Raw genomic sequence first — 115343 nt, 5'->3', positions numbered from 1 at the left:
CTCGCCGGGTTCACCCGGGACCTGCCGGCCTATCCCACGCATGTGCGCGGCCATCCGCCGCTGCCGGTGCTGGTGCTGTGGGCGCTGGCGGCCGCCGGGCTGCCGGGCCCGTTCTGGGCCGCCGTCCTCGTGGTCGTGACAGGGTGCTCGGCCACGGTCGCGATCGGGCTGGCGGTGTGGCGCGTCGCGGGGGAGGAGGCGGCCAGGCGGGCGCTGCCGTTCCTCGCCCTGTGCCCGGCGGCGGTGTGGATCGCCACGACCATGGACGCGTTCTTCGCGGGTGTGGGGGCGTGGGGGACGGCGCTGCTGGTGCTCGGCGCGCGGAGCCGGGCGGGCCGGGTGGCGCTCGGCCTCGGCGCGGGGCTGGCCCTGGGCGCGCTGCCCTACCTCAGCTACGGCCTGGTGCCCTACCTGCTCATCCCCCTGGTGGCGGCGGTCGCGGTGGGGGTGCCGCGGGCGACCGTGGCCGCCTGCCTGGCCGGGATGGCGGGGGTGAGCGCCCTGTTCGCCGCCGGGGGGTTCTGGTGGCCCGCCGGGGTGCTCGCCACCCACGCCGAGTGGGCGGCCGATCCCGGTGCGGCCCGGCCGTACCTGTACTTCCTGGTCGCCAACCTGGCCGTGCTCGCCCTGGTGACCGGCCCGGCCGCCGCCGCAGGGCTGGTGGCGCCGGGGCGGGCCGGGGAGCGGATCCTGCCCGTGGCGGCGCTGGTCGCGGTGCTCGCCCTCGACGTCAGCGGCACCACCCGGGGCGAGGTGGAGCGGATCTGGCTGCCGTACGCCCTGTGGGTGGCAGCGGCGGCAGGGCGTACGGGAGCCGGGGGTGAGGGAGCCGGGGGTGCGGGCGGCCGCCGCCTGCTCGCCGCGCAGGTGGTGGTGGGCCTGCTACTGCAGGGGTTCGTCCGGTCGCCCTGGTGAGCGCGTCGTGTGTCAGCCGGCCAGCGGTGCGTGGGCGAACTCCCGCATGCCGTCGGCGAACCGGACCCGCGCCCGGAACCCGAGGCCGGCGGCGGCGCGGTCCGGGGAGGCCACGATGTGCCGGACGTCGCCCAGCCGGTAGCGGCCGGTGACCTCGGGGGCCGGTCCGCCCCGCGCCGCGCCGAGCGCGTCCGCCAGGTCGCCGATCGTGCGGGGCTCGCCGCTGGCCACGTTGTACGCGCGGAGCCGGCCGGGCGGGGCGGACTCCAGCGCGTCCAGCGCGGCGAGGTTGGCCGCCGCGACGTCGGCGACGTGGACGAAGTCCCTGCGCTGGCCGCCGTCCTCGAACACCTGCGGCGCCCGCCCGGCCTCCAGCGCGGACCGGAAGATCGCGGCCACCCCCGAGTAGGGGGTGTCGCGCGGCATGCCGGGGCCGTACACGTTGTGGTAGCGCAGGGCGACCGCCACGCCGCCGGTCTCGCGGGCCCAGCCGGCCGCCAGGTGCTCCTGGGCGAGCTTGCTCGTGGCGTACGCGTTGCGCGGATCGGCCGGGACGTCCTCGTCCACGGTCCCCGGCGTCAGCGCCCGCCCGCAGCGCGGGCACACCGGCTCGAACCGCCCCGCGGCCAGATCCTCCTCGTCCCGGGGGCCGGGGCGCAGGCGGCCGTGCTCCGCGCAGTCGTAGACGCCCTCGCCGTAGATCACCATGGACGACGCCAGGACCAGCCGGGCGATCCCGCGCCGCGCCATCGCGGCGAGCAGCACCGCGGTCCCGAGCGCGTTGACCGACACGTAGTCCGGGAGGTCCTGGACGTCGACGCCGAGGCCGACCTTGGCCGCCTGGTGCACGACGGCGTCGGCGCCGTCCAGGGCGCGCTCGACGGCGTCCTCGTCCCGCACGTCACCGGCCGTGACGTCCGCGCCGCCGCGCAGGTCAAAGCCCCGCACCTCGTGCCCGGCGTCGCGCAGCAGCCCGGCGACACGGGTCCCGATGAAACCGGCCGCGCCGGTGACCACGATCTTCATCCCGTGACGGTAACAACCGCCCACCACCCTGAAAGTTTCAAGTTCCTTACGGGTCGACCGGCACGGATGCGAGCGGGCTTTGACGGGCCCGCGCCGCCGACCTGATGATCCGGGCGATGCCGTCGGGGATCGACGTTCCGGAGGGTGGCTCGTGTCCAGACTGTCGTGGCCGGCCGCGTGGACCGCGGCGGGCGCCGTCGCCGCCGCGCTGCTGGCGGCCAACATCGCCGCGCCGCCCGTCCTCGCGACGAGTGTGGCGTACGCCGCCTCGGCCTCCACCGGCGAACCGACGCCGCAGCCGACCGGGTCGCCCGGGACGGACACCACGCCGCCCACGGCCCCGGGCGAGGTGCGGGCGTGCCCGCCGCCCCTGCCCACGGGCGGCACGCCTCAGGGCGTGGTCGGCCTGTGCTGGACGGCGTCCACCGACGACGTCGGCGTCACCGGCTACGAGGTCTACCGCCTCACCCCGGACGGCTTCGTCAAGGCGACCGCCCCCACGTCCACGGTCAGCGTCGTCAGCGGCCTGACCATCGGCCGGACCTACACGTTCTACATCGTGGCCAAGGACGCCGCGGGCAACACCAGCAGGCCCACCGCGCCGTTCAGCACCTCGGCGGTCACCGGCATGTACGTGTCGCCGAGCCCCGGCACGGGCGACACGACGCCGCCGACCAGGCCGACCGGGATGCAGGCCAACTGCCTGCCCGACTTCAAGGGGACGTCGTTCTGCTGGACGGCGTCCACCGACGACGCCGGGGTGACGGGCTACGACGTCTACCGGCGCACCGACACGGCCTGGATCCCGGTGGGCACCCCCATCGGCACGCACTTCACCGAGGGCAACCTCGTCACCGGCCAGTCGTACGTCTACTTCATGGTGGCGCAGGACGCCGCGGGCAACCTCAGCCTGCCGTCCGACCTGGTGACGGTCACGGCGTCGGGCGGCTACCCCACCTACACGCCGCCCCCGGTCAGCTGCGAGATCGAGTACACCTCGTGGTCGTGGAGCGGCGGCTTCTCCGCCAACGTGAAGATCACCAACCTCGGTCAGACGCCGATGAACAACTGGACGCTGCGCTTCGTCCTCCCCGACGCGGGGCAGAAGGTCGCGAGCGGCTGGTCGGCCACCTGGTCGCAGTCCGGCAAGGACGTCACCGCCGCGGCCATGCCGTGGAACTCGGTGATCCAGGGCGGCGCGTCGCTGCAGATCGGCTTCAACGGCACCCTCACGGGCGCCAACCCCGATCCCACCGGCTTCACACTGAACGGCGGCGTCTGCATCCGAGGCTGACCTCCGCCGCCGTCCCGGCCGCACGGGCGGCGTCCGTCCGTTTCCGGCGGACGGACGCGGGCAGTCAGGACATATGCCGCTGTTCGACACCACGCTGCTCCTGCTGCTCGAGGGCTACGCCTGGCTGCCGGCCCGCTGGCGGGAGACCCAGGGGGAGATGGTCCACACCCGGCTGATGGGCCGGCGCGCCGTCGTGCTGCGCGGGCCGGACGCCGCCCGCTTCTTCTACGACGACAACCACGTCCAGCGGGCCCCCGCGCTGCCCGAGCCGATCAAGAGCACGCTGCTCGGCCACGGCGCGGTGCACACGCTCGACCAGGCCGCGCACCGGGCGCGCAAGGGCATGTTCATGTCGCTCATGACGCCGCGGAGCGTCGCCGCTCTGGTGGACGAGACCACCGCCGCGTGGGACGAGGCGGTGGCGACGTGGCCGGACAGGGGACACGTCGTGCTCTTCGACGAGGCCGCCCGCGTCATCACCCGGGGAGTGTGCCGGTGGGCCGGCATTCCGCTCACCGAGGAGGAGACCGGGCCGCTCGCCGCCGACCTCGTCGCGATGGTCGACGGCTTCGGGTCACCGGGCCCGCGGCACTGGCGGGCCCGCGACGCCCGCAGGCGCCGCGAGGCGTGGCTGGCGGCGCTGGTCGAGGACATGCGGCGCGGGACGCTGCGGGCGCCGGGCACCTCGGCGCTCGCCGTGGCCGCCCGCCACCGTGAGCCCGGCGGAGAGCTGCTCGCGCCCCGGATCGCGGCGGTCGAACTGCTCAACCTGGTGCGCCCCACCGTCGCCGTGAGCTGGTTCCTCTCGTTCGCCGCGCACGCGCTGCACTGCTGGCCGGTCACCCGCGTCCGCCTGTCCGAGGACACCGACGGGACGTACGCCGAGGCGTTCGCCCACGAGGTGCGGCGCTTCTATCCCTTCGCGCCGTTCGTCGCCGGGAAGGCCGTCACGGATCTCACCTGGAAGGGCGAGCCGATCCGGGCCGACTGGCTCGTGCTGCTCGACGTCTGGGGTCAGAACCACGACCCGGCGCTCTGGCCGAACCCGTGCGCCTTCGACCCGCGCCGCTTCATCGGACGCGAGATCGGCCCGTACGACCTGATCCCGCAGGGCGGGGGTGATCCGGCGGAGGGCCACCGGTGTCCGGGCGAGCCGGTCGTGGTGGGCCTGCTGGAGGCCCTCGCGCCGCGGCTGGCCCGGCTGGACTACAGCGTGCCGGAGCAGGACCTCACCGTCTCGCCGTACCGGATTCCGGCCCGGGTGGCGAGCGGCTTCGTTCTGCGTCCGGCCGGCGCCCGTCCAGCCGGCACCGCGCCGCGCGAGACCGAGCCCAGCGAGGGCGAGCCCCGCGAGAGCGGAGGGGCGCGACGGCGGCGCCCCTCCGTTCACCCCTTGTAGTTGAAGACCTGGCGCAGCGTGTGCCGGACCTCCACGAGGTCCTTCTGGTCCGCCATCACCTGGTCGATCGGCTTGTACGCCTCGGGGTGCTCGTCGACCAGCGCGGCGGCCCTGTCGGAGTTCCAGGTCCGGCCGCGCATCGCCTCCCTCAGCGATGCCGGTGACAGCTCGCGCTTGGCCCGGCTCCTCGACATCCTGCGTCCCGCGCCGTGCGAGCAGGAGTTGTACGACAGCGGGTTGCCCCGCCCGCGCACGATGTAGGACCGGGTGCCCATCGAGCCCGGGATCACGCCCTCGTCTCCGGTGTCCGCCTTGATCGCGCCCTTGCGGGTGATCCACAGCTCCTTGCCCTGATGAGTCTCCATCTGGGTGAAGTTGTGGTGGCAGTTGATCGTCCGGACCCGGGCGCCGGCGCCGACGACGCGGAACAGCGCCTCGCCCAGCACCCTGTCCATCCGCGCCCGTGACGCCATCGCGTAGCGCTGCGCCCACAGCATGTCCTCGATGTACGCGGTGAACTCCGGGGTGCCCTGGGTGAAGTAGGCGAGGTCGTAGTCCTCCATCCCGATCCCCAGGCTCCGCATGAGCCGCTTCGCGCCGTTGATGTGGGCGGTGGCGAGCTGGTTGCCGATCCCGCGCGAGCCCGAGTGCAGCACGGTCCAGACCCGGTCGCGCTCGTCGAGGCAGACCTCCACGAAGTGGTTGCCCGAGCCGAGGGTCCCGAACTGGCAGGCCACGGTGCTTTCCTGCTTGGGCGTCAGGCCGGTGTGCGGCCGGCCCAGCTCGCCGAGCGCGCGGTCCGCCGCGCGGTCGTCGTGCCCCTTGCCCACGCCCGCCGGGATGCGCCGCTCCACCAGCCGCATCAGCGGGTCGAGCGTGTCGGGCAGGTCGGCGGCCGTGAGCGTGGTCTCGGTCGCGACCATGCCGCAGCCGATGTCCACGCCGACGGCGGACGGGATGATCGCGCCCTCCGTGGGGATCACCGAGCCGACCGTCGCGCCGATGCCCACATGCGCGTCCGGCATGAGCGCGACGTGACCAGGCACGAACGGCAGGCGCGCCGCGCGGGCGGCCTGGTCGATCGTCCCGTGGTCGATCTCGCTCGCCCAGGACAGCAGCTTCGGGGCGATGTGCTTCGGCATGGTTGGATCTCCTCCTCGATCGAGATCCACTGTGCCGGGCCAAGGCGGGAATCCCAACCGAATATCCGGCGGAAAGTCGTTTGCCGCCCTACCCGCCCGTCGCCCATCATGCCGAGATGAGCGACGATTCCCGGGACCCCGGTGGTCGGGACCAGGAGGAGCGGCGGCGCCGCCCCGATGACGACGACCCGGCCCCGCCCGCCGGCGGCGTACGGCTGCCGTGGACCGCGGTGCCCGCGCACCTGCGGCTGGCCGTGGAGTTGCGTCTGGGGGACCGCGTGACCGAGGCCGTCACCCAGCCCGGCGGATTCTCCCCGGGCGTGGCCGCCCGCCTGCGGCTCGCGGGCGGCGGCAGGGCCTTCGTCAAGGCGGTCGGGCCCGAGCCGAACCCGCTCAGCCCCGGCATCCACCGGTCGGAGGCCCGGGTGGCCGCCGCGCTGCCGGCCACGGCGCCCGCGCCCCGGTTGCTCGCCTCCTTCGACGAGGACGGCTGGGTGGTGCTGCTGTTCGAGGACGTCGAGGGCCGCACGCCGGCCCAGCCCTGGGTTCCGGCCGAGCTGGACCTGGTGCTCGGCGCGATCACCGAGCTGGCCGAGTCGCTGACCCCCGCGCCCGTGGCCGTGCCGCCGGCCGCCGAGCGGCTCGCCGAGGAGTATCAGGGGTGGCGGCGTCTGGCGGCCGGCCCGGACGGCCGCACGCTGCAGGGATCCGATGCCGCGTGGGCCCGGCGGCACCTGGACCGGCTGGCGGAGCTGGAGGCGGGCTGGGGCGCCGCGGTGGAGGGCGACACGCTGGCCCACGCCGACCTCCGGGCCGACAACCTGCTGCTCACCCCGGACGGACGCGTGCATGTGGTGGACTGGCCCTGGGCGTGCCTCGCCACCCCGTGGTTCGACCTGCTCGGGATGCTTCCGAGCGTGGCCATGCAGGGCGGGCCGCCGCCCGCCGAGATCTTCGACGGCCACCCGGTCGCGGCGAAGGCGGACGGCGACGCCGTCACCGCGGTCCTGGCCGCCGTGACCGGCTTCTTCCTGCAGCGGGGAAGTCTGCCCCCGCCGCCGGGTCTGCCCACGCTCCGCGCGTTCCAGCTCGCGCAGGGCCGGCCGGCGCTGGCCTGGCTGCGGCAACGGACCGGCTGGAAGTGACGCCCGCTCCGCCGGTTTCGTTTGCGCGAGAGGAGATCGAGTATGAACGCCGCCTCGGCCGCCGTGGGTGGCGCGGCCGCCTTCGTCTGGCTCGGAATGGTGCTGGCGATCTCCTTCCTGGAGGCGCCGCTGAAGTTCCGCGCGCCGGGGGTGACGATCCCGATCGGGCTCGGCATCGGCCGGCTCGTCTTCCGCGCACTCAACGCCGCCGAGGCCGTGCTGGCGGTCGTCGTGATCGTGGCGGTCGCGACCGGATCGCCCGCGACCCTCGCGGTCGTGCTCGCGGCGGTCGCCGCGGCCGTCCTGATGATCCAGATCGCCGCCGTACGCCCGCCGCTCAACCGCAGGTCCGACCGCGTCCTGGCCGGCGAGGACCCGGCGCGGCACAGGTCGAGGGCGCACCTCTACTACGTGGCGCTGGAGGTCGTGAAGGTCCTGGCGCTGCTCGCCCTGGGCTGCGTCCTCCAGGCCGTGTAGCGGTCCGTCCGCGCCGCGTGGCCGGGGACGGACCGCCTCAGGGCGGGCGCGATCAGGGGTGTTTGACGACGGTGAGCAGGACCGCGCTGTCCTCGACGGCGTCGAGGGCGTGCCGTGCGTCGGGAATGGTGAGCAGGTCCCCGGGCCGCCCCTCCCACGAGGCGTCGCCGCTGCTCAGCCGTACATGACCGCGCAGCACCAGCAGGGTCGCCTCACCCGGGCTCTCGTGCTCGGCGAGGCCGGTCCCGGCGGTGAGGGCGAGCAGGGTCTGGCGCAGCGCGTGCTCGTGGCCGCCGTGCATGCTCTCGGCCGCGCGCCCGCTGGAGGCGACGGCGGCGCGTTCGAGTAGTTCCCCGGCCCGTGCGTCGAGAGAGATCGGCTCCATGCCCTCAGTCTGCCCCACGCTCCATGCGGTGCCCCGCCCGCGGGGCCGGGCGCCCGCGTCCTGGCCGTGCACACGAAAGCGCGGTCCCGGCCTGTAGCCCGGCGCGGGCTCGCCCGCCGCGAGCGGATCGAGCGCCGTCGCCACCGCTGAGCCCGCGCGGAGACGGCGCTATGCCGCGGTCACGGCCTCGCACACTTCCTTGTGCGCCGCCTCCGCGATGCAAAGCATCATTTCCGCATAGGGCAGCAGGCGCGTTCCCGCCTTCGTCAGGGCGATCCGGCGGCCTCTCCGGTCGAACAGGACCGCCCCGACGGCTTCTTCGAGACTCCTGATTTGCGCGGTGACACTGGACTGGGCGTAGTGCAGCTTCTTTGCTGCCATTGTGAAGCTCAGCTCGGTCGCGACCTCACAGAAAGTGCGTAGCTGCTGCAGGTTCACACAGAACGACAAAGTACCCCCTATAACCCGAGATCAGCGTGTGGTCAAGGTGGTGCGCGCTCATTTCCAGCGATTTATTTACCATGCCCATCGGCATTCTGCCACGCATTGAGGCGATGCGTGAACACGGACCCTGGGCGCGGGTTTCATCGCCAATTCAGCCGCGCCTCGGGATCGCTTCTCAAGGGGCCGAAAATGGAACGCCTCTTTGCCGGACCTGTTCGTGAGCGGACGCCGGAGATTTGCCCGCCCGTACCGCCGCGCCGCCGGGCGCGTCCCGCCGTACGGCCGGCCGGGAGTCACCGACCCCCAGAGGGACGGTGGAGATCCCGGCCGGCCGCGGCGTCTAGTAGTCGGCGACCGCGGCGGAGGCCGCCACCCGGCGCCGTGCGGAGGCGCGCAGCGCCGCGACGAGCGTCAGCAGCATGGTGACGACGGAGATGCCGGTGACGACGTAGAGGCCGTTGTGGTAGCCGGACAGGGTCGCGGTCGTCTCGCCCGCCTCGCCGCCGGCCGCCATCGTGGCGGTCACGATCGCGAGGACGATTGCCGCGCCGACCTGGTAACCCGTCTGCAGCACACCGGCCGCCAGTCCCTGCTCGGAGTCGGCCACACCGGTGGTCGCCTGGACGTTCGCGGCGGGGAAGGAGAAGGGGAAGGCCACGCCGATGAGCAGAATGCTCGGCAGGATCACCCAGACGTAGGGAGACGCCTCGTCGATCCGCAGGAAGAGCAGGTACGAGGCGGTGTAGGCGACGAATCCCGCGAAGATCATCCACCGGACCCCGAACCGGGAGATCAGTTTGCCGGCCCGCGGCGCGATCGTCGCGATGAGCAGGCCGATGGGGAGGAAGGCCAGCGCCATCTGCATCGGCGACCAGCCGCGCAGCGACTGCAGATAGAGGCCGCCGATGAACTGGAAGCTCATGTAGGTGCCGAGGATCGCCGCCGCGACCAGGCTCGCGCCCACCAGCGCGCCGTTGCGCAGCAGGCCCAGGCGCAGCAGGGGCTGGGCCGTCCGGCGCTCGATGAGGACGAAGGCCAGGAGGAGCACCACCGAGGCGGCGAACATCCCCAGGGTGCCCGGCGACGTCCACCCCGCGGTGGGCGCCTCGACGATGCTGTAGACGAGCAGCAGCATCGCGGCGGTCACGGTGACGGCGCCGGCGATGTCGAACGAGCCCCCGCGCCGCCCCGACGCGGCGTCGCGCGGCACGAGCGACAGGGCGCCGGCGAACGCGATGAGCGCCACGGCGACCGGGAGCAGGAACGTCCAGCGCCAGTTGATCTCGGTGAGCGAGCCGCCCACGATGACACCGGTCGAGTAGCCGACCGCGCCGCACGCCGTGTAGATGCCCAGCGCGCGGTTGCGCTGCGGGCCCTCGGCGAAGCTGGTGACGATGATGGACAGGCTGGCCGGGGCGGTGAACGCGGCGCCGACGCCCATGACGAACCGGGCGACGATCACGACCAGACCCTCGTTGGTGATGCCGCCGACCAGCGACCCGACGGCGAAGACGGCGACACCCACCAGGAACATGCGGCGACGGCCCAGAAGGTCCGCCATGCGCCCGCCGAGCAGCAGGAAGCCGCCGAAGCCGAGAACGTACGCGCTCACGACCCACTGCACGGACTCGGTGGTCATCCCGAGGTCCGCCTGGATCGGCGGCACCGCGATGCCGACCATGATGTTGTCGAGAGCGTCGAGGAAGAAGGCGGCGCAGACGCTGACGAGCAGGCCCCACTCGCGGAGCCCCCACGAGTTCCCCTCTGCCGGTGCCTTCGTCTGCGTTTCGGCTAACGTCTGGACTTTTTCTTCTGGTGAAGTCGTCATGACTGTCCTAATCCACTCCGGTCGTATTGTCGCTGCCGCCGCGCCGAGGGGATGGGGAGCCGATCCCGAGCCTGGAGCGGAGGCTCTTGCCGCCCGCGTCCGACGCCGGCGGTAAGCCAGGGGCGAGGGGATGTCGTCCCTCGCCCCTGGCCGGCTTCACCGTCGCGGGTCAGCCCTTGAGCCCCAGCGGGAACGGCGCCTGAGGCGTCCCGCCGAGGAGATGGGCCCCCGCCGACTGCACGATCTGCTCCTGGGCGAGGATGTGCTGGCACATGGTGTGCAGGTCCCGCAGCCAGCGGTCCAGGGGAGAGGTCCGGTAGATCGAGGCGGTTCCGACGAGGTCGGACAGCCGGGAGACGATCGAGCGAGCCGTCCTGAACGCGTTGACACGGGCCAGCGCCGAGGAGACCTGCTGGTCCGGGGTCGGTTCGACGCCGGACCGCAGCCGGTCCCACAGATCGTGCAGGGTGCCGTAGACCGCGTAGCGTGCCGCGGAGAGCTCCATCTCCGCCTGGCCGATGGTGGTCTGCACGCGGTAGCTGTCCGACCACGGCATGCCGGTCGCCCGCTCGACCCGGCCGGCCGCCAGCTCGCGCACGTGGTCCAGGGCCGCGCGGGCGACTCCGAGCGGCACACCGGGCACGTTGCTCAAGAAGGCGTCCGGAGCGGTGAACGGTCCGGACCGCTGCGGCTGGGTGAAGTCGAAGGAGCGCTCCTCCGGGACGAACAGGTCGGTGGCCTGGTAGTCCATGCTGCCGCTGCCGGCCAGCCCGGTGGTGTGCCAGGTGTCGACCTTCTCGAACTCCTCGCCGCGGGCCAGTATCAGGCGCCAGTTCATCGGCGCGCCGCCGGGCCCCGGCTCGGGCTCGCCGTCCTGGTGGACGACGCACCCGCCGACGACCCAGTCGGCGTGCGTGACTCCACTGCCGAACGGCCAGCGGCCGGTGACGCGATAGCCGCCGGGCACCCGGTCGGCGCGGCCCACCGGGAAGATCAGCCCGGCCGTGATCGCGTCGGGGTTGGCCCGCATCTCCTTGACGACGAACTCGTTCAGGTAGCCCGCGTAGATCCAGGTGTCCATACCGATCATGGCGCACCAGCCCGCGGCGGCGTCGCCGTAGGAGAGGGCCTCGATGACCTCGGTCTGCTGGGCGAAGGTGAGTTCCGGGCCGCCCCACTCGTTGGGCATGCCGATGCGGAAGACACCGGTGTCGCGGAGCAACTCCACGACGTCCTTGGGGAGGTGTCTGGTGCGCTCGATCTCCTCGGAGCGCTCGCGCAGCAGGGGAGCCGCCGCCTTCGCTCGCGCCAGGATCTCCTCCGGTGAAGCGGGAACCTGCTCGCGCCCTGTCACGGGGCGCAGAGTCTCCGGCATGGTCATGTGAAATCCTCCTGTTCGTGGCTTCGTCTCTGGTCCGATCGCAGCGACGGACTGCCGCCGTCCGCTGGTGACTCCAGGCCGCCGTGGCCCGTAAAGCGGGACGGTGTGACAGTCCTGGCCACTTCGCAGCGGGTTCCACGCTAGGAACGGTGACGCCTCACCGTTCGCTCGAACGCGCACGCGATCTGGTACGTCCGCACATGCCGGACGTGACCGACTCACCCCATGCCCGGTGGCGAGGACCCATGTGACAAGCAGTGACATGGCCCCTCTCCCGAGCGCTCAGGCAGTGCTCCATATAACCGTCATCGCCGACTTTAAAGGTTAGAAACGCGACGTTGCAACCGGTCACTTATGATTGAGGGGTTAGAGCAGGCGGTAGTTGGAGGATGTCGCCATGACCGAGCCCGACCCGCGTCCGTTCGTCCGGGAGCCCCTCGCCCTCGACCTGCTGAACACCTGGTGGAAGGAGCACGGCCGGCTCCACGACCTGCTGGACTCGCCCTCCGGGCTGCGCGTGTGGCTGGCCGGCCACGGGATGGCCGACCGCTTCGCCGCGGACGAGGAGTCGCTGAAGGCGGTCGTCCACGCGCGCGACGCGCTGGCCGCGGCGGTCGCGGGCCCGGGGGGTCCCGCCGTCTACCGGCAGGTCGACGACGTCCTCGCCCATGGGCGCGTCCGGCTCACCCTCACCGCGGAGGGACCCGGAGAGACGGCGGAGTTCGACGATCCGGCGTGGGGGGCGGCGTGGACCGCCGTCCGCGACTACCTGGACCTGCTGGTCACGGCTCCGGACCGCATCCGGCTGTGCGCCCAGCCGGACTGCATCCGCTACTTCCTCGACACGTCCCGCAACGGCACCCGCCGCTGGTGCTCGATGTCCCTGTGCGGCAACCGGGTCAAGGCCGCCCGGCACTACGCTCGGGCTCGTCCCCCCGGCGTCTGAACCGGCCATCCGGCGGTTCTGGTCTCGAAAGGTTTTCGCTCATGTCCCATGGCGCTCTGCCCGAGCACATCGCCGATCTCCTCGCCCAACCGAATCCCTGCGTCATCAGCACCGTCCGTCAGGACGGCGCACCGGTCTCCGTGGCCACCTGGTACCTGTGGCAGGACGGGAAGGTGCTGGTCAACATGGATGCCGGGCGCAAACGGCTGAGCTACCTGCGCGAGGACCCCCGGGTGTCGCTGACGGTGCTGGACTCCGGCGGCTGGTACCGCCACGTCAGCCTGCAGGGACGGGTGGTCACGCTGGAGGACGACCCGGACCTGAAGGACATCGACCGCCTCTCCGTCCACTACACCGGTGAGCCGTACCCGAATCGCGAACGGCCGAGGGTGAGCGCCTGGATCGAGATCGACACCTGGCACGTGTGGGGGTTCTCCGCCGGGTCCTGAAACGCGGGCCCGCGCCGGTCGGCCCGCGCCGGTCGGCCTGGGGCGTGCGCCCGCCGGACGGCCGGTGCCGCCGGGGGAGCGGGTCCCCCGGCGGCACCGGTGGCACGGGCTCGGCCGGATCAGGAGCGCGGCGTGAACGCGGCGACGCGGCCGGCGTCGCGTGCCGCCTCGAACCGCTCACGCAGGTGCGCCCTGCGGAGCTTGCCGATGCCGGTCTTGGGGATGTCCTCCCTGCCGACCGGCACGACATGTGCCACGCCGACGCCGAACGCGTCGGTCACCCGGCCGCGGATCAGGCGTTCGGCCTCGGCGGCCGGCATCCCGTCGCGGGGGTGGAAGAACACCGCCAGCTCCTCGGTCTCCCCGTCCTGTCCGGCGACCAGGCAGGCCACCGTGTACGACGGCTCCACGAACGGGAGCTCCTCGACCCGGGCCTCGATCTCATGGCCGTGGTAGGTGATGCCGTCGAGCAGGATGACGTCGTCGGCCCGGCCGGTCACGGTGAGGATCCCGTCCTGGATGTAGGCGAGATCGCCCGACTTGAACCAGCCGTCGGCGGTGAACGACTGGCGGTTCTGCTCGGGGTTGCGGTAGTACCCGGCCGTCACCGGGGCGCCGCTGACCTGCAGGTTGCCGATGGCGCCGGGGGGCACGAGCGCGTTGTGCTCGTCCACCACCCGTACGGACGTGCCGGGCTGGGGCCGTCCCACGGGGACGTACCGCTCGTCGCCGCCGTCGCCGGGGGAGAACCGGCAGTCCACCACCCCGGCGGAGGTCTCCGACATGCCCCAGCCCGGGTACATCGCGTCCGAGGGCAGCCCGAAGGGGGCGAGCAGCTCCAGGAAGCGCCGGACCACGCCGTTCCTGATGGCCTCGCCGCCGTTCATGATGTACCGCAGGCGGCTGAGGTCCCAGGACTGCTCCTTCAGCCGGTCCGCCTGGTCGTTGATGAGCCCGAAGGCGAAGTTGGGCGCCCATGTCGTGTCCGCGCGGTGGCGGTCCATCGCGGCGATCCAGCGCAGCGGGTCTTCGAGGACCCACTCGATCCGGGCATGGACCTGGTGGCAGCCGAGGTAGACGTCGCGGACGTGGAACATGACGAGGCCGCCCACGTGGTCGAGCGGCATCCAGTTGAAGGTGCGGTTGGCCCCGCCCATCCGGTTCACCCGGGCGGTGCCCGCGGTGCGGCTCAGCACGTTGCCGTGCGTGAGCACCACGGCTTTGGGCACGCCGGTGCTGCCCGACGTGAGGAGGTACATGGCCGGGTCGCCGGGTTCGGCCCGGTGCCGTCGGTCGTCGGGAGAGTGGGAGAGCAACCGGCGGGTGTCCCCCAGCCACGCGGTCCGCCAGGCGGGATCGGCGAGGACCTCCCGGGACAGCGGCTGCTCCGCACCCGTGATCACCCACGGCTTCCCGTAGCCGTTCCAGACCCGCTGCAGCAGCCCGGGCGCGGCCTCCCGCTGGACGGCGGTCGCGCCGGCGTTGACGGGCATCGGGACGTGACCGCCCAGGACGCAGGCCCAGAACGCGACCAGCAGCTCCGGGTCGTCGGCCACCTGGAGGACGACCGTATCCCCGGGCGCGACACCGGCCGCGCGGATCCCCGCGAGCATGCGCGAGGCGGCGTCCAGCAGCTCCCGGTAGGTCATCCGGGACTCCGACCCGTCCGGCCGGATGAAGACGATCCCCTCGGCGCTTCCCTCCCGCGCCGCCCGGACGAGCGCCGCACCGAGGTCCGGGACGTCGGGGGCGAGGGCCGCACCGCCGTCGAGTAGCGAGATGCCGGCGTTCGTCACAGCGCCTCCTCCCCCTCCGCGGTGGCCACGATCACGACCGGGCCGCGCCCGTGCGGGGGGACCTGCTCCTTGCGGAAGCCCCCGTACTCGGCCGCTGTCCCGAGACCGGCGTCGGCCAGCAGCTCACGCACCTCGGGCCCGGTGAGGACCGCCTGGTCGAAGAAGTTGTCGTACATGCTCACCCGGCCGTCGGCCTCCCGTACGAGCAGGGTCTCCTCGTTCCTCCAGGTCGCCGCGCGGGGGTTGAGCGACTGGCGGGCGAGCCGGGTGACGAGCACCCCGTCACCGCGGTGGTGGGCGACCGTGTACGGCTGGTAGCTCTCCACGAAGTTCAGCAGGTGGCCGAACTCGAGGACGACGTGCCCGCCGGGCAGCAGCAGGCCGCGCATCTTCCGCAGGACGCGCCGCAACTCCGCCCGGGGCAGGTAGTTGAGCGTCATGAACAGGCAGTAGACGAGATCGAACCGCTCCTCGCTGTCGAAGTCCTCGACCCGCTCGTGGACGTATTCGACCCTCTCTCCGCCCATCCGCCGCGCGTACTCGACGAAGCCGGCGCTCTGGTCGACGCCGACGCCGCAGTAGCCGCGCGCGCCGAGTTCGCGGAGGTTGGTGCCGGTCCCGCAGCCGAGGTCGAGGGCCCGCCCGCCGTCCGGCAGGAGGGAGGCCAGGAAATCCGTCTCCGCGGCGAGGTTCCGGAAATCCCTGCGCATCAGCTCGTAGTACTGTCCGGGGAATTCGAAGCTGGTCACTGCGTCACCTTTCCGCTGGTCGGTCAAATCGGTGCGGGGCTGCCGGTGGATTCGGCGGGGCTCGTGTTTCGTTGCTTCCGGAACTCTCTGGGCGTGATGCCGTACCGATCCCGGAAGAGGCGGCTGAAATGCGAGGCGCCGTAGAATCCCGATCGCTCGCCCACGGCAGCGATGGACAGGTGGTCGAGCCCGGGATCGGCCAGCTCCGCCCGGCAGCGGGCCAGTCGCTCGTCGCGGATCCAGCGCGCCGGGCTGGTGTTGTGCTCCTGGAATATCTTCTGCAGATACCGGAGTGAGACGTTGTGCCGCTGGGCCACGACGGCCGGGGTGAGGTCCGGGTCGGCGAGCCTTTCCCGGATGTACGCCTGGATGCTCAGCATCAGGGCCTGCCTGCCCGCGTCGGCGTCGGCGGCCAGCGACCGCATGCGCTCGGCGAAGAAGGCCGCGGCCAGGCCCGCCACGCTTCCACCCAGCAGCCCGATCGCCGTGCCGACCTTGCCGCTGTGCTTCTCGAGCCCGATGAGGAGATTGGACACGAGCGCGCCGAGTCCCTCTGAACCGGTGCAGGATCTCGCGGTGAGAAGTTCGGTGTCCTTCGGCGTGAGTCCCATCAGACGATGCGGAAACAGCAGGGTCGCCATACGGAACGGCTCCGGCATGACGATTTTGTAGGGCCGAAGACTGTCATAGCAGACGAATTCCGGATCACGGACGACCGCGTGCCGGCCGTCCTGGAAGACCCATATCTCGCCGGTCAGCGGACGGCATACCCTCAGGTATCCCTCGGCACTCCGGTCGATCAGCCTGCTGGGCCGGATGAGTTCTCGGGGCCCTCCGTCGACCAAGGAGAACCGAACTTCACCGAACTGCCTGACGGACGTGGTCCCGTCGAGCTCCGCCCGGTGATCACGGATGATCTCCAGGTGACCCTGCGAACGCGCGATCGGTTTCGTGGGGACGGCGGTTTGACGTGCAATCGGTACTTGGACAGGCAGCATCGATCAATCACCTCGTCGGTAAGACCTAGTGGTAGACGTGCCGTTCCGCGAAGGCACAACCGCGACCTCTTCATACGGGGCTTAGTCCTCGAACGGATTGATGTCGCCCCGGGGTCCGCTTCGCCCGTAAGACATGAGAACATGCGCTTTGCCCGGTTTGCTATGGCGATCGAAGTTTTCGATGACTGCCACACGTGCCGCGGAAACAACGCCGGTGGGCCGCGGACGCCGCCCACCTGGATCCGGTCATGCCGCCGGCCGCCGAACCGTACTACCGCGCGCGGTCACCGGCGATTTACGCGCGTATCCGCGCAAGGAAACGTGCGTGCTCCACCAAGTGGGCGGACGGCCGCGTCGCTAACGTCCAGTCGTCGCCCGGGCCTTTCCGCCGGCGGCGGCGCATTCCCCGCATCGGGTGACGGCGCCCGCGCGGGCCGGCGTCGTCGGCGCCGGACGGAGCTTCCTGCGGACACGAGGAGATCGACGTGGTCAAGACGCGCCACCACGAGGGCGAACAGGCAGTGCAGAAGCGGGCGGGCGAGGGACACGCGGGCTGGGGGTCTCCCATGTTCGACGACGTGATCCAGCCGGGGTTCGCCCACTTCCTCAGGCGGCAGCGCATGCTCGTCCTCGGCGCCGCCGATCCCGGGGGCGCGGTGTGGGCCTCCCTCGTCACGGGAGGCACGGGGTTCGCCGGCCCGGCCGGCGACCGCGACCTCGTGGTCGCCGCCCTGCCCGTCGCACTGCAGCTGACCGGCCGCGCCCGGGTCGACTGGGACCCGCGGCGAAGCGCGGAACTGCCCGGGGCGCTGCGGATCGTCGAATTCGACGTGGAACGCGCGGTGGAGATCCGCCACGCGACCACGCTGCGCTGGGGCCCCGGCGCCTTCGTCCCCCTGCGGCCCGGCGCCCGGCGACGCCTCCCCCGGCGCTGATCCGCGCCTGTGCGCTTTCACCGGAGAAAACGCGAACGGCGTGTGTCCCTGCGCCACGGCCCGGTCGCCCTGAGATCGTCGTGCACCGTCAATCTCCGGTGCGCACTCCGGCAAATGTCCGAGCCGGCGCTCGGTAATGTCGTCGGTGTCGAGCCGATTCGATTTACGTTCTGCGGCCGTCGAGGGTCCGTCCCGCGGGGGTCGTCATTTCCTGAGCATGCGTTGAATATCTCGTGTCCGATGCTCCCCGGGAGGACCAACGATGGGTGAGGCGCCAACGGCAAATCAGGTGGCGGTCGCCGTGCAGGACGACCTGCGCACGGTGATGCGCAATTTCGCCACCGGCGTGTGCGTGGTGACCACGTTCTCCGGCACCGCTTCGCTCCGCACGCACAACGCCCTGACGATCAATTCACTGACCTCGGTCTCGCTGGACCCTCCGCTGATATCGCTGAGTATCCGCCGTGAGTCGACGTTCCTGGCCGATTTGATGGAGTCCCGGGTCTGGGCGGTTTCCATCCTCGACGCCGAAGGTGAGGATCTGGCCCGGATATTCGCCCGTCCGGAACAGGAAAGGAAAAAGGCACTGAGCAGTCTCCCCGCGAAGCCGGGCGAGCGGACCGGCGCCCTGCTCCTGGACTCCTCGGCATGGCTGGAATGCCGCTACTGGAATCACCTCGTGGCCGGCGACCATCTTCTGATCGTCGGGGAGATAGTCGGACTCGGTACGAACCATGCGCGGGTGCCGCTGGTATTCCTGCAGGGGGCATTCCACCGAATCGACCTGAACCGGATCGGCTAGCGCCATTCCTTCTCCATAATCGACAGGCGAGGCTGACACATGTCTGGAATCTCAATCGGTGTGATCGGAGGCGGCGCGTCCGCGGTCTGCCTCATCGACGCGTTGGCCCGGGAGCGGGGAAGGCCGGGCAGCATCACCGTCTTCGAACCGTCCCCCAACCTGTGGCGGGGCCGGGCCTACCAGGTCGACACCGAGGTCATCAAGGTCAACGCGACCCCCGACGACATGTCGGCACGGGTGGGCGATCTTCACCACTTCGAGCGCTGGCTGGAGCTACGGGAGCGCGTCGCCGACGACGCCGGGTACGTCGACGCCTACTCGGGAGCGCGTTTCGTCCCGCGCACCGTCTACGGCGAGTACCTGGAGCAGACGGCGTACGCGGCACTGGGGGAGCTGCGCAGACAGGGCTGGCGGGTCGACCTCGTCGGAGCCGCGGTCACCGGAGCCCGCCGGACCGCCGACCACGTGCTGCTCAGCACGGGCGGCACGAGCGCCGCCGCTTTCGACTACGCGGTTCTGTGCGTGGGAGGTGACGGCCCCAGGGACGTCTACGGGCTGACCGGCGCGCCCGGCTTCGTGCCCGACCCGTACCCTGTCTCCGGCAAGCTCCGCCACGTCGGGGAGCGGCAGGACGTGGCCGTCGTCGGCAGCGGCCTGACCGCGGTCGACGTCATCCTCCAACTCGACGCGCAGGGGCACGAGGGACGGATCACCCTGCTGTCCAGGAGGGGTGTGCTCCCCGCCGTCCGGCAGCGGCCGCTCGAGCTCGAACTCCGCCATCTCACCAAGAGCCACATGCGCTCCCTCGCCCGGCAGCGGCGGGAGATGTCCGTCGAGGACTTCACGGCGGTCGTCCGGGCCGAGCTCGTGGAGGCCGGCGCGGACCTCGACGCGATCCGCGCCGAGATCGTCGACGTGGACATGGAGCCGCCGGTCGACCGCCTGCGCCGTCATCTCGCCGCGGTGGACTCGCCGGACCCGGGCCTGCGGATCCTGCAGCGCGCGGTCCCGGACATCGGCCCCGACGTCTGGCCCCTGCTGACCGAGCGGGACAGGGCGGCGATGCTGCGCTCCCACTACCGCACCGTCATGAGCCTGTGCTGTCCGATGCCGCCGAGCAGCGCGGCGCGGCTGCTCGAACTCGTCGACGCCGGCCGGCTGGAGGTGCGGTCCGGGCTGCAGAAGGTCGCCGTGCGCTCCGGTGGCGGCTTCGAGCTCGCCACCTCCGACGGGGAGGTCATCGGCGCCGACACGGTGATCAACGCGGTGAACGCGTCCGAGGACCGCATACCGGCCGCCGCGCGGTCCCTGGTGACCTCGCTCACCGCCGGCGGCGCCGCGAGCCCCCACCCGCACGGCGGACTCCGGCTGGCCCGGGAGACGAGCCGCCTCATCGCGGGCGGCGCACCGGATCCGCGCCTGTACGGACTCGGCACCATCGGGGCCGGAGCGCTCTTCTTCACCTTCGGCATCCCGTCGCTGGTGGACCGCGGCGAGGACATCGTCGCGGCCATCCTCCAGCACGCGGAGGCCGGAGAGACCACCCGGTCCGAGGACGTCCTGCTCCCCGCGTAGCGGGGCCCGGCAGCCGCGCCCGCGCACCGGCTCAGCACCACCCCAGCAGCACAGGCCGGCAGCACAGACCAGCAGCAGAGAGGTGAGACGACCATGAGCATGACCACGGCCGCCGAGACGCGCCCGGCGTACCTCGCGGACACCGCGACAGGCCTGCCCATCCCGGGCGAGCCGGTCTTCGACAACCCCGACGACACCCGCCGCCACCGCAAGCAGCGCCTGGCGGCCGCCCTCCGGCTGTTCGGCAAGTACGGATTCGGGGAGGGCATCTCCGGCCACATCTCCGTACGCGACCCGGAACACCACGACCGTTTCTGGGTGAACCCCTTCGGGGTCTCCTTCAACCGCGTCCGCGTCACCGATCTGATCTGCGTCGACTCCACCGGACAGGTCGTCCACGGCAGGCACCGGGTCAACCCCAGCGCGTTCGTCATCCACTCGCAGATCCACGAGCTGCGGCCGGACGCCACCGCCGCGGCGCACGGGCACACGGCGCACTCGCGCGCGCTCGGCGCGCTCGGCCGCCTGCTGGAGCCGATCGACCAGGAGTCCGCCGCCTTCTACGGCAGGCAGACCCTCTACGAGGCGTACGAGGGTCCCTCCGTGTCCATGGAACAGGGCCGGGACATCGCCGAGAAGCTCGGCGACAACCGCGCCATCCTGCTGCGGCACCACGGGCTGATCACGGTCGGCGGCTCGCTGGACGAGGCGGTCCACTGGTTCTTCACCTACGACAGCTGCGCCCAGGTGCAGCTGCTCGCCCTGGCGGCCGGCACCCCGCAGCGGTTCACCCGTGAGCAGGCCGAGGCCGCGGGCGCCGGGTTCGGCGATCCGCAGCTCGGCTGGTTCAGCTTCCAGCTGCTCTGGGACGAGATCGTCGCCGAGCAGCCCGACCTGCTCGAGGAGTAGCACGCCCGCCGAGGTCCGGGTGCGCGCGCATCCGGACCCGGCACCCACACCCGTGAGGCAGAAGGTGCGACCCAACGCGTGCATCGCCATCGAAAGCACGGACGATCTCGTCCCCAGCCGGAAGACACCACAGCCATGAATCCTTCGCAGAGTGCCCCGGTGGGCCAGCCCTGGCGAGACCTACCTGCGGCGCAGCAGCCCGAGTACCCCGACCGCGAGGCTCTGCGCGGTGTGATCGCGGACCTCGAGTCGTACCCCCCGCTCGTCTTCGCCGGCGAGTGCGACCAACTGCGCGCCCACCTGGGAGCAGTCGCCAGGGGTGAGGCGTTCCTGTTGCAGGGCGGCGACTGCGCCGAGACCTTCGGCGGGGTCTCCGCCGGCCAGATCCGCGACAAGCTCAAGACGCTGCTCCAGATGAGCGCGGTCCTCACGTACGCCGCCTCCCTGCCCGTCGTGAAGGTGGGCCGGATCGCGGGGCAGTACTCCAAGCCGCGTTCCGCGCCCACCGAGACCCGCGACGGCGTGACGCTCCCGAGCTACCGCGGCGACTCCATCAACGGCATGGAGTTCACCCCCGAGGCCCGCACACCCGACCCGGAGCGGCTCAAGCGGATGTACCACGCGTCCACCTCGACGCTCAACCTGGTGCGGGCCTTCGCCACCGGCGGGTACGCGGACCTGCGCCAGGTGCACTCCTGGAACCAGGACTTCGTGCGGTCCTCGCCGGCGGGGCGGCGCTACGAGTCCCTGGCCCGGGAGATCGACCGGGCGCTGAGCTTCATGAACGCCTGCGGGGCGGATCCGGGGGAGCTCGGCGCGGTGGAGTTCTACGCCTCCCACGAGGCGCTGATCCTGGACTACGAGTCGGCGCTCACCCGGACGGACTCGCGCACCGGGCGGTTGTACGACGTGTCGGCGCACATGGTGTGGATCGGGGAGCGCACCCGGCAGCTCGACCACGGGCATGTCGCGTTCGCCGCGGAGATCCGCAACCCGATCGGGGTGAAACTGGGCCCGTCGAGTACGCCGGAGGAGGCGCTGGCCCTGATCGACCGGCTCGACCCCGAGCGCGAGCCCGGCCGGTTGACGTTCATCACCCGGATGGGCGCGCGGGCCGTCCGCGACCGGCTGCCCGAGCTGGTGGAGAAGGTGACCGCCGAGGGCGCCCAGGTGGTGTGGGTCTGCGACCCGATGCACGGCAACACCTTCGAGGCGGCCTCCGGGCACAAGACCCGCCGTTTCGACGACGTGCTCGACGAGGTCAGGGGCTTCTTCGAAGTCCACAGGGCGCTCGGCACCCACCCGGGCGGCATCCACGTGGAGCTCACCGGGGACGACGTCACCGAGTGCCTGGGCGGCGGCGACGAGATCCTCGTCGACCACCTGCACCGGCGCTACGAGACCGCCTGCGACCCCCGGCTCAACCGCAGCCAGTCCCTCGAACTGGCCTTCCTCGTCGCGGAGATGCTCCGTCAGGACCCGGCGGGGAGGGGGGCTTCCCCGGGCGGGACGGAGATGACCGTCCGGGCGGTGCGGGGCGCCGTCCAGGTCGAGCGGGACGACGAGCCGCACCTCCTGGAGAGCGTCCAGACCCTGCTCTGCAGGATCATGGATGTCAACGACCTGTCGCCCGACGACCTCATCAGCATCGTGTTCACCTCCACCCCGGACCTGGTGAGCGCGTTCCCCGCCGCGGCGGCCCGCGCGATCGGCCTCACACACGTCCCCCTGATGTGCGCCCGGGAACTGGACGTGAACGGAGCGCTGCCCCGAACGGTGCGCGTCCTCGCGCACGTGCGGACGGCTCGAGCCGTCCGCGACGTCCGGCACGTGTACCTGGGGGGCGCGGCGGCGCTGCGCGAGGACCTGGCACAGCCGGGAGAAGGGGGAGTGACCCTGTGATGCGCACCATGGCGGTGGTCGGCACAGGTTTGATCGGGACATCGGTGGGGCTCGCGGTGAGCCGGCACGGCGTCATGGTGCATCTGCTGGACCAGGACGAGACGGCGGCCCGCACCGCGGCGGCGCTGGGCGCCGGTGTGGCCGGCGCCCCGGCGGAGCGGGTGGACCTCGCCGTGATCGCCGTACCGCCCAGCAGGGTCGGCGCGGTGCTGGCCGAGCAGCAGTTGCGCGGACTCGCCCACGCCTACACCGACGTGGCGAGCGTGAAGTCCGCCCCGGCCCGGGACGTGTTGCGCACCATCTCCGACCCGGTGACATTCGTGGGCGGGCATCCGCTGGCCGGCCGGGAGAGGTCGGGCCCGCTCGCGGCCCGCGCCGACCTCTTCGAGGATCGGTCATGGGTGCTCACGCCCACGCAGGCCACGTCGCAGCCGGCCCTGAACCGGGTCCTGGAGATGGTGGCCCTGTGCGGTGCGATCCCCGTGGTGATGGAGGACCAGGCGCACGACGCCGCCGTGGCGTTGACGTCCCACGCCCCGCACGTGGTGGCGAGCCTGATGGCGGCGCGGCTCCAGGCCGGGCCCGAGGAGGCCTTCCGGCTCGCCGGGCAGGGACTGCGCGACGTCACCCGCATCGCGGCCGGCGATCCCCGCCTGTGGCGCGACATCCTCCAGGCCAACGCCGCCGCGGTCGCCAGAGTGCTGCGAGCGCTGAACGACGACCTGTCGGCCGTGCTGGCGGCGCTCGACGACCTCGCGGCGGCCGAGCCGGTGCGCGAGGGTCACAGCGTGATGAGGATCGAGGACCTGCTGCGCCGGGGGATCGCCGGACTCGACCGGATCCACGGCAGACGCACCGGCACGGGGCCGGGCCAGGTGCGGCTGCGGGTCGCCCTGGGGGAACGGCCGGGGGAGCTGGCGCTGCTGGTCGCCAGGCTCGCGGAGTTCGGAGTCGGCCTCGACGACGTCGCCGCCACGGCGTCTCCGGATCGTGGGGCCCTCTTCGCGGAGTTCGGCCTGTCCGCGATCCGGGCGGAGGCCGCGCAGCGGGCGCTGACGGAGGAGGGCTGGGCCGCCGAACGCCTCCACCCGATCACGGCGCCGGCGGGCTCGGGCGGCGCGGCCGGCGTCGCCCCCCTGCCGCCCGCCGATCCCGGCGCCCAGTCCCTTCACCACCAGGTGGAGGCCGGCCGGCAGGAGGCCCTGAGCAAGCCCTGAGCGAGCCGTGAGCAAGCCGTGAGCGCGGCGGCGGCGAAGGCCGGTCGGGGCCCCTGGCCCGGGCGGAATCACGGCGGACGCCGGGAGGTTGCCGCCGTCGTGACGGCAGGGCTTAGGCTTGAGGCTCTCTGGGGTTGGAGGTCCTTTCGTGCTGGTTGACTCGTTCGGCCGGGTCGCGACTGATTTGCGGGTGTCGCTGACCGACCGGTGCAACCTGCGGTGCGCGTACTGCATGCCGCCCGAGGGCCTCGACTGGCTGCCCAAGCCCGAACTGCTCACGGGTGAGGAGATCGTCCGCCTGGTGACGATCGGCGTGGAGCGGCTCGGCATCCGGGAGGTCCGCTTCACGGGTGGCGAGCCGCTGCTGCGGCGGGAGCTCGTCGAGATCGTGGCCGCGGCCGCCGCGCTGCGCCCGCGTCCCCAGGTGTCGCTGACGACCAACGGCATCGGCCTGGCCCGCCTCGCGGAGCCGCTCGTGCGGGCCGGTCTCGACCGCGTCAACGTCTCGCTGGACACGCTCGACCGCGACGTCTTCGTCCGGCTCGCGCACCGCGACCGGCTGCGCGACGTGCTGGACGGGCTCGCCGCGGCGACGGCGGCGGGCCTCACGCCGGTCAAGGTCAACGCGGTGCTGATGCGCGGCGTCAACGAGCACGAGGCCGCGCCGCTGCTGCGCTACTGCCTCGACCAGGGGTATGAGCTGCGCTTCATCGAGCAGATGCCGCTCGACGCCCAGCACGGCTGGCGCCGCGACGACATGATCACGGCCGACGAGATCCTCGGACTGCTGAAGGAATCCTTCGACCTGACCGAGGACGACCCGCGTGAGCGGGGCAGCGCCCCCGCCGAGCTGTTCCTGGTCGACGGCGGCCCGCAGCGAGTGGGCGTGATCGGCTCGGTCACCCGGCCGTTCTGCGGCGCCTGCGACCGCGTCCGGATCACCGCCGACGGCCAGGTCCGCAACTGCCTGTTCGCCACGGAGGAGTCCGACCTGCGTGCGGCGCTGCGCTCGGGCGCCTCGGACGAGGAACTGGCGCAGCGATGGGTCGCGGCGGTGCGGGGGAAGAAGGCCGGGCACGGCATCGACGATCCCGCGTTCCTGCAGCCGTCCCGTCCGATGTCGGCCATCGGCGGTTGACGGAGCCCCCGGAGAGCCCTGGAGCCCTGGAGCCCGTCGTGCGTTCCCGCCACGAAACCGGAACCGGAACCGGAACCGGATCGGGGGCGTACGACGCCGTGATCCTGGCGGGGGGCCGGGCCGAGCGCCTCGGCGGGGCGGACAAGCCGGGCGCGCTCGTCGGCGGGCTGCCCCTGGTGGAGCGCGTGGCGGCGGCGGTCCGCGACGCCCGCGCCGTCGTCGTGGTGGGCCCGCCGAGGGACATGCCGGGCGTGCTGTTCGCCCGTGAGGACCCCCCGGGCGGAGGGCCGGTTCCGGCGTTGCGTGCCGGGCTCGCCGGGGTGACCTCCCCGCTGGTCGTGCTGCTCGCCGCCGACCTGCCGTTCGTCGCCGCCGACCACGTCGGGGCGCTCCTGGCGGCCGTGCCCGAGGACGGCGCGGGCGCGGTGCTCGTGGACGACGAGGGCCGCGAGCAGTGGCTCACCGGCGCCTGGCGGACGGCCGCGTTGCGGGCCGCGCTCGGTCCTTACGAGGGGCGGTCGCTGCGCGGGCTGCTCGGCCCGCTGGCACCGGCGCTCGTGCGCCCGCCCGTGGCGCCCGGGGAGACCCCGCCGTGGTTCGATTGCGACACCGTCGACGATCTCCGCGCGGCCCGCGAGCGGGCCCGAGGGCGCGGGTGAAGGGAGTACGCGTGAACGTGCTGGAGGAATGGACGGCACTGGTCTGCCGCGAGCTGGGCATCGACCCCGCCCGGGTGGACCGGACCGCGGTGCTCGACCTGACCAGGGATGTGGCGCACGGAGTGGCGCGGCCCGCCGCTCCGCTGACCGCCTATCTGGTGGGGCTGGCGCAGGGCGCCGGCACCGCCCCGCCGGACGTGGTGGAGCGGTTGTCCCGGATGGCCGAGGACTGGGCGGCGGAGGCGACCGCAAGGACGGCCGCGACCACTGACACCCCCGACTCCTGACGCCGGTTTCCACGGCCCCGGCGCGCCGCATGAAGGGGAAGGGCGGGCGCCGGGGGCCGCTCGGCGGAAGGGCCGTCCCTGCCGGGGACGACCGCGACGGCCGGTCTGTGACGACGTGCGCAGGGCCGATATCTGTGCCGACTCGTAACCGTGCGAAGTCGAAACCTGTGCGAACTCAAAGCCGTGTGAAGTCGAAGCTGCGTGAAGTCGAAGCTGTGCGAAGTCAAAACGTGGGGCGGGTTTTATGGAGAAAAGGGCGACGCCGGGTGGTTACGGGGGCAAACCACCCGGCGTCGCTTCATCGGCGTTCCGACGGGGGCCCGGAACGCCGGCACCAGCGCTCCGACGGGGGACCAGAGCGCTTGGCTAAACTGTACACCTCCAACCCATGGGTTGCGTCAAGACTTTGTCACGACCCGATCTCGCGTCGATGGCGTGGTATCTCGTTTTGGTCAGGTGAGGTCAAGTCCGGGGGTGGAGGAGGCTCGTGACCTCGCTGATTGGCCCCGATAACGGCAAGGTATGGCAAAAGAACCGCGCCTGCGACGAACAGGGCCTTGACAGGCCAGGGGGCAGGCACCGCCACCGCCAGAATGAGGCACACGAGCCGGACGCCCATCTTGATGAGATAGCTGATCTCCCGCTTGCGCACGTCGTCGGTCAGCGACGGCTGGGCGTCCGTCACCTGGTGAACGACCGCGCGGTCTTTTCGCAACCAGCGCCATGGATTCACGCTTTCCACGGTAGACCCCGGGGGAGGCGAGAGTGATTCCCGCACGGCGATACGATCACGCGACAGGCACAGGCAGGAGGACGTGATGTCGGACCGCACCTATCGGGTGAGCGAGATAGTGGGCACGTCGGCCGAGAGCATCGACCAGGCTGTTCGCAACGGCGTCAGGCGGGCCGCCCAGACGCTGCGGCACCTGGACTGGTTCGAGGTGACCGAGGTGCGCGGGCACATCGTGGACGGCGAGGTGGCCCACTTCCAGGTCGGGATGAAAGTCGGCTTCCGCCTTGAGGACGCCGAATAAGGCCCGAATGAGGCCCGAATGAGGCGACGCGAGGTCCCGGCGCCGGCCGGCGGAGCGCTCTTCCGCTCCGCCGGCCGCTGACGACCCACGACCCATGCGACCGGTGGCGGGGTCGCGACCCCGCCGAGTGACGAGCCGTCAGCTGGCCTGGCTGACCGTCGACATGTTGAAGTCGGGCACCCGGACCGGCGGCATGACGGCGCGGGTGAACCAGTCGTTCCACTCGCGCGGCAGCGTCTGCTCGCTCGGGCCCACCTCGCCGAGGCGGCCGAGCAGGTCGACCGGCGACTCGTTGAACCGGAAGTTGTTGACCTCGCCCACGACCTCGCCGTTCTCGACCAGGTAGACGCCGTCTCTGGTCAGCCCGGTGAGGAGCAGCGACTGCGGGTCGACCTCCCGGATGTACCACAGGCAGGTCAGCAGCAGGCCCCGCTCGGTCGAGGCGATCATCTCCTCCAGCGAGCGGCCGCCCTCAGGCCCCGTCATGATCAGGTTGTCGATCTGCGGGGTGGCGGCGAGCCCGGTCAGCTCGGCCGAGTGCCGGGTCTGCACGAGGTTGGTCAGCGTGCCGTCGCTGATCCACTCGGTGTGGGCCAGGGGCAGGCCGTTGTCGAACACCGACTGCTCCCGGCTGGAGGAGTGCGCGACGACGAACGGCGTGCACTCGACGCCGGCCCGCGCCGGATCGCTGTGCAGCGAGATCGGCATTGTCGAGAGCCGCTCACCCACCCGGGTGCCGCCGCCCGGCCGGGAGAACACGGTGCGGCCGTCGGCGGCGTCCCGCGCGCCGGCCGACCAGTACAGGTAGATCATCAGGTCGGAGACCGCCGTCGGCGGCAGGAGCGTCTCGTAGCGGCCCGGCTCCAGGCTGATCCGCCGCTTGGCCCAGTCGAGCCGGCGGGTGAGCGTCTCGTCCAGTGCGGCCACGTCCACGTCGGAGAAGTCGCGGGTGGCCACGCCCGTCCAGGCCGAGCGCGTCATGTCCGCCGACTTGGCGTTCAGTTCGAGCCGCCCGGTCGGCTGGTCGTGACGCACCCGCAGGCCCGCGGACGATCCGACGAACGTCGAGGTCACGCCGTGCTCGGCGAAGCCGTACAGCCGGCGTCCCGAGGCGTCGGCGGCGGCGAACGCCTCGCCGAGCGCGGGGGCGAAATCCCCGAACACGTCGATGGAGGTCGGCTCCACCGGGCGCTCCCACCCCGCACCGGCGGCGCCCTCCACCAGAGGCCGGGCGTCCTCCGACGGCCGGGCCTCCCGCGCGGCGCGATCCGCCGCGGCCACCACGTCGGCCAGCTGGTCGGCCCGTACGGCGGAGCGCGAGACGACCCCCACCCCGGCGCCCACGACGGAGATCACGGTGAGCCGGGACGAGCGGGCGACCCCGTTGGTCGTCAGCGTGTTGCCGGCGAAGCGCAGGTTGGCGGTCGAGCCCTCGTCGGCGATGACGACGCAGCCGTCGGCCTCGCTCAGCGCGAGCGCCCGCTCCACCGTCTCCTGTGGTGTGGTCACCCCGTCGCTCACTTGCTGCCACCCTCCTGGACGGTGTTGAGGATCCGTACGCCGCGGAACAGCGCGGCCGGAGCGCCGTGACTGACCGGCGCGACCTGGCCCGGCTGGCCCTTGCCGCAGTTGAAGGCGCCGCCGAGCACGTACGTCTCCGGGCCGCCGACGGCCTCCATGGAGCGCCAGAAGTCCGTCGTGGTCGCCTGGTAGGCCACGTCGCGCAGCTGCCCGGCCAGGCGGCCGTTCTCGATCTTGTAGAACCGCTGGCCGGTGAACTGGAAGTTGTACCGCTGCATGTCGATCGACCAGCTCTTGTCGCCGGCGACGTAGATCCCGCGCTCGACGCGGGAGATCAGCTCGTCGGTGGACGGGCCGTCCGCGGCCGGCTGGAGCGACACGTTGGCCATCCGCTGGATCGGCACGTGCCCGGGGGAGTCGGCGAACGCGCAGCCGTTCGACCGGCCGAGCCCCTTGAGCAGCGCCATCCGCCGGTCGAGCTGGTAGCCGACCAGCGTGCCCTCGCGGACGATGTCGAACGACTGGCCGGCCACGCCCTCGTCGTCCCAGCCGACGGTGGCCAGTCCGTGCTCGACCGTGCGGTCGCCCGTCACGTTCATCACCGGAGAGCCGTAGTGCAGGCTGCCGAGCTGGTCGAAGGTGGCGAAGGATGTGCCGGCGTAGGCGGCCTCGTAGCCGAGCGCCCGGTCCAGCTCGGTCGCGTGGCCGATCGACTCGTGGATCGTCAGCCACAGGTTCGACGGGTCGATCACCAGGTCGTACGGCCCGGCCTCGACCGAGGGCGCCTTGAGCTTCTCGTCCAGCAGGTCGGCGATCTCGGCCAGCTCGGCGGGGAAGTCCCAGCCGGTGCCGGTCAGGTACTCATACCCCCGGCCGACCGGCGGGGCCAGCGTGCGCATGTCGTCGAACCGGTCGCCGTCGGCCCGCATCGCGGTCAGGACGGGGTGCAGCCGCACGCGCTGCTGCGTGGTCACCGTGCCCGCCGTGTCGGCGTAGAACTTCTGCTCCTTGACCTGCATGAGCGAGGCCGAGACGTGGTCGACCCTGCCGAGCAGGCCGGACGACCACTCCGCCAGCAGCGCCGCCTTGTCCGGCAGCGGCACGTCGAACGGGTCGACCTCGTAGGCCGACACCCAGGTCACGTCGTCGTACACCGGCTCGGGGGCGAGCTCCACCGGCTCGCGGTTGATGGGCGCACTGACCGCCGCCACCCGTACGGCCTCCTCGGCGGCCCGGGCCGCCGCCTCCGGGGTCAGCGCGATCCCGGACGCGAAGCCCCACGTGCCGTCCTTGATCACCCGTACGGAGAAGCCGAGGTCGTCGGCGTCCGAGGAGCCCTCGAGCCGGGCGTCGAACAGGCGCAGCGTCTCGGCGCGCACGCGTTCGAGCCGGAACGAGGCGTGCTCGGCTCCCAGGTCACGGGCGCGCTGCAGGGCCGCGTCCGCCAGCCGCCGCAGTGGCAGAGCGAGGAAGTCGGGGTCGATCTGGCGCATGTCCACGATCCTAACCCTGTGATCTTGTGCCCTGCGGACAAGTGGACTACCCCCAAGTAGCCGATACGGTCGGTCGCATGGTTCGCTCTGTACTCGTCACCGGCGGAAATCGCGGCATCGGCCTCGCGATCGCCCGCGAGCTCGCCGCCGCGGGGGACGCCGTCGCCGTCACCTACCGTTCCGGCGAGCCCCCGGAGGGGCTGTTCGGGGTTCGCTGCGACGTGACGAGCTCCGCCGACGTCGACGCCGCCTTCGCGAAGGCCGAGGCCGAACACGGCCCGGTCGAGGTGGTCGTCGCCAACGCGGGGATCACCAAGGACACGCTGCTGCCGATGATGAAGGAGGAGACCTTCACCGACGTCATCGACACCAACCTGACCGGCGCCTATCGTGTCGCCAAGCGGGCCGTGCGGCCCATGTTGCGCCTGCGGCGCGGTCGCATCGTGCTGATTTCCTCCGTCGTCGGCCTGTCCGGCTCCGCCGGCCAGACCAACTACGCCGCCTCCAAAGCCGGCCTGGTCGGCTTCGGCCGGTCGCTGGCCCGCGAGCTCGGCTCGCGCGGCATCACGGTCAACGTGGTGGCGCCCGGATTCGTGGAGACCGACATGACCGCGGTGCTCGACGAGGCGCAGCAGGAGCAGATCCGCAAGAGCATCCCGCTCGGGCGGCAGGCGCAGGCGGAGGAGGTCGCACGGGTCGTCAGGTTCCTGGCGAGCGACGACGCCTCCTACATCACCGGGGCGGTCATCCCCGTCGACGGCGGCCTCGGCATGGGCCACTGAGCGGACAGACTGGAGCTGGACATGGGTTTGCTGGACGGGAAGCGACTGCTGGTCACCGGCGTCCTCACCGACGCGTCGATCGCCTTCAACGTGGCCAGGCTGGCGCAGGAGGAGGGCGCCCAGGTCGTGCTGACCGGTTTCGGCCGCCTCAGCCTGGTCGAGCGCATCGCCAAGCGACTGCCCGAACCGCCGCCGGTGATCGAACTGGACGTCCAGAACACCGATCACCTGGACACGCTCGCCGACCGCGTCGGCGAGCACCTCGACGGGCTGGACGGAGTCGTCCACTCGATCGGGTTCGCCCCGCAGACCTGTCTGGGCGGCAACTTCCTCAACACGTCGTGGGAGGACGTCGCCACGGCGGTGCACGTCTCGACGTTCTCTTTCAAGTCGCTCGCCGTCGCCTGCCTGCCGCTGATGAAGGAGGGCGGCTCGGTCGTCGGCCTGGACTTCGACGCGACCAAGGCGTGGCCGGTCTACGACTGGATGGGCGTGGCCAAGGCCGGGCTGGAGTCGTGCTCGCGCTACCTCGCCCGTGACCTGGGCAAGCACGGCATCCGGGTCAACCTCGTCGCCGCCGGTCCGCTGCGCACGATGGCGGCCAAGAGTATCCCGGGGTTCAAGGAGTTCGAGGACTCCTGGCCGGAGCGCGCGCCGCTCGGCTGGGACCTGGCGGACACCGCCCCCGCCGCGAAGGCGTGCGTCGCGCTGCTGTCCGACTGGTTCCCCGCCACCACGGGCGAGATCGTGCACGTCGACGGCGGCGTGCACGCGATGGGCGCCTGACGGCGCCCCGTTCGCGACATCCCGCCCCTCGTCAGGGGCGGGCTCACGGGCCGCGGCGGCTTGCGGATCTTGCCGCGGCCCGGCGCTCCGCTTAGCATCTGGCGTGTCTGACGCCGCCCGTTCTCCGGAGCGGGCCTGTGGACGGTCAGGCGTGAGCGTGACGCCCGGGCCGCCCCGTCCTCGTACGCTCCGGGGACGGCCTCGCCTGCGACGACGTTGCCGCAGAACTCGTGTGCGCAGAACTCGTGTGGGGACCATGGGACGACCAGAGCGCCACCTCAGCCCCGAGGAAGGGCCCGTGCAGGCGTTCGCCGTCGCGTTGCGGCGGCTGCGCGAGGAGGCCGGGTCGCCCACCTACCGGGCCCTCTCGGAAAGGGCGCACTACTCGCCCACGGTGCTGTCGCAGGCCGCGAGCGGCCGTGTCTTCCCGAGCCTGGAGGTCACCCTCGCCTTCGTACGGGCCTGCGGGGGCGACGAGGAGGCGTGGGCGGGGCGCTGGCATCGCGTCGGCGCGGAGATCTCGGGGCGGACGGCGGAACCGCCGGAACCGACCCCGGGCGGTGGAGGGCCCTCGTCTCCGGCTCCCGGCGCCGCCGAGGCCGTCTCACCGGCCGAGGACGGCGGCGGGCTTGGCGGGCCGTGGTGGCGGGCATGGCGGCGCGCACGATCACGGCCCTGACGGCGGGCTCCGTGACGCGCACGATGCCGGCCCTGATCGGCGGAACCCGTCGATCGGCAGGGCGCAGCTCCGGCCGGTACGCTGCCGCGCTCAGGCGAGCCGGTGGCGTCCCGTCTTCCCCGGCAGCCGCAGGCCGCCCTCGAAGGGGATCGACTCGTCCGGCTCCTCCTGCCCGGCACGCGCCCGCCGGGCCGAGACCACGCGGGTGGCGAGCAGCGCCGACAGCAGCAGAACCGCGGTGAGGGCCGTCCCGGCCGCGTCGTAGGTCCGATGGTCCCGAGCGCGCGCGCCCGCCGGGGCGCCGCGCAGTTCGGGCAGTTCGGGCATCTTCTGCCCGGGCCACAGGAGGGGGATCACGCCGTCCTCGTCGGGGTCCACCTTCGCCGCGCGGCCCGGATCCGGAGTGTCCTCGAGCGCCGCGACGAGACGCGGCCGGTAGGGCTCGGGCGAAAGGGTGCCCTCGGGCGTCAGGGACGCCTTGGGCCGTGTCGCCTTCTTGCCGGCCGCCTGCGTCTTTCCGTCGTCCTCGCCGCTCTCGCGGCGCTCATCGGACGCGCAGCCCTCGCCGGCGACCAGGGGCAGGCAGGTGTCCTGCACGGCGCGGGTCAGCCCGTCGGTGAGCTTCTGGACGCTGGGGGAGGGGCTGTGGGCGGCTGCGCCCGTCACAGCTCCGGTCGCGCCGCGCACCGCTTCCGTGGCTCCGCTCACCGCTCCCGTGGCGCCGCTCACCGCTGTGCCCGCCGCGGTCGCCGCCGCGGTCGCCGCGGCGGTCGCGGTGCTCGTTGCTCCGCGCGCCGCCGCGGTCGCGGTGCTCGTGGCCCCGGTGAGCGTCTGTCCGGCCTTGTCGACCGCCTTGCCGACGTCGTTCACCGCCGTGCCCGCGGCTCCGGTGGTCGTCTTCAGCGTGTCGTCCACGGCCTTCGTGACCGGCTCCGTCAGCCCGCCGGTGGCCTTGTCCGCGACGTCGGTGACGCCGTCCGTCAGCTGGCCCACGCCGTCCACGAGGGAGCAGACGCCGCCGGTGATGCCGGAGACCAGGCCGCCGCCTCCCGTGCAGTCGAAGGCCTGTGCCGGGGATGCGGCGAGAGGGAGTCCTCCGCCCAGGGTGATCGCGAGAGCCCCGGCGGAGATCGCGGAGGCCTTGCCTACGATCCCCATGTGTCCCCTTCCGCAGTGCTCTGGTCCATCCCCCGACATACCCGCCACTCTTCGCCCGAGCGCGGGGTTATGCAGTAGAAAGTTGCAGTTCGGTATCGATGTGTGATACGTGAGGACGATTCTCGTTCGCCGTCCACGTCCGGCACGGCGGATCAGGGGTCGGAGACGTCGTCCAGTGCCTCGCGGATCTCCCACGGCAGTGTCAGCTTCTCGGCCTGTAACACGCCGAGGAGTTGCGCGTGGGTGCGCGCGCCGACGATCGCCGACGACACGCCCGGGCGGTCGCGCACCCAGGCGAGCGCCACGGAGAGCGGCGACACGCCGAGCCCCTCCGCCGCCGTCGTCACCGACTCCACGATGCTGCGGCACCGTTCGTCCAGGTACGGCCGGACGAACTCGGCGAAGTGCGGGGTGGCGGCGCGGGAGTCCGCGGGAATGCCGGTGCGATACTTGCCGGTCAGCACGCCGCGCCCGAGCGGTGACCAGGCGAGGACCCCGGCGCCCACATGCGCGGCGGCCGGCAGCAGTTCCTCCTCGGCCTCCCTGGCCAGCAGGGAATACTCCACCTGCGCCGCGACGATCGGGGCCCGCGAGTCGCCGCACCGCTGCCACGTGGCGGCGGCGGCGAGCTGCCAGCCCGTGTGGTCGCACACGCCCGCGTAGGCCGTACGCCCGGTCGAGACGGCGAAGTCGACGGCGGCGAGCGTCTCCTCCAGCGGCACCCGGGGGTCGAACGCGTGGAGCTGCCACAGGTCGACCTCCTCAAGCCCGAGCCGGGCCAGGGAGGCGTCGAGGGCGCGGATCAGGTGACGGCGGGAGGCGTCGCGCTCACCGCCGGGAGTGAGCACGGCCTTGGTGGCGATGACCAGCTCCGAGCGCGGCACCACGTCGCGGACGAGCCGGCCGATCAGGCGCTCGGCGTCGCCGCCGCCGTACACGTCCGCGGTGTCGATCAGCGTGCCGCCGGCTTCGGCGAAAGCGGTGAGCTGCGCCGTCGCCTCCTCGGCGGAGGTGTCGCGGGCCCAGGTCATCGTGCCGAGCCCGATCCTGGACACCGACAGACCGCTGCGCCCGACTAGTCGCTGGTCCATGGTGCGGACAGACTAGCCGATAGGCTGTCCGCACCATGGACGTACTACAGGCGATCGTGCTCGGGCTCGTGCAGGGTCTCACCGAGTTCCTGCCCATCTCCAGCTCGGCACACCTGCTCATCGTGCCGAAACTGGCCGGGTGGGACGACCCCGGCGCCGCGTTCACCGCGGTGATCCAGCTCGGCACCATGCTCGCGGTGCTCATCTACTTCTGGCGGGACATCGTCCGGATCACCTGGACCTGGCTGCGCAGCCTGTGGACGCCGGAGCTGCGCGGGGACCTCGACGCGCGCATGGGGTGGTACATCGGGCTGGGCACGATCCCGATCGGTGTCGCCGGCCTGCTGTTCAAGGACGCGATCGAGGGCCCGGCCCGCAACCTCTGGCTGAACGCGGCCATGCTCATCGTCTTCGGCCTGCTGCTGCTCGTGGCCGACCAGATGGGGCGCAAGAAGAAGGAGGTCGCCGACCTCAACATGCGCGACGGCCTCATCATCGGCGCCTGGCAGATGCTGCCGCTGATCCCCGGCGCCTCCCGCTCGGGCTCCACGATGACCGGCGCGTTGTTCCTCGGATACACGCGCGAGGCGGCCGCCCGCTACTCCTTCCTGCTGTCGATCCCGGCGGTGATCCTCTCGGGGCTGTTCGAGCTGCGGCACGTCGGCGACGGCGGCGGCCCGCCTCTGGCGCCGACCGTGATCGCGACCGTCGTGGCGTTCGCCGTCGGATACGCCTCGATCGCCTGGCTCCTGCGTTACGTGGCGCGTCACTCGACGACGGTCTTCGTCGTCTACCGCGTCTTCGCCGGAACGTTCCTCCTCACTCTGCTGGCTCTCGGGGTGGTGCAGTCATGACGACCGTTCTTCTCGTACGGCACGGCCTCACCGCGATGACCGGCCCCGTGCTGGCCGGCTGGACCCCCGGCGTCCACCTCGACGAGCGCGGCCGGGAGCAGGCGCGCGCGGTGGCGGAACGGCTCGCGCCCCTGGAGCTGGACGCCATCGTGTCCAGCCCGCTGGAGCGGTGCCAGGAGACCGCCGCCGCCATCGCGCAGGGCCGCCCCGTCTCCGTGCAGACCGACGACAGGTTCGGCGAGTGCGGATACGGCGACTGGACGGGCAGGCCACTGAAGGAGCTCGCCGAGGAGCCGCTGTGGCGGGTCGTGCAGGCGCATCCCAGCGCGGCGGTGTTCCCCGGCGGGGAGGCTCTGGCGGAGGTGCAGAGCCGGGCCGTGCGGGCCGTACGCGACTGGAACGAGCGGCTCGGCGAGAAGGCCACCTATCTGGTGTGCAGCCACGGGGACGTGATCAAGGCGATCGTGGCCGACGCGCTGGGCCTGCACCTGGACCAGTTCCAGCGGATCACGGCCGATCCCGTGTCCGTCACGGCGATCCGCTACACCGCCCTGCGTCCCTTCCTGCTCAGGGCGAACGACGTGGGCGGAGGAGTGGCCGGCCTCATACCTCCGCCGGAGGAGCCGGAGGACCACGACGGGGGAGAAACCCTCACCGGAAGCGATGCCGCCGTCGGCGGTGGACCCGGGACCGCATAGGGTCGGGTTATGCCGGTCTTCGACTACGATCCGCCTGACAGGTTCGTGGCCGGTGCCGTTGGGCAACCGGGCGCGCGAGCCTTCTTCCTGCAGGCCCGAGGGCAGGGCAGGATCACCACGGTGGCACTGGAGAAGTTCCAGGTCGCCGTGCTCGCCGACCGCCTCGACGAACTGCTCGACGAGGTGCTGCGACGCAGCGGAGGGCGCGCGCCGGTCCCGGCCATGGCCCCCGCGGAGCTGGCCGACGTGGGGCCGCTCGACCTGCCGCTCGACGAGGACTTCCGGGTGGGCACGATGGCGCTCGCCTGGGATCCCGAGACCGCCCAGGTGATCATCGAGGCGCAGGAGGCCTCCGAGGACGACGAGGACGACGAGGAGGACGAGCCGCCGTTGGACGACCGGCCCGAGCCCGCCGTCCTCAGGGTGCGGATCAGCGCCGCCGCCGCCCGCGCGTTCAGCCGCCGGGCGCTGGAGGTGGTCGCCGCGGGCCGTCCGCCGTGCCCGCTGTGCGGCCGGCCCCTCGACTCCGAGGGCCACATATGCGTCCGCCTCAACGGTCACCACCCCGGAGGGCTGTCGGCGTGAGGCGCGGTGTGAACAGGTGGAAGGGCGGCCTCGTGCCGCGCGGGCGAGGAACCGGATGACGGCCGAGGGCGAGGCGAGCATCAGCGACGTGGATGGGCCGGGACTGGACGACGCGGCGGCCATGCGCCTGCTGCGGGAGGGCACCTTAGAAGTGGCGGGACGACTCGTCGAGGCCACGAACATGACGCTCTACTGCTCCATCAGGAACGGCGAGCACGCGGCGGCGTGCGTGTACAAGCCGGTGCGCGGGGAGCGGCCCCTGTGGGACTTCCCCGACGGCACGCTCGCGGCCCGGGAGGTGGCCGCCTACGAGGTGGCGGCCGTCACCGGATGGCGCATCGTGCCGCCGACCGTCTACCGGGACGGCCCCTTCGGCCCGGGGATGGTGCAGCTGTGGATCGACGCCGATCCCGAGACCGACCTCATGGGCCTGATGCGCAGCCGCAACTCCGCCCTGCGCCGCATGGCCGTGTTCGACGCCGTGGTGAACAACGCCGACCGCAAGGGCGGCCACCTGCTGCCGCTGCCCGACGGGCACGTGTACGGGGTCGACCACGGGGTCTGCTTCGCGGTGGAGGACAAACTGCGCACCGTGCTGTGGCAGTGGCGCGGCAAGACGCTCCCGCGCGAGGCGGTCAACGTGCTGGTGCGGCTGGAGCGCGAGATCGAGCGGGGGCGCCTCGGCCGGCGCCTGCGCGAGCTGCTGACGCAGGCCGAGGTGGAGGCCACATGGGAGCGGGTCAAGAGGCTGGTGGCCACCGGAGTCCACCCGCATCCCTCCGAGGACTGGCCGGCGATCCCGTGGCCCCCGATTTGATCGCCGCACCCAGGCTTGCGCAGAACGAGCGAATTGTGCACTCTGCAGGGGTCTCTACCGATATTGGAGGGAACACGCATTGTGTACGGTCGTCGTGAGCATCGAGCCGGAGGCCGGCACGCCGGTGCTCCTGGCGGGAGTGCGTGACGAGTTCGTCACGCGGCCGTGGATGTCGCCGGACCGGCACTGGCCCGCGTATCCCGGCGTGATCGGAGGCCGCGACCTGGAGGCGGGCGGCACCTGGCTGGCGGCCGACCCCGCCGGGCGGCGGGTGGCCGCGCTGCTCAACGGTGAGGGCGTCGCGGCCCCGGCGGGCAGGCGCCGATCGCGCGGTGAGTTGCCCCTCCTCGCCGCCGCCGCGGGAGAACTCCCACCGGTCGATCTGTCCTGGTATGACCCTTTTCATCTCGTCTTCGGCGGGCTCGACGGCGTACGGCTGTGGAGCTGGGACGGCGTGACCCTGGCCGAGGAGAAGCTGCCCGCGGGCGTGCACATGATCGTGAACTCGGGCTGGGACCGCGGCGCGAGCCGGCCGCGCACCGCCTGGTTCCAGCCCCGCTTCGCGCGGGCGGCCCGGCCCGCGTGGACCATGGGCGGCTCGTCCGAACGCTTCTGGGGGGAGTGGCTGGATCCCGCGTCGGGCGCCGGGGTGCCCTGGGACGATCCCCGTGCGCTGGTCGTGCGGCAGCGGCTGGCGGACGGGCGGGTCTTCGCCAGCCTCTCGATCACGCTGGTCGCCCTCGCGGAGGAGGGGCTGCGCTACGACTTCTGCCCCCAGCCCGACGACCCCGCCACCTGGCACGAGATCGACACCTCGTGGAGCAGACCGGCTGAACCGGTCCGCCGGCCACGCGGATAGGCTTCACCCCATGCGATCGTGGTCTGCTCCGAATGTCCCCAGATTGCCTGGTACGGGCCTTCCGCTCCGTCTGTACGACACCGCTGCCCGTGAGGTGCGGGAGACGGCCCCCTCCGGCGAGGCCCGGCTCTACGTCTGCGGCATCACGCCGTACGACGCCACCCATCTCGGGCACGCCAACACCTACCTCGCCTTCGACCTGGTCAACCGGGTGTGGCGGGACGCCGGCCACGACGTGCACTACACCCAGAACGCCACCGACGTGGACGACCCGCTGCTTGAGCGGGCCGAGGCGACCGGGACCGACTGGCGCTCCCTCGGCGAGCGCGAGATCGAGCTGTTCCGCTCCGACATGGAGGCGCTGCGCATCCTGCCGCCCCGCGAGTACGTCGGGGTCACCGAGACCGTCGGGGAGATCGCCGAACTGATCGCCCGGCTGGCCGAGCGGGGCGCCACGTACGAGATCGACGGGGACGTCTACTTCTCGGTCGCGTCCGCGCCCAAGTTCGGCGCGGTCTCCGGCTACTCCGAGGAGACCATGCTGGAGCTGTTCGGCGAGCGCGGGGGCGACCCCGGCAGGGACGGTAAGCGCCATCCGCTCGACTGGTTGCTGTGGCGGGCGGAACGGCCGGGAGAGCCGTCCTGGGAGTCGCCGTTCGGCCGCGGCAGGCCCGGCTGGCACATCGAGTGCACCGCCATCGCTCTGCGCAACCTGGGCAGCGGCTTCGACGTCGCCGGCGGCGGCTCGGACCTGATCTTCCCCCACCACGAGATGGGCGCCTGCGAGGGGCATGTGGCCACCGGCGAGTGGCCGTTCGCGCGGGCGTACGTCCACGCGGGCATGGTCGGCCTGGACGGCGAGAAGATGTCGAAGTCCAGGGGCAACCTCGTGTTCGTCTCCCGGCTGCGGCAGACCGCCGACCCCGTGGCCATCCGGCTGGCCCTGCTGGCGCACCACTACCGCGAGGACTGGGAGTGGACGCCGGACCAGCTCGCCGCGGCCGAGGACAGGCTGGCGCGGTGGCGGGCGGCGGTGGCCCGCCCGGCGGGCCCCGCGGGCGCCCCGGTGCTGGCGGCGGTGCGCGAGCGCCTCGCCGACGATCTCGATGCCCCGGGCGCGCTCGCGGCGATCGACGCCTGGGCGGCGGAGGAGGGCGACGACGCCTCCTCTCCGGCGCTGGTGCGCGACGTCGCCGACGCGCTCCTCGGTGTCGCCCTCTGACCGCGTTTCCTGAACGGCGCCCTCCGAACCGGACCTTCGAACGGGCGCCCTCCGGACCGGGCCCCTGAACGGGACTCCTGAACCGGACCATCGAACGGCGTCCTCAGGGTCGCGCTCCCCTGGAGTCCGTCACCGCGCGGAGACCAGGTCGCCGGCGGCGTCCGCGCGGTCGACGAAGACCAGGCCGGTGCGTTCGCCGGCGGCGAGGGCGGAGCCGGCGAAGTTCGCGTCGACCTCGCTGCACTCGGCCGCGCTGGGGTTGGCGTTGGTGCAGCTCACCGGGGCACTGTGACCGGACATCAGGTCGGTGCAACGGCCGGTGCGCCGATCGGGCAGGCCGAGGATGTGCCCGATCTCGTGGGTGGCGATGCGCAGGGGATAGTAGCCGTCGGCGACCGCCTCCCTGCCCATCCAGATGGTGCCCCGGCCCAGCCTGGTGACGCTCGTGCGGGGCCAGCCGTCGTCGGCGAGCACCACGAAGTCCGCGGGCGCGCCCGCCACGAGCCGGACGTTGCCGACGCGCGCGTTCCAGACCTGTGCGGCCTGGTCCATCACGGTGCGGAACTCGGCGGCCCGGCTCGCGTCGTACCGCAGCACGCGCACCGCCGCCGTGGCGGTCAACGGCTCGGCGGCGCGCGCCGGCGACACCGTGATCAGCACGGTCAGTCCCAGGAGCAGGGCCGAGACGGCCCGGAGGAACCTTGATGGGATGTGCATGGGGATCTCCTCGGTCGGGGGACGGCCACCAGAGGCACCGGAGGACCGGCGGCGCGGGCACGCCGGTGATCGGTGGAGTCCAGGGTGGGGCACCCGCAAACGTATGTTCGGCGAGCTCGGCGGGGGACAGGTCAGTTTGCCCCTACTGCGGTGTTATGGCGCCCGGACGCCCGGCTAACCGATCGGCACCCGCGGCGCGAGCCAGGGGAACACGACGTACCACAGCGCGGCCATGGCGGCGCCGCTCAGCAGCAGCACGACGGCCAGCCGGAGCACGGTGCCGCCGGGCAGCCGTCGCCAGAGGAATCGGTACACGCCGGATCTCCCTCGGTCAGTGGTGACGCTCCTCGCGGCGGACGAGCACGCTCTGGACGATCAGGCGCTGCGCCGCGGAGAACTCGGGGTGGCAGGTGGTCATGGTCATCATCGCGGTCGTGGGCCGCCGCCCGGGGTGGTCGGGGACGGGATCGACGACGTCGACCTCGCCGGGATCCACGACCTCCTTGCGCGCCACCTCGTAGGTGTAGCGGGCGTCCCGCGCGTCCACCACGATGTCGTCGCCGCGCCGCAGCTCGTCGATCCGGTTGAACGGCGCGGCGTAGGTGGTGCGGTGGCCGGAGAGCACGAAGTTGCCCAGCTGCCCGGGCAGCGCCGTGCCGGGGTAGTGGCCGGGGCCCTTGCGCAGCTCCGCCGGGCCGACGCCCTCGACGACGGCGAACCGGTAGTGCGCGCCCAGCCGCGGGATGCGCAGCAGCGCCAGGGCGTCGCCGAGCCGCACCGCACCCAGGCCCGGGCCCGGGCCCGCGTGCCCGTCGTGCCTGCCGAAGACCTCACCGAGCCGTCGTTGCAGGACGCGCTGCTCCCGCTCGGTCTCCGCGCTGGTGCCCCACAGCAGGTACGCGTAGAACAGCAGCAGGACCAGCCCCACGGGCAGGCACAGCTCGCCGATGACCCGCGTGACCGCTCTCACAGCTCCGTCGTCTGCTCCGCGCACGGACCGAGTATCGCCTTCGGACATCTCCCGCAGGGGGCCCGCCGGGGGGCGTTGGTGAATTCTTTGGCTCGCCGGACATCCAGGCGTGAGCGCGGCGCGTGTCCCGTTCCTTAATCGCGGGCGCAGGCCCGTACGGTTGACTCACCTGCCCGATCACCTGCGGCGACGCGACTGCGGTCAACGAACCGAAAACCTGGACGATCCTTCGGTAAGCACGGTGCGCCGCGATGGGGCGGCTCCTGGCCAGATGCATATAACAGTCGAGCAGCGAGATATCGCTGGCAATCCGCGCAAATGCTCAAAGAGTTGAGCGGCCGTTATCGGGAGTCCAAAGTGGCACGAAAAAATACAGTACCTATTCTTCTGGCCGCGACGGTCGCGGGCGGCCTGACGCTCGGCGGCACCGCGGCCGCCGCCGCCGTCGCACAGACCTACACAGCGGCGCCGAATGTGGCCATGCAGCCGTACCCGCCCAGGCCCTTCAACCCGTTCGCCTTCGTGTTCCTGGGCCCGGATCCCTTCGCGGAACTGGACGGTCTCGCCCGGGAGGGCGTGCTGGTCGGTGGCCCGGGCGGTGCGGGCGGCGCGGGCGGTGCGGGTGCGGGCGGCGCCGGCGCGGACGGTGCGGGCGGCGCGGGTGCGGACGGTCGCGGTGCGGACGGCAGGGGCGGCAGCGGCGCGGACGGCAGCGGCGCGGACGGCGCGGATGGCGCGGATGGCGCGAACGCCGCCGACCATGTCGTCGAGCCGGTCGTGGCCGGCGCGGTCCCGGTCGAGCAGGTGCAGGTCGCGGAGCCGGAGACGGTGAACGACACCAACAACTGCGCCAACGGCAACTGCAACAACAACGGGCCGATGTGGTGGGGCAACGGACCGCAGTGGAACAACACCGGGCCCGGCGCCTGGACCAGAAACGACACGCAGAACGACAACGGCGCGGGCCAGCCCGTCATCGGACCGGGCAGTGCGGGCGGCAACAACGGGATCGTCCCGATGCAGAACGCCGTGCAGAACGCCGAGGGGGCGCCGGAAGGGGTCGCCGAGCCCGCCGTGGACTTCTCCGAGGAGGAGCCCGCGGAGGAGTCCGAGGAAGGCTTCGAGGAGGAGCCCGAGGAGGAGTCGTTCGACGAGGGGACGTTCGACGAGGGGGAGTCCGGGATGGGCCCCCAGGGGGTCATGAGCGGCGGTCCCGGGCCGGTCGCCGGCCCTCAGCTGCCGTTCACGGGTGCGCCGATGGGGGTCGCCGCGGCGGGTGCGGGCCTTCTGGCCGTGGCCCTCGGCTGCACTCTGCTGTCCGCGCGGCGCCGCCGGTCCACCGACGCCAAGTAGACGGGTGCCGAGCAGACGGTGCCTAGGAGGAGGAAGCACAGGCTGGTAGTCGCCGGCCTGTCGTCGCTGGCCCTCGGCCTCGTGCTGGCCGGGGGCTGGTCGGTGCATCTCGGGCTGAGCGTGCGCGAGCACCTGGAGGCGACGCGGGACGCCCTGCTCCGGCTGCGTACCGCCCGCCTCGGGGCGCCGGGCGACCCGCTGGGCGTGACGATCGCGGACGCCCGCCGGCACGCGGAGCAGGCGCGGCGGCTCACCGGCGGCCCCGACTGGGCCCTGCTCACGCACGTGCCGTTCGCGGGGGACGCGGCGACGACGATCCGCGGCCTTTCGGAAGCGGCAGCGGAGCTCACCGACGTGCTGGCCGGAGTCCAGCACGTGGCCGCGCCGCTCATGCCGGGAGGCGGCGCCCTCGCGGGGGGCGATCAGAACCGGACGCTGCAGGTGCTGGACGCGCTGGCGCCGGCCCTCGACCGCGCCGTCGTGCGCATCGCGGCGGCGCGGTCGCGGCTGGCGCGCACCCCCGCCCGGACCGGCCTCGATGTCGTGGACCGGGCGCGCGACACGATGGTGCGGGAGACCGGAAGGGTCCAGGGCTGGGCGGGCGCGGCCGCGAACGTCGCGGCGCTCGCGCCGCCCATGCTCGGCCGCGACGGCCCGCGGCGATACTTCCTGGCGTTCCAGACCAACGCCGAGGCGCGCGGGACGGGCGGCCTGGTCGGCGCGTACGGCATCCTCACCGCCGACCGCGGCAGGCTCGGGATCGCGCGGCTGTCGGCCGACAACGGTCTCGCGAGTGGTTCGAAGCCCGTGGTCGACCACGGGCCGCGCTTCCTGGCGCGCTACGGGCCGGGGGCGACCAGCATGCTGTCGGTGTCCAACCTCTCGCCGCATTTCCCGTACGCCGCGAGCACCTGGGCGGGACTGTGGCAGCGGCAGACGGGCCGGACCGTGGACGGCGCCATCGCCACCGACCCGGTCGGCCTGGCCCGCGTGCTGGAGATCATCGGGCCGGTCCGGCTGCCAGGTGGCGAGACGGTTACGGCCGGGAACGTGGTCGATCTCACCGAGAGGGCGGCGTACGAGCGCTACCCCGACCCCGCCGATCGCAAGAAGTACCTCATGAGGATCGCCGGCGCCGTGAGCGAGGCCCTGATCGGGGCGAATCCCGAGCCGGCGCGGCTGCTGCCGGTCCTGTCCCGGCTGGTCGCCGAACGCCGGATCCAGATCTGGAACCGCAGGGAGGACGAGGAGCGGCGGCTCGCGGCGACGCCGCTCGGCGGTGTGCTGCCCGAGCGTCCGGGGCCCTACGCGGCGCTCGTCGTCAACAACTCGGCCGGGACCAAGCTCGACTACTACCTGGGCCGCTCGCTCACCTACGAGCTGGGCCCCTGCCGCCCGGACGGGAAACGCCCGGCGACCGTGCGGTTCGCGCTCGCCAACGACGTGCCGCGCGGGCACCTGCCCGGCTACGTCACCGACCGGCTCGACTCCCCGGGGAAGGCCCACGTCCCAGGGTCGAACCTGCTGTGGGTGTCGCTGTACGGCGCCGTCGGCGCGGAGGCGACCGGTATGCGGGTGGACGGCCGCTCCTCCGGGTTCTACACCGAGTACGAGCGGTCGCATCCGGTCTTCTCGTCGGTGCTGGAGTTCGCCCCCCGGCAGACGAGGACGGTGGAGCTCGACCTGCTCGAGCCCTATACCGCGGCCGCGCCGGTGGTCCCGGTGCAGCCGCTGGTCCGCCCACAGGAGACCGTGATCCGGCGCAACGACGAGGGCTGCCCTGTGCGGTGACGGGACGCCGTGGTTCGGGACGCCGTGGGATCGAGACACCGTGGGATAGAGGAGCAGTGAGACGGACGGGCGCCCGGGCCGCACGAGGCGGCCCGCGCCCGCGCCTGTGGCGGTGGGGACGGGTGCCCGGGCCCGGGAACGGTGATGGGGCTGGAGACCGTAAAGGGCGGCGTGCCGTGCGCGCCCGCCCGCCCGCCGCGCCCTAACGTCCCGTTTCATGGAGCGTACGTGTGACGGCGACCGCGCCGGGGACCGTGCTGCCGCTCATGACCCTGCTCATGACGGTGATGACCGGGCCGGGTTCCGCATCCTGTTCGTCTGCACGGGCAACATCTGCAGATCTCCGCTGGCGGAGCGGCTGACAGTGGCGGCTCTCGGATCCGGCGCGCCGATCACGGTGGTCAGCGCCGGCACCCGGGCCCTGCCGGGCCGGCCGATGGACGAGGGCGCCCGAAGGGAGCTGGTCCGGCTCGGGGGGAGCGCGGAGGGCTTCGCCTCACGCCCGCTCACCGCCGAGGCGGTGGCCCACGCCGATCTCGTGCTGGCGGCCTCGTCCGAGCACCGCACCACGGCGGTGGCCCTGCATCCCGTCGCGGCCGGGCGCGCGTTCACCATCGCCGAGTTCGGCACGCTGGCCGGCGCCGTCCCCGCGGACCGGGTGCTGGACCACCGCGATCCCGTACGCCGGGCACGGGCCCTGCTGGAGGAGGCCGGAGCGCTGCGCGGGCTGGTCCGGGTGGACCGGCCCGACATCGCCGATCCCTACGGAGGCTCCCGCAGGGCCTACCGCGCGGCGGCCCGCCACATCCATGACTGCCTGGCCGTCCCCGTCCGCCTGCTGACGCGCCTGCCTGCCTGACTCGCCCGGTCGTCGTCACACACGCGAACGCGTGGGGCCCGCGTCGTCGCGACGCGGGCCCCACGCACGTGGTCCGCCGACTACCCAGATCCGCCGACTACACAGATCCGCCTGCTACACAGGTCCGCCCGCTACACCGGCATGGGCGCCTGGGGCCGCGGCGTCTCCGGCGCGGTCTCCTGCTCCGCCGGGTCGTAGCCGTACCCGTGGCCGTAGTAGGAGCCGTGCTTGGCCGGCACGAAGTTCAGCACGGTGCCGACGAGGCGGGCGCTGATCGACGACAGCAGCTCGACGGCCCGGACGACCTGCTCGCGCCGGGTCCTGCCGTGCCGTACGACGAGCAGCGCGCCGTCGCAGATCGCCCCGAGGGCGGCGGCGTCGGTGACGGGCAGCAGCGGCGGAGCGTCGATGATCACCATGTCGTACTCCGCGGTGAGCTGGGCGAGCATCGCGCGCATGCCCTGCGAGCCGAGCAGCTCGCTGGGGTTCGGCGGGATCCGCCCGCTCGGCAGCACCGACAGGCCGGGCCGGCCCCACGTCTGAACGACCTCGGCCAGGTTCGCCTTGTCGATCAGGACGTCGGTGAGACCGGTGCCGCCCTCGATGCCGAGGTAACCCGGGACGCTCGGGCGGCGCAGGTCGCCGTCGACCAGGATCACGCGCCAGCCCGCCTCGGCCATCGTGATCGCCAGGTTCACCGAGGTGGACGACTTGCCCTCGTCGGGCAGGCAACTGGTGACGACGAGCGACTTCGGCTGCCGGTCGACCCCGATGAACTGCAGGTTGGTCCGCAACGACCGGAACGACTCCGCCCGTGCCGAGCGGCTGCCCCCGCCGGTGATCAGCGGCTTCCTGCGCGCCTCCCGCTCGTAGCCGATCACCCCGAGGAGTGAGGTCCGGGAGACCTGCTGCAGCGCGTCCGCCGTCTTGACGGTCGTGTCCAGGCGGTCGCGCAGGACGACCCAGCCGACGGCCGCGAACAGCGCGGTCAGCCCGCCGAGCGCCACGTTGACCAGGAGCCGGGGGGAGACCGGCTCCTCCGGGACCTCCGCCTTGTCGATCACGGCGACCCGGACCGTCGGCGGGCTCTTGGAGGAGGGCCGCTCGATCTCGTCGATCAGCCGGGTGAACGCGGCGCCCAGGGCGTCGGCCCGCTGGGCGGCGCGCTTCGGGTCGCTGTCGGCGACGGCGACCCGCAGCAGGCTGGTGCTGGGGATCGCGGTCGCGGTGATGTCCTCCTGCAGGGCGTCGACGTCCTCACCCTGGGCGATCTGGCCGACCACCCGGCGGCTGGTCAGCAGGGTGGCGTACGACTGGACCCGCTGCTGGGACAGCGCCCCCGCCTGGAGCGCGGTCGACAGGCTGCCCTCCCGGTCGTCGGCCGAGACCAGCATGGTGATCCCGGCGACGTATCTCGGCGCGGTGTCGACCGTCACGAGGACGGCCGCTCCCACGCCCGTCAGCAGCGAGAGCAGCAGGAGCAGCCAGTGCCTGCGCATCAGCCGCGCGTAATAAAGCAGTTCCATGGGTGCGTCATCGCCTCACACGAATAGCGGTCTTGGGACGGATCGACGGGTAGACCCGGACGCGCTGCGCCAGCACGACCACGACGCACCCGGCCGCTCCCGCGGCGGCCGCGGCGGCGACCGGCGCGACCCAGCCCAGCGTCGTCGCCAGGTGGACCAGGCCGGCCGCGCCCGCCAGGGCGGCGAGCGCGAGGGCGGTGAGCCGCTTGCCGAGGCCGAGCCGGTGCAGGCGGTGCGAGAGGTGGTCGGAGCCGCCCTGCAACAGCGGCCGGCCCGCCCTGCTCCGGGCCAGCATCACGATCCCGGTGTCGACGATCGCGACGAAGGCCGGCAGCAGCAGGCCGGCGGTCGCCGTGCCCGGACCGGCGCCGCTCACCACCAGGGCCGCCGACGAGGTCAGCGTGAACCCGATGAACAGTGAGCCGGCGTCCCCCATGAAGATCCGCGCGGGAGCCCAGTTGTAGAGCAGGAACCCCAGGGCGGCGGGGGACAGGGCGGCCAGAAGCAGACCGGTCTCCGGCTGCCCGGACACGAAGGCGGCGGCCGACAGGAGCGCGGCGCCGACCACGGTGACGCCGCCGAGCGCGCCATCCATGTTGTCGAGCAGGTTGAACGAGTTGCTCACCACGACGATCCACAGCAGCGTGATCACCATGTCGAGCCGGCTTCCGGTGACCGGGGCCACGACACCGCTCACGACCACCACCCCGGCCGCCAGCGTCTGTACGGCCAGCCGGGTCGGCGGGGGGAGCGGCGCGATGTCGTCGATCAGGCCGAGCAGGGCCATGGCGACGGCGCCGACCAGGATGCCGGCGATCCGCGCGACGGCCGGACCGGCGAGCGCGAGCGGGGGGACGACCGTGGCCAGCATGATGGCGATCCCGCCCAGGTAGGGTGTGGGCCGGCGGTGCGACTTGTGCCCTCCGGGCCGGTCGGTGAGCTCCCAGCGCAGCGCGAGGCGTCGCAGCACGGGGGTCGCCACCGCGCACGCGACGAACGCGGCGATCGCCGTGACCAGGGCGGCATGGCCGATCACCGGCCTGTGGCCCCGAGTTCGGCGCGGCCCTCGGCGATGGTCTCCAGCAGGATGTCGTCCAGCGACAGCGCGGGCGTCCACCCCGTCAGCTCGCGCAGCCTGGTGGTGTCGGGCACCCGGCGGGTCATGTCCTCGAAGCCGCTGCCGTACGCCTCGGCGTACGGCACGAGGTCGACGCCGGACGTGCTCCCGGACAGCTCGACGATCAGCTTGGCGAGCTCCATGATGCTGACCTCGTCGCTGGAGCCGATGTTGAAGGTCCGCCCGACGGCGCGCTCGTCGTGCAGCAGCAGGAGCAGCGCGCGCACCACGTCCCGCACGTGCGCGAAGCAGCGGGTCTGGGTGCCGTCCCCGTGCACGGTGAGCGGGACGCCGGCCAGCGCCTGCCGGACCAGGCGCGGGATGACCATGCCGTACGCCGGGCTCTGCCGTGGCCCCACCGTGTTGAACAGCCGGACCACGATCGTCGGCAGTCCGCGCTCCCGGTGGTAGGCGTTGGCGAGGATCTCCTCCACCGCCTTGGCCGTGCTGTAGGCCCACCGCACGATGTCCGGGCTGCCCAGGATCCGGTCGGAGTCCTCGGGCAGCGGACCGGCGGAGTTCTTCCCGTAGATCTCGCTGGTGCTGGTCACCAGGATCTTCCGCCGGTATCGGTGCGCCGCCTCGATCACGATCTCCGAGCCGCGGACGTTGGTGGTGAGCGACCGCAGCGGCCGCTCGACGATCAGCTTCACCCCGACGGCGGCGGCGAGGTGCACCACCGTGTCGCACTCGTGCACCAGCTCGTCCACCACGAGTTCGTCCAGGACGGAGCCCTGGATCACACGCAGCCGCGGGTTGCCCGCGTGCTGGGCGAGGTTCGCCGTACGACCGGTCGACAGGTCGTCCAACACGACGACGGAGTCACCGCGAGCGAGCAGGGCGTCGGTCAGGTGGGACCCGACGAAGCCGCTCCCACCCGTGATCAGATATGTGTTCCCGCTTGACGTGGTCAACGAGTTCTCCCAGCAAGTGGCGGTTGGCAGGGTCGCAATAAGGACTTCGTGCGCAAAAAGTGACGGTCAGGCGTCCGCGACGCCGGACGTCTTCTCGAACCAGGTCACGGTGAGGCGGAGGCCCTCCTCCAGCGGCAGCGGCAGGACGCCGGGGAACCGGTCGAGCAGCAGCCGGGCCGACGCCTGCGACTCGCGGATGTCGCCCGCGCGGGGCGGCAGGAACTCCGCCTCCACCCGCCGTCCGAGCACGGCGGCCAGGGCGTCCTTGAGGTCCAGCAGGGACACCCGCGTGCCGAACGCCAGGTTGACCGGGGTGGCGCTGGTCACCTCGCGGACCGCCGCGTCCGCGAGGACGTCCGCGACCGACCCGACGTAGGTGAAATCCCGCGCCTGCCGTCCGTCGCCGTGGATCGGCACCGGCCGCCCGGCCAGGGCGGCGCTGACGAAAGCCGGGATCACCGCGGCGTAGGCGTGCCCGGCCGGCTGCAGCGGGCCGTACACGTTGAAGAAGCGGAACGGCAGCACCGGCAGCCCGTAGCTGGCGGCGTAAGCCAGCGCGTACGCCTCGGTGGCGAGCTTGCTCGCGCCGTACGGGCTGAGCGGCCGGGCCGGCAGATCCTCGTGCTTGAAGGGCTCGGCGCAGTCGCCGTACACCGAGGAGGACGAGGCGAGGGTCACGTGCGGGCGGGTGGCCCGGCACGCCTCCAGCACGTGCAGCGTCCCCGTCGCGTTGACGGCGTGCGAGGCGAGAGGGTCCTTCACCGACCGGGGCACGGAGGGTCGCGCCGCGAGGTGTATCACGTGCGTGGCCCTCGGGACGAGCTCGGCCAGCAGATCGCGGTCGAGGATGCTGCCGATCACGAGGTCGGCCCCGACGTCGGCGAGGTTGGCCGGGTCCCCGCTACTCAGGTCGTCGAGCACGGTGAGGCTCTCCACCTCGGGCCGGGTGGTCAGCGTCCGGCAGAGGTTGGCGCCGATGAACCCGGCGCCTCCGGTGACCAGGACTCTCATGTGATGCTCCTTGTGATCGGGCTGGGGCTCCTGCCGGGCGCGGCGCACAGCGACCGGTAGAGCGCCTCGGTGTCGGCCACCAGGCGCTCGACCGCGAAGGAGTCCGTCGTCCATCGGCGGGCGGACTCGCCCATGCGGCGGGCCAGCGCCGGGTCGGTCAGCAGCCGGTAGGCGTGCGCGGTGAGTTCGCCCGCGTCCGTGGCGGCCAGCAGGCCGGTGACCCCGTGCCGGACGACCTCCCCGACGCTGCCCACCTGGGTGGCGACCACGGGAGTGCCCGCCATTCCGGCCTCTATCAACGTCAGCGGCGTGCCCTCGTTGTCGGAGGTGAGCAGGACGACGTCGGCCGCCGCGTACACGGTCTCGACGTCCGCCCGCCACCCCAGCAGGTGGAAGGCGCCAGGTGCCGCCTGCGCGGCCCGCTCCACCTCGCCGGTGAGCTCGCCGCCGCCGCAGACGACGAACCGGCAGCCGGGCAGCCGCGCGAGCAGGGCCCGCGCCACCGCGACGAACCGGTCGGGCCGCTTCACCCCCGTGAGCCGGCCGACGAAGGCGACGACCGGCGCGTCCGGGGGAAGCCCCAGGTGCGCGCGGGCGGCCTCGCGGCCGGGCACCGCGCCCAGCCGTACGCCGGGTGGGATCACGACGTACTGCCCCGGACGGCCGATCCCGGCCGCGAGCAGGTCGTCGCGCACCTTGGCTCCGACCGTCACCAGGTGGTCGGTCATCGCGGCCAGCCGGCGCTCCGCCATGACGTAGAGGCGGCGCTTGACCGGCGAGAAGTAGCCGTCGAGCAGATGCCCGTGGAAGACGTGCGCGGTCCGCCCCCCGTCCCAGGCCGATCCGGCCCGGGCGAGGCGGGCGGCCACCCGGCCGAGCGCGCCAGCCTTGGCCGTACGCGTGTGCACGATGTGCGGCCGGAAGGCCCGCATCTCGGCGGCCAGCCGGAGCAGCGCGCGCCAGTCGTCGGCGGGCCGGACCGAGCGGCCCAGGCCGGCGACGCGATGGATCCGCGCCCCTCCGTCCCGGACCCCGAGCCGGTCGCTCTCGTTCTCCTCGACCTGTCCGGTGTAGAGGCGGTGGTCGAACTCCTCCAGGTTCAGTCGTTCGTACAGCCCCAGAATCTGGGTCGCCGGGCCGCCGACGTTCATGCGCGCGATGATTTCCATGACCCGAATACGGCCGTCCGGCTTCATAGAGCTCCTTGATGACGGGGCTGGCTCACCTCGGAGAAGCTAGCTCCGGATCGGCACGGGTCTGTGCGCGCCGTCGCCGCGGTGGAGAAATATTTGGGCGCTCCCTACCTGCCCGTGATCAAGTATCGAGAGCCGGGGCCGGCGCCCGTGCCGGCTGTTTTGCGCCGGTACGGGGGCGGCTCGCCGCGGGTTCACGGATTCGCTTCGCCGAAGGCGCGGCGGTCCGGAAAGAGTTCGCAGGAAAAGGTAATCAGCGGACCATCGGCGCGCCGTCGGATGATGCCGGACGGTTCGGCGGCTAACGTCGCCGTCGCGGAGCGTCGCGCCGGTGGTCTGATTTCCGCTGCTGGGGCCGCATGCCGGGGTGGAAGGAACTGAGGCGGATCTCCATGGAATACATTGTCGTGGCAGTCGCGGTGGTGGCGCTGGCCGTTATCGTGCACGCGAGCCTGGAAGGGGCGGTCGCGCGGCGTGCGTTTCCCGTTCTGCTGCTCGCTTTCGCGGCCCGGCTGCTCGTGCACGTCTTCGTGACGCGCAGCGGAGTCATCCATTACGGCGGCGACAATCGGGTGTACGAAGTGTGGGCCACCGAGATCGTCGCCTCGTGGAAAAGCGCGGGATTCCATGTGGTCACCGCGGAGGAAAACCCCGCGCTCGCCGGAGTGGCCCTTCCCTGCCATCTGTTCGCCGTCGTCATCTACCTGTGCGGGGGGCCCGCGCCGCTGGCCTGCACGGCCGTCGTCGCGGTGGTCGCCTGCGCGCTGTGCGTCGTCATGTACCGGTTCGCGCGGCTACTCGGGGCCGACGAGCGTGCGGCGTTCCTGCTGCTCGTCGTCACGGCGTTCCTGCCGTCCTTCCTGCTGCACACGTCGGACACGTACAAGGACGGGTTCAACGCGTTTCTCGTCGTCGCCTCGCTGTATCTGGGGGTGTCGATGGCCCGGCGTTTCGAGGTGCGCAAGGTGCTCATTCTCGGGTGTTTGCTCTGGGCCCTCTGGAACGTGCGCTCCTACATGGTGTTCATGTGCCTGGTTCCGTTGGCCGTCAGTCTCCTGGGTGTCGATCGCGGGTTCTCGCCGCGGCGTCTGCTCGCCTTCGGCGCCCTGCTGGCCGGTGCGGCGTTCATCTATTACGGCGTGATCGGAACCGCCGCCGTCGAGGCGTTGATGGACCAACTGGACACCGGACAGTCCGACGTCGTGCGCCAGGCAAACGGTGACGGCGGATCCGGCGTCTCCTTCGACGACGGAGGAAGCGCGTGGAGCTCGCTCGGGCTGAAACTGCTTTACACCGTCTTCTCGCCCTTCCCCTGGGCCCAGGGAAGCCTGGCGCTGCAACTCGGGAAGATCGACGCGCTCATCTCGTATTTTCTTCTCTTCGCCGCGGTGCGCGGCGCTCGATTCCTCTGGCGTACCGACCGGAGGGTTCTGATTATTCTGCTGTTCTTTCTCGTGCCCGGCGTCATCGTCTATTCGACGACCATGGCCAACGTTGGCTTGATATTTAGGCAGCGCATGCCGATCGTCATGGTGGCCAGCCTGCTGGCGGCAGTACGGTGGACCAGGAATTCCAGAGGCGGGCAGCAATCGAATGCTCCGGCGGAAATCGAATTGAATCGAATCTGACTGCGCCCTTGCGCCGCGCACCGCGTGGCGGAGAGCGGAGAATCGGTGGTGGAGCACATGGGCCGTCATGCCGCTTCCGGCTGTGATCACAACGATGAGACGGCGTCCGGCGGGTGGACCATGAGTGAACTCCGGGTGTGCGAGGTCGTGAAGACCCTCGACACCGGAGGCACCGAGGTGCTGCTCGTCGAGCGGCTTCTGGCGGCGCGCAGAGGGTCCGCGGGCCGTCCGGCGCATTCGGCCGTGACCTACATCGTGATCTGCCTGCGCGCGTCGACCGGCGAGCTGATCGCGCGACTGCGCGCGGCCGGGGTGACCGTGATCGATCTCAGCGCGTGCCCGCGCGCGCTGGTCTACGCGAGGCTCGTCGCCGCGGTCCGCCGGCTGGCGCCCCACGTGCTCAACGTGCACTCTCCCGCGCCCGCCATCGTGCTCCGCCCGTTCGTCCGGCTCACCAGACGGCGGCCCGCGCTCGTCTCGACGGTCCACGGCGTGCAGTGGGCCAAGACGATGTACCTCGATCGGCTCACCCGCGGCCTCGACGACCGCACGGTGGCCGTGTCGCCGGCTGTCGCGAGGTCCCGTGCCGTCCTCGGGTCCCGTCATGTGCTGATCCGGGTGCACGGCGTCGACGTCGGAGGACAGCGGTGGTGGGCCGCCCGGGCCGCCGCCGTGCGGCGCGAGTTCGACGTTCCGGACAACGCCTTCCTGTGCGTCACCGTCGCTAACTTCCGGCCGGAGAAGAACCATCGCATGCTCGTTCAGGCGGCCGCCGAGGTGGCGCGGGCCTGCCCGGACGCCCGTTTCGTGCTCGCGGGTGACGGCCCGCTGCGCGACGACACCGTTCGGGACGTGAGGCGACGGCGTCTCGACGCAACCGTCCGCGTCCTCGGGCCGGTGCCGGGCGCCAGAAGGCTCGTCGCGGCGGCCGACCTGCTGGTTCTCAGCTCCGACTACGAGGGCCTGCCCGTCGTGGTCATGGAGGCGCTCGCGGCGGGGGTGCCCGTCGTCTCCACCCGGGTGGGGGGACTGGCCGACCTGATCACCCACGGCTGGAACGGGATCCTCACCGAACCCGGCTCGCCCGAGGCCCTGGCCGGAGGGGTGATCCAGGCGATGGAGCACCGGACGCACCGGGAGCTGCGGTCCGGAGCCCAGGCCAGCGCGGACAGCGTGGACATCGCCGAGACCGCTGAGTGGTTCGAGGAGCTGTACGAGGACCTGGCGTGGCGCCGCGGCGACCGGACGCGTGGGCCCGGATCTGCCCGCCGCGCGTCGCGTCCGAGCGGGGTGCCCGGCCACGCGGGTCGCTGAGGCCGCCGCTGAGGCCGCCGCGGACGCGGCCGCACCTTTGTGAATCACCGGAGGATCGCCCGGCCGGCACGTCGCCGAGACGCGGAGGGGCGGTCTCCATCCCGGTCACTATTACGGCAGGAGGCCGAATTGCTGGACTTTCTGATCGGCACCGGGCGCTGCGGTTCGACGCTGCTCTACGAGGTGCTCGCGAGGCATCCACAGGTGGGGTTCGTGTCCAACTGGGACGACCGGTCGGCGCGGACCCCTGGCTTTCTCCGGCGGAACGCGGGGAGGGTCTACCGCCTGACCACCGTCCCTGCCCTGGAGGGGCGACGGCTGAGGGTGCGCCCGTGCGAGGGGCAGCGGGTGCTGAGCCGGGAGGTCTCGCCCGCCGTCGTGGATCCGTTCCGGGATCTGACGGCCGACGACGTGACCCCGTGGCTGGCGGGGAGGATGCGCCGCTTCTTCGGTGGGCGGGCGGCGGAACAGCGGACGGGCCATCTCGTCCACAAGTTCACGCTGTGGCCGCGAGCGGCCTTCCTGCACAGGATCTTTCCCGACGCGCGTTTCGTGCACATCGTGCGCGACGGGCGCGCGGTCGCCAACTCCCACCTGCAGATGACCTGGTGGCGAGGGCACCTGGGCCCGTCGCGCTGGAAGCTGGGCCCGTTGCCGCCCTGGTACAGGGAGGAGTGGGAGAAGGAGGGCAGATCGCTGGTCCATCTGGCGGGCATCGCGTGGCAGATCCAGATGGACGCCTTCGAGATCGCACGCGCCGCGGTGCCGGCGGAGCAGTGGCTCGAAGTGCGCTACGAGGACCTGCTCGCCGATCCGCGTAAGCATGTCAACGCCGTGCTCGACTTCCTCGGGCTTCCCTGGACGCCCTCCTTCGAACGGGGCTTCGCGCGTCACACCTTCCGGGCCGGGCGCCTGGACGCCTTCCGGCGGGACCTGACCCCGGACCAGCTCGCACTGCTGGACCGCTGCCTGTCCGCGCATCTGCACAGGTACGGCTACGCCGCCGGCGGCGGGACGACCTGATCGGCCGCGGCACGAAGCGCCCGGTCGTCACGGCCGGGGCTGCCTTACTTCCTTCACTCTCCAGAAACGGAGTCAATCGGTGACAACCCATCAGGCGGAGGCGATCGGCCGAGATCGGTTCGCGTTCGGCGACAACTGGCTGAAGTTCATCGAGTTGATGGACGAGCGGCGCATCGAGCAGGCCGTGGCATCGCTGACGGCGGCCCTCGGCGTCGAGGACCTCTCCGGACGGTCCTTCCTCGACGTGGGATGCGGCAGCGGTCTGTTCTCACTCGCCGCGCGCCGCCTGGGCGCGCGGGTCCACTCCTTCGACTACGACCCCGACTCGGTCGCCGCCTGCTCGCTGCTGCGCGACCGTTACGCCTCGCGAGAGGACTGGACGGTCGAGCGGGGGTCGATCCTCGACGAGGCCTACCTCGCGGGCCTCGGCACGTTCGACATCGTGTACTCGTGGGGGGTCCTCCACCACACCGGCGACATGTGGGGGGCGATCGGCGCCGCGTCCGCGCTGACGGAGCCGGGCGGTTCGCTGTTCATCGCCATCTACAACGACCAGGGCCTGGCCAGTCGCGTGTGGTGGCGGATCAAGCGGCGCTACGTCCAGGGCGGGCCGCTCACGAGGAAGAGTCTCCTCCTGGGCGGCAAGACGTACTTCAGGACCCGGACCGCCGTCGCCAACATGGCGAAACGCGCCGTCGGGGAGCCGGTGCCCAGCCGCGTCCCGAGGCGTGGCATGTCCCAGGGGCACGACCTCGTGGACTGGATCGGCGGCTTCCCGTTCGAGGTCGCGACGCCCGAGCAGATCTTCGGCTTCCTGCACGGGCGCGGATTCCGGTTGCGCTTCCTGAAGACGTGCCGGGGTGGTCTCGGCTGCAACGAGTTCGTGTTCACCGCCCCCCGCACGCCGCGGGACTGAGCGTTCCGGGGGGAGGGGGACGACGAGGCGCCGCGGTCAGGGCACGTGCCGCGGCGCCTTCTCCGTGCGCTCCGTGCGCTCCGTGCGTGCCGCTCCCTCGACCCGGGCGACGGTCACCGGCGCCCCGGCGCGGCGCCCTGCCGTCCCCGTCGCGGCCGGCGTCCGCGGGGACAGGGCGCGCAGATCGGTCAGGCGCGGCACCAGCTCGGACACCCCCACCCGCGCCGACCGCAGGAACCACGCCGTCTCCAGGAGCGCCAGCAGCGTGTAGGCCACGGTCGACGCCAGCGCGGCGCCGACGGCCCCCCAGGGCGGAATCAACACCAGGTTGAGCACGAGATTGACCGCCAGCGCCGTGCAGGCGATCGCGGTCATCGTCATCGGCCGGCCGAGCCGCACCAGGTACTGTTCGGTCGGCCGTGTCACGGTCAGCGCGAGCGCGCCGGGGGCGAGGACCAGCAGGGGAGCCACGCCGGCGGCGAAGGCGTGCCCGTACACCAGCGGGATCGCCCAGGGCGAGGCCGCCGCGACCAGCCCGATGAAGGCCGCCGACACGAGCAGGTTGAGCCGCAGCGTGCGGGCGGTGAGGCGCTCGGCCTCGTGCGCGCCGCTGACGGCCTGCCGCGGAAGGACGACCTGCGTGATCGAGTCCGCCGGGATCCGGGCGAGTGTCATCAGCGTGCCGGCCACCGTGTAGATGCCGACCGTGGCCGCGGAGTCCATCGCGTTGAGCAGCAGGATGTCCACGCTGAGAAGCATGTGGTAGGCCACCCACCCGACGTGGTAGCGGCCGGAGAGGCTGAGCTGACGCCGTACGAGGCTCTTGTCCCGGCGCAGGGGGATCGGCCACAGCGCGCGGACCGCGAACAGGAACGGCACGACGGTGGAGGCGGCCCAGCAGACGACCGCGCTCGCGACGGTCACGTGCCCGGCGGCCATGAGCGCGAGTATGGGCAGGCACTGCGTCAGCGCGGCGATCGTCGTGGCCCGGTTGACCGTCTTCGTCCGGGACTGCAGCAGCAGGACGCTGGTCAGGTTGATCGACGCCGTCCCGAACGGGACGGCGAGCAGCGCCACCGCCCAGAGGGGGAACGCGCCGGGCGAGGCGGAGGCCGCGACGATCCCGAAGGTGGCGAGCGCCGCCACGCACCCGAGGGCCGTGCCGAGGACCAGCGCGTTCGTGATGAGCGGCCGATGGCGGGAGGAGTCCGGCCAGAAGACGATGTGCGACTTCTCCAGCGACAGGTGGCCGACCACGACGGCGGTCGCCGCCGCGGTCGTCATCACGGCGTAGACGCCCCTGCCCTCGGGCAGCAGGGTGCGCGCGATGAGCACGCCGGTCACGGCCCCCAGCGCGACGCGTATCATGCGGCTGGCCAGCACTCCCGCGACGGCCGTCACGGGGCCGGTCATCAACCGCATCGGTCGTCCAGCAGGCGCCGATAGAGCGCGAGATGGTCGTCGACCATGACGTCCAGGTCGAGGTTCTTCCTCGCCCATGCGCGTGCCGCGGTGCCGAGCCCGGCCGCGAGGTCCGGATCGTCCAGAACCCGGAGTATCCCGTCGCTCAGGGCCACGGGATCCTCCGGAGGAACGAGGATGCCGCGGCCTTCGAGCAGCTCCGCGCCGCCGCCGACGTCCGTCGCGACGACGGGCCGGCCGGCGGCCATCGCCTCCATGATCGAGTTGCTCATGCCCTCGGCGAGCGAGGCGAGCACCACCACGTCCGCGGCCGCCAGCAGCGGCCCCACCTGCGTCCGTGCGCCCAGGAGACGGACGTCGACGCCGAGCGCGCGGGCACGCGCTGCGAGGGCGTCCCGCGAGGGGCCGTCGCCGGCGAGCACGACCGTGCACGGCCGGCCCCGGCGTGCCAGGATCGCGGCGGCCTCGATGAGGAACGCCAGTCCCTTCTCGGGAACGAGCCGGGCCACGCACAGCACGACCGGCAGCCCGGTGCCGACCCGTTCGGGCTCCACCCGGTCGAACGCCGAACGCGCGAGGCCGTTGTAGATGACAGTGATCTTGCGGGCGGGGATGCGCTCCACGCTCCGGGCGTCCTGCGCCACGGCCGCCGCATTGGCCACCACGTGATCGGCGAGCCGGGTGGCCGCGGTTCCGAGCGTGAACGACAGCGCGCGAGCCTTGTTGAAGCGGCTGAGGCCGCGCCGCCCCGCGATCACGACGGGAACCCGGGCCAGGCGGGCGGCGGGCACTCCCAGCAGGTAGCTCTCCGGCAGGTACGCGTGCAGGACATCCGGCCTGACGCGGCGCAGCAGGCGCGTCATCCGGCAGAAGGCCCGGACGTTGCGCACGGGCGCCAGCGGACCGGACCGGGTGAACCCGAGAGGGTGCACCGTGATCCCGGCGTCGCGCAGAGCCGCCTCGTGCGGGCCGCCCCTCGCCAGCAGGAGCACGTGCACGTCGATGCCGCGCTCGCGTAGTCCGAGCGCGAGCAGGGACAGTTGCCTCTCGGCGCCTCCCAGCCCCAGCTGCCCGATGAGGAGCGCGACGCGCTCGACGGCTCCCGTTCTCGGAGGCACGGCGGACCTCTCCCTTGCTCTCGTCTCCACGCCGGGGCCGGGCTTCACGCACCCGGCCGAGGGCAGTGGGCCTCCGCGCCGACGAGCTCGCGCGGCGCGGCGTGCGCGCGGTGCCACAACTCGAACTGGAGCAGCGCCCACAGGCGGGCGCTGTGGTCCGCGCCGGCCGCGTGCTGGCGGAGCAGGCGGCTGACGACCTCCGGCCGGAACAGCCCCCTGCCCCGCGCGGTGTCGTCGGTCAGCGCGTCGTGGGCGAGGTCGCGCAGCTCGCCGCGGAGCCACGCGGCGAGCGGCACGCCGAATCCCTGCTTGGGCAGGTGCAGAAGCTCGGCCGGCAGCCACGGTGCGACCGCGCGCTTGAGCAGCATCTTGGTGCGACCGCCGCGGACGAGCAGGCCGGTGGGAAGCGTCGCCGCCCACTCCAGGAGGTGATGGTCCAGGAATGGCGACCTCGCCTCCAGCGAGTTGGCCATCGTCGAGATGTCGACCTTGACCAGCAGGTCGCCCGGCAGGTAGCTCATGAGATCCACATCGAGGATCCGGCCGAGATCGGTGCTCGCGGACGAGCCGCGGAAGATCTTCTCCAGCAGCAGGCGGCTGTCCGTCCCGGCCAGGCGCTCGCGCAGCGGGTCGCAGTAGAGCTCGGTCTTCTGCTCCGATTTGAAACAGGACATCAAGGTGGCGTAGCGGCGCGACGGAGGCTCGGCGGCGAACTGCATCAGCCGGCCGATCCGCCGGGGGAGGGAGCGGAAGCCGCTCCGCCGGGTGATGAGGTCGCCGACCCGCGCGGACATCGCCGCCAGGTGACGGGGCAGCGGCGGGATCCGTCCGGCCTGGTTCACCAGGGCGTACCGCTGGTAGCCGCCGAAGCACTCGTCGCCGCCGTCGCCGTTGAGCGCGACGGTGACGTGCCTGCGGCTGAGCTGGGCGACGTAGAAGCTGGGGATCGCCGAGGAGTCGGCGAAGGGCTCGTCGAAGTGCCAGGCGAGGCGCGGCAGGATGTCGAGCATGCCGGCGTCGACCACCATCTCGTGGTGGTCGGTCCCGTAGCGCTCGGCGACCATGCGGGCCTTGCTCCGCTCGTCGTAGCGGCTGTCCTCGAAGCCGATGCTGAACGTCTTCACCCGTTCGGAGCTCTGCATCGCCATCGCCGCGACGACGGCGGAGGAGTCGATGCCGCCGGAGAGGAACGCGCCGACGGGCCGGTCGCTGACCATCCGGATCCTCGTCGCCTCCAGCAGGAGTTCCCGGGTCCGCTCCTCGGCCTCCCGCTCGTCCACCGGCCCGCGTACGGTCCGGTCCGGCTGCCAGTAACGCCGGACGGTGACCTCGCCGTCCTCCCAGACGAGCAGGTGCGCAGGGGGCAGCTTGCGCACCCCCTCGTAGATCGACAGGGGAGCGGGGACGTACAGGTAGGTCAGGTAGTGGTGCAGCGCGTCGAGATCGATGTCTCGGGACATGCGAGGATCCTGGGCGAGGGACTTGAGCTCCGACGCGAAGTGGATGGCGGTGCCGTCGGCGCGCCAGTAAAGCGGCTTCTTGCCCACGCGGTCCCTGGCCAGCAGGAGGCGCCGGCGGGCGCGGTCCCAGATGGCGAAGGCGAACATGCCGCGAAGCCGGTGGACGAGGTCGTCGCCGTGTTCCTCGTAGAGGTGGGCGAGGGTCTCCGAGTCGCCCTGTCCACGGAACCGGTGTCCTTTGGCGGCGAGCTCGCGGCGCAGCTCCGGGTAGTTGTAGATCTCGCCGTTGAAGACGGCGACGACGGTGTCGTCCTCGTTGCGGACGGGCTGGTCGCCCGTGGCGACGTCGATGACGGCCAGGCGGCGCATGCCGAGTGAGGCGTGCTGGTCATGGTGGTATCCGGCGCCGTCGGGGCCACGGTGGACGATCACATCGCACATGCGGCGGACCAGGTCGGGGTCGGGAGTCAGGGTGGACGCCGTTCCGGCTATCCCGCACATCGATTCTCCAGTTGCTGGCTTGAAAGGGTTCGGACGCCGCGGGTGCCCGGCGGCTACTTCACTCCCCGCACGACGTACAGCCCGCGGTGGCGCTCGATGGAGACCTCGCTCAGGCCGAGTTCCCTCGTCCACCGCTCCAGGCGGCGGCGCGGCTGGGGGCTTTCGTACCGCGGTGAGAGCCAGTCGAAGGTGTCCAGCACGGACCAGGTCCGCAGCATCCGCCGATCCTTCAGGTTCAGGTAGCGGAGGTTGGCGACGGGCACCAGCCGGGCCAGGTACGGTCCCGCCTTCGGCACCGAGTGGAGCGCCGTAGACAGCGGCAACAGGCACGGGACGGCCTTGTCCACCGCGGAGTAGAGCCTGGCCGGGGGGATCCGCCTGGTGATCGGCCTGAGCAGGTGCCGCGGGTGCGTGTACGCGACCATGGCGGCGTACACGTCCACGCAGAATCGGCCACCGGGGCGCAGGTAGCGGAACAACGTCTTGAACGTCCGCTCGACGTCAGGAGTGTGCTGAATGACGCCGAAGCAGATCAAGTAGTCGAAGGACTCCTCGGGGAAGGGCATCTCGTAGATGCTCGCCTGGACCAGCCGCAGGTTGGGAAAGCGCCTGTTGGAGGCGGCGTTGGCGTGGACGGCGCTCGAAATGTCGAAGGAGGTGACCTCGGCGCCCGTCTCACACAGCACCTCGGTGAACCGCCCGGCGCCGCTGCCGCATTCGAGCACCCGCCGCCCGCGAAGCTCGCCCGCCGACCAGCGGCTGGCCCGGAACAACCGGTCGCGGGAGATCGGCAGACCGGAGTGCGAGTCGAGCTGGGTCAGCCGGTGCCGGTTCCATTGGTATCCGAAGCCCTCCGCGTAGTTGTCCTGCGGCACGAAGCGCGGGACGCCGCGGTCGACGGGATAGGTCGCGGGGCAGGCGCCGCAACGCAGGCCGCCTTCGGCCCGGAGGGCGCCGCGGCAGCGCGGGCATCGCAGTTCCGACCACCATCGGATTCCGGCGCCCACGTCGTCATGGGTGTCATTCGAAAGAGCCATTCGAGTCGCCTGCCTACGAGAAGAAGGACGCCGGCAACGCCGCCGCCTCAGCACGGATATGAAATTCGCGTTGGGTGATCCGGTCACGGACGGCGCGTTCCCGGGCGTTTCCTGAAAGCACTTGGGAATGAGCTCCTCTGGCACGGCGCTTATCGCGGAGCGAATCTGCCCGGCTGTGCGAGGGTGTGTCGTCGCCTTGAGCAGTCCTCTCCCTGCGCCGTGATCGAACGTGCCGGTGCGGTCGTCCGGAAAGGGCCCGCGGAACCCCGCCGCGCCGGCCTTTCCCCTGGTGAATGTGGGTTCCGGCCGGACGTGTCGATGCCGCGTCGCCCCACCGGTTTCAGTCTCGCCGCGTGCCCGGCGGTGCGGGGGACCGACGTTCGCGCGCGGCGGTCTCCTTGCCAGGGTTTTACGCGCGTCCGATGCGCGCTCGTGGAATGCGCGGGCGCCGATTCACCCGGCGTCGGACGCCTCGGGCGACACGCCGGAGCCGTCGCCGAATCGGCGTCCGGCCATCCCGGGACTTCTACAGTCGGCAGGGATGTCGATGCGAAGTGACGGGGGCCCTGTAATGGGAGAGAAATTGGTCGTGATCGGCCAGGGATACGTCGGCCTGCCACTTGCCATGCGTGCGGTCGAATCCGGGTTCGACGTGGTGGGAATCGACCTGGACGAGTGGCGGGTGAAACGCCTCGACGCGGCCGAGAGCTATGTCGAGGACGTCTCCGACGAGGCTCTGGCCGAGGCCGGGCGGTCGGGCAGGTATCTGGCCACCACCGACTACGCCGCGGCGGAAGGGTTCGACGTCTGCGTCATCACGGTGCCGACACCGCTGCACGAAGGGGCCCCCGACCTCCGTCACATCGCCTCGGCCGGCAGGTCCATCGCCCCGTTCGTACGGCACGGCGCCACGGTGGTGCTGGAGTCGACCACCTATCCCGGAACCACCGACGAGTTCCTCCGCCCGATCCTGGAGGAGGGCTCGGGGCTGCGGGCTCCCGGGGACTTCTTCCTCGGCTACAGCCCCGAACGGATCGACCCGGGCAACAGCCAGTGGCGGCTGGACAACACCCCGAAGGTCGTGTCGGGTCTCGACGAGGCCTCGCGTGCCCGGGTCGAGGCCTTCTACGGCGCCGTCGTCGAGCGGGTCGTCCCGGTGTCGTCCACCCAGGTGGCCGAGCTGTGCAAGCTGCTGGAGAACACGTTCAGGCACGTCAACATCGCGCTGGTGAACGAGCTGTCGATCTTCGCCCGGCAGCTCGGGATCGACGTGTGGGAGGCCGTCGACGCCGCCTCGACCAAGCCGTTCGGCTACATGCGCTTCACTCCCGGGCCCGGCGTCGGCGGGCACTGCCTGCCGATCGACCCGTCGTACCTGTCCTGGAAGGTCAAGCGCAGCCTCGGGCACGATTTCCGGTTCGTCGCGCTGGCCAACGACATCAACGACCACATGCCGGAGCACGTGGTGCGCAGGCTGGCCCTCGCGCTGAACCAGCGGTGCAAGCCGGTCAAGGGGAGCCGGGTGCTGGTGCTCGGGCTCGCCTACAAGAAGAACGCGGGCGACTGCCGCGAGTCGCCGTCGATCGAGGTGGCCCGGGCCCTGGTCAAGCTCGGAGCGCGGGTGCGGGCCGTCGATCCGCACGTCGATCTCGCACAGCTGCCGGCCGGGCTGGAAGTGGAGCTGACCGACCTGACCGGCGCCGAGCTGGCCGCGGCGGACGCGGTCGTGGTCCTCACCGACCACGACTGCTTCGACTACGAACTGGTCCAGCGCGCCGCGACCTTCGTCTTCGACACGCGCAACCGCTGCCGCGGCGACGACGTCGAGCGGCTCTGACCCGATCGGACGGCACGGGCGGCTCCCCACGGGGGGCCGCCCGTTTTCAGCGGGCCCGTCTCATCGGTTCAGCTCGTGCGGGCCCACGGCGGGACCGTGCTCCAGCGGCAGGTCGCCGACGAGAGCGGCCCCCTCGTACGCACCGCCGGGCAGGGCGAGCCGCGGCGGCGGGGGCTCGGCCCGCCCGGACCCGCGCCCGCCCAGGCGGCCGGCGACGTCGTCCCGCAGCCGCGGCAGGTACGCGTAGAGGCGGTCACCGGGGCAGGCGGTCCTGTTGAGGTCACGGTGGCCGATGATCGCCTCGTGCGGGTCGAGCGCGTAGGTGTCGCACAGCCAGGCCAGCAGGGCGGTCAGCGCGGACAGCTGGCGGGCCGGAGGCAGGCTGGACGTGTACGTCCCCTCGGTCTCGACGCCCAGCGTGTGGTCGTTGTGGTCGGCGACCTGCGCCCCCATCACGTGCTTGCCCGCCTCGACGGCCGGCAGCGAGCGGTTGCGGCCCTCCATGACGTATCCGCCCCGGCTGACGGTGAACTGCTCGCCGATGTCCTCCCAGCCGTTGTGCTTCATGTGATAGCGCTGGATCGTCCGCGACAGCCGGAAAGCCGCATCGAGGTCGGTCGCGTCCGTGTTCGCCGTCGCCGTGTGGTGGACGACGAGCCGGTCGGGCGCGTGGTCGAGCACCTCGGCCTTGCTCCTGGGCGGATCGGCCTTCCAGTCCGACCGGGTGTACACGCGCGGCCGACGCGGGCGGTTCCCGGCCCAGACGGGCGTGGCCGCCGCGACGAGCCCGCCCTGCGCGGTCAGCACCGCGGCGGGCAGGCTCACCGACCAGAGGAGCCCCGTCGAAAGAAACGCGCGGCGCGAGACCGCTGGCATCCGTCCTCCCCGAGTGCGCGGACCCTCGGGGGTCCTCGTCTGGCGGGAGGCGGCATCGATATCCCCTCTCCCCGCCGCGGATATTCCTGCGAGCGAAAACCGGTCACATGTCAACCGAAATGTCCGCGCCATGCCGCAGCGGAAAATGCCGTAGTCCGGTCAAAGAATGGCACTAGCGCGATCGCGGGAATGTCGCGAAATGCCTCGCGTACGGGTCGCGGTGAGGCTGCTGACCTTGCGTGACTGCGGCCGGCCGGGGACGGCGCGCAGGACGACACGTGGATGAAACGCGGACCGCCTGACGAGCGGGGCCGTGTTAACCCGATGTTGCGTCCGTTATGCCTGTGGATTGCATGTTTCGTGGGTGCGGCACATGTAACGGCCGCACGGTCACCCATGGTCAAAGTGCGTAACGCGCTCTTCCTAGCTTCTGTTACCGGCCCAGTTGATGAGGACGCAGGAGGAGCGATGGCGGCGACGCAGGCGGCGGCACCGGAGAAGGGCCGCTGGATCGGTGACTGGCGACCGGACGACCCCGTCTTCTGGGAGAGCACCGGCAAGAAGGTGGCCCGGCGGAACCTGGTGTTCTCGATCCTGGCCGAGCACCTGGGCTTCACGCTGTGGACCGTCTGGAGCATCGTCGCGGTCAAACTCGGCGGCTACAGGTTCTCCACCGACCAGTTGTTCTGGATCGTCTCGCTGCCGAACCTCGTGGGCTCGGCGCTGCGCATCCCCTACACCTTCGCGCCCGCCCGGTTCGGCGGCCGGAACTGGACGGTGGTCAGCGCGACGCTGCTGCTGGTGCCCGCCGTCCTGCTCGCGGTGGCGGTGAACGACCCGGGCACGCCCTACTGGGCCTTCCTGGCGATCGCGGCGACGGCCGGGCTCGGCGGCGGCAACTTCGCCTCCAGCATGGCCAACATCACCCACTTCTACCCCCAGAACAGGCAGGGCGCCGCCCTCGGCCTGAACGCGGCCGGCGGCAACATCGGCGTCAGCTCCGTGCAGTTGCTGATGCCGCTGGTCATCGCCGGGTTCGGACTGGCCGCGGCCGGGTTGTTCTGGGTGCCCCTCGTCCTGGCCGCCGCCGCCGGGGCGTACTTCTGCATGGACAACCTCACCTCGGCCAGGGCCGAGCCGAAGGAGATGGCCAAGGCGGCCGGCCGGGCGCAGACCTGGATCATGTCGGTTCTCTACATCGGCACCTTCGGCTCGTTCATCGGCTACTCGACCGCGTTCCCGCTGCTCATCAAGTCGCAGTTCCCCGAGCACGCCTCGCTCACCTCGCTGGCCTTCCTCGGGCCGCTGGTCGGGTCGCTCATCCGGCCGGTGGGCGGCTGGCTGTCGGACCGCCTCGGCGGCGCCTCGGTGACGTTCTGGAACTTCGCCGCGATGATCGCCTCGGTCCTGCTCGTCTGGCGGGCCATGTCGGCCCACGACTTCGTGCTGTTCTTCGCCGCGTTCATGCTGCTGATCGGCACCGCGGGCGTCGGCAACGGCTCCACGTACCGGATGATCCCGGCGATCTTCCGGGCGAAGGCGGTGATCGGCGTCGAGCCCGGCACCCCCGCGTACGAGGAGGCGTTGGCGACCGGCAAGCGCGACGCCTCGGCGGCCATCGGGTTCATCTCCGCGGTGGGCGCCTTCGGCGGGTTCTTCATCAACCGCGGGTTCGGCAGCTCGATCGCCGCCACCGGCGGCGCGGGGGCGGCGCTGGCGGCCTTCGCCGCCTTCTACGCCCTCTGCTTCACGCTCACCTGGTTCTGCTACATGCGCACCCTCGGAGCGAAGGCGGCGCCGAGCCTGGCGGCCGCCCGGGTCTGAGAGGCGGATTCTCCGCGGGCGCCCGCGCGGCGCCCGCCTTTTCCGGGCTCATGCCTCACAAGCGGCGACAGCACAAGTGAGCTTTCGAGACGACGGGGTCTCTCACACGCCGCGCTCGCGGAAGTTAGCGCGGTTGGCGCCTTGTAGCACAGCGGTAACAGAAGGGACCCAGCGGTGAAACCGCCTGTCAGCACCATCGGATCCATGCCGATCTCACCGCACGCTCCCGGCCCTGTGATTTCACAGGCCGCCGCGGGCACTGTGGTGCACACGGACACGGCCGTGGGGTCGGCCACGCACTGCCCGTACTGCGCGCTCCAGTGCGGCATGTACGTCGCGAAGGGCGAGATCACCCCGCGGGAGGACATCCCGGCCAACGCCGGCGGCCTGTGCCAGAAGGGCTGGACGGCGGCCGAGCTGCTGACCTCGCCCGAGCGGCTCACCACCCCGCTGCTGCACGGCAGCCCGGTGAGCTGGGACGAGGCGCTCGACTACGTCGCCACCCGGATCGGGGCCATCAGGGCCGCGCACGGCCCGGACGCCGTGGCGGTGTTCGGCGGGGGCGGGCTGACCAACGAGAAGGCCTACCAGCTCGGCAAGTTCGCCCGGGTCGCGCTGCGGACCAGCCAGATCGACTACAACGGCAGGTTCTGCATGTCCTCGGCGGCGGCCGCGGTCAACCGGGCCTTCGGGATGGACCGCGGGCTGCCGTTCCCCATCACCGACATCGCCCGCGCCGGGGCCGTCCTGTTCGCCGGGGGCAACGTCGCCGAGACCATGCCCCCCTTCGTGCGCCACCTGACCGCGATGCGGTCCGGGGGCGGCCGGCTCGTCGTCGTCGATCCGCGCCTCACGCAAACCGCCAAGATGGCCGACCTGCACCTGCAGGTCACCCCCGGCACCGACCTCGCGCTGGCGCTCGGCCTGCTGCACATCGCGATCGCCGAGGGGTACGCCGACGCGGACTATCTGGCCGCCCGCACGACCGGCTTCGAAGACGTGCGCACCTCCGTGTCGGCCTGGTGGCCCGAGCGGGTGGAGCGCGTCACCGGCGTCCCGGTCGCGCGGATGCGCGAGGCCGTGCGGATCCTCGGAGAGGCGGAGCGCGCGATGGTGCTGACCGGCCGGGGGGCCGAGCAGCACGCCAAGGGCACCGACACGGTCACCGCGTTCGTCAACCTGGCGCTCACCCTCGGGCTGCCCGGCCGTGAGGGCTCCGGCTACGGCTGCGTGACGGGCCAGGGCAACGGCCAGGGCGGCAGGGAGCACGGTCAGAAGGCCGACCAGCTCCCCGGCTACCGCAAGATCGACGACCCCGCGGCGCGGGCGCACGTCGCGGCCGTGTGGGGGATCGACCCCGCCGACCTGCCCGGCCCCGGCCGGTCCGCGTACGAGCTGCTGGACGCACTCGGCACGCCGGAGGGGCCGAAGGCGCTGCTGCTGTTCGGCTCCAACCCCGTCGTCTCCGCGCCGCGCGCCGGGCACGTCACCCGGCGGCTGGACGCGCTCGACCTGCTCGTGGTCGCCGACTTCGTGCTGTCGGAGACCGCGGCCATGGCCGACGTCGTGCTCCCCACGACCCAGTGGGCCGAGGAGGCGGGCACGATGACGAACCTGGAGGGCCGGGTCCTGCTGCGCCGCCAGGCCGCCGCGCCGCCGCCGGGCGCGCGCAGCGACCTGGAGATCCTGCGGGGCCTCGCCGAGCGGCTCGGCTGCGCGGAGAAGTTCCCCGCCGACCCGCGCACGGTCTTCGACGAGCTGCGCCGGGCCTCCGCCGGGGGAGTCGCCGACTACTCCGGCATCACCTACGAGCGCATCGCGGCCGAGACCGGCGTGTTCTGGCCGTGTCCCGGCACCGGGAACGACGGCGCTGGGGACGACCCGCACCCCGGAACCCCGCGGCCTTTCCTGGACCGCTTCGCGACGCCGGACGGCCGGGCCCGGCTGGTGCCGGTGGACCACCGCCCGCCCGCCGAGGACGTGGACGAGGAGTTCCCGCTCTACCTGACGTCGGGGCGGGTGCTCGCCCACTACCAGTCGGGGGCGCAGACGCGCCGCATCCGCCCGCTCACGCAGGCGTCGCCCGAGGTGTTCGTGGAGCTGCACCCGGACCTCGCCGAGCGGCTGGGCGTCGCCCCCGGCGACCGCGTCCGGGTGCGCAGCCGCCGGGGCGCCGCCGAGGGCGTGGCCCGGGTGAGCACCTCGATCCGGCCGGACACCTTGTTCATGCCGTTCCACTGGGAGGGCGTCAACCTGCTCACCAATCCGGCGCTCGACCCGACGTCGCGGATGCCGGAGTTCAAGGTCTGCGCCGCCGCCATCGAGCGGTGCGCCGAAGACGGGGAGCGTGTCGCGTGAGGCTTGTCGTGGTGGGGAACGGGATGGCGGGCTCGCGTGTGGTGAGCGAGGTCCGCGCCCGGGACAAGGACGTGAAGATCACGGCGTTCGGCGCCGAGGCGTGGCAGCCGTACAACCGGGTCCTGCTGTCGAACGTGGTGGCCGGCACGTCGAGCCCGGACCAGGTCCGGCTGCTCGACCCCCGCTGGTACGCCGACCACGGCGTGACCGCCCGCCTCGGCGTCCCGGTCATCGCCATCGACCGGGACTGCCAGACGGTGGTCGCCGCCGACGGGACGCGCGAGCCGTACGACGTGCTCGTGCTCGCCACCGGCAGCGAGCCGGTCGTCCCGCCGATCCCCGGCGTGCAGCGGGCGACGGCGTTCCGCACGCTGGACGACTGCGAGCGGATCAGGGAGGCCGCCACGAGCGCGCGCAGCGCGGTCGTGGTCGGCGGCGGCCTGCTCGGCATCGAGGCCGCGCGGGGCCTGGCCGGCCGTGGCGTCCCGGTGACGCTGCTGCACCTGGCCGGGCACCTGATGGAGCGCCAGCTCGACGAGGAGGCCGGGCTCATCCTCCGCGAGACGCTCGGCGCGCTCGGCGTCGCCATCCGCACGGGCGTCACCGTGAGCGCGATCCGCGAACGGCACGTCGAAATGGCCGGCGGCGAGCTGATAGACGCCGACCTGGTCGTGCTGGCCTGCGGCGTGCGCCCGGTCGTCGGGCTGGCCCGCGACGCGGGGCTGGAGGTCGAGCGCGGCGTCGTCGTGGACGACGAGATGCGCACCGACGACCCGTCGATCTTCGCGATCGGGGAGTGCGCCCAGCACGCGGGCCGCGTCTACGGGCTGGTCGCCCCCGGCTGGGAGCAGGCGTCGGTCGTGGCCGACCTCGTCACCGGAGCCGACAAGGGCGCGCGCTACCGCGGCTCGCGGCTGGTCACCCGGCTGAAGGCCAGGAGCGTGGAGCTCGCGGCGATGGGGGAGACCCAGCTGACGGAGGACGAGGCGGAGATCGTCCGCTTCTCCCATCGGCACACGGGCACCTACCGCAAGCTCGTCATTCGCGAGGGCCGGCTGGTCGGCGCGATCCTCCTGGGCGAGACCTCCGCGGTGGGCACGCTGACCCAGCTCTTCGACCGGGGAGGTCCGCTGCCCGGCGACCGCACCGGGCTGCTGTTCCCCGATCTCGCGGGCGTGGGCGGCGCGGCGGTCGCCGACAGCCCCACCCGGATGCCGGACTCGGCCCGGGTCTGCCAGTGCAACAACGTGACGAAGGGCCAGATCAGGGCGTGCTGGGAATCCGGCGCGCGGAACGTGGAGGCTGTGGCCGCCGCGACGAGGGCCACCACCGGCTGCGGCAGCTGCCGCGACGCGGTCGAGGGCATCGTCGGCTGGCTGTGTGAGCAGGAGGGCGTCAGCGCATGAAGGACCGTGAGCGCATGGAGGACCGTACGCGCATGAGACTCGTCGTCGTAGGACACGGCCCGACGGCCCACCGCCTGATCGAGACGCTCGACGCCCGGGGCTTCGACGGGACGGTCACCGTTTTCGGAGAGGAGCCCCGCCCGGCCTACGACCGGGTCGCGCTGACCTCCTATCTCAGCGGCAAGAGCGTCGAGGACCTCACCTATCCGGCGCCCGACGGGGTCACGCTCAGGACCGGCGTCCGCGTCACCGCGATCGACCGCGTCAACCGCGCCGTCACCACCGACGCCGGCGACAGCGAGCCGTACGACGTGCTGGTGCTGGCCACCGGGTCGGCGCCGTTCGTGCCGCCGGTGCCGGGCCGCGACCTGCCGGGCTGCTTCGTCTACCGGACGATCGACGACCTGGACGCCATCAGGGACGCCTCGCGGGACGCCCGCGCGGGCGTGGTCATCGGCGGCGGCCTGCTCGGCCTGGAGGCGGCCGACGCCCTGCGCGGGCTCGGCCTCGAAACGCACGTCATCGAGATGAGCGGCTGGCTGATGCCGCGCCAGGTGGACGAGGGCGGCGGCTCGGTGCTGCGCGGGCACATCGAGGGGCTCGGGCTGACGATCCACACCGGCGCGGGCGTGCGGTCGATCGAGGCCGGCCCGGACGGCCGGGTCACGTCGCTCGTGAAGCCCGACGGCGAGGCGATCGACGCGCAGGTCGTGGTCTTCTCCGCAGGCATCCGGCCGCGCGACGAGCTTGCCCGCGCCTGCGGCCTGGAGGTCGGCGAGCGCGGCGGCATCGTCGTCGACGCGAGCATGCGCACCTCCGACGAGCGCATCTACGCGATCGGCGAGTGCGCCCTGGCCGCGGGCATGGTCTACGGCCTCGTCGGGCCCTGCAACACCCAGGCGGAGGTGGCCGCCGAGCGGATCCTGGACGGCCCGGCCACCTTCACCGGCGCGGACATGTCCACCAAGCTCAAACTGCTGGGCGTGGAGGTGGCCCAGTTCGGGGCGATGTCGGGCGCGCTCGACGTCACCTACATGGACCCGGTGGGCGGTGTCTACAAGCGGCTGTTCATCAGCGACGACGCCAAGACCCTGCTCGGCGGCATCTGCGTCGGCGACGCCGGGCCGTACAACGCGCTGCGGCCGTTCGTCGGCAAGCCGCTGCCCGGCGCGCCGAGCGACCTGCTGTTCGCCGGCGCGGGCAAGGCGTCGGTCGACCTGCCCGACGACGCCCAGGTCTGCTCCTGCAACAACGTCACCAAGGGGAGGATCTGCGAGGCCATCGCCGACAAGGGCCTCACCGATGTGCAGGGCATCAAGGACTGCACCCGGGCCGGCACCACGTGCGGAAGCTGCGTGCCGATGCTCAAGCAGATCCTGGTGAAGTCGGGGGTCGACGTCGGCAAGGCGCTGTGCGAGCACTTCGCGCACAGCAGGGCCGAGCTGTTCGACATCGTCAACGTCCGGGGGATCACGACGTTCTCCCAGCTCATCGCCGAGCACGGGACCGGCCGCGGCTGCGACATCTGCAAGCCCGCGGTCGCCTCGATCCTCGCCTCCCTGGGCCGCGGCCACATCCTCGACGGCGAGCAGGCCGCGCTGCAGGACACCAACGACCAGTTCCTGGCCAACATCCAGAAGAACGGCACCTACTCGGTCGTCCCGCGCATCCCGGGCGGCGAGATCACCCCGGACAAGCTCATCGTGATCGGCGAGGTGGCCCGCGACTTCGGGCTCTACACGAAGATCACCGGGGCGCAGCGCATCGACCTGCTCGGGGCCCGGGTCGAGCAGCTGCCCGCCATCTGGCGCCGCCTCGTCGACGCCGGTTTCGAGTCCGGCCACGCCTACGGCAAGGCGCTGCGGACGGTGAAGTCCTGCGTCGGGTCCACCTGGTGCCGGTACGGCGTGCAGGACTCGGTGGGCCTGGCCATCGCCCTGGAGCTGCGCTACCGGGGGCTGCGCTCGCCGCACAAGCTGAAGTCGGCCGTGTCCGGCTGCGCCCGGGAGTGCGCCGAGGCCCGGTCGAAGGACTTCGGCATCATCGCCACCGAGCAGGGCTGGAACCTCTACGTGGGCGGCAACGGCGGCTTCAAGCCGCGCCACGCCGACCTGCTCGCGTCCGACCTGTCCACCGACGACCTGGTCAGGACGATCGACAGGTTCCTGATGTTCTACATCCGCACCGCCGACCGGCTCCAGCGCACCGCCGCGTGGCTGGAGAACCTGGACGGCGGGCTCGACTACCTCCGTGAGGTGATCATGGAGGACTCGCTCGGCATCTGCGCCGAACTCGACGCGCAGATGGAGCGGCATGTGTCCACGTACGTCGACGAGTGGCGCGCCACCATCGAGGACCCCGACAAGCTGCGCCGCTTCGTCAGCTTCGTGAACGCCCCCGGCGTTCCCGACCCTTCGATCTCCTTCGAGACCGAGCGCGACCAGATCAAGCCGATGCTGATCCCACTGGAGGTGACCCGCAGATGACCATCCTCGACGCGAGTCCGGCCCTGGCCGGCCATTGGATCCCGGTCTGCCCCTACACCGACCTGTTGCCCGAGCAGGGCGCGGCGGTGCTCGTCGACGACCGGCAGGTGGCGGTCTTCCGCACCTTCGACGGCGCCCTGTACGCCCTGGGCAACCTCGACCCGTTCAGCGGGGCGCAGGTGATGTCCCGGGGCATCGTCGGCACCAGGAACGGCGAGCCGACCGTGGCCTCGCCCATGCACAAGCAGGTGTTCTCGCTGGTGACCGGCGTGTGCGCGGACGGCTCCGGCGTGACCGTGCCGACCTACGCCATTCGGGTCACCGACGGAACCGTGGAGGTGAGCGTGGTATGACCGCGCTGGTGGACGAGACCCCGATGAGTCTGGAGACGGCGCCGGACGCGCTGGCCGGGTTCACGATCGGGGTGACGGCGACCCGCCGCAGCGAGGAGCTGGCCGCGCTCCTCGAACGGCGGGGCGCCCGGGTCGTGCGGGCGCCCGCGATCCGCATCGTGCCGCTCGCGGAGGACGCCGGGCTGCTCGCCGCGACCCGGGCCTGCCTGGAGGCGCCCGTCGACGAGGTGGTCATCACCACGGGCGTGGGGTTCCGCGGGTGGATGGCGGCGGCGGAGGGCTGGGGACTGTCCGCCGACCTGAACGCGCACCTGGGCCGCGCGCGGCTGCTCGCCCGCGGCCCCAAGGCGCGCGGGGCCGTCCGCGCGGCCGGCCTGGTGGACTTCTGGACGCCGGCCACGGAGTCGTGCGAGGAGGTCAAGGAATACCTGCTCGCGCAGGACCTGCGCGGCCGCCGCATCGCCGTGCAGCTGCACGGCGAGCCGCTGGACGGTTTCGTCGCGTCGCTGCGGGAGGCGGGGGCCGAGGTGATCGAGGTGCCGGTCTACCGGTGGCTGCCCTACCGCGACACCTCGCCGCTGCGCCGCCTGATCAGCCAGGCGATCACCGGCTCGGTGGACGCGGTGGCCTTCACCAGCGCGCCCGCCGTGCTGGCCATGCTGGGCGCCGCCCGCGCCGACGGGCTGGAGGACGCGCTGCTCGCCGCGTTCGACACCCGCGTGGTGGCGGCCTGCGTGGGCCCGGTCACCGCCGGGCCGCTGACCCAGCGCGGCGTGCGGGCCGTCCAGCCCGACCGGGCCCGCCTCGGCGCACTCGCCCGGACCCTCGCCCGCCACCTGCCGGAAAGCAGCGTCACGCGGCTCGTCGCGGGCGGGCACGAGCTGGAGATCCGCGGTCACGCCGTGGTGGTCGACGGCGAGCTCAAGCCGCTGCCGCCCGCCCCGATGGCCGTGCTCAAGCGGCTCGCCGAGCGTCCCGGGCACGTCGTGAACCGGGCCGACCTGCGGGTCGTGCTGCCCGGCGGCCCCTCCCGCGACTCGGCCGAGCACGCCGTCGAGATGGCCATCACCCGCCTGCGCCGGGCGCTCGGCCCCGCGGGCATCGTCGAGACCGTGGTCAAGCGAGGCTACCGCCTCGCCTGCGGCCGGGACGAGCGGTGAATCCGACCCTGGTGACCCCGACCCTGGTGATGGCGGCGCACGGGGCGCGCAGCGGCCACTGGGAGTCCGTCATGGGCTCCCTGGCGGCCCGCGTGCGCCGCGCCAGACCCGGAGCGCCGGTCGAGCTCGGGTTCCTGGAGATCAGCGCGCCGCTGCTGTCCGGCGTGCTGTCGCGGGTGGCCGGGCCGGTCGTGGTGGTCCCCATGCTGCTCGCCGGGGGATACCACGCGCACATCGACCTGCCGGCCGTGGTCGCCCGCGCCCGGCCCGACGCGGTCGTCGCCGGGCAGCTCGGGCCGCACCGGCTGCTGACCTCGGTGCTGGCGCGCCGCCTGGCCGCGGCCGGTCTGCGGCCCTGCGACGCAGTGATCCTGGGCGCGGCCGGCTCGTCCGACCCCGCCGCGCTCGACGACGTCCGCGCCGCCGCCCGGCTGCTGTCCGTACGGCTCTCGCGTCCCGTCACCGCCGCCTTCGCCTCGGCCGGGACGCCCACGCTCGCCGAGGCGCTCGATCGCACCAGGGCCGGCCTCGCCCCGCGCGTCGCCGTCGCCTCCTACCTGCTCGCGCCCGGCTTCTTCCACGACCGGCTGGTGAGCAGCGGTGCGGACCTGGTCAGCGCGCCCCTCGGCGTGGACGACGACCTGGCCGCCCTCGTCTGGGCCCGCTTCGACGAGGCCCTCGCCCGGCCCGCCGCCGCGCCCGCTGCCGCCGCGCCTGCCGCTGCAGCCCGCGCGCCGTTCGCCACCGGCACTCCGGCCTGAGCAGAAGACCGCGTTCGCGCCTTCCGAACGCCGGATCAGGCCGCGTGGTCGCGGAGGTACTGGGCGAACGCCTCCCGGGCCAGTTGCGACACGGTCTTGCCCTCCCGTTCCGCCAGCGCCCTGGCGGCCGCCTTCTCCTCCGGACTCAGGCGGAACGTGACCTGAGGTGAGCGCCTGCCCGGTGCCGTGAGAGAGGGACGGCCGACCGTCCGGCGCACGTGCGCGACCGCGGCCTCGACGTAGGCCTCGTCGATCCGATTCCCCCTCCTGTCGTAGATCTCCTCGGCGCCCAGGTCGACGTCCGACTCGTCGTCCGGGGCGAACTCGACGTCCTCCGGAGGCCAGGGGCCGGTGTACTCGGTCATGGCTCGTTCCTCCTTAGCGCGGTCGGCATCGCGTGGATCACCAGCAAGTACTTCTCGGTCAGAACGGCGATCACCTCGAGCTCCAGCCCGCGATCATCTATGCCGAGCCAGTGCCACTGCTCGTCCAGCCCAGGACCGGGTGGCGGCACTATACGGGGCGGCTGACCCCGGATGACGGCAAGGACCCGTGCTGTCCCGATGCGATGCCTCCGCGCTGACTGCGGGAACCTGATTCTACGCACGAAGAGGGATTGTGCCATGCACAATTGGTTGCCGTTCACTTATTGTGATTGATCGTTTGCTTTCGGTTTGCTGGTGCGGTGTCTCGATGAGGGCAACGAGGGTGGACGACGACTTGGCCAAGCTCGTCTGGCCGCCCTCGCCCGGCCCGCCGCCGCGTCTGCTGCAGCCGCGGCCGCCCGGCCCGCCCGCGCGCCGTGCTCGGCCGGGACTCGGAGCTGACGCATCCCCCTCGCCTTCTTTATTCTCCCGCCGTGCCGGTCTGTTCGCCGGCCGGCGTTTTCGCGTTCTGCGACAGCGCCGGCCCGCGACATTCCCTCCATGGGCTCGGAGAATTCGGTAGGACGCCTGTCCGGTCGGGGTCGCCGGCCCGCCGATTACCGGTCGAAGGCCGTCCGAGTAGGGGTTGACCTGTGCTTGCACGGCCACCACGCTTACCCAATAACCGAGAAAAAAGGGTCCGTAATTCACTGCCCCGGAAATGGTCGTGGAGCATCTCCAGGCCAGTGGCGGTCTGCCATTCCAGCGATCCGGGTTTTCATTGATGGTTTATTCGCCGAGGTGAATGTGAGGAGGCGAAGATGCCGCATGCCGATTTCAGGTCTTCTCCGCCGCCCCCGGGAAGCGAACGGCCGGAGAGACTGCTGCGCCTCCTGGCCGAGGATCTGCGGACGATCGTCGAGCGGGACCCGTCCGTACGCGACCGGAGGGAGGCGTTGCTGCACCCGGTGCTCCCGGCGATGTGGCTGCACCGGGTCGCCCACCGGCTGCACCGGCGCGGACGGCGACTGCCCGCCCGGCTGCTGATGCTCCTCGCGCGATGCGTCACCGGCGTGGAGATCCACCCGGGTGCGGTGCTCGGACGCCGGGTCTTCGTCGACCACGGCGCGGCCGTGGTGATCGGGGAGACCGCGGTCGTGGGCGACGACGTGACCATCTACCACCAGGTGACGCTGGGAGCGGTCGGCTGGTGGCGCGACAACCTGCGCCCGGACGGGGAACGGCGGCACCCCGTGATCGGAGCCCGCGTGGTGCTGGGCGTCGGCGCGACCGTCCTCGGCCCGGTGTGCGTGGGCGACGACGCGGTCATCGGGGCGCGGGCGCTCGTCCTCGGCGACGTGCCCGCCGGCGCGCGCGCCCTCGCCCCCGCCGGAACCGTGTCACCACCTCGCGCCGGCACGGCCTCTCACACGGTCTCCCGCACGGCCCGAGCCGGCCTGCCGCGACCTCCAGAAGAAAGGAATGGATCGATGAATCCGGACAGCACGGTCCTGATAGTCGGCGCCACGGACGAAACCGTGCGCAAGGCCAAGGAGCTGGGCCTGACCGTCCTGCTGCTCCAGCACCCCACCAAGGTCAGCCCCGAGCAGGAGGAGCTCGCCGACGTCCTGCGCGTTCTGGACTACACCGAGTGGGCGGCCGTCGAGCCCGTGGCGAGGGAGCTGTGGCAGGAGCCGGGCTTCCGCGTCGCGCTGTCCATCACCGAGCCCGGCCTGGAGAACGCGGGACGGATCAACGACCTGTTCGGCCTGGGCGGCACCGGCTACGAGGTCACCAGGAGATTCCGCGACAAACTGGCCATGCGCCGCCACCTCGCGTCGGTTCCGGGCGCCGAGCTCGACCCCTCCGCGGTGGCCGCCGCGCCGCTCCTGCGGCGAGAGGACCTGGACTCCTTCGGAGCCGTCCACGGCTACCCGTTCATCGTCAAGCCGACCGACGCGACCGCGAGCATCGGCGTGTTCCGGATCGGGGGGCCGCAGGACGCCGAGCCGGTCTGGGCCACGGTGGAAGGGCTGCGCGGCACCCGGACCGACCGGGTCTCGACCATGTACCTCCTGCAGGACTTCCTCATGGAGGAGTACGTCGAGGGACCGGAGTTCAGCGTCGAGGCGTTCAGCTTCGCGGGCCGCCACGTCGTCGTGGCGATCACCGAGAAGTTCGTGCACGCCGACCGGTTCGCGGAGCTCGGCCACGCCGTGCCCGCCCGGCTGGACGAGCCGGTCCGGGAGCGGATCAGCGCGAGCGTGCGTCGCTTCCTCGACCTGATCGGCCTCAGCGACGGCGTCACGCACACCGAGCTGCGGCTCGGCCCGCACGGCCCGGTGGTCATCGAGAGCCACAACCGGGTCGCCGGCGACATGATCCCGGAGCTCGTGCGCGGCGCGTACGGCATCGACCTGGTGGAGTACGCCCTGGGCTGGCCGTTCGGGCTGGTCCCCGAGCTGCCGGACCGGCCGGAGGCGCACGCGGGGGCCAGCGTCCGCTCCCTGGTGGGCGAGCCGGGCCGGGTCGAGTCGGTGGAGGGCGTCGCCGACGCCGCGGCCCGCGACGACGTGCTCGACGTGCGCGTCACCGCCAAGCCCGGCGACACGGTGCGCGCGTTGCGCGACAACTGGGACCGGCTCGGCCTGGTCGCGGTGACCGGCCCCGACACGGACGCGGCCATCCGCCGCGGCGCGGAGGTCATCGACGACGCCATCCGGATCCGGATCGTGGGCGAGGACGGGCGGACCTCGCTCGCGTACGCGGCCGAGGCCCGATCCCTGGCGGAGGTGCCGGCATGAGTGAGCGAACCGAGCGCATCGATGAGCACGGCGAGCCGCGCACGCGACCCGGAACCGCCGGGCGAGGGGGTGACACGAGCGTCGTCATCGTGCACCGCAACCCGATGGAGCCGTTCCCGTACGACCGCTGGCTGCGCGACCACAAGGGCCCGGTGGTGATCCTCGCCGCCCGCGACAGGTTCGAGCCGTTCGGCGAGCGGATCCCCGAGGGGAACCTCGGCTACACGCACCTGGAGCTCTTCGACCACGACGACGAGGTGGCCGGGCGGGTCGCGCGCCTCGCCGCCGAGTACGGCGCCACGCACCTGATCGGGGAGCACGAGGCCGACGTCCTGCGCGTGGCCGCCCTGCGCGAGGAGCTCGGGCTGCCCGGCGCGCGGGCCGCCGACGTGCTGCCTTTCCGGGACAAGGCCCTGATGAAGGAGCACGCGGCGCGGGCCGGCGTGGAGGTCGCCCCGCACGCCGTGCCGCGGACCGCGGCGGACGTGCAGGCCTTCGCCGACGTTCACGGGTTCCCTCTCGTGGTCAAGAACAGGGCCGGTTTCAACTCGATCGGCCTGCGCATCCTGCGCGACCGGGACGCGCTGACGGCCTTCCTCACCGAGGCGTACGGCTCGCGCCGGGACGGGCGGCGAGACGACCTCCTGCTGGAGGCGTACGTGCCCGGCCGCATGTGCCACGTCGACGGGCTGGTGGTGAACGGCGAGGTCGTGCTGGCCTGGCCCTCGCAGTACCAGTACGAGCTGGCGTCGTTCGGCACCGACTCCGGCTCCCGGGTCGACCTGGCGCTCGACCCCGGCGATCCGCTCACCGGCCGCCTGCTGGAGCTGACCGGGCGGACGCTGGCGGCGCTGCGGCGGCCCGGCGGCCGGCTGCGCGACCACGCCTTCCACGCGGAGATCTTCCACACGCCGGACGACCGGCTGGTGCTGTGCGAGATCGCCTGCCGGTCCGGCGGCGGGAAGATCCGGGAGGTCTTCCACACCCTCTTCGGGGTCAATCTCGCCGAGTGCTCCATCCGGGCCCAGCTCGGCCTCCCGCTGCCCGACGTGGAGCGGGCCGTGCGTCCGGGGCGGCGGCCGGAGCCGGCGCGGATGGCCGGCCAGGTGCTGATGATGAAGCGGCCGGGATTCATCCACGCGCTGCCCGACGTCCCGCCGGAGCCCTGGGTGGAGCACTTCTGGCTCTACGCGAGGCCGGGCCAGGTGGTCCCGCCCGCCGCGGGCTCGGCCGACTTTCTCACCGTGGCCATCGCCTCGGCGCCCTCCCGCGCGGAGTGCGAGCGCAGGCTGCGCTCGCTCGGCGCGCGACTGGAGGAGCAGGTGCGGATCGGGGCGGTGCCGTCGTGACCCGCCCCTCGGCGCAGGCGCGCTACATGGCCGGAATGGTGGTCGACGCCACCGGCAGCGGCATGTACCTGCCTCTGTCGCTGCTGTTCTTCCACCACGTCACCGGGCTGCCGATCGAGCGGGTCGGCGTCATCATGACCGCGGCGGCGCTGTTCAGCCTGGTCGGCAACCCGATCGCGGGTGTGCTCGTCGACCGCTTCGGCGCGCGGGCCGTCGTCGTGGGCGGCTACCTGGTGCGTGCCGTGGGGTTCGCCGCCTACCCGCTGGTGGACTCGCCGCTGACGATGTTCCTCGCGGTGGCGCTGGTGGCGCTCGGCGACGGCTCCTACCCGCCGTCGATCCAGTCGTTCGTCGCCGCGATCGCGCGGGGCGCCGACCGCGACAGGCTCCTCGCCGCGCAGCGCAGCCTGCGCAACGCCGGACTCGGCGCGGGCGGCCTCATCGCGGGCGCCGCGCTCGGCCTGGGCAGCGACGCCGCCTACCGGGTGATCGTCCTGGTCAGCGCCGCCGCGTTCGCCGGCGCCGCACTGATCCTCCATACGATCCCCGTCCCCGGCAGCCCGGTTCCCGGTACGCGGACCGGCACGGCCCCGAGGGAGGCGGGCCGGCGGAGCGGGGGATACCGGCTCGTCCTGCGCGATCGCACGTTCCTCGCGCTGACCCTGCAGAACGTGCCGACCGCCTTCGGCTACATGGTGCTGTCGGTGGCGCTGCCCGTCTATGTCACGCAGGAACTGGACGTGCCCGCGTCGCTGGTCGGCGTGCTGTACGCGGTCAACACCGTCGGCATCGCGCTGCTGCAGATTCCGGTGACGCGGCGGCTGATCCGGTATCGGCGCACCCGCACGGTCGCGGCGGGCGCCGCCACGTTCGCGGTGTCGTTCGCGGCGTTCGCCCTGCTGGCCGGGGTTCCCGCACGGCCGGTCGCCCTGGCCGGGGTCTTCGCGGCGACGGCGCTGTTCACGGTGGGGGAGATGCTGCACGGCGCGCCGCTGTCCGCGCTGGTGTCGAGCGCGGCCCCGGAGGAGACCCGCGGCAGGTACATGGCGGTCTACCAGTTCTCCTGGGCGATCCCGATCACGCTGGCTCCGGCCGTGCTGACCGCGCTGCTGAGCCTGTCGCCGGTCTCCATGTGGGTGCTGCTGGCGGCAGGCGTGTCCTGCTCGGCCCTCACCATGCTCCGCCTTGAGCCACGGCTACCCGCCCGGGCCGTGCACGCGCGGACTCAGGAAGACCACGAAGAGACAGACACGGAAGACCGTCGCGCCGCGACGGCGAGACAGAAGGCTGGTGTGGAGTGATGGGCAGATCGAGTTGGCACGTGCTGCAGGGAGAGGACCCGGCGTACGCGCTGCCGGAGGCCGCCGGCCAGTGCGGCTGGGTGAGCCAGTTGCGGCCCCTGATCGTCGAGATGAGCCGGCCGGGCGACGTCGTGCTCGACCCGTTCGCCGGCTGGGGGACCACGCTGGTGGCGTGCGCGGTCGAGTCCCGGAAGGGGATCGGCCTGGAGGTCTCGCCGGAGCGCGCGGAGCAGGCGCGCAAGCGCCTGGAGGCGTACCCCGGCCAGACGATGCTGTGCGCCGACGCCCGCACGCCGCCGCTGCCGCCGGAGTCGGTGGACTTCGTCCTGGCCGACCTGCCCTATTTCGGCACCAACCTCGACACCGACTCCTCCGTGGACGGCCAGTTCTACGCGCTGCGCGACTACGACGCGTACCTGAGCGCGATCGACGAGGCCTTCGCCGCGGTGACGAAGGTCATGCGGCCCGGCGCGCGGGCGGTGCTCGCCGTGCAGAACCGCCGCCTGGCGGGCAGGTTCGTGCCGCTGGCCTGGGACGTCGCCCGCGTGCTCGGCCGGCACCTGACCCTCGGCGACGAGCGGATCCACTGCTACGACCGGCCGGTGAGCGACGACGACCCGATGCTGACCAACCGCTCGCACGAATACCTGCTGGTGGCCGCGAAGGAGCAGGCATGATCCCTCTGATCGGCCGCGAGATAGCGACCGGAATCGACGACCTCATCGGCGGCACGCCCCTGCTCCGCCTCGCCCTCGACGGCCTGCCCCCGGCCGCCACCGTGCTCGCCAAGCTGGAGGCGGCCAACCCGCTGTCGAGCATCAAGGACCGGGTGGCGCTGCGCATGATCGAGGACGCCGAGGCGTCCGGGGCCCTGACCCCGGGCGCGACCGTGATCGAGTCGACGTCGGGCAACACCGGAATCGCCCTGGCGGCGCTCGCCGTCAGCCGGGGATACCCGTGCGTCGTCGTGATGCCGGACAACGCGTCGCGGGAGCGCACGCTGACCCTGCACATGCTGGGCGCCCAGGTCGAGTTCACCGACCACGTCCTCGGCTTCCAGGGATGCGTCGACCGGGCGAGGGAGCTGCACGCCGCCGTCCCCGGGTCCTGGTACGCCCGCCAGCACGAGAATCCCGCCAACGTCATGGCCCACTACACGACCACGGGGCCGGAGATCTGGGCCGGCACCGGCGGCGAGGTCGACGTGCTGGTGTGCGGAGTCGGGACCGGCGGAACCCTCACCGGCACCGCCCGCTACCTCCGCGAGCGCAATCCCCGGCTGCGCGTCGTCGCGGTGGAGCCGGAGGGCTCCCCCCTGCTGTCGGGGGGCGCCCCGGGGCCGCACCGGATCCCCGGCCTCAACGGCGGCTTCACCAGCCCCGTCACCGACGTCACCCTCATCGACGATGTGATCACCGTGCCGGACGGCGAGGCGGCCGCCATGACCCGGCTCATCGCGGCCACGACCGGGCTGCTGGTCGGGGTCTCCTCGGGCGCGGCGGCGTACGGCTGCGCCGAACTGGCCCGCCGCGAGGACCTGTCGGGGCAGACCGTCGTGACGATCTTCCCCGACACCGGTGAGCGCTACCTCAGCTGGTGGCCGGCCTGACCAGGCGTACGGCATGAGCAGCGCTTTCAACCGAAGGGTTGACGATGAGGGAGTCGCCGCATACGATCCTTTCAACCATCGGGTTGAAACTTAGGGGGTGTCGGCCACGGACGCGCTGTCCCGGGTCTTCGCGGCCCTCGCCGATCCGACCCGGCGCGACATGGTCGCGCGGCTCTCGGAGGGCGAGGCGACCGTGAGCCGGCTGGCCGAGCCGTACCGGATGACGTTGCAGGCCGTCTACAAGCACTTGCGGGTGCTCGAGGAGGCCGGGCTCGTCAGCCGGCCGCGAGGGCCGCAGCCCCGGCCGGTACGCCTGGAGGTCGAGGCCCTCGACCTCGTGGACACCTGGATCGAGCGGCACCGGGACCGCGTCGAGCAGCGCTATCGCCGGCTCGACGCCGTCCTGGAGGAGATGGAGAGTGACGAGCATGAACAGGAACACGCAGACGTCCGTCGAGGCCGACCCGAGTCTGCCGGTCATCCGGATGACGCGTGACTTCGCGGCGACGCCGGAGCGGCTGTTGCGCGCCCACACGGACCCCGCGCTGTTCGTCCGGTGGGTGGGTCCCGACGCCACGAGCAGCCGGATCGAGCACTGGGACGCGCGCACCGGCGGCAGCTGGCGGTACGTCTCCGTGCACGACGGCGTGGAATACGGGTTCCACGGCTGCTTCCACGAGGTCCGGCCGGACCGGATCGTGCAGACCTTCACGTTCGAGGGCGATCCCGACGGTGTCGCGCTGGAGACGCTGTGGTTCGAGGACCTGGGCGACGGCCGTACGCGGCTGCGGGCGCAGTCACTGGTCGACAGCTTCGAAAGCCGTGACGCGTGGCTGCGCAGCGGTATGGAGACCGGTGTCGACGAGGGTTACGCGAAGCTGGACCGGATGCTCGCCGATGGCGCTGTCTGACCGCCCGGACGAGCGGCACCGGCAGGTCGCCGGGCTGTTCGCCGAGCGGGTCCGCGGCACCCGGTGCTGGGACGCGCCATCCCCGGTCGCCGGTTGGACCGCCCGTGACGTCGTGCGTCACCTGACCGAATGGTTCCCCGGGTTTCTCGCCTCCGGCGCCGGAGTCGAACTGCCTCGCGGGCCGTCCGCGGACGAGGACCCGGTCGCCGCGTGGGAGGTTCACCGCGCCGGTGTGCAGGCGGTGCTCGACGATCCGGAGACGGCGCACCGGGAACTCGGCAACCCGCATGTCGGCGTCCTGCCGCTGGAGACCGCGATCGACCGCTTCTACACCGCTGACGTGTTCATGCACACCTGGGATCTGGCCAGGGCCACCGCCCAGGACGACCGGCTGGACCCCGGCTTCTGTGCTCGGCTCCTCGCCGAGATGGAGCCGATGGAGCAGGTGCTCCGCTCCTCCGGCCAGTTCGGGGTCAGGGTCGAGGTGCCGGACGGCGCCGACGCCCAGGCCAGGCTGCTGGGTCTCATCGGCCGGGACCCGTTCTGGCCGGGGCGGTGAGCCCGACGCCGCCCGTCCCGGCCGGCTCGGGCACCGGCCGGGACGCCGTCTCGCGGGGTCAGCGGTCGGTGCCGCGGTCGCGGCGGCGCAGGTAGCGCTCGAACTCCGCCGCGATGGCGTCGCCGCTGGCCTCGGGCAGCTCCGCGGCGTCCTTGCGCTCCTCCAGCTCTCGCACGTACTCGGCCACCTCGCTGTCCTGGGCCGCCAGCTCGTCCACGCCGTGCTCCCAGGCTCGCGCCTCCTCGGCCAGGTCGCCGTACGGCATCGGGATGTCGAGCATGTCCTCGATGCGGCGCAGCAGCGCCAGGGTGGCCTTGGGGTTGGGTGGCTGGGCGACGTAGTGCGGGACCGACGCCCACAGGGACACCGCCTGCACTCCGGCGGTGCCGAGGGTGTGCTGCAGCACGCCCACGATGCCCGTGGGGCCCTCGTACTTGGTCAGCTCCAGGTTGAGCGCGCGGGCCATGCCGGGGTCGCTGACCGAGCCGGTGATCGGTACCGGCCGGGTGTGCGGGGAGTCGTTGAGCAGCGCGCCGAGCAGGACGGCCAGCTCGATGCCGAGATCGTGGCAGAGCCCGACGATCTCGGCGCAGAACGACCGCCACCGCATGTTGGGCTCGATGCCGCGCAGCAGCACCACGTCGCGCTTGGCGCCCGGCGGGCGGGCCAGCAGCAGCCGGGTCGTCGGCCAGACGATGGAGCGGGTCACGCCGTCGCCGAGCTCGACCACCGGCCGGGTCACCTGGAAGTCGTAGTAGTCCTCGGGGTCCAGCTCGACGAGCGGGGTGGCCTTCCACTCGGACTCGAGGTGCGCGAGCACGCCGCTGGACGCCTCGCCGGCGTCGTTCCATCCTTCGAACGCGGCGATCAGCACCGGGTCGACGAGCTCGGGGAGCCCTTCGAACTCGATCACGCGCCGCCTCCTCACTGGCCTTGTGCAGTATGGCTCAGTCCAAGACTATTCGCTGAGGGGCCCCGTACGTCACCTCCGCAGGGCACCGGCCCGTCGCGCTGCCCTGACCTGCGGCGCGTGACGACGCCGGGAAATCGGCCGCCCCTTACCCGACCGGTATTCCCGTTTCGCCCGTGGGATCGGCGTCCCATGCGGCGGGGCCGATAAGCTTGCCTCCATGACCAGCAGACCGTCGTCGTTCCGAGAAGTGCTGTCCGAGCGAGTTCTGATCGCCGACGGAGCGATGGGGACGATGCTGCAGTCCTACGACCCCACCCTTGACGACTTCCAGGGCCATGAGGGCTGCAACGACGTGCTCAACGTGAGCCGCCCCGACATCGTGCGGGCCGTGCATGACGCCTATCTGGAGGTCGGCGTCGACTGCGTCGAGACCAACACCTTCAACGCCAACCGTGCGGCCCTGGGCGAGTACGGCATCGAGGACCGCATCTTCGAGCTCTCGGAGGCGGGCGCTCGGCTGGCCAGAGAGCGCGCCGACCACTGGTCGACGCCGGACAGGCCCCGGTTCGTCCTCGGCTCGATGGGTCCCGGCACGAAGCTCCCCACGCTCGGCCACCTGCCTTACGAGACGCTGCGCGACGCCTACCGCGACAACGCCGCCGGACTGATCGCGGGCGGGGCCGACGCCCTGATCATCGAGACCTGCCAGGACCTGCTGCAGGTGCGCGCGGCGGTCGTCGGCGCGAAGCGGGCGGTCGAGGCCTCCGGGCGGGACGTGCTGATCATCACGCAGGTCACCATCGAGACCAACGGCGCGATGCTGCTGGGCTCCGAGATCGGCGCCGCGCTGACCGCGATCGAGCCGCTCGGCGTCGACCTGATCGGCCTCAACTGCGCCACCGGCCCGACCGAGATGAGCGAGCACCTGCGCTACCTGGCCAGGCACTCGCGGATCCCGATCTCCTGCATGCCGAACGCGGGTCTGCCGCAGCTCACGTCCGACGGCGCGTACTACCCGCTGAGCCCGGAGAAGCTGGCGGACGCGCACGAGGCGTTCACCCGCGACTACGGGCTCGCGCTCGTGGGCGGCTGCTGCGGCACCACGCCCGAGCACCTGCGCCAGGTGGTCGAGCGGGTGGGCGGGCGCGCCCGCGGCGAGCGGCGGCCCCGCCCGGAGGCGGGGGCGGCGTCGCTCTACCAGCACGTGCCGTTCCGGCAGGACACCTCCTACCTCGCCATCGGCGAGCGGACCAACGCCAACGGCTCCAAGGCGTTCCGCGAGGCGATGCTGGCCTCCGACTACGAGGAGTGCGTGGAGATCGCCAGGGCGCAGGCCCGCGACGGCGCGCACATGCTCGACCTGTGCGTCGACTACGTCGGCCGCGACGGGGTCGCCGACATGAAGGAGCTGGCGTTCCGGTTCGCCACCGCCTCGACGCTGCCGATCGTGATCGACTCCACCGAGCCCGCCGTGCTGGAGGCCGGGCTGGAGATGCTCGGCGGCCGGGCCGTGGTCAACTCGGTGAACTACGAGGACGGCGACGGCCCCGACTCGCGCTACCAGAAGATCATGCGCCTGGTGAAGGAGCACGGCGCGGCCGTGGTCGCGCTGACCATCGACGAGGAGGGCCAGGCCCGCACCGCCGAGGGGAAGGTGCGCATCGCCACCCGGCTCATCGAGGACCTGGTGAACACCTGGGGCATGCGGGTCGAGGACATCATCGTCGACTGCCTCACCTTCCCCATCGCCACCGGTCAGGAGGAGACCCGGCGCGACGGGATCGAGACGATCGAGGCCATCCGCGAGCTCAAGCGCCGCTACCCGGGCGTGCAGACCACGCTCGGCGTCTCCAACGTGTCGTTCGGCCTCAACCCGGCCGCCCGCATGGTGCTGAACAGCGTCTTCCTCAACGAGTGCGTCAACGCGGGGCTCGACTCCGCGATCGTGCACGCCTCCAAGATCCTGCCGATGAACCGGATCCCGGACGACCGGCGGCAGATCGCGCTCGACCTCGTGTACGACCGCAGGCGCGAGGGCTACGACCCGCTGCAGCGGTTCATGGAGCTGTTCGAGGGCGTGGACGCGGCGTCGATGAAGGCCGGCAAGGCGGCCGAGCTGGCCGGGCTGCCTCTGTGGGAGCGGCTCAAGCGGCGCATCGTCGACGGCGAGCGCAAGGGCCTGGAGGCCGATCTCGACGAGGGCCTGGCGCAGCGGCCGGCCTTGGAGATCATCAACGACGTCCTGCTCGACGGCATGAAGGTCGTCGGCGAGCTGTTCGGCTCCGGCGAGATGCAGCTTCCCTTCGTGCTGCAGTCGGCCGAGGTGATGAAGACCGCCGTGGCCCACCTCGAACCGCACATGGAGAAGGTCGAGGGCAGCAGCAAGGGCCGCATCGTGCTGGCCACGGTCAAGGGCGACGTCCACGACATCGGCAAGAACCTCGTGGACATCATCCTGTCCAACAACGGCTACGACGTGGTGAACCTCGGCATCAAGCAGCCGGTGTCGGCGATCCTGGAGGCCGCCGAGGAGCACCGCGCCGACGTGGTCGGCATGTCCGGGCTCCTGGTCAAGTCCACCGTGGTCATGAAGGAGAACCTGGAGGAGATGAACTCCCGGGGTCTCGCGGACAGGTATCCCGTCCTGCTCGGCGGCGCCGCCCTCACCAGGGCGTACGTGGAGCAGGACCTGGCCGACGTCTTCCGGGGCGAGGTCCGCTACGCGCGTGACGCGTTCGAGGGGCTGCGCCTGATGGACGCCTTCATGGCGGTCAAGCGCGGTGAGGACGGCGCGGCGCTGCCGCCGCTGCGCGAGCGGCGGGTGAAGACCGGCGCCGTGCTGAAGCGGACCGCCGAGGAGGACCTGCCGGCCCGTTCCGACGTCGCGGCCGACAACCCGCTGCCCGCCCCGCCGTTCCTCGGCGACCGGATCGTGAAGGGCGTCCCGCTGGCCGACTACGCCGCCTTCCTCGACGAGCGGGCGACGTTCATGGGCCAGTGGGGTCTCAAGGCCGCCAGGGGCGGCGAGGGCCCGTCGTACGAGGAGCTGGTCGAGACCGAGGGCAGGCCCCGGCTGCGGATGTGGCTGGAGCGGCTGCAGACGGAGAACCTGCTGGAGGCGGCGGTCGCCTACGGCTACTTCCCCTGTGTCAGCGAGGGCGACAGCCTGATCATCCTTGACGACGACGGCAAGGAGCGGACCCGCTTCACCTTCCCGCGGCAGCGGCGCGACCGGCACCTGTGCCTGGCCGACTTCTTCCGCTCCCGCGAGTCCGGGGAGACCGACGTCGTCGCCTTCCAGGTGGTCACGATGGGCAACCGGATCAGCGAGGCCACGGCCGAGCTCTTCGCCAAGGACGCCTACCGCGATTACCTGGAGCTCCACGGTCTGTCGGTGCAGCTCACCGAGGCGCTGGCCGAATACTGGCACGCGCGGGTGCGGTCGGAGCTGGGCATCGGCGGCGACGAGTCGCTGGCCGACATGCTCAAGGTGAACATCGCCGGCTGCCGCTACTCCTTCGGCTACCCGGCCTGCCCCAACCTGGAGGACCAGGTGCAGGTCATGGAGCTGCTCGACCCCGCCCGCATCGGCGTGACGCTGTCGGAGGAGTTCCAGCTCCACCCCGAGCAGGCCACCTCCGCCCTGGTCGTCCACCACCCCGAGGCGAAGTACTTCAACGTCTGACCGGCCGCATGGGCGTTCACGTGCGCCCCTTACCATGTTGGTCCCCCCCTGATCGGGGGTTCCACCGGGGGAAGGGGCCACGTGGACGCCGTGCTGTTCGACATGGACGGATTGCTCGTCGACACCGAAGGTGTGTGGTTCGAGGTCGAGACCGAGGTGGTCACCCGCCTCGGCGGAGACTGGGGTCCTGAGCACCAGGAGCAGCTCGTGGGCGGCTCCTGGGACCGCACCGTCGCGTACATGCTGGAGCTGACGCAGGCCGACGCCGACCCCGCGGTCGTGGGGGAGTGGCTGATCGACGGCATGGAACGCCGGCTGTCGAGAGGCGTCGAACCCATGCCGGGAGCCCTCGACCTGCTGCGCGGGCTCGGCGACCAGGGCGTGCGCACGGCGCTGGTCACCTCGTCGCTGCGGATCATCGCCGACGCCGTGCTCAAGGCCGTCGGCCGGGAGCACTTCGAGATCATCGTGACGGCCGACGACGTCACGTGCACCAAGCCGCACCCGGAGCCGTACCTGACCGCGGCCGGCCTGCTGTCGGTGGACCCGGAGCGGTGCGTCGCGCTGGAGGACTCGCCGAACGGCGTCGCCTCGGCGACCGCCGCGGGCTGCCGGGTCGTCGCCGTGCCGGGCGTCCTGCCGATCGCCCAGGCGCCCGGGCGGGTCGTCATGCCCTCGCTGCTCGACGTGGACGTGGACTTCCTGCGGTCGCTCGTCCGGTAGCGCGGGCCCCCGCGTCGTCGCCTTCGGGGTGCCAGGATGGGGGTACGCCGTGGACGAAGGGGACCCGCCATGACATTCGACGACATCGCCTGGCTGCCGCTGTGCGCCGGCCTCACCGCGGTAGGGGTCGGCCTCAGCTACCTGACCTTCCGGCGCAGGGGGGTGACCGCCGGCCTGCGGGCCACCGCATGGTCCCTGCTGCCGCTGGCGGCCTACCTCACCGGAGCGCTGCAGACGCTATGGAACGTCGGCGCGGCGGTGGTGGGCTTCGTGACCGGCCTGGTCCTGTCGCCCGCGGTGTGGGCCGGGGTGGTCCTGGCCGGGCTGTCGGCGCTGCTGTTCGTCGTCTCCGGCACGTTGCGCGGGCGGGCCCTGTCCCGGACCCGTACGGCACGGCCGGAGCCGGGCGGCGGCGCCGCGGCGCCTGAACGGTCCGCCGCGGCTCGAACGGCCGCGCCTCAAGCGGCCACCCCCAAAGCGGCCACCACCAAAACGGCACAGACCGGGAAAACCGCGCCACGACAGGTGGAACAGCCCGCTGGGGATGATTTCTCCGACATCGAGGCCATTCTCAAACGGCGCGGAATCGACTGATCATCTCACATGGTGAGACCAAGTTACCAGCGAGTGCAATGTTACAGTTCCACGACATAATCGAAACGCGACGCGGACAAACCCTTCAAGATCAACACGAATGAGTTTCGCATGAATCACAGTTGAGCCACAGCGCGCCTCTGGGGACTGGTCAGCCCAGCTCAGACCATAGATTCTGCCTCCGGGGGTCGCACACCACGCGGCCCCTTCGGACAATGTCGTCTGGGATCCAGGGGGCCTGCACCACATGGCCGTGCGAGGCAAGGTCGTAAGCGGCCACCGCTTCTCCATCGCCGGATCGATCCCGGGCTACCCCGAGCGCCGCACCGCGAACGCGGTCCGCTCGGGCAGGGCGAAGGAGGATCGATGACCGCGCCGATGGACGTCACCGGTGGGGACACACAGGCCACGCCGGAGGCCGTCGTCGACGCGGCGGGCGGCCCGGCGATCCAGGGCCGGTCCCTCGGTCAGATCGCCTGGATGCGTCTCAAGCGCGACAAGGTCGCTCTGGCCGGCGGTCTGATCGTCATCTTCCTGATCCTGGTCGCGGTCTTCGCGCCGGTGATCGCGGGGGCGTTCGGACAGGACCCGACGCAGTTCAACTCCGACCTCATCGACTCCTCCACGATGGTGCCCAAGACGGGCACCGGCATCAGCGCCGACCACCTGTTCGGCATCGAGCCGGTGAACGGCCGCGACATCTTCAGCCGGGTCGTGTACGGCGCGCGGATCTCGCTGCTCATCGCCTTCCTGGCCACGCTGCTCTCGGTGGTCATCGGCACCCTGCTCGGGGTCACCGCGGGCTTCTTCGGAGGCCTGGTCGACTCGATCATCAGCAAGACCATGGACGTCTTCCTGGCCTTCCCGCTCCTGGTCTTCGCGATCGCGCTGGCGGGCATCGTCCCCGACTCGGCGTTCGGCCTGACCGGCGACACGCTGCGCGTCTCGCTGCTGGTGTTCATCATCGGCTTCTTCAACTGGCCGTACATCGGGCGGATCGTCCGGGGGCAGACCCTGTCGCTGCGCGAGCGGGAGTTCGTGGACGCGGCGCGCAGCCTTGGGGCGCGCGGGCCGTACATCATCTTCCGTGAGCTGCTGCCGAACCTGATCGCGCCGATCCTCGTCTACTCGACGCTGCTGATCCCCACGAACGTGCTGTTCGAGGCGGCGCTGTCGTTCCTCGGCGTCGGCGTGCGCCCGCCCACCCCCACCTGGGGCGGCATGCTGGCGGACGCGGTGCGGTTCTACACGATCCCGCACTTCATGTTCTTCCCCGGCATGGCGATCTTCATCACGGTCCTGGCGTTCAACCTGTTCGGCGACGGCCTGCGGGACGCTCTCGACCCGAAGGCCCGCTGAGCCCCTCCCTTCTCGTAAAGTCCCCCGGCTCCTATCACCAAGGGGTTTGCAATGCTAAGAAGAAGACTGGGTGTGGCGGCCATCGGCGCCGTGCTCGCCCTTGCCGTTGCCGCCTGCGGCGGCGGTTCGGGCAGCAGCTCGCCGTCGTCCTCCGGCGACGCCGCGGGCGGCGGCGCCGCCGCGACCGGCGAGTTCAACGCCGCCCTGACGGGGATCGTGAACCCGTCGGACAAGAAGGGCGGCATCCTCAAGTTCGCCAACGGCGGTGACTGGGACTCCCTCGACCCGGGCGACACCTACTACGGCTACTCCTGGAACTTCATCCGCCTGTACGGCCGGTCGCTGCTGATGTTCAAGTCCGCCGTGGGCAAGGAGGGCAACCAGCTCACCCCCGACCTCGCCGAGGACCTGGGCACGCCCAGCGACGACGCCAAGACCTGGACGTACAAGCTCAAGAAGGGCATCAAGTTCGAGGACGGCACCCCGGTCACGTCCAAGGACGTGAAGTACGCCGTGGAGCGGTCGTTCGACAAGGAGGTGTTCCCCGACGGGTACACCTACTTCAACGACTTCCTCGACTGGCCGAAGGGCTACAAGGGCGCCTACAAGTCCAAGGACGTCAACACCGACAGCGCGATCGAGACGCCCGACGACTCCACGATCGTCTTCCACCTGAAGCAGCCGCTGAGCAACTTCGACTACTTCGCCCAGCTTCCCGCCACGATCCCGGTCCCCAAGGACAAGGACACCGGCGCGAAGTACAAGGAACACATCATCGCCACCGGGCCGTACAAGTTCGAGAAGAACGAGATCGGCAAGGGCTTCACGCTGGTCCGCAACGAGCAGTGGGACCCGGCGACCGACCCGAACCGCAAGGCGCTGCCGGACGGCTACGAGGTCTCCACCAACGTCAACGCCGACGACATCGACAACCGGATCCTCGCCGGCGACCTCGACATCGACGTCGCGGGCATCGGCATCCAGCCGGCGGCCCTCGGCCGGGTCCTCCCGGACCCCGCCCTGAAGGCGAACTCCGACAACCCGACCAGCACCCGCCTCTGGTACACCTCGATCAACGGCAACGTCCCGCCGCTCGACAACCTCGACTGCCGCAAGGCCGTCGAATACGCCACGGACAAGGTCTCCCTCCAGACCGCCTGGGGCGGCGAGTTCTCCGGCGGACAGATCGCGACCAGCCTGCTGCCGCCGGCCATCCCCGGCCACGAGGACTTCAACCTCTACCCGCCGGGCGCCGACAACAAGGGCGACCTGGCCAAGGCCAAGGAGGCGCTGACCGCCTGCGGTCAGCCGGGCGGCTTCGAGACCAACATCTCCTACCGCGCCGAGCGGCCCAAGGAGAAGGCGGCCGCCGAGGCGCTGCAGCAGTCCCTCGGCCGGGTCGGCATCAAGCTCACGCTCAAGCCGTTCCCGCAGGCCGACTACTTCGCGCTGTACGCCGGCAAGCCGGGCTACGCCAAGGACAACAAGATCGGTCTGGCCATGAACGGCTGGCAGTCCGACTGGCCCGACGGCTTCGGCTTCCTGCAGCAGATCGTCGACAGCCGCGTCATCCGTGACACCGGCGGCTCCTCCAACATCAGCGTCCGCGACCCCGAGGTCGACAAGCTGATCGACCAGGCGATGAAGGAGACCGACACCGACGCCCGCAACGCGATCTGGACCCAGATCGACAAGAAGGTCATGGACGACGCCTTCATCCTGCCGAACGTGTGGACGAAGACCCTGCTCGTGCGGAGCAAGAACGCCACGAACATCTTCGTCAACGACGCGTACGGCATGTACGACTACCTCGGCATGGGCGTCAAGTAAGCGCTCGCCGAGACCAGACAGATCCGATAGACGCGTGAACGCGGCAAGGGGGCCGGTCCGACAGGGCCGGCCCCCGGAGCCGGGGGGACTGTGGTCACATACATCATCCGGCGCCTGATCTGGGCGATCGTGATGCTCACCATCGTGAGCATCATCACGTTCGGCATCTTCTTCCTGGTGCCCCGCCTGGCGGGCGCCACCTCGGAGAGCCTGGCCGCGCGCTACGTGGGGCGCACCGCCTCGGCGGAACAGGTCAAGATCGCCGCCGACAAGCTCGGCTTCAACGATCCGCTGATCGTGCAGTACGGGCGGTTCGCCAAGGGCATCGTCGCCGGCGCCGACTACGACTACGGCCCCGGCGTGGAGCGCTGCCCGGCGCCCTGCTTCGGCTACTCCTTCCTCACCCGGCTCCCCGTCTGGCCCGACCTGCTGGACCGGCTGCCCGTGACGCTCTCGCTGGCCATCGGGGCCGCCGTCATCTGGGTGTTAGCCGGTGTGGCGACCGGCGTGCTGTCCGCGCTGAGACGCGGCAGCCTGTTCGACCGCGCCGCGATGGGCGTCGCCCTGGCCGGCGTGTCACTGCCGATCTTCTTCACCGGCATCGTCTCGCTGGTCATCTTCAGCTACGGTCATCCGTTCCGGATCACCGCCCCGGGCGGCAGTTTCACGCCGTTCGACGAGAACCCGGCCATGTGGGCCTACAACCTGATCCTGCCGTGGATCACGCTGGCCTTCCTGTACGCCGCCGGGTACGCGCGGCTCACCCGGGCGGGCATGCTGGAGACGATGAGCGAGGACTACATCCGCACCGCACGGGCCAAGGGCCTGAACGAGCGGAGGGTCGTGGTCAAACACGGCCTGCGCGGCGCGCTCACCCCGATCCTCACGATCTTCGGCCTCGACCTCGGCCTGCTGCTCGGCGGCGCCGTGCTCACCGAGAGCACCTACTCGCTGCCCGGCATGGGCAAGTACGCGATCGACGCGATCACCAACCAGGACCTGCCCAAGGTCATGGGCGTGACGCTCGTCGCCGCGTTCTTCGTGGTCTTCGCGAACCTGATCGTCGACCTCCTGTACGCCGTCGTGGACCCGAGGGTGAGGCTGGGATGAGCTTCCTGGAACTGAAGGACCTGCGGATCCACTTCCCGACCGACGACGGCCTGGTCAAGTCCGTCGACGGGCTGTCGTTCACCCTGGAGCGGGGCAGGACGCTCGGCATCGTTGGCGAGTCCGGCTCCGGCAAGAGCGTGACCAGCCTCGGCATCCTCGGCCTGCACAAGGGCGGGCGCGCCCGCATCTCGGGCGAGATCTGGCTGGACGGCGAGGAGCTCGTCGGCGCCAGCCAGGAGCACGTGCGGGCGCTGCGCGGCAAGAAGATGGCGATGATCTTCCAGGATCCGCTGTCGGCGATGCACCCGTTCTACACGGTCGGCGAGCAGATCATCGAGGCCTACCGCATCCACAACGACGTCAGCAAGAAGGTCGCGCGCAAGCACGCGATCGACATGCTCGGCCGCGTGGGCATCCCGCAGCCGGAGCGGCGCGTGGACAGCTACCCCCACGAGTTCTCCGGCGGCATGCGGCAGCGCGCCATGATCGCCATGGCGCTGAGCTGCGACCCGGAACTGCTGATCGCCGACGAGCCGACGACCGCGCTCGACGTGACCGTGCAGGCGCAGATCCTCGACCTGATGCGCGACCTGCAGCGCGACTTCAACGCCGCGCTGATCGTCATCACCCACGACCTCGGCGTCGTCGCCGAGCTGTCCGACGACATCCTCGTGATGTACGGCGGCAAGTGCGTCGAGTACGGCACCTCCGACGACATCTTCGAACGGCCCGAGCACCCCTACACGTGGGGCCTGCTCGGCTCGATGCCGCGGCTGGACCGCGAGCCGACCGAACGGCTGCTGCCGATCAAGGGCTCGCCGCCCTCGCTGATCAACGTGCCGTCCGGCTGCGCCTTCCACCCGCGCTGCGCGTTCGAGGAGCGTACGGCCGGGCGGGCCAAGGCGGAGGTCCCCGAGCTGCTGGAGACCGAGGGCGGTCACCTCGTGCGCTGCCACCTGCCGCGGGAGCGGCGCCACGCCATCTGGGAGAACGAGATCAAGCCGAACCTGGAGGCGTCGTGAACGAGGAGCCCTTGCTGTCCGTACAGGGGCTGGAAAAGCACTTCCCGGTCACGAAGGGCCTGCTCAAGCGGCAGGTCGGCGCGGTCAGGGCCGTCGACGGCGTCAGCTTCGACGTGCAGAAGGGCGAGACCCTCGGCCTGGTCGGCGAGTCGGGATGCGGCAAGACCACCACCGGACGGCTCATCACCCGGCTGATCGAGCCGACCGGCGGGAAGATCCTGTTCGAGGGCAACGACATCACGCACATGTCCCAGGGCCGGATGCGTCCGCTCCGCAGGGACGTGCAGATCATCTTCCAGGACCCCTACAGCTCGCTCAACCCCCGGCACACGGTCGGCGCCATCGTGGGCGCGCCGTTCCGGATCCAGGGCATCAAGACCGAGCAGGGCATCAGGAAGGCGGTCCAGGAGATCCTCGAACTGGTCGGCCTCAACCCCGAGCACTACAACCGCTATCCGCACGAGTTCTCCGGCGGTCAGCGGCAGCGCATCGGCATCGCCAGGACGCTCGCGCTCAAGCCCAAGCTGATCATCGCGGACGAGCCGGTGTCCGCGCTCGACGTGTCGATCCAGGCCCAGGTCGTCAACCTGCTGGAGGACCTGCAGAAGGAGCTCGACCTCACCTACGTGGTGATCGCGCACGACCTGTCGGTGGTTCGGCACATCAGCGACCGCGTCGCGGTGATGTACCTCGGCAAGATCGTCGAGATCGCCGACCGCAAGGGCCTGTACGAGGCGCCGATGCACCCGTACACCAACGCGCTGCTGTCTGCGGTCCCGATCCCGGACCCGAAGCGGCGCAAGGAACGGGAGCGGATCCGGCTGCAGGGCGACGTGCCCTCGCCGCTCAATCCTCCGCCCGCCTGCCGGTTCCACACCCGCTGCTGGAAGGCGCAGGAGATCTGCAAGCAGGTCGAGCCGCCGCTGGAGACGCTCGTCTCCGGGCACCAGGTCGCCTGCCACTTCCCGGAGAACGCCCCTTCCGGCGGCGTGTCCGCGGCCTCGCCGGAGACGGCCGCCGCACCCGCGGACTGACTCTTTCCGCCGGTACGGCCCCCGCCGCCTTCCCCTCGGACGGTCGGCGGGAGCCGTACCGGCGGGGCGTGCTCCGGCCCCCGCGAAGGTCAGGAGAAGGCGCCGGGGACGATCAGGCCGGTCTCGTACGAGAGCACGACCGCCTGGACCCGATCGCGCAGCCCCAGCTTGGTCAGCACGTTGCCCACGTGGGTCTTCACGGTGGTCTCGCTGACCACGAGCTGGGCGGCGATCTCGGCGTTCGACATGCCCTTCGCGATCAGGCGTAGCACCTCGAGCTCACGCTCGGTGAGCCGGTCGAGCCGCGCGGGCGTGGCCTGCCGGTGTGCGGAGGGCAGCCGGGTGGCGAACTTGTCCAGCAGCCGCCGGGTGACGCTCGGCGCGACGATCGCGTCGCCGGCCGCCACCACGCGGATCGCCTGGATCAGCTCGTCCGGAGGCACGTCCTTGAGGAGGAACCCGCTCGCGCCGGCGCGCAGCGCCTCCACGATGTACTCGTCCAGGTCGAACGTGGTCAGCACGAGCACCTTCGGCACGTGGGCGGTGGGCGCGGCCTCCCGCACGATGCGGCGGGTCGCCTCGATGCCGTCGGTGCCGGGCATGCGGATGTCCATGAGCACCACGTCGGGCAGCAGGGCCCGGGACTGCTCCATGGCCACCGCGCCGTCGCCCGCCTCGCCCACGACGGTGACGTCCGGCTCCGCCTCCAGGATGAACCGGAACCCGGTGCGCAGCAGCGGCTGGTCGTCGACCAGCAACACCCGGATCGTCATGATGCGTCGGTCGGGAGAGGGGCGGCGGGCCGCCGGGTGGAGGGGAACACCCTGATCGTCATGGTCTGTCCTTGAAGGGGCTGTCCGTGAAGGGGCTCTACTTGAGGGCGCTGTGACTGAGGGGGAACTGCGCGCGGACCTCGAACCCGCCCCCGGCGCGGGGACCGATCCGCAGAACTCCACCATAGAGCGCCACACGCTCGCGGATGCCGACGAGGCCGTGTCCCTTGCCTCCGAGTCCCTTGCCTTCGAGTCCCTTGCCACCGATCCGCGCCGGCTCCTCCGCCGCGCCGCGCCCGTCGTCCTCGACGTGGATGCTCAGCTCGTTCGGCTCGTGCCGTACGGTCACCCAGGCGCGGGCGGCGGGTCCGGCGTGCCGCAGGCTGTTGGTCAGCGCCTCCTGCACGAGCCGGTAAGCGGCCAGATCGACCCCTGGCGGCAGGCCGCGCCGTTCGCCCTCGATCCACAGCTGGGTCCGCAGCCCCGCCTCGCGCATCTGCTCCACCAACGCCGGCAGGTCGTGCATGCCCGGCTGCGGCCCCCGCTCGGCCGGGCCGTCGGTGCGCAGCACGCCGACGATGCTGCGCATCTCCGTCATCGCCGTACGGCCCATCTCCTCGATGGCGGACAGGGCGTCCCGCGCCACGTCGGGCTTGATGTCGAGCATCTTGCGGGCGGCGGCGGCCTGGACCGTCATCACGCTGACGTGGTGGGCGACGACGTCGTGCAGCTCCCGGGCGATGCGCGAGCGCTCCTCGGCCCGGGCGGCCCTGGTGTCGGCCTCCCGCGCCCGCTCCAGCCGGTCGGCCCGCTGGACCAGCTCCGCGAGGTAGGCGCGGCGCAGCCGCAGCGCCCGGCCGCACACCCAGCACAGCAGCAGGACGGCGGTGACGACGACGTGGTCGGGCCAGGACGGGGTGATGACCCCGGCGAGGACGCCGGCGACATAGGAGGCGAAGGAGACGACGAGGGCGGCCAGGCTCAGCGCCAGCCCCCGGCAGGCGGCCACCGAATAGAGCAGCACGAGCCCGCCGAGCCTGCTCAGACCGGGGTCGTAGTGGAGCGTGTCGAGCGCCGCCTGGGGGACGCAGGTGGCCACCAGCAGCACGAAGGGCCGGCTACGCCGCAGGGCCACGGGCAGCGTGCAGGCCGCCGCCAGGATCAGGTTCAGCGCGTCCGCCGGGCGCGGTGCCGCGGACCGCAGCCACCCGGCCTCCTGTCCGGAGGCGGCCAAGGCGATCCACCACAGGGACGCGGTCGTCAGCACCACCGCGAGGATCGAGTCGGAGATCAGGAAGTGATCCCGAAGCCAGGACCGCGTACTGCCGGGGGTGGTGCGCACGTACCAAATCTAGGCGTTCGCCGCCCGCGTCCACCCTGCCCGGGAGGGATATCCCCCTCCTCCCCGCGGAGGAGCCCACTGGAGGGAGCCCCGCGGGAAAGAGCCGGGCGGGGGGTCACAGTTCGTCGCTGGCCGACCTTCTGCTCACGCGGGCGGACAGCCCGGGCTCGCGGTCGGGCACGGGCGGCGGGGTGCCGCCGAACTCCGGGCACAGCGCCTGGTGGTCGCACCAGTCGCACAGCCGCGAGCGGCGGGCGCGCCACTCACGGGTGCGCACGGCGCGCTCGATGGCCGCCCAGAGCGCCTCGACCTTGCGCTCGGTCGCCCGCAGGTCCGCCTCGTCGGGGACGTAACGCACGATCTCGCCGTTGCCCAGGTACATGAGCTGGAGCATCCGGGGGACCTGGCCGTCGCGCCGCCACAGCGCCAGCGCGTAGAACTTCATCTGGAACAGCGCCTTGGCCTCCCACTCGCGCCCCGGCGCCGTGCCCGTCTTGTAGTCCACGACCCGCACCTCGCCGGTCGGAGCGACGTCGAGCCTGTCGATGTATCCGCGCAGCAGCAGTCCGCTGTCGAGCACGACCTCGACGTACATCTCACGCTCGGCGGGCTCCAGCCGCTGGGGGTCCTCCAGCGTGAAGTAACGGTCGACCATGCCGCGGGCCTGCGTGAGCCAGGCGTCCCGCTCCTCGTCGTTCTCGAACAGCCCCGCGTAGTCGGGTTCCTCGGTGAGTAGCCGCCGCCACTGGGGCTCCAGTAGATCCTGGGCGGCGGCGACCGTCCGCGCCTGCGCGGGCAGGTCGTAGAGCCGTTCCAGCACGGCGTGAACGAGTGTGCCCCTGACCGCGGCGGCCGAGGGCCGCTCGGGGAGCTGGTCGATCACCCTGAACCGGTAGAGCAGGGGGCAGGTCATGAAGTCACCGGCCCGGGAGGGGGAAAGCGCCCCGATGACGGTGCGCTCTTCGGCGAGGGTCATGCCGGAACTGTAGGCCACCGGGCCGACAGAACGCGCGCGCCCCGGCCCTTCCGCACGCCGGGGGCGGATCGACGGTCCGCGGGGGGCGGGCGAGCTCATAGGCTGATCTCACGCCACGGCGCGTAGCATCGAGAAGCGTGGGAGGGGAAGGCGGCCACATGAGCACACCTGTCAGGGAGTCCACCGGACTGCGGATGGGACGGCCGTTCGGCATCCCGGTCTATGTCTCGCCCACCTGGCTCATCGTGGCGGCGTTCATCACCTACAGCTTCCAGCCGGTTTTCGCCGCCAGTCTTCCCGGATACGGGCTCGTCGGCAGCTCCGTGGTGGCGCTGGTCTTCGCGGTCCTGCTCTACGCCTCGGTCCTGCTCCACGAACTGGCGCACTGCGTCGTCGCCAAGCGCTACGGCCTTCCTGTGCGCAGGATCACCCTCTACATGCTCGGCGGCGTCTCGGAGATCGAACGCGAGCCCGAGACGGCGGGCCGGGAGTTCAACGTCGCGCTCGCCGGGCCCCTGCTCTCGCTGGGCCTCGCGGCGATCGGTTACCTGGTGTCCGCCGTCGCGTTCGTCACCGGTCCCGCCGACCCACTGTCGATGTTCATGCGGCCGCCCGACGGGCTCGTGCCGGTGCTGATCTGGCAGCTCTGGTCGTCCAACCTGATCGTCGGCGTGTTCAACCTGCTGCCCGGCCTGCCGCTCGACGGCGGCCGGATGCTGCGGGCGGCCGTGTGGAAGATCAGGCGTGACGCGGGCACGGGCACGACGGCCGCCGCCTGGGTCGGCCGCGGCGTCGCGGTCGCGGTGGTCGTGGTGCCGCTCCTCATGAACCTGATGGCCGGGCAGGAGCCCGGGATCGGGAGCATGCTCTGGACGGTGGTGCTGGCGTCGTTCATCTGGCTCGGGGCGTCCCAGTCGCTGCGGGTGGCCCGCGTGCGGGCCCGGCTGCCGCAGTTGCGGGCCCGGGTGCTGGCCCGCCGTGCGATCCCGGTCACCGCCGAGGTGCCGCTGTCGGAGGGCCTGCGCCGGGCGCAGGAGGCGGGGGCGGGGGCCATGGTGGTGGTCGACCACGACGGGCGGCCGGTCGGCATCGTCAACGAGGCGGCGGTCAACGCCACTCCCGAGCAGCGCAGGCCGTGGGTGAACGTCGGGGCCATGTCGCGCGCTCTGGAGCCCTCGCTCGTGCTCGGCGCCGACCTGGAGGGGGAGTCCCTGCTCGACGCCATGCGTGCGGTTCCGGCCCCGGAGTACCTGCTCGTCGAGCGGGGCGGCGAGATCTACGGCGTGCTCGCCACCTCCGACGTCAACCGCATGTTCAGCGGCGTGTGAGCGCGGCGTCGCGGGGGGCCGGGGTGCCGACCGAGGCCGGGAACGGGCGCCGTCCGGCCGCCCGCAGCGGACTCCGGCAGGCCGGTTCACCATTCTTTTTTGCTACTTTCTGGGGTGATCGATCCGGCACATGGCGTGCCGGCGATGGTGCCGGTCATCCGGTGGCGTTTCCGGAGGGAGAACTTCTGTGACGGAACAGGGCGTGGGGGTGGTCCGCCCGCTGCCGGGGGAGGGCGTGGTCGCTCATCTGAACGGTTTGCTGCTCGTGTGCGCCACCGGCGGCGACCAGCCGGTCGACGATTTGCTGGGCGCGCTGAGCGAGACGGCCACGACGGGCGGGGACGGCCGGGCGCTGGCCCGGCGGGTCGCGCAGGTCCTCGCGCGCGCCATGGACAGGTCGATCGGCGGTGAGCCGGTGGCCTGCGCGGTCGCCGGACCGGCCGGGGGCGGCGTGGCCGTGCTGGTGAGCGGGGCCGCGTACGCGACCGTGTCGGGTGGTCCCGACGGGGAGGTCCGCCTCGCCGGGCACGACGCGCTGACCTGGACCGACCGGCTCGTCAACGGCCCGGTGTCGCGGGTCGAGCTGCGCCTGCCCGGTGCGGGCCCGTCGAGCCCGTACGCCAGGCTGGACGGCGGTGTGGTCACCGGAGCCGGGCTGGAGTGCGACCTCACAAGGCACGGCGACCTCGCCTTCCCGCCGCTGCCGCCGCGCCCGCCCCAGCCGCAGCAGGGCCAGCCGCAGGGCGCGCAGCCGCCGCCCATAGGTGCGCCGGAGCCGATCGCCCCGCGCGGGCCCGTGGTGCCGCCCCCCGTGTCGCCACCCGTGCCGCCACCCGCGCCGTCGCCGTTCACCGGTGGTCCGACGCCCGGCGGCGGGCCGTCGGGCGAGCAGGCGCCGCCGGGATCGTCCCAGCCGCTCGCGCCGCCGCCGTCCCACGTCTCCCAGCCGCTGCCGCCGCTGCCGCCCGCCTTCTCCGACCCGAATCCGCCGCACCACTCGGGACCGCAGCCGCTGCCCGCGCTGCCCGAGCCCGCCGAGGACCGGGGCGCCCCGCACGAGCTGAACCCTTCGTATGACCCGAACCCGCCACACGACCTGAATCCTCCGTATGACCTGAACCCGCCGCACGACCTGAACTCCCCGTATGACCTGAACCCGCCGCACGACCCGGGCGGGCCGCTCGACCTGGGCGCGCCGGACGGCCCGCCGAGCGGGCCGTTCGAGCCGGTGCCGTACGCGCCCGCCGACGACGAGGTGGGCGAGGCGACCCAGATGGACGCGGCGCCCGAGCTGGAGCAGCGGCCGATGGTCTACGGCGTCGACTGCAAGAACGACCACTTCAACGACCCGCGCGCGTCCTACTGCGCGGTCTGCGGGATCCCCATCGACCAGCGGGCGGTGGTGCCGTACAAGGGTCCCCGGCCGCTGCTCGGCGTGCTGCTGCTCGACGACGGCATGGCGCTGCCGCTGGAGGCCGACTACCTGCTGGGCCGCGACCCCGAGCGCGCCCCCGAGGTGCAGTCGGGCGAGGCCAGGCCGGCCAGGGTCACCAGCCCCGACGGCTCGGTGTCGCGCCGCCACCTGCGGATCTTCCTGGAGAACTGGGACGTCAACCTGCTCGACCTGGGATCGGTGAACGGCACCCAGATCCAGCCGCCCGGCGACCCCAACTTCTACGACATCCCGCCGAACGAGCCGGTGCCGATCCTGCCCGGCACGACCGTGCGCGTCGGCGTCTCGCGCACGATGCGGTACGAGGCCCACCGCAACGCCTGACGATCCCGAGGCCGCCGGGGACACCGGCTCCCGGCGGCCGGGTCAGGCGCGCAGCCGGTCGATCTCGCCGAGGATCAGCCGTTCCAGCCGCTCGCCGGTGACGTGCGCGGGATACAGCAGCCGGTGCACGCTCAGGCCGTCCACGAGCGCCAGCAGCCGTTCCGCGACGTCCTCCAGGTCCTCGTCCGTACGGATCTCGCCGGCCTCGGCGGCGCACCTGAGCAGGCTCGTCACCACATAGCGGAGCTCGGCGGCCTCCCGTTGCTGGACCTCCAGCAGCGCGGGGCTGGTCAGGCTGCGCCCCCAGAAGCCCACCTCCAGCCCGGTCTCCCCGGCCCGCTCGTCGTCGAGGGGCACGTTGTCGAGCAGCAGTTCGCGCAGCGCCGCGAGGCCGGTGCGGCCCGACAGCTTCTCCCGCAGCCGGTCGGCGATCCGGCGATGGGATGTCTCCAGAGCCGACAGCAGGATCTCGTCCTTGTCGGCGAAGTAGTGCGTGAGCACGCCGTTGGAGTAGCCGGCCTCCCTGGCGATGGCCCGCGTCGTCGCGGCCTCGATGCCCTCGCGCAGGATGATCCGGCGGGCCGCCGCGACGACCTCGCCCCTGCGCTCCTCGTGATTGACGATCTTCGGCATAGTGCACCACCTCGGTTGACATTTTAGTCGGGCGCCCGTCTATTATCCGCTCATGACGGTAGTGACGGTCGGCGTGCATATCGTCGACGTCCTGGCCCGCCCGGTCGAGTCCATCCCGGCCGGTCAGGACACCCACCTGCTCGAGCAGATCCGCATCACCGCGGCCGGCGCGGCCGCGGGCACGGCCGTGACGCTGGCGAGGATCGGCGTGCCGGTCGCCTCGATGGGCGCCGTCGGCGACGACGAGCTCGGCGACTTCCTCCTGATGATCATGGCTCGGCACGGCGTCGACGTGAGCGGCGTGGTGCGCAGGGCGGGGGAGCAGACGGCGGCCTCGATCCTGCCCATCCGTCCCGACGGCGGACGGCCCTCGTTCCACGTGCCCGGCGCCAACCTGGGCCTCGCGACCGCCGACCTCGACGCGGACCGTCTCATCGGCGCGAAGGTGGTGCACCTCGGCGGCATGGACGTCACCTGGGGCCTGCACGACCCCGCCTTCTTCGCGCTGCTCGACAAGGCCCGCGAGGGCGGCACGGTCGTCACGCTGGACCTGCTGTCGAACATGCCCGACCTCATGCCCGGCGTCCGCGCGTTCCTGCCCCACGTCGACTACCTCCTGCCGAACGAGGAGCAGGCCCTGATGCTCACCGGGGCGCCGACGCCGGAGGAGGCCGCGGCGGCGCTGCTCGCCGAGGGCCCGAAGGGCGTGATCGTCACCCTGGGGGCCGCCGGCAGCCTCGTGGCCACCGCCGCGGGACTCACCCGCGTGCCCGCTCTGGACGTGCCGGTGGTCGACACCACGGGCTGCGGCGACGCGTACTGCGCCGGATTCGCGGCGGGACTGCTGCGCGGCCGCGACGTCCTGGCCGCCGCCCGCCTCGGCACCGCCGTCGCCGCCCGGGTCGCGGGCGGGCTCGGCTCCGACGCCGGTCTGGACGGCTCCCTTCCCGGCGAGCCCGGCCCGGACGCCTGACCCGGACGCCTGACCACGCCTTCCCGACTTCCGATCTCAGGAGTGCCGCCCATGTCCCTCGACGCCTCCCTGCGGGCCCGTGCCGCGAAGGTCATCCCCGGTGGCATGTACGGCCACCTCAATGCGGCCCTGCACGGGGACCGCTACCCCCAGTTCTTCGTCCGCGCCGAGGGCGCCCGGCAGTGGGACGCCGACGGCCGCGAGTACGTCGACCTGATGTGCAGCTGGGGGCCGATGATCGTCGGCCACCGCAACCCGCGGGTGGAGGCCGCCGCCGCGGCGCAGCAGGGGGAGGGCGACTGCCTGAACGGCCCCGGCCCGGTCATGGTGGAGCTCGCCGAGCTGCTGGTGGACCTCATCCCCTCCGCCGACTGGGCCATGTTCTCCAAGAACGGCACCGACGCCACCACCCAGGCCCTGATGGTGGCCAGGGCGGCGACGGGCAGGACCAAGGCGCTGGTCGCCCACGGCGCCTACCACGGCGCCGACCCCTGGTGCACGCCCGGCATGTCCGGGGTCACCCCCAACCAGCGGGCGGACACGATCGAGTTCACCTACAACGACCTCGCCGGCGCCGAGGCCGCCGCGGCCCAGGCGGACGGCGACGTCGCCGCCATCCTGGTCACGCCGTTCAAGCACGACTCGTTCGAGGACCAGGAGCCCGCCGACGCGGAGTTCGCGCGGGGGGTGCGGGCGCTGGCCGACCGTCTCGGCGCGGCCCTGGTCATCGACGACGTGCGCGCCGGGTGGCGGCTGGACCTGCGCGGCTCGTGGGAGCCGCTCGGCGTGCGCCCCGACCTGACGGCCTGGAGCAAGGCGATGGCCAACGGCTTCCCCATCGCGGCGGTCACCGGGACCGACGCGCTGCGCGGGGCGGCCCAGACGCTGTACTCGACCGGCTCCTTCTGGTTCTCCGCCACGGCCATGGCCGCGGCCAAGGCGACGATCGAGATCCTGCGCGAGATCGACGGTCCCGCGCTCATGCACCGGGCGGGGACCCGGCTGCGCGAGGGGATCGCCGCCCAGGCGGCGGCGCACGGCTTCGTGGTCCGCCAGACCGGGCCGGTGCAGGTGCCGTGGCTGTCCTTCGAGGGCGACGACACCCTGGAGAAGGGCATCGCCTGGGCCGGGGCCTGCCTGGAGGAGGGGGTCTACCTCCATGCCTGGCACAACTGGTTCCTGTCGGCCGCGCACACCGACGAGGAGATCGACCGGGCCCTGCAGGGCACCGACGCCGCCTTCGCCAAGCTGAGGGCCGCGTACGGAGCCGACTGAGGATCGGCCGGCTGAGGACCGGCCGGCACAGGTCGTGGCCGGGACGCCCGCCGGGCGTGCCCTGCCGCGGACGGCCCCGCGCTCGGGCGCCGGGTTCCGGGCGGCACCCGAGCGCGGCAGGTCCGCTCCGCGCAGAGGCCTCAGGGGCGTGTCCTGGCCCACTGGATGTCGTCGAGCCGGGTGCCTCCGGGGCCGGGCAGCAGCCCCTTGACGAGGTGCTCCCGGGTGAAGCCCGCCCGTTCCAGCACGCGCTGCGAGGCGGTGTTGCCCGGTGCGGTCCCCGCGATGATCCGGCGCAGCGGGGTGGCCGCGAACGCCCACTCGACCAGCAGGTCCACGGCCCGTGTGACCACGCCGCGTCCGCGATGGGCGGGGTGCAGGCTGTAGCCGAGCATCGCCTGGCCGAGCGGCGGGATGACGCCGGTGAGCTGGATCTCCCCGGCGAACTCCCCGGTCACCGCGTCCCTGATGGCGATGTCGGCCCGCTGGCCGATCAGCCATCGGTGCCCGGCGTACCGGCAGAGGACCTCGGCGTCCGCGTACTCCGGCGGCACGGGCGGGACGTGCGAGTCCATCACGTCGGGCAGCGACGCCAGCGCGAAGTAGTCCGCGGCGTCGGCGGTGGTCAGCGGCGTGAGCCGGACGACGCCGTCGGTGAGCGAGCCGCCGGGGAACCCCCCGGGGAAGAACGGCAGGAAGGGCGCGATCGGGTCGCCGGGGTCGGTGCTCAGCCGCCCGAACACGGCGATGTCGCCGGGTGTGCCGCCCCGGGGAGCGCCGGCCCCGCGCAGCACGCCCTCATGGGCGAAGCCGCACCGGTGGGCGACCTGCTGGCTCGCGACGTTCTCCACGTCGGCGTGCAGCGTGATCCGGGGGACGCCCCGGGCGAAGGCGGGCTTGGCGAGCGCCCGCACGGCGGCCGTGACGACGCCGCGCCCGCGGGCCCACGGCGCGAGCCAGTAGCCCACCTCCGTCGCGCCGAACCGATCCGGCGGCTTGAGCCCGGCGGCGCCGAGCACCCGGTCCGTGGCCGCGTCGGCGATGAGGAAGTCGGCGCCGCCGTTCTCCCAGGTGGCGGGCACGGTCTTGGTGATCCAGGTCAGCGCGTCGTCACGCGTGTACGGCGAGGGAACGAAGGGGATGAACCTCGCGATCTCGGGGTCGGCGCAGGCTCGGGCGATCTCGTCGGCGTCCCCCTCGACAGGCAGGCGCAGAACGGCCGGCCCGGCGGGGATCGCCTCATGGGGCAACATGTCCCATTGTTAGCAGCATCGACACCGCGCCTGCCAGGTGTTTTTCCGGCCCCCGCCGCTCCCGTCCGGGCCTTGCGACGCACCACTGCGGACACCGCTCCGTCCGGGCGAATCTCGTCGGTCGCGGCACCCGGTGCCCCTCCCTCCAATCTTCGCCCCGTCGCGTCGCCCAGAGCGGCACCTCGCCGCGTTCTCGTCGTCGCCCATAGCTCCGCTATGGCCTCCTCCTCCGCCTTGCGATGCACCACTCTGGACACCGCTCCGTCCGGGCGAATCTCGTCGGTCGCGGCACTAGCCTTTTCCGCATGGGTTTTCGCAGGCACGGCCCGTTTCAGGCCGGAGATCAGGTCCAGCTCACCGACCCCAAGAACAAGCGGCACACGGTGACGCTGAAAGAGGGCGGCGTCTTCCACACGCACAAGGGGTCGATCCCCCACGACGACCTGATCGGACAGCCCGAGGGGTCCGTGGTGCGGTCCTCCGGCGGCACGGCCTACCTGGCGTTCCGGCACCTGCTCGCCGACTACGCGGTGTCGATGCCGCGCGGCGCCGCGGTGGTCTACCCGAAGGACGCGGCGCAGATCGTCGCCATGGCCGACATCTTCCCCGGCGCCCGGGTGGTCGAGGCCGGGGTGGGGTCCGGCGCGCTCACCTGCTTCCTGCTGCGCGCGGTCGGCCAGGAGGGGAAGGTCACCTCCTACGAGCGGCGGGCGGACTTCGCCGAAGTGGCCACCAAGAACGTGGAGAAGTTCTTCGGCGGCCCGGTGGGGCAGTGGCGCCTGGTGGTCGGCGACTTCGTCGACGCGCTGGACGAGGCGGACGTCGACCGGGTCATCCTCGACATGCTGGCGCCTTGGGAGTGCGTTGACGCGGCGGCGAAGTCCCTTACTCCTGGCGGAGTTATTTGCTGCTATGTTGCGACAACGACCCAAATGTCCAGAACGGTGGAAACCCTGCGGGAGCACGGGAGTTTCACCGAGCCTCACGCGTGGGAGACCCTGGTTCGCGACTGGCATGTCGAAGGTCTCGCCGTACGGCCCGACCACCGGATGGTCGGGCACACGGGATTTCTCGTCATGGCCCGTCGCATGGCGGACGGCGTCACGCCCCCGCCGCGGCGCAGGCGTCCCGCCAAGGGGGCGTATGGAGAGGGGACCGAGCAAGTGTGACGATTCAGCCACAACCCGGCAAAGCCACGTGACACGGGAACATATGGGTGTGTTCCTAATGGTGACCCGAACAATCGGTCCATAAGGTATCAAACGCCGAACACCCAACGTAACTACACGAACACTGCCCGGCCAGGTTACGTACAGCGCCAAGATAGGTAGGGTCTTGAGTAGTCGTTCTCGACGGGGAAGGAGGTGACGGGGCGTGGCAGCTCGCGACGACGCTGAGGCTCGGGCCGCGCAGCGCGAACGGGAGGTCGCGGATCTCACAACACAGGTCTCCTTCCTGCAAGAGGAGATCACCGCGTTGCGCCGGAAGCTGGCCGAGTCTCCCCGGCAGGCCAGGGTCATCGAGGAGCGTCTCCATGAGGCGCAGGCACAGGTGGCCGCCCTCACAAGCCAGAACGAGCGTGTGGTCTCCACCCTCAAGGAGGCCAGGGATCAGATCGTCGCCCTCAAGGAGGAGGTCGACCGGCTGGCGCAGCCGCCGTCCGGATTCGGCGTTTTCCTCGAGGCCAGGGACGACGGCACGATCGAGGTGTTCACGGGTGGGCGCAAGCTCCGTGTGAACGTCAGTCCGGCCGTCGACGCCGACTCGCTCAAGCGTGGCCAGGAGGTCATGCTGAACGAGGCGCTCAACGTCGTCGAGGCCCTCGGCTACGAGGACGTCGGCGAGATCGTGATGCTCAAGGAGTTGCTGGAGAGCGGCGAGCGCGCGCTCGTCATCTCGCACGCGGACGAGGAGCGGGTCGTCAAGCTCGCCCACTCGCTGCTGGACCAGCCGCTGCGGGCCGGCGACTCCCTCCTGCTCGAACCCCGTTCCAACTACGTCTACGAACGCATCCCCAAGTCGGAGGTGGAGGAGCTCGTCCTCGAGGAGGTCCCCGACATCTCCTACGAGGAGATCGGCGGCCTCGGCCGGCAGATCGAGCAGATCAGGGACGCCATCGAGCTGCCCTACCTGCACGCCGACCTGTTCCGCGAGCACAAGCTCCGCCCGCCGAAGGGCGTGCTGCTGTACGGCCCGCCCGGCTGCGGCAAGACGCTCATCGCCAAGGCGGTGGCCAACTCCCTGGCCAAGCAGGTCGCGGAGAAGACGGGCCAGTCCGGCAAGAGCTTCTTCCTCAACATCAAGGGTCCCGAGCTTCTCAACAAGTACGTCGGTGAGACCGAGCGGCACATCCGCCTGGTCTTCCAGCGGGCGCGTGAGAAGGCGTCCGAGGGCACCCCGGTGATCGTGTTCTTCGACGAGATGGACTCGATCTTCCGCACCCGCGGCTCCGGTGTGTCCTCCGATGTCGAGAACACCATCGTCCCCCAGCTCCTTTCGGAGATCGACGGTGTCGAGGGCCTGGAGAACGTCATCGTCATCGGCGCCTCCAACCGCGAGGACATGATCGACCCGGCGATCCTGCGGCCCGGCCGCCTGGACGTCAAGATCAAGATCGAGCGGCCCGACGCCGAGGCGGCCAAGGACATCTTCTCGAAGTACATCGTCAGCGACCTTCCGCTGCACCCGGAGGACCTGACCGAGCACGGCGACAGCCGTGACGGCACGATCGCCGCGATGATCCAGCGCGTCGTCGAGCGGATGTACGCCGAGAGCGAGGAGAACCGCTTCCTCGAGGTGACCTACGCCAACGGCGACAAGGAAGTCCTCTACTTCAAGGACTTCAACTCCGGCGCCATGATCCAGAACATCGTGGACCGGGGCAAGAAGATGGCCATCAAGGAGTTCCTCGACACCGGGCAGAAGGGTCTGCGGATCTCACACCTGCTGGCCGCCTGCGTGGACGAGTTCTCCGAGAACGAGGACCTGCCCAACACCACCAACCCCGACGACTGGGCCCGCATCTCCGGCAAGAAGGGCGAGCGGATCGTCTACATCCGCACCCTCGTGCAGGGCAAGCAGGGCACCGAGGCCGGGCGGTCGATCGACACGGTCGCCAACACCGGCCAGTACCTGTAGCACCCCGGCTCCGGCCGGACCGGTGCCGTCGAGGAGCGGCGCGACCCCTGGGTCGCGCCGCTCCTCCGGTTTTCCGGCCCTTTCCGCCGGAAAACCGGTACGCGGGAAGGGGGCAGCGGGCGGGACACAAGGGACCTTTGGTGACGATCGTGATCTGAGGGAACCGAAACCCGGAGCGATCACGTCAAAGTAGGCATGATCTTCCTTGGCTCGCGCGGATGACCGCTGTGAACCATCCGGTGACACAGCCCGTGCGCCAGTCCGCTCCGCCCCAGTCCGCTCTGACCCCGGCCGCGCCGACCCAGTCCGCTCCGACCCCGGCCGCGCCGAACGCGGCCCCCGTGCGGGGCGCCGCCGCGGCCGTCAGGAGCCGCCGGCTGGTCGAGCTCGACGTCCTGCGCTTCGTGGCCGCCTTCGCCGTCATGTCCTTCCACTTCATGGCGGCCAGCAAATCGCTGTGGGACGAGTACCCCACCAAGCTCTTCGAGCCGGTCGCCCGCCTGACCACGCTGGGCATCCTCGGCGTCGAGCTGTTCTTCCTCATCAGCGGGTTCGTCATCCTGATGAGCGTCTGGGGGCACACGGTCGGGGAGTTCGCCGTCTCCCGAGTGTCGCGGCTGTATCCGGCGTACTGGTTCGCCGTGCTCATGATCTTCATCATGTACCGCTTCAGCGGGGTCGCCGGCTTCGATCCCAAACTCGGCGACGGCGAGTATCTGCTCAACCTGACCATGTTCCAGGGGGCCTTCGGCGTGGGCCACGCCGGCGGCGTCTTCTGGTCCCTCTGGGTGGAGCTGCGGTTCTACGTCCTCATGGCGCTGTTCTCCCTCGTGGGGATCACGCTGCGGCGCTGCCTGGTGTTCCTGACCGCCTGGGTCGGCCTGGCGCTGCTGGCCGAGTTCACCCAGAACGAGACCCTGGTCTTCGTCTTCATGCCGAGGCAGGCGCCGTACTTCATCGCGGGCATGGCCTTCTTCCTGATCCACCGCTTCGGGGTGCGTTCGGGGGCGTTCGTCCCGTGGCTGCTCGTGGCCGCGGGCTACGGAATGTCCCTGTACGCGGCTATGGAGCGCGTGGGGGAGCGGGTGCGCCTGGTCGGCATCAAGCACTACCCGGCGCCTCCCGAGGCCGTCGTCGTCGCGATCACGGTCGTCTACCTCCTGATGGCCGCGGTCGCCCTCGGCTGGCTGAGGTGGGTGCGCTGGCGTCGCCTCGTGACGCTCGGGGCACTCACGTATCCCCTCTATCTCGTGCACCAGACGGTCTCGGCCGTCGTCATCCCCGCGTACCGGGACGTGATCGACCCGTGGCCGCTGGTCGCGATCACGATGGGGATCTCGATCGGACTCGGCTACCTGATCTACCGTATGGTGGACAAGCCTGGTCAGCGCTGGCTTCGCGCCAGGCTGGGGGCCCTGCTCGGGCGCTTCCGGGGGTCGCGTCCCCGGGGTCGCGGGGGTAGTTCTCGGACTACGGCGGCCATTCCGGCGCAAAGTCCCGAGGCATCTGTGCCGTAACTGTTCGGTAGCAGGGCATAGAGAAAGGGCTAGGCTCGGATATGACTACGACGGCCTGAAGCAGGCGGGGTGCGAATGACGGTTCGGCGGGTGATGGGCATCGAGACCGAGTACGGCATCGCCGTGCCCGGTCAACCGGGAGCGAACGCGATGGTGACCTCCTCACAGGTCGTCAACGCGTACCTGGCGGCGTCGGCCGCCCGGGCTCGCCGGGCTCGGTGGGACTTCGAGGAGGAGAACCCGCTCCGCGATGCCCGAGGATTCGACCTGGCCCGTGAGGTGGCCGACCAGAGCCAGCTCACCGACGAGGACCTCGGGCTCGCCAACGTGATCCTCACCAACGGCGCGCGCCTCTACGTCGACCACGCGCATCCGGAGTACTCCACACCGGAGTGCACCAACCCCCGGGCCGCGGTGATCTGGGACAAGGCGGGCGAGCGGGTGATGTACGACGCCGCGGTGCGGGCCTCCTCCGTGCCCGGCAACGCCCCCATCCAGCTGTACAAGAACAACACCGACGCCAAGGGCGCGTCGTACGGCTGTCACGAGAACTACCTCATGCGCCGCGCGACGCCGTTCGCCGACATTGTCAGGCACCTCACGCCGTTTTTCGTGTCACGGCAGGTCGTCTGTGGCGCGGGCAAGGTCGGCATCGGCCAGGACTCGCGCAGCGAGGGCTTCCAGATCAGCCAGCGGGCCGACTTCTTCGAGGTCGAGGTCGGGCTGGAGACCACGCTCAAGCGGCCGATCATCAACACTCGCGACGAGCCGCACGCCGACCCGGAGAAGTACCGGCGGCTGCACGTGATCATCGGCGACGCCAATATGTCGGAAATTTCGACATATTTGAAGCTGGGTACGACGGCACTGGTCCTGGCGATGATCGAGGAGGGGTTCCTCACCATCGACCTGACCCCCGAGTCGCCGGTCGCGGCGCTGCGCGCGGTCTCCCACGACCCGACCTGCAAGTACGAGATCGCGCTGCGCAACGGGCGGAAGATGACCGCCGTGCAGTTGCAGATGGAATACCTGGAGCAGGCGCGCAAGTACGTCGAGGACCGTTTCGGCTCGGGCGTGGACGACCTCACCAAGGACGTGCTCAACCGCTGGGAGTCGGTGCTCACCCGGCTCGCGGAGGACCCGATGCAGTTGTCCCGGGAGCTCGACTGGGTCGCCAAACTGGAGATCCTGGAGGGCTACCGCACCCGCGACAACCTGCCGTGGTCGCATCCGCGGCTGCAACTGGTCGACCTGCAGTACTCCGACATCCGCCCCGACCGCGGCCTGTACAACCGGCTGGTCGCCCGGGGCCGCATGCAGCGCCTGGTGACCGACGAGGACATCGACCGGGCGGTCGAGATGCCGCCCACCGACACCCGGGCCTACTTCCGCGGGCGTTGCCTGCGGCAGTACAGCGAGTCGGTCGCCGCCGCCTCCTGGGACTCGGTCATCTTCGACATCCCGGGCCGCGAGTCGCTGCAGCGCGTGCCGACCCTGGAGCCACTGCGCGGCACCAAGGCGCATGTGGGCGATCTGCTCGACCGGTGCCGTACGGCCGCCGACCTGGTCGCCGCCCTCACCGGCGAGAGCTGAGCGAGATCGGCCGCCGACCGGGTCATGACCCGTCATGACCGGGTCAGTCGTCGTGCCGGCTGACCCGGGGGACCGGCACGCCGCCGGCGCAGCGCACCTCGATCTCGAGACCGCTCTCGTCCGACTCGAACTTCACCCGGGCGCGGTCGTCCGGCCCCGGGTCGACGTCGTCCACCTCGAAACCCTGCGCCGGGGTCCACGACTGGAGCCGGACCAGCCCGCCGTCGCACCGGGCGATCAGGCTGCCCGCCCCCGTGGAGATGAGCCTGCGTCCCGTCGCGGGCACGGCGCCCGGCGTCTGGCCGCCGGAGACGTCCACCGGCGCCGCGTCGGCGGGAGCGGGAGAGGGCGGGACCGGGGTGTCGCGGGCGAGCGCGAGGCGGATCTCCTCGGCCGTCATCGGCCGCTCCGCCGGGCCCGTCAGCGGCCGGCCGAGCAGGCCGAGCACGGCGACGCCCGTACCGATGGCGAGGGCGGCGGCCAGAAGCCACCCGGCGACGGCGAGTACGAGGCGGCTGTGCACGCCGCTACTGTTCCACCCCGAACGCTAAGGGATTGCTAAGGCCCGGATAACGGACTTATGCCGGTTCCGCCGGGCGGCTACCGTAACGCTCAAATGCCAAGCGTGCTGCTCATCGAAGACGACGCCCCCATCCGCACCTCCCTCACTCGGAGCCTGCGTGATCGCGGCCATGCCGTCTCCTCCGCCCCCACCGCCCTCGACGGCCTGCGGTCGGCCGTCGAGGACCGCCCCGACCTGATCGTGCTCGACCTCGGCCTGCCCGACATGGACGGCGCCGACCTGCTGCGCATGCTCCGTGCGGTGAGCCGCGTCCCGGTCATCGTCCCCACCGCCAGGGACGGGGAGGCCGACATGGTCCGCCTGCTCGACGCCGGCGCCGACGACTACGTGGTCAAGCCCTACAGCGCCGCGCAACTCGACGCACGCATCCGCGCCGTGCTGCGCCGGGTCGGCACCGGGCGTACGGACACCTCCCTGTCGGTGGGGACACTGCGGGTGGACGCGGGCACCAGGGAGGCGACGCTCGACGGCGCGGCGCTGGACCTGACGCCGCGGGAGTTCGACCTGTTGCACTATCTGGCGGCCCGCGCCGGGCAGGTCGTCACCAAACGCGAGCTGCTCACCGAGGTCTGGCGCCTCCCCTACGGAGGCACCGACAAGACGGTCGACGTCCACCTTTCCTGGCTGCGCCGCAAACTCGGTGAGACCGCCCAGCGACCGCGCTATCTCCAGACGGTCCGCGGGGTGGGGGTGCGCCTGACCGCGCCGTCCTCACCCGGGGAGTGAGCCGATGAGGCGCTGGCTCGCGGTCCTCGTCGCGGCGACCACGTCGCTCGTCCTGGTGTCGCTGCTGGTGCCGCTGGCGTTGCTGGTGCGGTCGGTGGCGCACAGCGAGGCAGTCGCCTCCGCGAGCCGGGCCGCCGAGTCCGTCGCGGTGGCCGTCGGCGCGGTGGACGTCCGCGCGATGGACGAGGAGACGCTGCGGCTGACCGCGGAGCAGGCGGGCGCGTCGAGCGGACACCCGGTCACGGTCTTCCTCGCGGACGGCCGTGTGCTCGGGGCCGCGGCGGCCCGCACCCGCGCCGTCGATCTCGCCGCGCGCGGCCGGAGCCTGAGCGCGGCCGCGCCGGGCGGCCGGGAGATCCTGGTGGCGGTCCAGGGGGCGCCGGGCGGCACCGCCGTCGTCCGCGCCTTCCTCGGCGACGGCGACCTCGACCGCGGCGTCCACCGGACGTGGCTCGCGCTGCTGATCCTCGGGGTCGCCCTGGTCGGGCTCGGCATCCTGGTCGCCGACCGTCTCGCCCGCGCCGTCGTGCGGCCCACCACGGCGCTCGCCCAGGTCTCCCACCGCCTCGCGAAGGGCGACCTGACCGCCAGGGCGACCCCGCAGGGCCCGCCCGAGGTCCGTACGGCGGGCCTGGCCCTCAACCACCTCGCGGGACGCATCTCCGACCTGCTCGCGGAGGAGCGCGAGACGGTGGCGGACGTCTCGCATCGGCTCCGCACCCCTCTGACCGGCCTGCGGCTCGAAGCGGAGTCGCTGACCGATCCAGGCGAGGCGGCCAGAATGGAGGCCCGCGTGGACGCGCTGGAGCGAGCGGTCACCGCCGTCATCAACGATGTGCGGCGGCGGTCGCGGGAACGGGCCTCCTGCGACGCCGTCGCGGTCGTGCGCGACAGAGCGGAGTTCTGGTCGGTGCTGGCGGAGGACCAGTCCAGGACCTTCGCACTCGACCTCGTGCCCGGCCCGCTGCCGGTGGCGGTCCCGGCCGAGGACCTGGCCGGTTGCGTCGACGCCCTCCTCGGCAACGTCTTCGCGCACACCCCCGACGGGGCGTCCTTCCGCGTGCGCCTGACCTCCCGGCCGGGTGGCGGGGTGGCCCTGACGATCTCGGACGCCGGGCCCGGCTTCGGCCCGGGCGATCCACCGCGACGCGGGGAGAGCGGCGCGGGCTCGACCGGACTCGGGCTGGACATCGCCCGCCGTGCCGCCGAGGATTCGGGCGGTTCGCTGGCTGTCGGCCGATCGGACCTCGGCGGCGCCGAGGTGCGCCTGCTCCTGGGCATCCCGGTCGCGCGGGACGAGCAGCGGCTCGACGGCTGAAGTGCGCGGCCGGCAGGTGCGAGCCAAGCGTTAGGGACGGCTTAGCGCGGCCATAGCATGATCGCTGCGAACCTCGGGGCATGAGACAGACAATCAAGATCGCTCTCGCCGCCGCCGTCACCCTCGCCGCCCTGCCCGCAGGGGCAACCGCCGTCGCCGCCGCCCCCGCCGCTCTCTCCTCGACCGCCTCGGCTTCCGTCTCCCAGGCCTCGGTCACCCGGAGCCAGGCGATCGCGATCGCGACGAGGCGAGTGCCCGGCGCGCGGGTGACCGAGGTCGAACGCGAGTGGGAGCACGGCTACCGCACCTGGGAGGTCGAGCTGCGCAAGGGCCACAGGGAGTACGAGGTCCACGTCGCGATCGCGACTGGGCGGATCGTCAAGTTCCGCGTCCACCACGACGACTGATCAAGACGGCTGATCGCAGGAAGGCGCGCACGGGCGGCCTCCCCGGCCGCGTACCCCGGGGAGTCGTCCGGCGAGTCCCGTCCCTCGACGCCGCGAACCCGGCCGGCCCGGGGGCCACGGGGTCTAGGTGTACTGCCCTGGGAGGTTGGTGACGCGGCTGATGGGTGGCTGGCCTTTCAGCGCGGTGTGTCCGCGGTGATGGTTGTACATGTGTAGCCAGGGGTCAAGGGCGGCGCGGCGTTCGGCTTCTGAGGC

At 71.9% G+C, this 115343-nt stretch carries 104 protein-coding genes and 1 pseudogene (1 of these 105 running past the window's edge); 69 read left to right on the top strand and 36 right to left on the bottom strand.

The window, feature by feature from the left end:
• Positions 1-915: the 3' portion of a hypothetical protein gene (locus FLX07_RS20450; protein WP_142572425.1), read on the top strand. Its footprint begins 381 nt before the window's first position; the window shows 915 of its 1296 coding nt (coding positions 382-1296); its start codon lies beyond the left edge, outside the window; the stop codon is at positions 913-915.
• Between the two features lie 12 nt (positions 916-927).
• Here the strand turns inward: FLX07_RS20450 and FLX07_RS20445 are convergent, their stop codons facing one another.
• Positions 928-1941, bottom strand: coding sequence for an NAD-dependent epimerase/dehydratase family protein (locus FLX07_RS20445; protein WP_142572424.1), 1014 nt, complete (start codon positions 1939-1941; stop codon positions 928-930).
• 151 nt (positions 1942-2092) lie between these two features.
• Between FLX07_RS20445 and FLX07_RS20440 the strand changes: the two genes are divergently transcribed.
• Positions 2093-3235 carry a cellulose binding domain-containing protein gene (locus FLX07_RS20440; RefSeq protein WP_142572423.1) on the top strand — a complete coding sequence of 381 codons (1143 nt, stop codon included), beginning with the start codon at positions 2093-2095 and terminating at the stop codon, positions 3233-3235.
• 73 nt (positions 3236-3308) lie between these two features.
• Entirely contained in the window at positions 3309-4634 is a 1326-nt protein-coding gene (locus FLX07_RS20435; RefSeq protein WP_142572422.1) for a cytochrome P450, read from the top strand.
• On the opposite strand, the gene FLX07_RS20430 is transcribed toward FLX07_RS20435, so the two are convergent.
• Positions 4622-5776, bottom strand: a complete 1155-nt coding sequence (locus FLX07_RS20430) for an RtcB family protein (RefSeq protein ID WP_142572421.1) — start codon at positions 5774-5776, stop codon at positions 4622-4624. The two genes, FLX07_RS20435 and FLX07_RS20430, sit on opposite strands and share 13 nt — an antisense overlap.
• A 116-nt stretch (positions 5777-5892) precedes the next feature.
• Between FLX07_RS20430 and FLX07_RS20425 the strand changes: the two genes are divergently transcribed.
• Positions 5893-6921: a phosphotransferase gene (locus FLX07_RS20425; RefSeq protein ID WP_142572420.1), complete on the top strand. Its 1029-nt coding sequence runs from the start codon at positions 5893-5895 to the stop codon at positions 6919-6921.
• Positions 6922-6963: 42 nt separating this feature from the next.
• Positions 6964-7398, top strand: a complete 435-nt coding sequence (locus FLX07_RS20420; RefSeq protein WP_142572419.1) for a hypothetical protein — start codon at positions 6964-6966, stop codon at positions 7396-7398.
• 52 nt (positions 7399-7450) lie between these two features.
• Here the strand turns inward: FLX07_RS20420 and FLX07_RS20415 are convergent, their stop codons facing one another.
• The 4 genes from FLX07_RS20415 to FLX07_RS20400 all read right to left on the bottom strand — a co-directional run bounded on the left by FLX07_RS20415 (position 7451) and on the right by FLX07_RS20400 (position 11436).
• Positions 7451-7783, bottom strand: coding sequence for a cupin domain-containing protein (locus FLX07_RS20415; protein WP_142572418.1), 333 nt, complete (start codon positions 7781-7783; stop codon positions 7451-7453).
• A 168-nt stretch (positions 7784-7951) separates the two neighbouring features.
• Positions 7952-8221: a LysR family transcriptional regulator gene (locus FLX07_RS20410; protein WP_142572417.1), complete on the bottom strand. Its 270-nt coding sequence runs from the start codon at positions 8219-8221 to the stop codon at positions 7952-7954.
• A 346-nt stretch (positions 8222-8567) separates the two neighbouring features.
• Complete coding sequence (locus tag FLX07_RS20405) at positions 8568-10055, bottom strand: MFS transporter (RefSeq protein ID WP_142572416.1); 1488 nt, start codon at positions 10053-10055, stop codon at positions 8568-8570.
• A gap of 169 nt (positions 10056-10224) precedes the next feature.
• Positions 10225-11436 (bottom strand): acyl-CoA dehydrogenase family protein, encoded by a 1212-nt coding sequence (locus tag FLX07_RS20400; RefSeq protein WP_142572415.1) that lies wholly within the window; start codon positions 11434-11436, stop codon positions 10225-10227.
• Positions 11437-11833: 397 nt separating this feature from the next.
• Here FLX07_RS20400 and FLX07_RS20395 point away from each other — a divergent pair, with 397 nt between their 5' ends.
• Together FLX07_RS20395 and FLX07_RS20390 are read left to right on the top strand one after the other, a co-directional pair.
• Positions 11834-12382 carry a CGNR zinc finger domain-containing protein gene (locus FLX07_RS20395; protein ID WP_142572414.1) on the top strand — a complete coding sequence of 183 codons (549 nt, stop codon included), beginning with the start codon at positions 11834-11836 and terminating at the stop codon, positions 12380-12382.
• 41 nt (positions 12383-12423) lie between these two features.
• Positions 12424-12831, top strand: a complete 408-nt coding sequence (locus FLX07_RS20390; RefSeq protein ID WP_142572413.1) for a PPOX class F420-dependent oxidoreductase — start codon at positions 12424-12426, stop codon at positions 12829-12831.
• 119 nt (positions 12832-12950) lie between these two features.
• Here the strand turns inward: FLX07_RS20390 and FLX07_RS20385 are convergent, their stop codons facing one another.
• Genes FLX07_RS20385 through FLX07_RS20375 form a run of 3 tightly spaced genes read right to left on the bottom strand, consistent with a single transcriptional unit; the run spans position 12951 to position 16374 of the window.
• Positions 12951-14627 (bottom strand): AMP-binding protein, encoded by a 1677-nt coding sequence (locus FLX07_RS20385; RefSeq protein WP_142572412.1) that lies wholly within the window; start codon positions 14625-14627, stop codon positions 12951-12953.
• The gene (locus FLX07_RS20380; protein WP_142572411.1) at positions 14624-15376 is read right to left on the bottom strand and encodes a class I SAM-dependent methyltransferase; all 753 of its coding nucleotides are present in this window, start codon (positions 15374-15376) and stop codon (positions 14624-14626) included. Before FLX07_RS20380 ends, FLX07_RS20385 begins: the two co-directional genes overlap by 4 nt.
• A 23-nt stretch (positions 15377-15399) precedes the next feature.
• Positions 15400-16374: a helix-turn-helix domain-containing protein gene (locus FLX07_RS20375; protein ID WP_142572410.1), complete on the bottom strand. Its 975-nt coding sequence runs from the start codon at positions 16372-16374 to the stop codon at positions 15400-15402.
• 485 nt (positions 16375-16859) lie between these two features.
• On the opposite strand from FLX07_RS20375, the gene FLX07_RS20370 reads away from it, so the two are divergent.
• The 10 genes and pseudogenes from FLX07_RS20370 (at position 16860) to FLX07_RS37090 (ending at position 25798) form a co-directional block, all read left to right on the top strand.
• Positions 16860-17309, top strand: coding sequence for a hypothetical protein (locus FLX07_RS20370; RefSeq protein ID WP_208762307.1), 450 nt, complete (start codon positions 16860-16862; stop codon positions 17307-17309).
• Between the two features lie 262 nt (positions 17310-17571).
• Complete coding sequence (locus FLX07_RS20365; protein ID WP_208762306.1) at positions 17572-18111, top strand: flavin reductase family protein; 540 nt, start codon at positions 17572-17574, stop codon at positions 18109-18111.
• Positions 18112-18150: 39 nt separating this feature from the next.
• Entirely contained in the window at positions 18151-19686 is a 1536-nt protein-coding gene (locus FLX07_RS20360; protein WP_142572409.1) for an FAD/NAD(P)-binding protein, read from the top strand.
• A gap of 93 nt (positions 19687-19779) precedes the next feature.
• The gene (locus FLX07_RS20355) at positions 19780-20595 is read left to right on the top strand and encodes a class II aldolase/adducin family protein (RefSeq protein ID WP_223853913.1); all 816 of its coding nucleotides are present in this window, start codon (positions 19780-19782) and stop codon (positions 20593-20595) included.
• 135 nt (positions 20596-20730) lie between these two features.
• Positions 20731-22059, top strand: a pseudogene (locus FLX07_RS20350) (class II 3-deoxy-7-phosphoheptulonate synthase); the annotation flags it as partial.
• 51 nt (positions 22060-22110) lie between these two features.
• The gene (gene aroH, locus FLX07_RS36555; protein WP_167748333.1) at positions 22111-22497 is read left to right on the top strand and encodes a chorismate mutase; all 387 of its coding nucleotides are present in this window, start codon (positions 22111-22113) and stop codon (positions 22495-22497) included.
• Complete coding sequence (locus FLX07_RS20345) at positions 22497-23714, top strand: prephenate dehydrogenase (RefSeq protein ID WP_223853937.1); 1218 nt, start codon at positions 22497-22499, stop codon at positions 23712-23714. The genes aroH and FLX07_RS20345 overlap by 1 nt, the downstream gene beginning before the upstream one ends.
• A 148-nt stretch (positions 23715-23862) precedes the next feature.
• Positions 23863-24852 (top strand): GTP 3',8-cyclase MoaA, encoded by a 990-nt coding sequence (gene moaA / locus FLX07_RS20340; RefSeq protein WP_142572406.1) that lies wholly within the window; start codon positions 23863-23865, stop codon positions 24850-24852.
• 38 nt (positions 24853-24890) lie between these two features.
• The gene (gene mobA, locus FLX07_RS20335) at positions 24891-25511 is read left to right on the top strand and encodes a molybdenum cofactor guanylyltransferase (RefSeq protein WP_229689849.1); all 621 of its coding nucleotides are present in this window, start codon (positions 24891-24893) and stop codon (positions 25509-25511) included.
• Between the two features lie 11 nt (positions 25512-25522).
• A complete protein-coding gene (locus FLX07_RS37090; protein WP_208762304.1) occupies positions 25523-25798 on the top strand; it encodes a DUF6457 domain-containing protein in 276 nt (91 codons plus the stop codon).
• Positions 25799-26207: 409 nt separating this feature from the next.
• Here FLX07_RS37090 and FLX07_RS20330 read toward each other — a convergent pair whose 3' ends face one another.
• Entirely contained in the window at positions 26208-26531 is a 324-nt protein-coding gene (locus tag FLX07_RS20330) for a DUF3099 domain-containing protein (protein WP_229689850.1), read from the bottom strand.
• Positions 26532-26616: 85 nt separating this feature from the next.
• On the opposite strand from FLX07_RS20330, the gene FLX07_RS20325 reads away from it, so the two are divergent.
• Positions 26617-26832 (top strand): dodecin, encoded by a 216-nt coding sequence (locus FLX07_RS20325; protein ID WP_142572404.1) that lies wholly within the window; start codon positions 26617-26619, stop codon positions 26830-26832.
• Positions 26833-26970: 138 nt separating this feature from the next.
• Here FLX07_RS20325 and FLX07_RS20320 read toward each other — a convergent pair whose 3' ends face one another.
• Complete coding sequence (locus FLX07_RS20320) at positions 26971-28353, bottom strand: metallopeptidase TldD-related protein (protein ID WP_142572403.1); 1383 nt, start codon at positions 28351-28353, stop codon at positions 26971-26973.
• Positions 28350-29846 (bottom strand): TldD/PmbA family protein, encoded by a 1497-nt coding sequence (locus tag FLX07_RS20315; RefSeq protein ID WP_142572402.1) that lies wholly within the window; start codon positions 29844-29846, stop codon positions 28350-28352. Before FLX07_RS20315 ends, FLX07_RS20320 begins: the two co-directional genes overlap by 4 nt.
• A 77-nt stretch (positions 29847-29923) precedes the next feature.
• Here FLX07_RS20315 and fabG point away from each other — a divergent pair, with 77 nt between their 5' ends.
• The 3 genes from fabG (at position 29924) to FLX07_RS37085 (ending at position 32093) form a co-directional block, all read left to right on the top strand.
• Entirely contained in the window at positions 29924-30628 is a 705-nt protein-coding gene (gene fabG, locus FLX07_RS20310) for a 3-oxoacyl-[acyl-carrier-protein] reductase (RefSeq protein WP_142572401.1), read from the top strand.
• Between the two features lie 21 nt (positions 30629-30649).
• Positions 30650-31414, top strand: a complete 765-nt coding sequence (gene fabI, locus FLX07_RS20305; RefSeq protein ID WP_142572400.1) for an enoyl-ACP reductase FabI — start codon at positions 30650-30652, stop codon at positions 31412-31414.
• 256 nt (positions 31415-31670) lie between these two features.
• Positions 31671-32093, top strand: coding sequence for a helix-turn-helix domain-containing protein (locus FLX07_RS37085; protein ID WP_208762303.1), 423 nt, complete (start codon positions 31671-31673; stop codon positions 32091-32093).
• Positions 32094-32183: 90 nt separating this feature from the next.
• Here FLX07_RS37085 and FLX07_RS36550 read toward each other — a convergent pair whose 3' ends face one another.
• Positions 32184-33251 (bottom strand): hypothetical protein, encoded by a 1068-nt coding sequence (locus tag FLX07_RS36550; protein WP_167748324.1) that lies wholly within the window; start codon positions 33249-33251, stop codon positions 32184-32186.
• Positions 33252-33403: 152 nt separating this feature from the next.
• Positions 33404-34342: an aldo/keto reductase gene (locus FLX07_RS20290; protein ID WP_142572399.1), complete on the bottom strand. Its 939-nt coding sequence runs from the start codon at positions 34340-34342 to the stop codon at positions 33404-33406.
• A gap of 35 nt (positions 34343-34377) precedes the next feature.
• On the opposite strand from FLX07_RS20290, the gene FLX07_RS20285 reads away from it, so the two are divergent.
• The 6 genes from FLX07_RS20285 to mshC all read left to right on the top strand — a co-directional run bounded on the left by FLX07_RS20285 (position 34378) and on the right by mshC (position 39377).
• Entirely contained in the window at positions 34378-35196 is an 819-nt protein-coding gene (locus FLX07_RS20285) for an undecaprenyl-diphosphate phosphatase (RefSeq protein ID WP_142572398.1), read from the top strand.
• Positions 35193-35894 carry a histidine phosphatase family protein gene (locus FLX07_RS20280; protein WP_142572397.1) on the top strand — a complete coding sequence of 234 codons (702 nt, stop codon included), beginning with the start codon at positions 35193-35195 and terminating at the stop codon, positions 35892-35894. The genes FLX07_RS20285 and FLX07_RS20280 overlap by 4 nt, the downstream gene beginning before the upstream one ends.
• Positions 35895-35903: 9 nt before the next feature.
• The gene (locus FLX07_RS20275; RefSeq protein WP_142572396.1) at positions 35904-36479 is read left to right on the top strand and encodes a DUF3090 domain-containing protein; all 576 of its coding nucleotides are present in this window, start codon (positions 35904-35906) and stop codon (positions 36477-36479) included.
• A gap of 55 nt (positions 36480-36534) precedes the next feature.
• Positions 36535-37296, top strand: a complete 762-nt coding sequence (locus FLX07_RS20270) for an SCO1664 family protein (RefSeq protein ID WP_142572395.1) — start codon at positions 36535-36537, stop codon at positions 37294-37296.
• 94 nt (positions 37297-37390) lie between these two features.
• Positions 37391-38155, top strand: a complete 765-nt coding sequence (locus FLX07_RS20265; RefSeq protein WP_229689851.1) for an NRDE family protein — start codon at positions 37391-37393, stop codon at positions 38153-38155.
• A 10-nt stretch (positions 38156-38165) separates the two neighbouring features.
• Positions 38166-39377, top strand: a complete 1212-nt coding sequence (gene mshC / locus FLX07_RS20260) for a cysteine--1-D-myo-inosityl 2-amino-2-deoxy-alpha-D-glucopyranoside ligase (protein WP_142572393.1) — start codon at positions 38166-38168, stop codon at positions 39375-39377.
• A 129-nt stretch (positions 39378-39506) separates the two neighbouring features.
• Here mshC and FLX07_RS20255 read toward each other — a convergent pair whose 3' ends face one another.
• The 3 genes from FLX07_RS20255 to FLX07_RS20250 form a co-directional block, all read right to left on the bottom strand.
• Positions 39507-40094: a snapalysin family zinc-dependent metalloprotease gene (locus tag FLX07_RS20255; protein WP_142572392.1), complete on the bottom strand. Its 588-nt coding sequence runs from the start codon at positions 40092-40094 to the stop codon at positions 39507-39509.
• A 174-nt stretch (positions 40095-40268) separates the two neighbouring features.
• A complete protein-coding gene (locus FLX07_RS36545) occupies positions 40269-40409 on the bottom strand; it encodes a hypothetical protein (protein WP_167748323.1) in 141 nt (46 codons plus the stop codon).
• 16 nt (positions 40410-40425) lie between these two features.
• Positions 40426-41064: a class E sortase gene (locus tag FLX07_RS20250; RefSeq protein ID WP_142572391.1), complete on the bottom strand. Its 639-nt coding sequence runs from the start codon at positions 41062-41064 to the stop codon at positions 40426-40428.
• 357 nt (positions 41065-41421) lie between these two features.
• On the opposite strand from FLX07_RS20250, the gene FLX07_RS20245 reads away from it, so the two are divergent.
• The 3 genes from FLX07_RS20245 to FLX07_RS20235 all read left to right on the top strand — a co-directional run bounded on the left by FLX07_RS20245 (position 41422) and on the right by FLX07_RS20235 (position 45067).
• Entirely contained in the window at positions 41422-42417 is a 996-nt protein-coding gene (locus FLX07_RS20245) for a hypothetical protein (protein WP_142572390.1), read from the top strand.
• 18 nt (positions 42418-42435) lie between these two features.
• The gene (locus tag FLX07_RS20240) at positions 42436-44208 is read left to right on the top strand and encodes a DUF4012 domain-containing protein (RefSeq protein ID WP_142572389.1); all 1773 of its coding nucleotides are present in this window, start codon (positions 42436-42438) and stop codon (positions 44206-44208) included.
• A 217-nt stretch (positions 44209-44425) separates the two neighbouring features.
• Positions 44426-45067 (top strand): arsenate reductase/protein-tyrosine-phosphatase family protein, encoded by a 642-nt coding sequence (locus FLX07_RS20235; protein WP_142572388.1) that lies wholly within the window; start codon positions 44426-44428, stop codon positions 45065-45067.
• A gap of 131 nt (positions 45068-45198) precedes the next feature.
• Here FLX07_RS20235 and FLX07_RS20230 read toward each other — a convergent pair whose 3' ends face one another.
• The 5 genes from FLX07_RS20230 to FLX07_RS20210 all read right to left on the bottom strand — a co-directional run bounded on the left by FLX07_RS20230 (position 45199) and on the right by FLX07_RS20210 (position 50804).
• Complete coding sequence (locus FLX07_RS20230) at positions 45199-46593, bottom strand: tyrosine-protein kinase domain-containing protein (RefSeq protein ID WP_142572387.1); 1395 nt, start codon at positions 46591-46593, stop codon at positions 45199-45201.
• Between the two features lie 7 nt (positions 46594-46600).
• Positions 46601-47629 carry a glycosyltransferase family 4 protein gene (locus FLX07_RS20225; RefSeq protein ID WP_142572386.1) on the bottom strand — a complete coding sequence of 343 codons (1029 nt, stop codon included), beginning with the start codon at positions 47627-47629 and terminating at the stop codon, positions 46601-46603.
• Positions 47626-48624, bottom strand: a complete 999-nt coding sequence (locus FLX07_RS20220) for an NAD-dependent epimerase/dehydratase family protein (RefSeq protein WP_142572385.1) — start codon at positions 48622-48624, stop codon at positions 47626-47628. Before FLX07_RS20220 ends, FLX07_RS20225 begins: the two co-directional genes overlap by 4 nt.
• Positions 48625-48690: 66 nt before the next feature.
• The gene (locus FLX07_RS20215) at positions 48691-49635 is read right to left on the bottom strand and encodes an NAD-dependent epimerase/dehydratase family protein (protein WP_142572384.1); all 945 of its coding nucleotides are present in this window, start codon (positions 49633-49635) and stop codon (positions 48691-48693) included.
• Complete coding sequence (locus FLX07_RS20210; RefSeq protein WP_223853914.1) at positions 49632-50804, bottom strand: glycosyltransferase; 1173 nt, start codon at positions 50802-50804, stop codon at positions 49632-49634. The genes FLX07_RS20215 and FLX07_RS20210 overlap by 4 nt, the downstream gene beginning before the upstream one ends.
• A 416-nt stretch (positions 50805-51220) precedes the next feature.
• On the opposite strand from FLX07_RS20210, the gene FLX07_RS20205 reads away from it, so the two are divergent.
• The 4 genes from FLX07_RS20205 (at position 51221) to FLX07_RS20190 (ending at position 55709) form a co-directional block, all read left to right on the top strand.
• Entirely contained in the window at positions 51221-52456 is a 1236-nt protein-coding gene (locus FLX07_RS20205; RefSeq protein WP_142572382.1) for a hypothetical protein, read from the top strand.
• Positions 52457-52576: 120 nt separating this feature from the next.
• The gene (locus FLX07_RS20200) at positions 52577-53770 is read left to right on the top strand and encodes a glycosyltransferase (protein ID WP_167748321.1); all 1194 of its coding nucleotides are present in this window, start codon (positions 52577-52579) and stop codon (positions 53768-53770) included.
• 129 nt (positions 53771-53899) lie between these two features.
• A complete protein-coding gene (locus FLX07_RS20195; protein ID WP_167748320.1) occupies positions 53900-54793 on the top strand; it encodes a sulfotransferase family protein in 894 nt (297 codons plus the stop codon).
• Between the two features lie 79 nt (positions 54794-54872).
• The gene (locus FLX07_RS20190; protein WP_208762302.1) at positions 54873-55709 is read left to right on the top strand and encodes a class I SAM-dependent methyltransferase; all 837 of its coding nucleotides are present in this window, start codon (positions 54873-54875) and stop codon (positions 55707-55709) included.
• Positions 55710-55745: 36 nt separating this feature from the next.
• Here FLX07_RS20190 and FLX07_RS20185 read toward each other — a convergent pair whose 3' ends face one another.
• From FLX07_RS20185 to FLX07_RS20170, 4 genes are read right to left on the bottom strand one after another with little or no spacing between them, the layout of a single operon-like run.
• The gene (locus tag FLX07_RS20185) at positions 55746-57131 is read right to left on the bottom strand and encodes an oligosaccharide flippase family protein (RefSeq protein WP_167748319.1); all 1386 of its coding nucleotides are present in this window, start codon (positions 57129-57131) and stop codon (positions 55746-55748) included.
• Positions 57122-58249: a glycosyltransferase gene (locus tag FLX07_RS20180; RefSeq protein WP_167748318.1), complete on the bottom strand. Its 1128-nt coding sequence runs from the start codon at positions 58247-58249 to the stop codon at positions 57122-57124. Before FLX07_RS20180 ends, FLX07_RS20185 begins: the two co-directional genes overlap by 10 nt.
• Before the next feature lie 44 nt (positions 58250-58293).
• The gene (gene asnB, locus FLX07_RS20175) at positions 58294-60210 is read right to left on the bottom strand and encodes an asparagine synthase (glutamine-hydrolyzing) (RefSeq protein WP_142572377.1); all 1917 of its coding nucleotides are present in this window, start codon (positions 60208-60210) and stop codon (positions 58294-58296) included.
• A gap of 53 nt (positions 60211-60263) precedes the next feature.
• Positions 60264-61247: a class I SAM-dependent methyltransferase gene (locus FLX07_RS20170; protein ID WP_142572376.1), complete on the bottom strand. Its 984-nt coding sequence runs from the start codon at positions 61245-61247 to the stop codon at positions 60264-60266.
• A 571-nt stretch (positions 61248-61818) separates the two neighbouring features.
• Here FLX07_RS20170 and FLX07_RS20165 point away from each other — a divergent pair.
• Complete coding sequence (locus tag FLX07_RS20165) at positions 61819-63084, top strand: nucleotide sugar dehydrogenase (protein ID WP_142572375.1); 1266 nt, start codon at positions 61819-61821, stop codon at positions 63082-63084.
• A 60-nt stretch (positions 63085-63144) separates the two neighbouring features.
• On the opposite strand, the gene FLX07_RS20160 is transcribed toward FLX07_RS20165, so the two are convergent.
• A complete protein-coding gene (locus FLX07_RS20160) occupies positions 63145-63960 on the bottom strand; it encodes a peptidoglycan recognition protein family protein (RefSeq protein ID WP_142572374.1) in 816 nt (271 codons plus the stop codon).
• 468 nt (positions 63961-64428) lie between these two features.
• On the opposite strand from FLX07_RS20160, the gene FLX07_RS20155 reads away from it, so the two are divergent.
• The 7 genes from FLX07_RS20155 to FLX07_RS20125 all read left to right on the top strand — a co-directional run bounded on the left by FLX07_RS20155 (position 64429) and on the right by FLX07_RS20125 (position 74308).
• Positions 64429-65784, top strand: a complete 1356-nt coding sequence (locus tag FLX07_RS20155; RefSeq protein WP_142572373.1) for an MFS transporter — start codon at positions 64429-64431, stop codon at positions 65782-65784.
• A 204-nt stretch (positions 65785-65988) separates the two neighbouring features.
• Positions 65989-68142, top strand: coding sequence for a molybdopterin oxidoreductase family protein (locus FLX07_RS20150; protein ID WP_142572372.1), 2154 nt, complete (start codon positions 65989-65991; stop codon positions 68140-68142).
• Positions 68139-69548, top strand: coding sequence for an FAD-dependent oxidoreductase (locus tag FLX07_RS20145; RefSeq protein ID WP_142572371.1), 1410 nt, complete (start codon positions 68139-68141; stop codon positions 69546-69548). Before FLX07_RS20150 ends, FLX07_RS20145 begins: the two co-directional genes overlap by 4 nt.
• A complete protein-coding gene (gene nirB, locus FLX07_RS20140; protein ID WP_223853915.1) occupies positions 69545-72034 on the top strand; it encodes a nitrite reductase large subunit NirB in 2490 nt (829 codons plus the stop codon). Before FLX07_RS20145 ends, nirB begins: the two co-directional genes overlap by 4 nt.
• Positions 72031-72387 (top strand): nitrite reductase small subunit NirD, encoded by a 357-nt coding sequence (gene nirD / locus FLX07_RS20135; RefSeq protein WP_142572370.1) that lies wholly within the window; start codon positions 72031-72033, stop codon positions 72385-72387. Before nirB ends, nirD begins: the two co-directional genes overlap by 4 nt.
• Entirely contained in the window at positions 72384-73547 is a 1164-nt protein-coding gene (locus tag FLX07_RS20130; protein WP_142572369.1) for a uroporphyrinogen-III synthase, read from the top strand. Before nirD ends, FLX07_RS20130 begins: the two co-directional genes overlap by 4 nt.
• Entirely contained in the window at positions 73544-74308 is a 765-nt protein-coding gene (locus FLX07_RS20125; RefSeq protein ID WP_229689852.1) for a sirohydrochlorin chelatase, read from the top strand. Before FLX07_RS20130 ends, FLX07_RS20125 begins: the two co-directional genes overlap by 4 nt.
• 35 nt (positions 74309-74343) lie before the next feature.
• On the opposite strand, the gene FLX07_RS20120 is transcribed toward FLX07_RS20125, so the two are convergent.
• Positions 74344-74673, bottom strand: coding sequence for a plasmid mobilization protein (locus tag FLX07_RS20120; protein WP_208762301.1), 330 nt, complete (start codon positions 74671-74673; stop codon positions 74344-74346).
• Between the two features lie 821 nt (positions 74674-75494).
• Between FLX07_RS20120 and epsC the strand changes: the two genes are divergently transcribed.
• The 8 genes from epsC (at position 75495) to FLX07_RS20075 (ending at position 83206) form a co-directional block, all read left to right on the top strand.
• Complete coding sequence (epsC, locus tag FLX07_RS20110) at positions 75495-77477, top strand: serine O-acetyltransferase EpsC (RefSeq protein WP_208762300.1); 1983 nt, start codon at positions 75495-75497, stop codon at positions 77475-77477.
• On the top strand, positions 77474-78826 hold the full coding sequence (locus FLX07_RS20105; RefSeq protein WP_142572368.1) for an ATP-binding protein: 1353 nt from the start codon (positions 77474-77476) through the stop codon (positions 78824-78826). Before epsC ends, FLX07_RS20105 begins: the two co-directional genes overlap by 4 nt.
• A complete protein-coding gene (locus tag FLX07_RS20100) occupies positions 78823-80127 on the top strand; it encodes an MFS transporter (RefSeq protein WP_208762299.1) in 1305 nt (434 codons plus the stop codon). The genes FLX07_RS20105 and FLX07_RS20100 overlap by 4 nt, the downstream gene beginning before the upstream one ends.
• Positions 80127-80804 carry a TRM11 family SAM-dependent methyltransferase gene (locus tag FLX07_RS20095; RefSeq protein ID WP_142572367.1) on the top strand — a complete coding sequence of 226 codons (678 nt, stop codon included), beginning with the start codon at positions 80127-80129 and terminating at the stop codon, positions 80802-80804. The genes FLX07_RS20100 and FLX07_RS20095 overlap by 1 nt, the downstream gene beginning before the upstream one ends.
• On the top strand, positions 80801-81736 hold the full coding sequence (locus FLX07_RS20090; protein WP_142572366.1) for a PLP-dependent cysteine synthase family protein: 936 nt from the start codon (positions 80801-80803) through the stop codon (positions 81734-81736). Before FLX07_RS20095 ends, FLX07_RS20090 begins: the two co-directional genes overlap by 4 nt.
• Positions 81737-81833: 97 nt before the next feature.
• The gene (locus FLX07_RS20085) at positions 81834-82232 is read left to right on the top strand and encodes an ArsR/SmtB family transcription factor (RefSeq protein ID WP_268239523.1); all 399 of its coding nucleotides are present in this window, start codon (positions 81834-81836) and stop codon (positions 82230-82232) included.
• Complete coding sequence (locus tag FLX07_RS20080; protein WP_142572365.1) at positions 82165-82647, top strand: SRPBCC family protein; 483 nt, start codon at positions 82165-82167, stop codon at positions 82645-82647. The genes FLX07_RS20085 and FLX07_RS20080 overlap by 68 nt, the downstream gene beginning before the upstream one ends.
• Entirely contained in the window at positions 82634-83206 is a 573-nt protein-coding gene (locus FLX07_RS20075; protein ID WP_142572364.1) for a TIGR03086 family metal-binding protein, read from the top strand. Before FLX07_RS20080 ends, FLX07_RS20075 begins: the two co-directional genes overlap by 14 nt.
• A 58-nt stretch (positions 83207-83264) precedes the next feature.
• Here FLX07_RS20075 and FLX07_RS20070 read toward each other — a convergent pair whose 3' ends face one another.
• Positions 83265-84119 carry a PAC2 family protein gene (locus FLX07_RS20070; RefSeq protein ID WP_142572363.1) on the bottom strand — a complete coding sequence of 285 codons (855 nt, stop codon included), beginning with the start codon at positions 84117-84119 and terminating at the stop codon, positions 83265-83267.
• 217 nt (positions 84120-84336) lie between these two features.
• Here FLX07_RS20070 and metH point away from each other — a divergent pair, with 217 nt between their 5' ends.
• The 8 genes from metH (at position 84337) to FLX07_RS20030 (ending at position 95476) form a co-directional block, all read left to right on the top strand.
• Positions 84337-87804: a methionine synthase gene (gene metH / locus FLX07_RS20065; RefSeq protein WP_142572362.1), complete on the top strand. Its 3468-nt coding sequence runs from the start codon at positions 84337-84339 to the stop codon at positions 87802-87804.
• A gap of 81 nt (positions 87805-87885) precedes the next feature.
• Complete coding sequence (locus tag FLX07_RS20060; protein ID WP_142572361.1) at positions 87886-88527, top strand: HAD family hydrolase; 642 nt, start codon at positions 87886-87888, stop codon at positions 88525-88527.
• 69 nt (positions 88528-88596) lie between these two features.
• Positions 88597-89121, top strand: coding sequence for a cellulose synthase (locus FLX07_RS20055; RefSeq protein WP_142572360.1), 525 nt, complete (start codon positions 88597-88599; stop codon positions 89119-89121).
• Between the two features lie 366 nt (positions 89122-89487).
• Positions 89488-90480, top strand: coding sequence for an ABC transporter permease (locus FLX07_RS20050; RefSeq protein WP_142572359.1), 993 nt, complete (start codon positions 89488-89490; stop codon positions 90478-90480).
• 51 nt (positions 90481-90531) lie between these two features.
• Positions 90532-92310, top strand: a complete 1779-nt coding sequence (locus tag FLX07_RS20045; protein ID WP_142572358.1) for an ABC transporter substrate-binding protein — start codon at positions 90532-90534, stop codon at positions 92308-92310.
• Between the two features lie 90 nt (positions 92311-92400).
• Positions 92401-93420 (top strand): ABC transporter permease, encoded by a 1020-nt coding sequence (locus tag FLX07_RS20040; protein WP_142572357.1) that lies wholly within the window; start codon positions 92401-92403, stop codon positions 93418-93420.
• The gene (locus FLX07_RS20035) at positions 93417-94442 is read left to right on the top strand and encodes an ABC transporter ATP-binding protein (protein ID WP_142572356.1); all 1026 of its coding nucleotides are present in this window, start codon (positions 93417-93419) and stop codon (positions 94440-94442) included. The genes FLX07_RS20040 and FLX07_RS20035 overlap by 4 nt, the downstream gene beginning before the upstream one ends.
• The gene (locus FLX07_RS20030; RefSeq protein ID WP_189105029.1) at positions 94439-95476 is read left to right on the top strand and encodes an ABC transporter ATP-binding protein; all 1038 of its coding nucleotides are present in this window, start codon (positions 94439-94441) and stop codon (positions 95474-95476) included. Before FLX07_RS20035 ends, FLX07_RS20030 begins: the two co-directional genes overlap by 4 nt.
• 89 nt (positions 95477-95565) lie before the next feature.
• On the opposite strand, the gene FLX07_RS20025 is transcribed toward FLX07_RS20030, so the two are convergent.
• From FLX07_RS20025 to FLX07_RS20015, 3 genes are all read right to left on the bottom strand, one after another.
• Entirely contained in the window at positions 95566-96249 is a 684-nt protein-coding gene (locus tag FLX07_RS20025; RefSeq protein ID WP_142572355.1) for a response regulator, read from the bottom strand.
• Positions 96250-96346: 97 nt separating this feature from the next.
• Positions 96347-97591, bottom strand: a complete 1245-nt coding sequence (locus FLX07_RS20020; RefSeq protein ID WP_142572354.1) for a sensor histidine kinase — start codon at positions 97589-97591, stop codon at positions 96347-96349.
• A 115-nt stretch (positions 97592-97706) separates the two neighbouring features.
• Positions 97707-98567 (bottom strand): RecB family exonuclease, encoded by an 861-nt coding sequence (locus FLX07_RS20015; RefSeq protein ID WP_142572353.1) that lies wholly within the window; start codon positions 98565-98567, stop codon positions 97707-97709.
• A gap of 158 nt (positions 98568-98725) precedes the next feature.
• On the opposite strand from FLX07_RS20015, the gene FLX07_RS20010 reads away from it, so the two are divergent.
• Together FLX07_RS20010 and FLX07_RS20005 are read left to right on the top strand one after the other, a co-directional pair.
• Complete coding sequence (locus FLX07_RS20010; RefSeq protein WP_142572352.1) at positions 98726-99895, top strand: site-2 protease family protein; 1170 nt, start codon at positions 98726-98728, stop codon at positions 99893-99895.
• Between the two features lie 187 nt (positions 99896-100082).
• The gene (locus FLX07_RS20005) at positions 100083-101672 is read left to right on the top strand and encodes an FHA domain-containing protein (RefSeq protein ID WP_142572351.1); all 1590 of its coding nucleotides are present in this window, start codon (positions 100083-100085) and stop codon (positions 101670-101672) included.
• A 42-nt stretch (positions 101673-101714) separates the two neighbouring features.
• On the opposite strand, the gene FLX07_RS20000 is transcribed toward FLX07_RS20005, so the two are convergent.
• On the bottom strand, positions 101715-102305 hold the full coding sequence (locus tag FLX07_RS20000) for a TetR/AcrR family transcriptional regulator (RefSeq protein WP_142572350.1): 591 nt from the start codon (positions 102303-102305) through the stop codon (positions 101715-101717).
• A 52-nt stretch (positions 102306-102357) separates the two neighbouring features.
• Between FLX07_RS20000 and FLX07_RS19995 the strand changes: the two genes are divergently transcribed.
• Together FLX07_RS19995 and FLX07_RS19990 are read left to right on the top strand one after the other, a co-directional pair.
• The gene (locus FLX07_RS19995) at positions 102358-103278 is read left to right on the top strand and encodes a carbohydrate kinase family protein (protein ID WP_142572349.1); all 921 of its coding nucleotides are present in this window, start codon (positions 102358-102360) and stop codon (positions 103276-103278) included.
• Positions 103279-103329: 51 nt separating this feature from the next.
• Positions 103330-104553, top strand: a complete 1224-nt coding sequence (locus FLX07_RS19990; protein ID WP_142572348.1) for an aminotransferase class III-fold pyridoxal phosphate-dependent enzyme — start codon at positions 103330-103332, stop codon at positions 104551-104553.
• Between the two features lie 140 nt (positions 104554-104693).
• On the opposite strand, the gene FLX07_RS19985 is transcribed toward FLX07_RS19990, so the two are convergent.
• Positions 104694-105806, bottom strand: coding sequence for a GNAT family N-acetyltransferase (locus FLX07_RS19985; protein WP_142572347.1), 1113 nt, complete (start codon positions 105804-105806; stop codon positions 104694-104696).
• Between the two features lie 305 nt (positions 105807-106111).
• On the opposite strand from FLX07_RS19985, the gene FLX07_RS19980 reads away from it, so the two are divergent.
• The 4 genes from FLX07_RS19980 (at position 106112) to dop (ending at position 112054) form a co-directional block, all read left to right on the top strand.
• Positions 106112-106975: a tRNA (adenine-N1)-methyltransferase gene (locus FLX07_RS19980; RefSeq protein ID WP_142572346.1), complete on the top strand. Its 864-nt coding sequence runs from the start codon at positions 106112-106114 to the stop codon at positions 106973-106975.
• Positions 106976-107180: 205 nt separating this feature from the next.
• Positions 107181-108944, top strand: coding sequence for a proteasome ATPase (gene arc, locus FLX07_RS19975; protein WP_142572345.1), 1764 nt, complete (start codon positions 107181-107183; stop codon positions 108942-108944).
• Positions 108945-109162: 218 nt separating this feature from the next.
• Positions 109163-110461 (top strand): acyltransferase family protein, encoded by a 1299-nt coding sequence (locus FLX07_RS19970; RefSeq protein ID WP_142572344.1) that lies wholly within the window; start codon positions 109163-109165, stop codon positions 110459-110461.
• 75 nt (positions 110462-110536) lie between these two features.
• Complete coding sequence (gene dop, locus FLX07_RS19965) at positions 110537-112054, top strand: depupylase/deamidase Dop (RefSeq protein WP_142572519.1); 1518 nt, start codon at positions 110537-110539, stop codon at positions 112052-112054.
• A 43-nt stretch (positions 112055-112097) separates the two neighbouring features.
• Here dop and FLX07_RS19960 read toward each other — a convergent pair whose 3' ends face one another.
• A complete protein-coding gene (locus FLX07_RS19960) occupies positions 112098-112577 on the bottom strand; it encodes a septum formation initiator (RefSeq protein ID WP_142572343.1) in 480 nt (159 codons plus the stop codon).
• A 93-nt stretch (positions 112578-112670) separates the two neighbouring features.
• Between FLX07_RS19960 and FLX07_RS19955 the strand changes: the two genes are divergently transcribed.
• The 3 genes from FLX07_RS19955 (at position 112671) to FLX07_RS19945 (ending at position 115088) form a co-directional block, all read left to right on the top strand.
• A complete protein-coding gene (locus FLX07_RS19955; protein ID WP_142572342.1) occupies positions 112671-113363 on the top strand; it encodes a response regulator transcription factor in 693 nt (230 codons plus the stop codon).
• A 4-nt stretch (positions 113364-113367) separates the two neighbouring features.
• The gene (locus tag FLX07_RS19950) at positions 113368-114681 is read left to right on the top strand and encodes a sensor histidine kinase (RefSeq protein WP_142572341.1); all 1314 of its coding nucleotides are present in this window, start codon (positions 113368-113370) and stop codon (positions 114679-114681) included.
• Positions 114682-114761: 80 nt separating this feature from the next.
• Positions 114762-115088, top strand: coding sequence for a PepSY domain-containing protein (locus FLX07_RS19945; RefSeq protein ID WP_142572340.1), 327 nt, complete (start codon positions 114762-114764; stop codon positions 115086-115088).
• 123 nt (positions 115089-115211) lie between these two features.
• Here FLX07_RS19945 and FLX07_RS19940 read toward each other — a convergent pair.
• Positions 115212-115343 (bottom strand): integrase core domain-containing protein (locus FLX07_RS19940; protein ID WP_142571880.1); only part of this gene is annotated, 132 nt, incomplete at its 5' end.

It is taken from the genome of Microbispora bryophytorum (genome assembly GCF_006874465.1).
Lineage (GTDB): Bacteria > Actinomycetota > Actinomycetes > Streptosporangiales > Streptosporangiaceae > Microbispora > Microbispora bryophytorum.
The sequence above is the reverse complement of the archived record's forward strand: the minus strand, read 5'-3'. Positions and strand labels throughout refer to the sequence as shown.

Coding starts and splice junctions, on each gene's coding strand:
- FLX07_RS20445 (WP_142572424.1), bottom strand. CDS start 1,941: ATGAAGATCGTGGTCACCGGCGCGGCCGGTTTCATCGGGACCCGTGTC.
- FLX07_RS20435 (WP_142572422.1), top strand. CDS start 3,309: ATGCCGCTGTTCGACACCACGCTGCTCCTGCTGCTCGAGGGCTACGCC.
- FLX07_RS20430 (WP_142572421.1), bottom strand. CDS start 5,776: ATGCCGAAGCACATCGCCCCGAAGCTGCTGTCCTGGGCGAGCGAGATC.
- FLX07_RS20425 (WP_142572420.1), top strand. CDS start 5,893: ATGAGCGACGATTCCCGGGACCCCGGTGGTCGGGACCAGGAGGAGCGG.
- FLX07_RS20420 (WP_142572419.1), top strand. CDS start 6,964: ATGAACGCCGCCTCGGCCGCCGTGGGTGGCGCGGCCGCCTTCGTCTGG.
- FLX07_RS20415 (WP_142572418.1), bottom strand. CDS start 7,783: ATGGAGCCGATCTCTCTCGACGCACGGGCCGGGGAACTACTCGAACGC.
- FLX07_RS20405 (WP_142572416.1), bottom strand. CDS start 10,055: ATGACGACTTCACCAGAAGAAAAAGTCCAGACGTTAGCCGAAACGCAG.
- FLX07_RS20400 (WP_142572415.1), bottom strand. CDS start 11,436: ATGACCATGCCGGAGACTCTGCGCCCCGTGACAGGGCGCGAGCAGGTT.
- FLX07_RS20395 (WP_142572414.1), top strand. CDS start 11,834: ATGACCGAGCCCGACCCGCGTCCGTTCGTCCGGGAGCCCCTCGCCCTC.
- FLX07_RS20390 (WP_142572413.1), top strand. CDS start 12,424: ATGTCCCATGGCGCTCTGCCCGAGCACATCGCCGATCTCCTCGCCCAA.
- FLX07_RS20375 (WP_142572410.1), bottom strand. CDS start 16,374: ATGCTGCCTGTCCAAGTACCGATTGCACGTCAAACCGCCGTCCCCACG.
- FLX07_RS20365 (WP_208762306.1), top strand. CDS start 17,572: ATGGGTGAGGCGCCAACGGCAAATCAGGTGGCGGTCGCCGTGCAGGAC.
- FLX07_RS20360 (WP_142572409.1), top strand. CDS start 18,151: ATGTCTGGAATCTCAATCGGTGTGATCGGAGGCGGCGCGTCCGCGGTC.
- FLX07_RS20355 (WP_223853913.1), top strand. CDS start 19,780: ATGAGCATGACCACGGCCGCCGAGACGCGCCCGGCGTACCTCGCGGAC.
- aroH (WP_167748333.1), top strand. CDS start 22,111: ATGACCGTCCGGGCGGTGCGGGGCGCCGTCCAGGTCGAGCGGGACGAC.
- FLX07_RS20345 (WP_223853937.1), top strand. CDS start 22,497: ATGCGCACCATGGCGGTGGTCGGCACAGGTTTGATCGGGACATCGGTG.
- FLX07_RS20325 (WP_142572404.1), top strand. CDS start 26,617: ATGTCGGACCGCACCTATCGGGTGAGCGAGATAGTGGGCACGTCGGCC.
- FLX07_RS20315 (WP_142572402.1), bottom strand. CDS start 29,846: ATGCGCCAGATCGACCCCGACTTCCTCGCTCTGCCACTGCGGCGGCTG.
- fabG (WP_142572401.1), top strand. CDS start 29,924: ATGGTTCGCTCTGTACTCGTCACCGGCGGAAATCGCGGCATCGGCCTC.
- fabI (WP_142572400.1), top strand. CDS start 30,650: ATGGGTTTGCTGGACGGGAAGCGACTGCTGGTCACCGGCGTCCTCACC.
- FLX07_RS37085 (WP_208762303.1), top strand. CDS start 31,671: ATGGGACGACCAGAGCGCCACCTCAGCCCCGAGGAAGGGCCCGTGCAG.
- FLX07_RS36550 (WP_167748324.1), bottom strand. CDS start 33,251: ATGGGGATCGTAGGCAAGGCCTCCGCGATCTCCGCCGGGGCTCTCGCG.
- FLX07_RS20290 (WP_142572399.1), bottom strand. CDS start 34,342: ATGGACCAGCGACTAGTCGGGCGCAGCGGTCTGTCGGTGTCCAGGATC.
- FLX07_RS20285 (WP_142572398.1), top strand. CDS start 34,378: ATGGACGTACTACAGGCGATCGTGCTCGGGCTCGTGCAGGGTCTCACC.
- FLX07_RS20280 (WP_142572397.1), top strand. CDS start 35,193: ATGACGACCGTTCTTCTCGTACGGCACGGCCTCACCGCGATGACCGGC.
- FLX07_RS20275 (WP_142572396.1), top strand. CDS start 35,904: ATGCCGGTCTTCGACTACGATCCGCCTGACAGGTTCGTGGCCGGTGCC.
- FLX07_RS20270 (WP_142572395.1), top strand. CDS start 36,535: ATGACGGCCGAGGGCGAGGCGAGCATCAGCGACGTGGATGGGCCGGGA.
- mshC (WP_142572393.1), top strand. CDS start 38,166: ATGCGATCGTGGTCTGCTCCGAATGTCCCCAGATTGCCTGGTACGGGC.
- FLX07_RS20255 (WP_142572392.1), bottom strand. CDS start 40,094: ATGCACATCCCATCAAGGTTCCTCCGGGCCGTCTCGGCCCTGCTCCTG.
- FLX07_RS20235 (WP_142572388.1), top strand. CDS start 44,426: ATGGAGCGTACGTGTGACGGCGACCGCGCCGGGGACCGTGCTGCCGCT.
- FLX07_RS20230 (WP_142572387.1), bottom strand. CDS start 46,593: ATGGAACTGCTTTATTACGCGCGGCTGATGCGCAGGCACTGGCTGCTC.
- FLX07_RS20215 (WP_142572384.1), bottom strand. CDS start 49,635: ATGAGAGTCCTGGTCACCGGAGGCGCCGGGTTCATCGGCGCCAACCTC.
- FLX07_RS20210 (WP_223853914.1), bottom strand. CDS start 50,804: ATGGAAATCATCGCGCGCATGAACGTCGGCGGCCCGGCGACCCAGATT.
- FLX07_RS20205 (WP_142572382.1), top strand. CDS start 51,221: ATGGAATACATTGTCGTGGCAGTCGCGGTGGTGGCGCTGGCCGTTATC.
- FLX07_RS20200 (WP_167748321.1), top strand. CDS start 52,577: ATGAGTGAACTCCGGGTGTGCGAGGTCGTGAAGACCCTCGACACCGGA.
- FLX07_RS20185 (WP_167748319.1), bottom strand. CDS start 57,131: ATGCGGTTGATGACCGGCCCCGTGACGGCCGTCGCGGGAGTGCTGGCC.
- asnB (WP_142572377.1), bottom strand. CDS start 60,210: ATGTGCGGGATAGCCGGAACGGCGTCCACCCTGACTCCCGACCCCGAC.
- FLX07_RS20170 (WP_142572376.1), bottom strand. CDS start 61,247: ATGGCTCTTTCGAATGACACCCATGACGACGTGGGCGCCGGAATCCGA.
- FLX07_RS20165 (WP_142572375.1), top strand. CDS start 61,819: ATGGGAGAGAAATTGGTCGTGATCGGCCAGGGATACGTCGGCCTGCCA.
- FLX07_RS20160 (WP_142572374.1), bottom strand. CDS start 63,960: ATGCCAGCGGTCTCGCGCCGCGCGTTTCTTTCGACGGGGCTCCTCTGG.
- FLX07_RS20155 (WP_142572373.1), top strand. CDS start 64,429: ATGGCGGCGACGCAGGCGGCGGCACCGGAGAAGGGCCGCTGGATCGGT.
- FLX07_RS20150 (WP_142572372.1), top strand. CDS start 65,989: ATGCCGATCTCACCGCACGCTCCCGGCCCTGTGATTTCACAGGCCGCC.
- nirB (WP_223853915.1), top strand. CDS start 69,545: ATGAAGGACCGTGAGCGCATGGAGGACCGTACGCGCATGAGACTCGTC.
- nirD (WP_142572370.1), top strand. CDS start 72,031: ATGACCATCCTCGACGCGAGTCCGGCCCTGGCCGGCCATTGGATCCCG.
- FLX07_RS20130 (WP_142572369.1), top strand. CDS start 72,384: ATGACCGCGCTGGTGGACGAGACCCCGATGAGTCTGGAGACGGCGCCG.
- FLX07_RS20120 (WP_208762301.1), bottom strand. CDS start 74,673: ATGACCGAGTACACCGGCCCCTGGCCTCCGGAGGACGTCGAGTTCGCC.
- epsC (WP_208762300.1), top strand. CDS start 75,495: ATGCCGCATGCCGATTTCAGGTCTTCTCCGCCGCCCCCGGGAAGCGAA.
- FLX07_RS20105 (WP_142572368.1), top strand. CDS start 77,474: ATGAGTGAGCGAACCGAGCGCATCGATGAGCACGGCGAGCCGCGCACG.
- FLX07_RS20095 (WP_142572367.1), top strand. CDS start 80,127: ATGGGCAGATCGAGTTGGCACGTGCTGCAGGGAGAGGACCCGGCGTAC.
- FLX07_RS20090 (WP_142572366.1), top strand. CDS start 80,801: ATGATCCCTCTGATCGGCCGCGAGATAGCGACCGGAATCGACGACCTC.
- FLX07_RS20080 (WP_142572365.1), top strand. CDS start 82,165: ATGAACAGGAACACGCAGACGTCCGTCGAGGCCGACCCGAGTCTGCCG.
- FLX07_RS20075 (WP_142572364.1), top strand. CDS start 82,634: ATGGCGCTGTCTGACCGCCCGGACGAGCGGCACCGGCAGGTCGCCGGG.
- metH (WP_142572362.1), top strand. CDS start 84,337: ATGACCAGCAGACCGTCGTCGTTCCGAGAAGTGCTGTCCGAGCGAGTT.
- FLX07_RS20055 (WP_142572360.1), top strand. CDS start 88,597: ATGACATTCGACGACATCGCCTGGCTGCCGCTGTGCGCCGGCCTCACC.
- FLX07_RS20050 (WP_142572359.1), top strand. CDS start 89,488: ATGACCGCGCCGATGGACGTCACCGGTGGGGACACACAGGCCACGCCG.
- FLX07_RS20045 (WP_142572358.1), top strand. CDS start 90,532: ATGCTAAGAAGAAGACTGGGTGTGGCGGCCATCGGCGCCGTGCTCGCC.
- FLX07_RS20035 (WP_142572356.1), top strand. CDS start 93,417: ATGAGCTTCCTGGAACTGAAGGACCTGCGGATCCACTTCCCGACCGAC.
- FLX07_RS20025 (WP_142572355.1), bottom strand. CDS start 96,249: ATGACGATCCGGGTGTTGCTGGTCGACGACCAGCCGCTGCTGCGCACC.
- FLX07_RS20015 (WP_142572353.1), bottom strand. CDS start 98,567: ATGACCCTCGCCGAAGAGCGCACCGTCATCGGGGCGCTTTCCCCCTCC.
- FLX07_RS20010 (WP_142572352.1), top strand. CDS start 98,726: ATGAGCACACCTGTCAGGGAGTCCACCGGACTGCGGATGGGACGGCCG.
- FLX07_RS20000 (WP_142572350.1), bottom strand. CDS start 102,305: ATGCCGAAGATCGTCAATCACGAGGAGCGCAGGGGCGAGGTCGTCGCG.
- FLX07_RS19995 (WP_142572349.1), top strand. CDS start 102,358: ATGACGGTAGTGACGGTCGGCGTGCATATCGTCGACGTCCTGGCCCGC.
- FLX07_RS19990 (WP_142572348.1), top strand. CDS start 103,330: ATGTCCCTCGACGCCTCCCTGCGGGCCCGTGCCGCGAAGGTCATCCCC.
- FLX07_RS19985 (WP_142572347.1), bottom strand. CDS start 105,806: ATGTTGCCCCATGAGGCGATCCCCGCCGGGCCGGCCGTTCTGCGCCTG.
- FLX07_RS19980 (WP_142572346.1), top strand. CDS start 106,112: ATGGGTTTTCGCAGGCACGGCCCGTTTCAGGCCGGAGATCAGGTCCAG.
- FLX07_RS19970 (WP_142572344.1), top strand. CDS start 109,163: ATGACCGCTGTGAACCATCCGGTGACACAGCCCGTGCGCCAGTCCGCT.
- dop (WP_142572519.1), top strand. CDS start 110,537: ATGACGGTTCGGCGGGTGATGGGCATCGAGACCGAGTACGGCATCGCC.
- FLX07_RS19955 (WP_142572342.1), top strand. CDS start 112,671: ATGCCAAGCGTGCTGCTCATCGAAGACGACGCCCCCATCCGCACCTCC.
- FLX07_RS19950 (WP_142572341.1), top strand. CDS start 113,368: ATGAGGCGCTGGCTCGCGGTCCTCGTCGCGGCGACCACGTCGCTCGTC.
- FLX07_RS19945 (WP_142572340.1), top strand. CDS start 114,762: ATGAGACAGACAATCAAGATCGCTCTCGCCGCCGCCGTCACCCTCGCC.